Genomic DNA, 110,864 nt, shown 5'->3' with positions numbered 1-110,864 from the left:
CGTCACCACGCTCGACGCGTTGATCGCGCGCCATGGCACGCCCGATTTCGTGAAGATCGACGTGGAGGGGCACGAACCTGCCGTGCTGCAGGGGCTGAGCACCGCGCTGCCGTTGCTGTCCTTCGAGGTCACCATGATACAGCGGGCCGCCGCGCGGGCCTGCATCGCGCGGTTGGGCACGCTCGGGACCTACGAATACAATCTCAGCCTCGGCGAGGAGCACCGGCTGCTTCATGACGGGTGGCAGACGCCGCAGGAGATCTCTGCGACGCTGGACGCTCTGCCGGCGGCCGCGAACTCCGGCGACGTCTACGCGCGCCTCGTCCGTCCCGCCTGCGGGTGACGTCGCTCGAAGGGCAAGCCCGTCCGCCACGGGGCGCGGCGGTCTGGCCGCCGCCGAGGGTAGGCGGGCGTCCCCCGGGCCGGACCTGCAGAGCTTGCGGGGCTCGCGGGGGCTGACCGGGGCGGCCCCACGCTTTCTACCGGCCCAGCGCGATGCCCTCGCGCCGCGGGTCGGCCCCGCCGGTCAATCCATCTGCATCTATGGCGATGGCGTGCAGGCCCGAGGTCAGGCTGCGCGCGTTCACCTCGTAGCCGAGCGCCGCAAGTTCCTCGGCCAGGTCTTCCGCCTCGGTGCCGGCCTCCAGATCGAAGGTGCCGAAGCGGTTGACGGCCCGCGGCATGGCGACGGCCTGCTGCACGTCCATGCCCCAATCCAGATGCGCGATGATCGTTTGCGCGACATACCCGATGATACGGCTCCCGCCGGGAGAGCCCACGACGAGGACCGGCGCGCCGTCCCGCAGCACGACCGTCGGCGCCATGGAGGAGCGCGGCCGTTTTCCGGGCTCCAGCCGGTTGGCGATCGGGACGCCGTCGGCATGGGTGCGGAACGAGAAATCGGTCAGCTCGTTGTTCAGAAGGAACCCGCCCGGCGCCATCAGCCGCGAACCGAAGGCGTTCTCGATCGTTGTGGTCATCGAAAGCGCGTTGCCGTCGCGGTCGACGATCGAGATGTGCGAGGTCGACGGAAGTTCCAGGGAGGTGTCGTCGGCCCAGATCCGCGCGTGGTCCCATTCGGGCCGGCCGGGCGCCACCTCGGGCAGGGCGTCGTCGCCGGCCAGCAGCGCGCCCCGCTCGGCGAGGTAGGCTGGATCGACAAGCCCCTCGGTGGGCATGGGCACGAAGTCGCTGTCGGCCATGTAACGGCCCCGGTCCGCGAAGGCGAGCCGCGAGGCATCGCCGATGAGCCGCCAGGCCTCGGCGCTCTCCGGTCCGAGCTCTGCAAGGTCGTAGCCCCCGAGCATGCCGAGGATCTGGCCGACGGTCAGCCCCCCGGACGAGGGCGGCCCCATCCCGCAGACATCATGCGCGCGGTATTCGACGCAGACCGCGGGCCGCTCGATCACCTCGTAGGCGGCCAGATCGGGCAGCGAGAGCAGGCCGGGATTGCCTTCGGCCGCACGCACCGTGGCGACGATCCCCTCGGCGATGGGACCGGAGTAGATCGCGTCGGCGCCCTCGCGCGCCATGGCCCGAAGGGTCCGGGCATAGGCCGGATTGCGCAGCGTGTCGCCCGCGGAAAGGCCCGTGCCGCCGGGGAAGAAATACGCCTCTGTCGCCGGGAAGCGGCGCAGGCGGTCCGCGTCGCCCGCCGCGAGCTCTGCCAGACGCGGCGAGACGGTGAAGCCGTTTTCGGCATGCGCGATGGCGGCGTCGAAAAGGTCGCCCCAGTTGGCGCGGCCCCAGCGGCGATGCGCGGCCTCCATCAGCGCCGGCGTGCCGGGGGTGCCCACCGAGCGCCCGCCGACGACGGCGTCGAAGAAATCCAGCGGCTCCCCGCTTTCGTCCTGAAAGAGCGTGGGCCGCGCGGCCATCGGGGCGGTTTCGCGGCCGTCCAGCGTCGTCACCGCGCCCGTGGCGGCATCGTACCAGACCAGGAAGGCGCCGCCGCCCAGGCCGGAGCTTTGCGGCTCGACCAGCCCCAGTACGGCCTGCACCGCGATCATCGCATCCGCGGCGCTGCCGCCCGCGGCCAGCACCTCGGCCCCGGCCTCTACGGCGAGCGGATTCGCCGCCACGACCATCCAGTTCTCCGCCCTGACGGGCACGCCGGCCGCACGGGCCGCGAAGGCCGCCTCGGCCGCGGGCGAAAGCCCGGGAAAGGCCGCCGCCCTGGTGCCGGCCTCGGGCGCGACGGCGTCGGCGGCCTCCTGCGCGGGGGCGGCGAAGGCCGCCCATGCCAACAGCGCGGCAAGTGAAACGGGTCTCGTCATGGATGCTCTCCGGTCATGGCGTGCCGCAACAGCATGCCCGACTCGGCGGACATTGGCACGCCGCAATGCCGGACCGCGCGGGAAGAGCCGCGTCTTGGGGCCATGGCCGGTGTGCAGGCGTCACGCATCCCAACGCGGAATGGCGGATCCGCCTGCGGCGGGCTTGCCGTGATCGTTCCGCCACAGCCGCGCGGGACGGGTCAGGTCGTTGATAACTATCAACGAAGTTGCATTCGAGACACTGCATACGAAAAGCCGCGCCGGGCGGATGCTGCCGGAATTCCGGCATCTCGTCCTGCGCGAAAGAATGGCGGCCGGAGAAACCGGGCGCAGCAGCAAGTGGAGTTGACATGCAAAAGAGTGACACGGGGCTTCTGGCCAGATTGCGCGTTGGGGTATCGCCCCTCGTTCTGGCGGCTCTCACGGCCGGACCGGTCTGGGCGGGAACGCTGGACGACGACGTGCTGGTGGGAACATCGGGGGATGGCCTGATCCTCGTCGACGAGGAAGAGGGCGTGGTCGCGCCGGGCATCAAGGCCGTGACCTTCACGCGCACGCGCATCGAGGATCCCGAGAACGAAGGAGAGTTCCTTTTCCTAGATCCTTTCCCCGTGTTCCTCACCGACTACTCGGACCTCACTTTTCGCGGCGAGATGACGAACTGCCTGATGGCCAGCAATCCCGACGTCTACTGCGACTCCGAGCGGGGATCCGGCAAGCGCATCAAGACGCTGCTGACCGGACCGACGCCCTTCGACCTTATCCTGTCGACCACGCCGGGGACCTTGCCGGGCGAGACGATCACGCTCCAGGGCGCGGAGGGGCCCGTCGAGGTCGACACGTCGAGCGTCGATTATTTCACCTTCGGCAAGATCGAAAACTTCACCGGAGCGCGGATCACCGGCTTTTCCGTCGAACTGCTCGACATGGACGGCACGCCCATGGGCGAACTCGACGCCGCCGACGCCGTCCTCTTCAATCTCGACACGACGGAGATCGGCCTCGGCGGACGGCTGGTCGACGGGCTTTTCGGCGCGGGCGGCAACGAGGGAGAGATCGGGTTCTTCACGACGAACACGGCCGATCCTGAAAGCACCGCCAATCGCGCCGGGTTCAGCAACGATTTCACGATCGACGTGCTGGATTTCGGCCCCGGGGAGACCGCGCTGCTCTCGCAGGCGGATTATACCGCGTTCTTCGGGGACGCGTTTCTTGCCGACAGCATGGTGCCCGACGGGTTGTTCTGGGACGACAACGACAATCCCGACGACGAGTCCGCGCTGGTGGCATGGTACAATGTCGGCGCAGACCAGTGGACCTACGGAAGCCTCGCCCCCGACGCGGGCATCGATGCGCGCCTTGACGAGCTTGCCGCCGCGCTCGGTGTCGACGCGGCCGATCTGGCCTACGCGCCCGGCGCTCCGGTCCCCGACGCGATCCTCGAACGCGCCGAGAGCAACGGGCTTTTCGGCGTCGACAGGATCGAGGATCTGCGCAACGCCAACCTGAACTACACGATCACGGTCGGCAACGTCGAGGACGGGCAGTTCATCCTTCGCTACGCACCGCGCTTCGCGCAGATCGTGGAAGAGACCCGGACGCCCTACCAGTTCAGCGTGGCGGGTGCGCTCGATTCGGCGAACATTCCCTATCTCGGCGCCGACGAGGGCTACCTGACGACGATCGACGATATCCTCGCGATCGAGGAACCGGCCGAGCAGAACACCGCGCTCGAGCGTCTGGGCTACAGCTTTCTCGGCGCCTATGGCGGGCTCGGCTACGAACTGGCCCGCAACCAGGTCCACGCCCTCGGCACTCCGGCGGGGGTCGGCGCGGCGGGCAGCGCCACCGTCGCGACCCAGGGCAGCCCCTGGTGGCAGATGGGTGAAAGCATGCAGGGCTTCGTCTCGCTCGGCGGCAGCACCGGCGAGGTCTCCGGCACGTCGACGGGCGGCGATTACGACTTCACCACGACCGACGTGAGCTTCGGGCTCAAGACATCGCTGGCGGACGGGCTCGATGGCGGGCTGATGCTCGGCTACGGCCGTGCCGACGCCGACATCGACGACTCCCGCGGCTCGCTCGACGCCGAGGGGTTCGCCTTCGGCGGCTTCATCGAGGGACCCATCGGCGCCGCCGGCAGTTTCCGCGCCTTCGCCGGCGTCCAGAACCTCGACTTCGACAGCGAGCGCAACATCGACATTCCGGGCTTCACCGGGACAGCCACCGGCGACACCGACGGCACGGTGACCTTCGCGGGGATCAGCGCCGACTACATGGCGGTGCGCGGGGCCGGCTACGCCTTCGGCCCGATGGGATCGATCGAGATCTACAACACCTCGGTGGACGGGTTCGACGAAACCGGGGCCGGGATCTACAACCTCTCGGTCGAGGATTTCGACGACAGCTTCACGCTGGCGCGTCTGGGCGCCCGCGGCGAAGCGATGCTGGGCCAGGCCACGCTGCGCGGACATGTCGCCTATGCCAGCCGCAACGGCAGCGATGAGAGCGTGCAAACCGCGTTCGGTAACATCCTCGTCGGCAGCACGCCGCTCGACGGCAAGGATGACGACTGGCTGGATATCGGCCTCGGGGTGTCGATGCCGCTTGGCGGCAGCGGGTCGCAAACCTCGCTCGATGCCGAGTATCGCGGCGCGTTCTCGGACGACTACACCAGCCATGGCGCGCGCCTGTCGCTGCAGATGCGCTTCTGAACGACGGGCCGGCCGGGATCTTTTTCCGGCCGGCCTTGCCCGTCATCGGCCGCTTTCTCCTCGAATGTTGGCTTCGTAAATGGCGGAAGGACCCGGCGTCCACCGGCCTGCTCACGACGGCCAGGGTCGCAGGGTTGCCGCGCGGCGATCATCGCCACCGCATCGAAATCGCAAGACGACCCCGCGCCTTACCTTCCGCGCCGTCCGCGACAAATTCCGGGAATAAAAAAGCCCCCCAAGGCGTTGACCTAAAAGGGCTTATTTTGGCTCCGGCGGTAGGGATCGAACCTACGACCAATTGATTAACAGTCAACTGCTCTACCGCTGAGCTACGCCGGAACACGGCGGGGGCTATACCAAGGTGCGGCACCGGCGTCCAGCCCGTTCGTCACGGAAATGTCGCGCGAAAGCGCGCGTGATTGGTTGTGCGCCGACGCGTGACCGGTCGTGCGGCGGCGCGCGTGCCCGGGGTCAGCGCACGGTCGCTGCGAAGACCGCGTGTTCGCACAACGCGCCTTCGGGTTGGGCAAGACCGCGGCCGCGCAGGTCGAGAAGATGGGCGAGGACGTTGCGTGTCGCCGCGGGCAAGAGCGCCTCGGGCGTGTCGGTGTAGATCCGCCGGGCGATCTCGGCCGCCGTTCCGGGTGCGGCGGCGAGGGCCGCGCGGATCTGGGCCTCGCGGGCACGACGATGGCCGATCAGCCAGTCGAGCCGCGCCCGCGGCTCGGCGACGTGGGCGCCGTGGCCGGGATGGAAGACGCGCCAGCCCCGGCGCCGCAGCCGTACGCAGGAGGCCATGAAATCGCTCACGTCGCCATCGGGCGGAGAGACGAGGGAGCTTGCCCAGCCCATCACGTGGTCGCCGGTGAAGAGCGTCTCGCCCCAGGCGAGGCTGACGTGATTGCCCATGTGGCCGGGCGTGTGGAGCGCGGTGAGCCGCCAGCCCGCGCCCTCGATCGCGGTGCCGTCGGCAAGCCGGACATCCGGTTCGAAGTCGTGGTCCACGCCCTCGCCTCCGCCGGCGAGCCCGGCGGCGGCGAGTTCTTCCATCGCCGCGCTCCGGCCCGCCGTCGCGCCCCCGAACGCCATCACCGGCGCGCCCGTCGCCGCGGCCAGCGGCCGGGCGAGCGGGCTGTGGTCGCGGTGGGCATGGGTCACGCGGATGTGGCTGACGCGTGCGCCGGGCGGCACCGCGTCGAGGATCGCCCGCAGATGGCCCGGATCGTCGGGCCCCGGGTCGATCACCGCGATGTCGCGGTCGCCGAGAAGATAGGTGTTCGTGCCCCAGAACGTCATCGCAGAGGGGTTCGGCGCGAGAATCCGCCGCAAGCCCGGCGAGAGGCCGCGGGCGAGACCGGCGGGCGGGGCGGAGTCGTCGCTCGGGTCCGGCATTGCTCTTCCTCCTGGCGCGGGGCAGGTCTAGGTTTAGGCATGATCTTCGGCTGGCTCAAACGCTACGTCCCGCGCGGCATTTACGGGCGTGCCGCGCTCATCCTCGTTCTGCCCGTGGTCACCTTGCAACTCGTGGTCTCGGTGGTGTTCATCCAGCGTCACTTCGAGGGCGTGACCGAGCAGATGACGCGCAGCGTCGCGCTCGAGATCGACCTCCTGCTCGAGCGGCTGGAGACCGGGGGGATGGCCGAGGTGCAGGACCTCGCGCAGACGCTCGAATACACGCTTCGGCCGGTCGATGCCGCGGCCGTGCCGGACACCGCCCTGCGCCGCTGGTTCGATTTCTCGGGCCTCGTGGTGATCCGCACGCTGAAGGAGCGCCTGCCGGGGTACCGCGCGCTCGTCCTGCCCGACAATCGCGAGGTCGCGTTCTACGCGGAGAGTGCCGCCGGGCCGGTGCGGCTCGATTTCCGGCGGGTGCGGCTTTCGGCCTCGAACCCGCATCAGCTTCTGGTGAACATGGTGTTCTTCGGCGTGCTGATGACGGTCATCGCCTTCATCTACCTGCGCAACCAGCTGCGCCCGATCACCCGGCTCGCCCATGCCGCGAAGGCGTTCGGCCTCGGCCGGCACGTTCCCTACCACCCCTCGGGCGCCGAGGAGGTGCGCGCGGCCGGTCGCGCCTTTCTCGACATGCGGGCGCGGATCGAGCGCCATATCGAGCAGCGCACGCTGATGCTGTCCGGCGTCAGCCACGACCTGCGAACGCCGCTCACGCGGCTGAAGCTCGGGCTCTCCATGCTGGACGATGCCGACAGGATGCCGCTCGAGCGCGACGTGGAAGAGATGCAGCGCCTGCTCGACGAATTCCTGAGCTTCGCGGGGGGCGATGCGGGCGCGGCGGAGCCGGAGCCCGTGGACCCGGGCGCGCTCTTGCGGTGCGTGGCCGAGGACGCGCAGCGCGCGGGCAAGGACGTGACCGTGGCCGTCGTGGACGCGCCCGAGACCGTGCATCTGCGCCCGGTGGCGGTGCGGCGGGCGCTCGAGAACCTGATCGGCAACGCCGTGCGGTACGGCACGCGGGCCGAGGTGTCGGTGCGGTCGTCGCCCGGTGCGCTCGTCTTCTCCGTGGAGGACGACGGGCCGGGCATCCCGGGCGAGCTCCGCGCGGAGGCGCTGAAACCCTTCGCCAGGCTCGACCCGGCGCGGAACCAGGATCGCGGCACCGGTGTGGGGCTTGGCCTTGCCATCGCGGCGGACGTGGCCCGCGCCCATGGCGGCAGCCTGCACCTGGGCGAAAGCGAGCGTCTCGGGGGGCTTTGCGCCGAACTTCGGCTCGTGCGCTGAAGGCGGGTCGGCTGGCCCCGCGCCCGCCCGCCCCTCGCGGGGGCTTTCCCGGCTTTCTGGCCCCGTGGTCTCCCCATGCGCGTCGCCGGCGCCCGATCCCGCGCAACCTTGTCTTAAGCCTTTGGCTGTAGCGCTTGTTCCCGGGTCGGCGTGACGCCGTGCCCCGGGGCCGACACCCCGGCCATGGAAAGGAGGATCGCGTGGAAGACACCGCCATCGCCCCCCCGCCGCCGCGCCGGCTCGCACTGCCTGCGCGGATGGATCCGACCGCCGCCGAAGAGCTGTCGGAGGCGTTGGAACACCTGCGCGGCATTCCCGTGCAACTCGATGGCGCCGCGGTGCAACAGGCGGGCGGCCTGTGCCTCCAGCTTCTCGTGATCGCTGCGCGCCAGTGGCGCGAGGACGGGCTCGCGTTCGGCCTCACGGACAGGTCCGAGGCGCTCGAAGAGGCGCTGGCGCTTCTCGACCTCGCGCGCGTTCTGGGCTCCGACAGAGGTGAGGATCAGCCTGCATGTCACTGAAAGTTCTTGCCGTTGACGATTCCCGCACCATGCGCAGCATGCTGGAGGACGCCCTCGCCGAGGCCGGTTTCGAAGCCCACCTCGCCGAAGACGGAGAGGATGGGCTGCGCAAGCTCGAAGAGGTCCAGCCCGATCTCGTGATCACCGACATCAACATGCCCAGGCTGGATGGCTTCGGCTTCATCGATGCGGTGCGCGCCGACCGGCGGCACCGGGGACTGCCGATTCTCGTGCTGACCACGGAAAGCGCGCAGGAACTGAAGGAGCGCGCCCGGCGCGCCGGTGCCACCGGCTGGATCGTCAAGCCCTTCGACGAGGCGAAGCTCGTCTCGGCCATCCGCCGCGTCGCGGCGAGGCAGGTGTAGAATGGCGGCGCGCGACTCCCTTCGCGATACCTTCTTCCAGGAGTGCGAGGATCTTCTCGAGGTCATGTCCGACGGCTTCCAGCGCATGGAGGCTGAGGAGGCCGACGCCGAGACGGTGAACGCGGTCTTCCGCGCCGTGCACTCGATCACGGGCGGTGCCGGGGCCTTCGGCTTCGACACGCTGGTGGGCTTCGCCCACGCGCTCGAGAATGTTCTGGACGACATGAGGAACGGTCGCGTGGCCGACAGTGCCGCGGTCGCGCCGCTGCTTTTCCGCGCGGGCGATCGTCTTTTCGACCTTGTGGAGGCCGAGCGCTCGGGAACCCCGGCCGACGCGTCATCCGCGGAGCACCAGGCACTTCTCGCCGAGTTGACCGCCGCGGGATCGGGGACGGGTGCGGCCGTGCCGCCGGCACCCGTGGCCGGGACGACAGGGGCGGAAACGGAGGCAGACGATGCGGGCTTCACGCCCACCGCGCTGACGCTCGACCTTCTCGACGACGCGCCGGACGCGGGTCCGCAGGATCCCGACGCGGTGACCGAGCTGCGTTTCGCGCCGACTCGGGCGCTTTACGCCTCCGGCAATGACCCGGTGCCGCTTCTGCGCGCGCTTGCCGATCTCGCGCCCTTGTCGTGCGAGGCCGAACTCGACCGGCTACCGGCCTGGGACGAAGCGGAATGGGACGCGGGCTACCTCTCCTGGCGTGTGCGTTTCGAGGTTCCGGTGGCGCGCGCCGATGTGGAGGAGATCTTCGAATTCGTGGCCGAGGACGCGGGCCTCACGTTCGGGGCCGAGCCCGCAGAGCCCGTCGCGCCGGACGCTCCGGCACCTTCTCCGGTCGCGACGAATGGCGAGGCCGGGCCCGCCGTGCGGTCGGATGGCGCGCCACGCGCCGCCGCACCCGACCAGCGCCGCTCGATCCGCGTGGATCTCGAGCGGGTGGACCGGCTCATCAACCTGGTCGGGGAACTCGTCATTGCCGAGGCCATGCTCAGCCAGTCCCTCGTCGGGGCGGACGCGCGCCAGGATCCGGCGGTGGTGGCGTCGCTCGGCCAGCTCAAGCAGTTGTCCACCGAATTGCAGGAGCGGATCATGGCGATCCGCGCCCAGTCGGTGAAACCGCTGTTCCAGCGCATGGGCCGGATCGTCCGGGAGGCGGCCGCCGCGGTCGATCGCGACGTCCGGCTCGTCACCGAGGGAGAGGCGACGGAGGTCGACAAGACCGTGATCGAGCGCCTTGCCGATCCACTGACTCACATGCTGCGGAACGCCGTGGACCATGGGATCGAACCGCCCGAGACGCGCGAGGCGGCGGGCAAACCCCGCCAGGGTACCGTTCAGCTTTCCGCGGCACATCGCTCCGGCCTCGTCGTGATCGAGATTTCCGACGACGGCGCCGGCATAGACCCGGCCCGTGTGCATGCCAAGGCGGTGGAACGCGGGCTCGTCGCGCCCGACGCGGACCTCAGCGAGCAGGAAACGCTGAACCTCGTCTTCGAACCAGGATTTTCCACCGCCGGCGCCGTTTCCAGCCTTTCCGGTCGTGGCGTCGGCATGGACGTGGTGCGCACCGAGATCCATGCGCTCGGCGGACGGGTGAGCCTGCGATCGGCTCCGGGCCGGGGCACCACGGTCACGGTCAGCCTGCCGCTGACGCTCGCCGTGGTCGAGGGCATGCTCGTGGAGGTGGCCGGCGAAACCCTTGTCGTCCCGTCGACGGCGCTGCGCGAGACGCTTCGCGCGAACGACGCGGCGGTTCATCGTCTCGGCGCGGGGGGGCCGGTCCTCTCCATGCGTGGCGCGCTGATCCCGCTCTTCGACCTCGGCGCCGCGCTCGGCTATCGCCTGCCGCCGGAGGAACCCGCCGGAACCGCCATCCTTCTTGTCGAAAGTTTCTCGGGTCAGCGCGTGGCGATCGCCGTGGATCGCATCCTCGGACAGCGCGAGGTCGTCATCAAGGGGCTGACGGAGAACTACGGACAGGTTCCGGGCATCGCCGCGGCCACGATCCTTGGCGACGGACGCATCGCCCTGATCATCGACGTGGACGAGGTCGCCAAGCCAGAACGCGGCCAGCGCGACGCCGAGTCCCTTCCCAGAGCCTTCGGAGCCTGCTGACATGGAACACGTTGCCCCAGAACCCGCCGTAGAGAGCATCCAGCTTCACCGCGAGATCGTGTCTTTCCGCGCGGCCGGTCAGGATTTCTGCATCGATATCGGCCTCGTGCGTGAAATTCGCGGATGGACGCCGACGACGCTCTTGCCGCGCGCACCGGACTTCGTCACCGGCGTGATGAACCTGCGCGGCAACGTGATCCCGGTCATCGACCTCGCCCTCCGGCTTGGCCTTGGCCGCACCGAGCCGACCGAACGCCACGTGATCGTGATCGCCAACCTGGGCGGCGGGACGGTCGGCCTGCTCGTCGAGGCGGTCTCCGACATCATCACGGTCGAGGCGGAGGGTTTGCGCCCGACGCCGGAGGTGGCCGGCGGGGGTGGAAACGGTTTCGTCGAGGGTGTCTTTACCGTCGAGGACGCGCTCATCCGCGCGCTCGGCCTCTCCCGCGTGCTGCCGGCAGCCGAGAAACCGCTCGAGGACGTGATGCTATGACGCGCGCGGTCGTCACCCCGATTGCCGGTCAGGCAGAGCTTTCGGACGCGGATTTCGTCGCCCTCGCCGCGCTCATTCACCGGGAAACCGGCATCTGCCTGCCGCCGGCGAAGCGTGCCCTGCTGCAGTCGCGCCTCTACAAGCGGCTCAAGGCGCTCGGGCTGGCGGGGTTCTCCGAATACCGTCGGCTGCTGGAGTCGCGCGCCGACCCGGCGGAGCCGGCCGAACTGATCTCGGCGATCACCACGAACGTCACGCGCTTCCATCGCGAGGCGCATCATTTCGATCATCTTGCCCGATCGGTCTTGCCGGAACTTGTCGCGCGGGCCCGCCGTGGCGCGCGGGTCAGGCTCTGGTCGGCGGGCTGCGCCACGGGGGAGGAACCCTACACCCTCGCCTTCGCGGTGCTCGCGGCCAGTCCCGACGCGTATGCGCTCGATATCCGAATTCTCGCCACGGACCTCGATCGCACCGCGATTGCGCGCGCCGAGGCCGGCATCTACCCGGAGGCAGCCCTTGCGCCCCTCGACCCGGCGATGCGCGGCGCCCATTTCGAGCGCGACGCGCAAACCGGAGACATGCGTGTCACCGACGCTCCGCGACGGCTCGTGCGTTTCGGTGTGCTGAACCTCCTCGATGCATGGCCGTTTCACGGGGGCTTCGACGTGATCCTGTGCCGAAACGTCGTCATCTACTTCGACGCGGAGACGCAGGACCGTCTCTGGCGACGCTTCGCCGCGATACAGAAACGCGCGGGCGATCGGCTTTACATCGGTCATTCCGAGCGTCTTTCGGAGCGGGCGCGCGCCTTCTACCGGCTCGACGGGCCCGGCTATGTCCGAACCGACCTTGCGGCCGACACCCCGCAGCCCGACCAGACCCGCAACTGAAGGAGCCCGCCGCGATGGGCGTCAAGAACAACCTGCACGTCATGATCGTGGACGACATGTCCACGAGCCGCGGGCTCATCACGCAGGCCATGGATGAACTCGGCATCACGAACTACCAAACTGAGAAGGACGGCGAGAGCGCGCTGAAACGACTCGTTGCGCGGCCGGTTCATCTGGTTATCTCCGATTACAACATGCCGGGGATGGACGGGCTCGCGCTTCTGGAGGCGCTGCGCAAGAACAAGGTGACGCAGCGCATCGGGTTCATCCTGATCACCGGTCGTGCCGACCGGGAGCTTCTCGTGAAGGGTCAGCAGCTCGGCATGAACAACTACTTGCCGAAACCCTTCACGACCCCGCAGATGCGCGCCTGCATCGAGCGCGTGACGGGGCCGCTGTGAACGCCCGACCCGAAGGCGGGTTGCTGGTCTGTATCGGCGCGTCTACCGGAGGCATCGCGGCGCTCGAGGCCATCCTGCCTTTGCTGCCGAGGGATGCGCCGCCAACGCTGGTGGTCCAGCACATTCCCGGCCGGTTCGCGGGCGGCCTCGCCACGCGCCTCGCCCGCCACTGCGCGGGGTCCGTGCGCGAGGCCAAAGACGGGATGGAGCTCAAGCCGGGGAGCATCCTCTTCGCGCCGGGCGGTGATCGTCATCTTGCCATCGACCCCAGCGGCCGCCGGTGCCGGCTGGTCGAAGGGCCGCCATGCGCGGGCCACCGCCCTTCGGTGGACGTTCTGTTCCAGTCGGCCGCCCGTCACGGGCGACGGGCGGTGGGCGTCCTTCTTACCGGAATGGGACGAGACGGCGCGGCCGGGCTCGCCGCGATCCGCGCGGCAGGCGGGCGCACCATCGCGCAATCCGAGGAAAGCTGCACCGTCTACGGGATGCCACGCGCCGCGATGGACCTTGGCGCCGTGGAACTTTCGCTTCCGCCCGTGCGGATTCCCGCCGCGCTTCGCGCTCTCGCGGCCGGGCCGCCGCGCGAAGGCCAGCTTCGGCGTGGGGAGGCCGAATGAACACGCAGCACGTGATCCAGGGCGAATTTCGCGTGGCGGATGGGCCGGACGACGTTTTCGTCACCGTGCTCGGCTCCTGCATCGCGACCTGCCTGACCGACCGCGTGGCCGGCGTGGGCGGCATGAACCATTTCCTCTTGCCGCACGACACGGTGCCCGGCGGCAAGGAGACGCGCTACGGCATCAACGCGATGGAACTGCTGATCAACGCGATCCTCAAGTCCGGCGGCGCACTGCACCGGCTGGAGGCCAAGGTGTTCGGCGGCGCCAACACCACCGGGTCCCGCCTGGGTATCGGCGATGCGAATGCCGAATTCGCGTTCTGGTTCCTGCGTAACGAAGGCATTCGCTGCGTCGGATACGACGTGGGCGGCACACGCGCCCGAAAGCTTCGCTACTGGCCGCGAAGCGGTATCGCGCAGCAGATGGTGCTGCCGGCGGCGTTCGCGCCCGACCCGGAACCGCGTCCGGCATGCCGTGCGCCGCTGGCGGGACCCGGTCCCGGCGATCTGGACCTTCTCTAGGCGCGACGGTTTCTGGAAGCTGGATCATCGGTGGGCGCCGGAGCGCTAGAAAAGGTCCACCTCGCCCGGCGTCTGCGTAGTCCTGCGCGCGCCTGTCGCGCGGCCCGTCAGCCGATCGGCCACGTCGCGCAACTGCAATCCATCCGCGAGCGTTTCGGCAGCAAGCGGCGCCCCTTTCGGCAACGCTGCTGCCAGGCGTGTCTGGAACACGGCGATATCCGCGCAGTGCTGACGAAGCCGGTCGAGGTCCTGCAGCGATTCGCTGCGCAAAGCCGACCTTGCCGTGCGGGGGGCGAAGGCCCCGTCGATAGACGCGGCCAGCGTGGCCAGCCGCTCGAGCTCTGCCGCGAGCCGCAGGTGCAACTGTGCAAGGACCTCTGTGTCTGCCTTCGCGGCGGCGGGATCGGTCATGGGGTACCTTCGGAACCGTGTTTCGGCCGTCCTGACACGCTCTGATGAATGCCCGGTTAAGACCTGCAAACGCGATGTCTCTCCGGTGTTTACCTGCTCTTCAGACGCGATCGGCAATGGTCCTGCAAAGCGCGCCGTTGCGCTTGCCAACATTGTCTGAGGAGATACCGATGCGCAAATTCGGGCTGGGCGAGCAGATCTTCGGCCTCGCGGCCATTCTGACATTCGTCACGCTGGCCGTGGCGGGCATGTCCTTTCTCAAGCTTCACCAGACATCGGCCGACCTCCGCCTCGCCACGTCGCTGGCGGCGCAGTCTGAATTCGTCTCCAACATGAAGGAAGACATCGTGCAGGCGCATCTGGGCGCGCTCGCCTTCCACAACGGCGAGACGGACATGGTGGCTCAGGTGCGGTCGAATCGCGCCGAGGTCGTCGAGGCGCGGGGGCGCGTGCGTGAGATGTTCGGCGCGGCCGTTCCCCCCGATGCCCGCGACGCCGCGCTCGCGACCGAGGTCGACCGTCTCGCGGCGGCCTTCGAGTCCTATGGCGACGCGTTCGAGCGGGCGGAGATCGCCAACAGCATGACGCGCATCAAGATCTTCGAGGACACGCTCAAGCCCGAGGCGCGCCGCATCGAGGCGGAGCTCGACGGGGTGCAGGAAGCGCTTCAGGCGCGGGTTCAGGACGTGCAGCGCGCGGCCGAGGCGCAGGCCGAGCGCACGCGCGTGGTGATGGCGCTCACCGTTCTCTGCGCGATGGCGTTGGGATCTTTGGCAGCTTACCTGATCAGCCGCATGATCACCCGCTCGGTGGAGCGTGTGGCGGCCGGCATCGAACGGATCGCGTCCGGGGACCATGATGCGGAAATCGCGGGCGCGGACCGTCGAGACGCAATCGGAACCATCGCGCGCAACCTCGAGGAACTCGGCCGGACGCTGGGCGATGCGGAACGCGAACGCGCCGCGCGCCGGGCGCTCGAAGAGCGGCGCACGGCTGTTCTGGCCGATCTTGCCGAAAAGCTCGTCGCGCTTGCAGACGGGGCGCTCGACGTTCGGGTGGCCGGCGCGGACGATCCCGAGCTCGACGAGGAAACGCGCAAGTTCTGTCGTGACTTCAATGCCCTCGCGGAAACGCTGGCGACGCTCATCGCACAGGTCCGGCTCAGTGCGACGACCGTCAAGGCCAGTGCCGAAGAAGTGGCGCAAGGGGCGAGCGAGTCGTCGCGGCGAGCCGAATCGCAGGCCGCGACGCTGGAGGAATCGGCCGCGGCGCTCGACGAACTCACCGCCAGTGTGAAATCCGCCGCCGAGAAGGCGGGCGAGGCGGATCACGCCGTCGGCGAAGCGCGCGCCGAGGCCGAATCGAGCGGCGAGGTGGTGCTGAACGCTGTCGAAGCGATGCACGAGATCGAGGAGTCCTCGCGTCAGGTGACCCGGATCATCGGCGTGATCGACGATATCGCGTTCCAGACAAATCTCCTTGCCCTCAACGCCGGCGTCGAGGCCGCCCGCGCCGGCGAGGCGGGGCGGGGCTTCGCCGTCGTGGCGTCCGAAGTGCGCGCGCTGGCGCAGCGGGCCTCCGGCTCGGCACAGGAAATCCAGGCGCTCATCTCGAAAAGCGCCGCGCAGGTCGAGCAGGGGGGTAAGCTCGTCGGCCGCACCGGCGAGGCGCTGAAGCGGATCGTGACGCGTGTCGGGAACGTGGCCGATCTCGTGTCCGACATTGCGACCTCCGCGCGCGAGCAGGCGGTCGGGCTTCAGGAGATCAATACGGGCATCAACCAGCTCGACCAGGTGACCCAGCAGAATGTCGCGGCGATCGAGGAGGCGACCGCGTCCAGCCACCAGCTCAAGAGCGAGGCCGAGCGCCTCGCGGCGGCGCTCGGGCGCTTCTCGCTCGCCGACATGCCCGCCGCGCCTGCCGAACCTGCGCGCCGGGCCGCGCCTGCGCCTGCGGCGGCACCGCCGAGGTCGGTGAGGCGCGCCGCCGCCGGGGGCGGCGGGGATGCATCGGCGTCCGACGCGTGGGCGGAGTTTTGAACCTGCGCCGGGCTGGCGCTATCTCCACGGCGGGCCGGCGCCAACTGTCCGCGACGGGCCGCGCGCGTGCCGCCGCGGCGGTCCGGCACGCGGCCGGGGATCTGCCGGGAAGATGGAGATGCCCGACCGAGTCCCGATCCGGCGGAGGGCGCCCGCGCGGTTCTTGCCGCCTTATTCGTCCGCTGTTCTTGCCCGCCGCCATAGCCAGCGGCCGATCAGGAACCCTAGAACAAGGCCGCCGGATACAAACCAGACATTGGCCTCTGGCGTTCCCATGACCATTTCGCCCCGGACCACACCAAGCAGCGACCCCGCGAGGGCGACAAGGCCGCCAATCCCCACGGCGGCAAGACGGATCAACACGGTTCGCGCTCTTGGAGGCACGCTGAGCCCCCCAGAGGCAGAAAGATGGTGCCATGTTGTCCAAGCTGCGAAGGCCGCCCCTGCGCCCAGACCAAGGCGAAGCGGGCTTAGACAGGGACCCACGCGGCAGATATTATTGTCATAGTTTCCGAGCTGCACTCCCCACACCAGCAGCCCTGTCGCAACCATGACAAGTGTCAGCGTTCCGAAAATCCGCATCAGCACGCGCTCCGGTAACGATCAAAGCCCGCCTCAATCCCCGGCGGTCGGCCTGAAATCCTGATGATCTGCCTGCGCGCACGCAAGCAAGAATTTCCAGGGGCATGACAGCGGTCAGCTTCGGCCTTGGGTCCAAAGTATCCAGAAAAATCAAAGGGATATGGCGGAGAGACAGGGATTCGAACCCTGGGACCCCTTGCGAGGTCAACGGTTTTCGAAACCGTCCCGTTCGACCACTCCGGCACCTCTCCGCGGGGGTCTGGGGCGGGGATGTAGCGGGTCGAACGACCCCGTGCAACCCGGAATCCCCGTGCCGCGCTGGCCGGCGCGCGGCAATGGTGGCGCTTGGAAAGCGCGAGGCGCGCGCGTAGGCTGCGGATCCGGATGTCCTGCCTTCATCCCACGGAGTACCGCCATGTTCCTACGGCCGCTGGCCATCGCCGCCCTTCTGATCGCGCTCCTTCCGGCGGCGGTGCGCGCCGACGATGCCCGACGGCTCGGCGATCTGCTCGGATTTGCCGACATCGTCGAGATCATGCGCGAGGAAGGTGTCGCGCATGGCGAGCAGCTCGCCCGGGAGTCGCTTCCGGGGCGCATCCCGGGCTCCTGGCGCGCGACGCTCGACCGGATCTACGACACCGAACGGATGGAGGGGACGCTCCGGCGTGTCTTCGCGGACGCGCTCCGGGGCACGGACACGGCGCCCCTGGTCGCCTATTTCGAGACGCCCGAAGCGCAGCGCATCATCGGCCTGGAAGTCAGCGCACGGCGCGCGATGGTGGATCCCGCCGTCGAGGCCGAGGCCCGCGCCGCCGCCGCGGCGCGCCCGCCGGAGGACCCGCGGCGCCGGCTCGTCGCGGATTTCGTGGAGACGGGCGATCTGGTGGAGGCAAACGTGGCCGGGGCGCTCAACGGGCAGTTCCTGTTCTATCGCGGCATGGCCGACGGCGGCGGGCTGGAGATTTCCGAGGCCGAGATGATCGACATGATCTGGGCGCAGGAGGAAGAGACGCGTCAGGACACGCGCGAGTGGCTGATGGGCTTTCTGCTGCTGGCCCACGGGCCAGTCGAGCTCGCCGCGCTCGAGCGGTATGTCGATGCCGCCGGTACGCCGGCGGGACAGGCGCTCAACGCGGCGCTTTTCGCGGGGTTCGACGCCATGTTCGCCGAGATCTCCTATGCCATGGGCCGCGCGCTTGCCGCGGAGATGGAGATGCAGGACCTCTGAAGCCGCTTCCCGGGCGCGGGCGGGCTTGACATCGCGCGGGCTTGCCCCGATAAGCGCGGCTCACGGGCGCGGTCGGAAGGCCGTGCCCTCTCATTTTCACATGACGCCCCGCGGGGCGCGCTGCCCGAGGCGGGTGGATCTCGATCCCACCCGGAACGCCCGGACCGATCCCCGGGGGCCGCAGGGCGCGGAACGGAAAGGTCAAAGCCATGTTTGCGGTCCTGAAGCCCGGCGGTAAGCAGTACAAGGTCGCCCCCGGCGACACGCTGCGCGTGGAAAAGCTCGCCGCCGAGGCGGGCGAAACGGTCCAGTTCAACGAGGTCCTGATGCTGGGCGGGGACGAGGTTCGCCTTGGCGCCCCGTTCGTCGACGGCGCGGCGGTGCAGGCGGAGGTGCTCGACCAGTTCAAGGCCGAGAAGGTGATCCATTACGTGCGGCGGCGGCGGAAGCACTCGTCCAAGCGCACCAAGGGCCACCGGCAGCACCTCACGCTCCTGCGGGTGACCGACATCCTCGCATCGGGCGCCGAAAGCACGGGCGTCAAGGCGGCGACCGGCGCCGGGTCCGTCCCGCGCGCGGCCGAGGCGGTCGCGCCCAAGGGCAAGCCGGCCGCCACGGCCAAACCGCAAGCCGCCGCACCCGCGGCTGGGGCCGCCGAAGGCGCGGACGATCTTCGCAAGCTCTCGGGCGTCGGCCCGAAACTTGCCGAAAAACTCAACGCGGCCGGGATCACCAGCTTCGCGCAGATCGCTGCGTGGACGGAAGAGGACGTGGCCCGCATCGACGAGCAGCTGTCCTTCAAGGGCCGGATCGAGCGCGAGGGCTGGATCGAACAGGCCAAGGCGCTGGTCGCAGAAAAGGAGTAACGGGATATGGCACACAAGAAGGCAGGCGGTTCGTCCCGCAACGGCCGCGACTCTGCCGGGCGTCGGCTTGGCGTGAAACTCTTCGGCGGCCAGCACGCGACGCCGGGCTCGATCATCGTGCGCCAGCGCGGCAACAAGTGGTGGCCGGGCGAAGGCGTGGGCCAGGGCAAGGATCACACGCTGTTTGCGGTGTTCGAAGGACAGGTGACCTTCCACAAGGGCTTCAAGGGCCGCACCTTCGTGTCGGTCCTGCCCGTGCAGGACGCCGCCGAGTAGACCGGCCTCGGAACCGATGCAGAAGGGGGACCGGCGCCGCCGGTCCCCCTTCGCGTTTTCAGGGGGCGTCGCGGGAGGAGAGATGTGACATGACGATCGAGAGTGTTCGAACCCAGCCCGCCATCGAGACGGCGCGCTTCGATCTCAGGCCGCTTCGAAAGTCGGACCAGGGACTGATAGAGCTGTACGTAGGCGATCTGCGCGTCGCGCGCATGACGCGCTCGATCCCGCACCCGCTGCCGCCCGGGGCGATCGATGCCTTCATCGCGCGCGCCCTCGGACCCGACCGGGAGGAGGATGTCTGGGCGATGGACGCCACCAAATCCGACGGCCCCGAAGTCATGGGCGTGATCGGACTGAAGCGGATGGACCGCAACCAGTCCGAGGTGGGATACTGGGTGGCGCCGGCCTACTGGAACACCGGGCTTGCCAGCGAGGCTGTGCGCGCGCTTGTCGAGGCCAACCCGATGGGACAGGCGGCGATGTTCGCGTCGGTCTTTCAGGATAACGCCGCCTCGGCGCGCGTGCTGACGAATTGCGGTTTCGCGTATCTGGGCGATGCCGAGGCCTATTCGGTCGCGCGCGGCGCCAAGGTGCCCACATGGACCTACAGCCGCAAACTGGATTGAGCCGTCCGCGCGCCCGCGCTAGAGGGCGATGCGGCGCAGGAGAACAGAGCCGATGAAGTTCCTCGATCTGGCGAAGGTGGACATCCGCTCGGGAAGCGGTGGCGCCGGTGCCGTCAGTTTCCGGCGCGAGAAGTTCGTCGAATACGGCGGCCCCGATGGCGGTGATGGCGGGCGCGGCGGCGATGTCTGGGCCGAGGCCGTCGACGGGCTGAACACGCTCATCGACTTCCGCTACCGGCAGCATTTCTTCGCCGACAACGGCCGCCACGGCATGGGCAAATCGCGCACCGGCGCGGATGGTGCGAGCGTGACGCTGCGGGTGCCCGTGGGCACCGAGATCCTCGAGGACGATCAGGAAACGGTCGTCGCCGACCTGACCAGGGTGGGCGAGCGCGTGCTCCTCGCCAAGGGCGGCAATGGCGGCTGGGGCAACCTGCGCTTCAAGACCTCCACCAACCAGGCGCCGCGGCGCGCCAACGCGGGGCAGGAGGGGGTGGAGCGCACACTCTGGCTGCGTCTCAAGCTCATCGCCGACGCGGGGCTTCTGGGGCTGCCCAACGCGGGCAAGTCCACCTTCCTCGCGACCACCTCCAACGCGCGGCCGAAGATCGCGGACTACCCGTTCACCACGCTGCACCCCAATCTCGGCGTGGTCGGCGTGGATGGCGTCGAATTCGTCGTCGCGGACATACCCGGCCTGATCGAGGGGGCGCATGAGGGGCGCGGCATCGGCGACCGTTTCCTCGGCCATGTCGAGCGTTGCGCGGTGCTGCTGCATCTGGTGGACGGCACGTCCGGGACGGTGGCCGAGGACTGGCGCACCATCATCGACGAGCTCGAGGCCTATGGCGGGCACCTGGCGGACAAGCCGCGGGTCATCGCGCTCGGCAAGGTGGACGCGCTGGAGCCGGAAAGCCTGGCCGAGGCGATGGCCGAGCTCGAGGCGGCCTGCGGCGGTCCCGTGCACGCGCTGTCCTCGGTGAGCGGCGAGGGCGTGACCGAGGTGTTGCGCGGGCTCCGCGCAGAGATCGACGCGGGCCGCGCGGCCGAACGCGCCGCCGAGCGCGAGGCGGAAGGAGACGGAGAGGAGCCCCCGTCATGGCGGCCCTGAAGGACGCCAGCCGGCTCGTGGTGAAGATCGGCTCGGCGCTCTTGGTGGACAGCGCGGGCGGCGGGCTTCGCCATGACTGGCTGGAAAGCCTGGCCGAGGACGTCGCGCAGCTGCGTGCGCGCGGCACGGAGGTCGTGCTGGTCTCGTCGGGGTCCATCGCGCTCGGGCGCGGCGTGCTGGGCCTTTCCGGCGCGTCGCTGCCGCTGGAGCAGAGCCAGGCGGCCGCGGCGGTGGGCCAGATCCGGCTTGCGCGCGCCTACGAGGAGGTGCTGGCGCCGCATGGCCTCGTCGCCGCGCAGGTGCTGGTGACGCTGGAGGACAGCGCGGACCGGCGGCGCTATCTCAATTCGCGCGCCACGCTCGGCACGCTTCTCGCGCTCGGCGTCGTGCCCATCGTGAACGAGAACGACACGGTGGCCACGGACGAGATCCGTTATGGCGACAACGACCGGCTCGCCGCGCAGGTCGCGGTGACGGTGGGGGCGGACCAGCTCGTGCTCCTGTCGGACGTCGACGGGTTCTACACCGCCAACCCGGCCGTGGACGCGTCGGCGCGGCGGCTCGACGTGATCGACGCGATCACGCCCGAGATCGAGGCGATGGCCGGCGATGCGGGAAGCGGCCTGTCGAAGGGGGGCATGAAGACGAAGCTGATGGCCGCGCGCACCGCGACGGCGGCGGGCTGCGCCCTGGCGATCACGCGAGGGATGCGACAGAACCCGTTGCTTGCGCTTGAAAAGGGCGCGTCGGCGACCTGGTTCACGCCGCAGACCGACCCGGCCTCGGCCCGCAAGCGCTGGATCGCGGCGATGAAGCCCCGGGGCGAGATTCGCGTCGATGCCGGCGCGGCGGCCGCCTTGAGCCGCGGCAAGAGCCTGCTGCCGGCAGGCGTGGCCGCGGTCAGCGGCGCCTTCGGGCGCGGCGATCCGGTGGCGATTTCCGATGCCGCCGGCGCCAAGCTGGGCCAGGGCCTGTCGCGCTACACCGCCGAGGAAGCGCGCGCGATCGCCGGGCGGCACTCATCCGACATCGAGGCCGCGCTCGGGTATCCGGGCCGTGCCGCGATCGTTCACCGCGACGACATGGCGCTCTGAGACGCTTGCCGTTATGATCACCGCACGAGACCGCTCCCAGGCGAGGGGACGCCCATGAAGGATCTGCCCGACATTCCCGCGATGATGGACGGCCTGGGCCGCCGTGCGCGCGCCGCCGCGGCCGAGTTGGCCTATGCCGACCCGGCCGCCAAGACGCGCGCGCTCGAGGCCGCCGCCGATGCGCTGGAGGCCGCGCGCGCCGAGCTTCTGGCCGCCAACGCAAAGGACCTCGATTTCGGCCGCGAAAAGGGTCTTTCGCCCGCGATGATGGACCGCCTCGCGCTGGACCCGGGGCGGATCGACGGCATCGCGGCGGGGCTGCGCGCCGTGGCCGCCCAGCCCGACCCGGTGGGCCAGGTGATGGCGGAATGGGACCGGCCCTCGGGCCTGCACATCCGCCGCGTGCGCACGCCGATCGGCGTGATCGGGGTGATCTACGAAAGCCGGCCCAACGTGACCGCCGATGCCGGCGCGCTCTGCCTCAAGGCCGGGAACGCGGTGATCCTGCGCGGGGGGTCGGAAAGCCTGCATTCCTCGGGCGCGATCCACGCCTGCCTTCAGGAGGGCCTCGTGGCCGCGGGCCTGCCGCGCGACGCGATCCAGCTCGTGCCTGTCCGCGACCGCGCCGCCGTGTCCGCGATGCTGGGCATGACCGGGCATATCGACGTGATCGTGCCGCGCGGCGGCAAGGGCCTCGTCGGGCTCGTCCAGCGCGAGGCGCGCGTTCCGGTCTTCGCCCATCTGGAAGGGATCGTGCACATCTACATCGACGCGGCCGCCGATCCGGTGAAGGCGCTCAAGGTCGTGCGGAACGCCAAGACCCGGCGCCCCGGCATCTGCGGCGCGGCGGAGTGCCTGCTGATCCACGAGGCGGTGGCCGACAGCGTGGGCCATGGCGTGATCCGCAACCTCGTCGAGGCGGGTGTGACGGTGCATGCCGACGAACGTCTCGCCCGCATCGAGGGCACGCTGCCGGCCACGGAAGAGGATTGGGGCCGCGAATACCTCGATATGGACATCGCCGCGAAGGTCGTGCCCGACATCGACGCCGCGATCGCGCATATCCGCGCCTTCGGGTCGCAGCACACCGACTGCATCCTGACCGAGGACGACGCCGCGGCGGCGCGCTTCTTCGAACGGCTCGACAGCGCGATCCTGATGCGCAACGCCTCGACCCAGTTCGCCGACGGGGGCGAGTTCGGGATGGGCGCGGAGATCGGCATCGCGACCGGCAAGTTGCACGCCCGCGGCCCGGTGGGGGCGGAGCAGCTCACGAGTTTCAAGTACCTCGTGGACGGCGACGGAACGGTGCGATCCTGACGGCGCGCGCGTCAGACCCGCATGCACAGGCGTTCGGCCGTGATCTCCACGTCGATCGCCCGTTGCGCCCCGTTGGCGTGCAGCGCGAGCAGGGCGAACTGCACCGAGGCCGGCGTCACGCAGCCCGGTCCCTGCGGCGTTGCGAGCCCGTCCCAGAGGGCGGGGTCGGCGCGGAGGCGCGGCGCCGTGCCGTCGAGACGCCAGCGGTCCTCCGCGCGGCCCATTCGGACGGTGCCGCCCAGCGGCATCGCGCTTTCGAGGCACAGGAGCGCGAGGTATCCCAGTTGCAGTTCCTGCCGCGAAAGATCGCTGCCGGTCGCCCAGTCGAGCGCAAGCCGCCCGCCATGAAGATACCCCTCGGCGAGGGCGCGCGCCTCGGGGACGCCGATGCGCTGTTCGCCCGGCCCCGTGCCGAAGGCGAGGCGGTAGAAACGGATGCGCGCCTGCGCGCTGGCGCAGCTTTCCGAGATGAGCGCCATTTCGGGGCCGTCGGGCCTGGCGGCAAGCGACAGAAGCTCGAGCCCGTTGCCGATGGCGCCGATCGGGCTGACGAGATCGTGGCAGATCCGGCTTCCTATGAGACCGGCGAGATCGTGACTAGGCTCGGACATGGCAGGTCTGGACAGAAGGGACGGACGACATGACGGACATGAACGCACTCCTGGAACCCGGGATGCTGGTACGCCACCCGGATCGCCCGGACTGGGGCATCGGGCAGGTGCAATCCAACATCGGCGGGCGCATCACCGTGAACTTCCGCGAGGAAGGCAAGGTGGTGCTGGAAGGATCCCGCGTCGCGCTCATGCCGGTCATTGAGGAATGATTCTGTTACCGAAAGGTAAAAACAACCCTGGATTGGTAAATAGAGGCGCAAAACCCTCCTGAATAGTTGCGCCCTGGACGCGGTTGCCAATCGTTCCGCGCTTGCCTAGACACCCCCGGCACCATCCTTGCGAAGGTCGATGTCCGCACACGAGCCCCTCTTCCGCGTGGCGCTGGCGCGTGCCGAGCGCGACATTATCGCCGCCCAGCGGCTGCGCTACGACGTCTTCGTGGACGAGCTCGGCGGCGGTGGCGCGATGGTCGACCACGCGCGGCGGCTCGAGCGGGACCGCTTCGACCCGTTCTTCGACCATCTTGTCCTGATCGACGAGCGCCGCGACGCCGCGGCGCTCGATCATGTCGTGGGGGTCTACCGCGTGATGCGCGACGACCAGGCCCGTGCGGCGGGCCAGTTCTATTCCGAGGACGAGTACGATCTCGCGCCCCTGCGCGCGGACGGCCGGAGGCTGCTGGAGCTCGGGCGCTCCTGCCTGCATCCCGACTACCGGGGCGGCACGGCCATGTACCATCTCTGGAGCGGGCTTGCCGATTACGTGGACCGGCACGGGATCGAGCTGATGTTCGGCGTGGCGAGCTTCCACGGCACCGATACCGCCGCGCTGGCCGAGCCCCTGTCGCTTCTGCATCCCCGACATCTCGCCCCGCCGGACCTGCGCGTGCGCTCGCGCGTCTTCCAGAGCATGGAGCTGATGCCGGAGGACCGGATCGACCGGCGCCGCGCCATGCTGAAGGTGCCCGCGCTCATCAAGGCTTATCTGCGGCTCGGCGGCGTTGTGGGCGAGGGCGCCTATATCGACCGCGCGTTCAACACGACCGATGTCTGCCTCGTGATGGACACGGCGCGAATGAACCCGCGCCAGTCCGCGCTCTACAGCCGCGGCGGGGCACGATGAGCCGCACCTGGCGCGGCGCGGGGCCGCCCGCGGATCGCGGCGCCCCCGGCGCGCTTGGCTGGGCGCTTGTCGCATTGCGGGGCGTTCCGCTCGCGCTGGTGGTGTTCGGCGGGCTCGCGCTTCTGCTTTCGCTGCGGCTCGCCGAGCGCCCGATCTTCGGGCCCGCGCGGCCGGTGACGCCCTGGATCACGCAGGGTGTCTGCAGGGTGGCGCTTGTTCTTCTGGGGGTTCGCTACCGCCAGCGGGGCCGGCCGATGACGGGCGAGGGCGCGATGGTGGCCAATCACGCCTCCTGGGCGGACATCTTCGCGCTGAACGGGGGAACGCGGCTCTACTTCGTGGCCAAGGCGGAGGTGGCGGGCTGGCCCGGCATCGGCTGGCTGGCGCGGGCCACCGGCACGCTTTTCGTCGCGCGCGATCCCCGCCAGGCGGCGGCGCAGCGCGTGGCCTTCGAGACGCGGCTGCTGGCCGGGCATCGGCTGCTCTTCTTTCCCGAGGGCACCTCGACCGACGGTCGGCGGGTTCTTCCTTTCAAGTCCACGCTTTTCGAGGCGCTCTTCAACCCGGCACTGGCCCCGCGGATGCGGGTGCAGCCGGTCTCGGTGATCTGGCGCGCGCCTGCGGGCGAGGATCCGCGATTTTACGGCTGGTGGGGCGACATGGATTTCGGCCCCCATCTTCTGAAGCTTCTGGCCACGCCCGGGCGCGGCGCAGTGGAGGTCGTCTGGCATCCGCCCCTGGACGTCTCGGCGTTCGAGGGCCGCAAGGTGCTTGCCGCCACGCTCGAGGAGCGCGTGCGCGGGGGGATTGAGGCCGGTCTTGCCTAGCCCGCCATCGCCGCGATGAGCCGCCCGAGCGCCGCGGCCGGGTCGTCCTCGCGCCAGATCTCCTCGCCCACGGCGAAGAAATCGGTGACGGGCGCCAGGCGCGCCACGAGCGCCGCGTCGAGTGCGCCTTCGGCCACCACGGGCAGTTCGATCATCTCCGACCACCAGGCGAAAAGCTCTGCCTCCGCGACGGTTCCGTCCCCGAGCCCGGTCGCCCCCACCGGTCCGAAGCTCACGTAATCGGCGCCCGCCTCGCCGGCGGTCATGCCCTCGTGCCGCGACGTGGCGCAGAACGCGCCCAGGATGGGCTCCGCGCCGAGCGCCGCGCGGGCCTTGCGCACGCCGCGCGCCCCGTGAAGCAGGTGCACGCCGTCGAGGCCATGCGGCTCCACCAGCGCGAGGTGCTCGGCCACGACGATCGGCACGTCGCGGGCATGGGCCACCTCGCGCAGCGTGTCGGCGGCCCGCCCGACCTCGCCCGCGTCCTGCGTGGCCAGCGCCAGCCGCAGGCACGCCACGGGATGGGCATCGAGCACGCCCGCGAGGCGGTCGGCGAAGGCGTCGCGCTCGAAGGCGGGGGGCGTGACGAGGTAGATCTGCGGCTGCTCGGGCTCGGCCATTTCGCGGCTCCTGTCGGTCTGTCGCCGGCCCCTATAGCGCGGGGCGACGGGCTTGGCCACAACGCGGCGGCGGCGCTTGCGGCGACCCCCGGCGGCAGCTATCAGGCGCGCGCCCCGCCCCTCGCGCCCCGGAGCCCCATGACCGACACGCCGCGCCAGCCCGCCTTCGTTCTCGTGCGCCCGCAGATGGGCGAGAACATCGGCGCGGCGGCGCGCGGCATGTGGAACTTCGGGCTCGACCGGATGCGGGTGGTGGACCCGCGCGACGGCTGGCCCAACCCGAAGGCCGCGGCCATGGCGAGCGGGGCGGGGCGGCTTCTGGACGCGGCGCAGGTCTTCGCGGACACGCCCGCCGCCATCGCCGACGCCACCCATGTCTACGCCACGACCGCGCGCCCGCGCGACATGACCATCCCGGTGCTCAGCCCCGAACGCGCTATGGCGGACGCGCGCGACCGCCTCGCCGCGGGCGAACGTGTCGCGATCCTCTTCGGGCCCGAGCGCACCGGGCTCGAGAATGACGACATCGCCCGGGCCAACACGGTCATCACGGTGCCCGTGAACCCCGAGTTCCCGAGCCTGAACCTTGCGCAATGCGTGCTGCTGGCCGCCTATGAATGGCGCCGCCAGACCGCCGAGGTGGTGCACGAGGCGATCGACACCGGCCGTGGCGGCTGGGCCAGCGCGGGCGAGATGGAGATCCTCGCCCGGCACTGGGAGGACCGGCTCGACGAGGCGGGCTTCTTCTTCCCCGAGCACAAGGCGGAGGGAATGCGCCGGAATCTGCGCAACCTCTGGTCGCGGATGCCGCTGACGCAGGTGGATGTGCGAATCCTGCACGGGGCGCTGCGGCAGTTGGTCCGGGGGCGGAAGGGGCCGGAGTAGCTTGCCCGGAGGGGGTGGGCGACATAGGGTCTCGCGCGGTGCCGAGGAGGCGGGAATGAAAGAGAAACGCAAGCTCTTCGAGGACGTGGGAGAGGGCGGCCGGCCGGCGGACGCGCCGCGCGGCGGGATGATCGACGCCGGGCGGCGCGAAGCCCGCGGCGCGGTGCGCGTCTGGCTGATGATCCTCTTCGCGCTGGTGGTGGTGATGATCGCGGTGGGCGGGCTCACCCGGCTGACCGATTCCGGGCTTTCCATCACGGAGTGGCGGCCCGTGACAGGTGCGCTGCCGCCGATGTCGGCGGAGGACTGGGAGCGGGAATTCGACCTTTACCGGCAGATCCCCGAATATCAGTTGCAGAACAAGGGGATGAGCCTTGCAGAGTTCAAGTTCATCTACTGGTGGGAATGGGGCCACCGCCAGCTCGGCCGCTTCATCGGCCTCGTCTGGGCCACGGGCTTCCTGGGCCTCCTCGTGACGCGGAGGATGCCGCCGGGCTGGACCGGGCGGCTCTTTCTCCTGGGCGCGCTCGGCGGGCTTCAGGGCGCGATCGGCTGGTGGATGGTGGCCTCGGGGCTCGAAGGCAGCATGCTCGACGTGGCGAGCTACCGCCTCGCCACCCATCTGGGCCTCGCCTTCGTGATCCTGGGGCTCATCGCCTGGTATGTCTTCCGCCTCGGGCGGGAAGAGCGTGACCTGATGCAGGCGCGACGGGCCCGCGAGGGGGCGCTCGCGGGCTGGGGCGCGGCGCTCGGCGCTGTGGCGTTCCTCCAGATCCTCCTCGGCGCGCTGGTGGCCGGGATCGACGCGGGGCGGAACTACACCGACTGGCCGCTGATGGCGGGCGGTTTCTTCCCGCCCTATCCCTTCCAGCTGGAACCGGTCTGGCGGAACTTCTTCGAGGATGACGGGCTCGTGCAGTTCATGCACCGCATGGCGGGTTACGCGCTGTTCCTTCTGGGCCTCGTCGCGTGGTGGCGGTACCGCCGGTCGGCCAATGCGGCGACGCGGTTTTCCATGAACGCGGTGCTGGCCATCCTGTCCCTGCAGGTCGTCCTCGGAATCGTGACGGTGATCTACGGGGCGCCCTGGCATCTCGCCATCGTTCACCAGTTCGGCGCGGTGGTGCTCTGGGTGCTGATCCTGCGGGCGCGCTTCATGGCGCTCTACCCGGTGGCGCAGTCGGTGCGCGCGGCATGACCGCCTTCGAGAGTCTGATGGCCCACGCCCGGCGCACCGCGGCGCTGGAGCAGGTGGCCGGCCGCCTCGGCTGGGACCAGGAGACGGTGATGCCGCGCGGCGCGGTCGAGCAGCGCGCCGAGGAGATGGGCGCGATGGAGGCGGTGCTGCACGCCCGGCGGGCCGATCCGCGGGTGGGCGCGTGGCTCGCCGAGGCCGAGCCGCCCGACGCCGCCGGCGCGGCGCAGCTTCGCCTGATCCGCCGCGCCCACGAGCGCGCGGTCAAGGTGCCCGAAGATCTCGCCTCCGAGATCGCACGGGTGACGAGCCGCGCCCAGGGCATCTGGGCCGCCGCGCGCGCCGCCGACGATCCGGCCGGGTTCCTGCCCGTGCTCGCGGAGGTGGTGCGGCTGCGGCGGGAGGAGGGCGCGGCGCTCGCGGGCGCGGGCGACCCCTACGAGGCGCTGTTGCAGGACTACGAATCCGGCGCGCGCGTGGCGGAACTTCGGGCGATGTTCGAGGCCATGCGCCCGCGCCTCGCCACCCTTCGCGCGGCGGTGCTGGAGCGCCCCGCGCCGCCCGCGCTTTCGGGCCGCTTCGACGCGGCGCACCAGCGCGCGCTGGCCGAGGAACTCGCGCGGGCCTTCGGCTACGACCTGGCGCGGGGGCGGATCGACACCGCGGTGCATCCCTTCAGCTCCGGCTCGGGCGCGGACGTGCGCATCACCACGCGCACCGATCCCGCCGACCCTTTCAACTGCCTCTATTCCACCATCCACGAGGTGGGTCACGCCACCTACGAGCAGCGGATCGACCCGGCGCTCGCGCTCACGCCGGCGGGGCAGGGCGTCTCCATGGGCGTGCACGAAAGCCAGAGCCGCATCTACGAGAACCAGCTCGGCCGCTCGCGCGCCTTCACCGGCTGGCTTTTCGCGCGGATGCGCGAGGCCTTCGGGGAGGTCGGCGTGCCGGACGCGGAGGCGTTCCACGCCACCGTCAACCGCGTCCATCCGGGTTTCATCCGGACCGAGGCGGACGAACTGCACTACAACCTGCACATCCTGATGCGCTTCGATCTGGAGCGCGCGCTGATCGCGGGCGATCTTTCCGTGGCCGACCTTGAAGGCGCTTGGAACGATCGGTTCGCCGCCGATTTCGGCCAGCAGGTGACGCGCCCCTCCCAGGGTTTCCTGCAGGACGTGCATTGGTCGGTGGGCCTCTTCGGCTACTTCCCGACCTACACGCTGGGCAATGTCTATGCCGGGTGCCTGCACGCGGCGATACGGCGGGATCTGCCGGCGCTCGACGAGGATCTCGCCCGGGGCGACCCGTCGGCCGCGACCGCTTGGCTCGCCGAGCGGGTGCAGCGCCACGGCGGCGTGCTGGAACCGCGCGACCTCATCATGCGCGCGACCGGCGAGCCGCCCTCCGAGGCGCCCCTCATGGACTATCTCGAAACGAAATTCGGCGCGCTTTACGGGCTTTGAGGCGCGCCGGATCGGGCGCCGCGACGACGCGGGCGAGGGATCCTCAGCCCGCGTCCTCCTCCGTCTCCTCGCCCTGGTCCGCGATCCCCGCCACCGAGACGACCTCTTCGCCCTCGCGCGTGTCGAACACCTTCACCCCGCCCGCGCTGCGCGAGCGGAAGGAAATGCCCTCAACGGGCACGCGGATCGACTGGCCGCGCGAGGTGGCGAGCATCACCTGGTCGTCCATCTCTACGGGGAAGCAGGCCACCACGGGACCGCCGCGCAGGCCCTTGTCGATCGCCTGCACCCCGAGGCCGCCGCGTCCGCGCACCGGGTAGTCGTGGCTCGAGGTGATCTTGCCGAGCCCTTTGGCGGTAATCGTGAGGATCAGGTTCTCGGCGGCCGACATCCCGGCGTAGCGCGACGGCGCGATGGTCGCGTTGGCGTCCGTCGACTCCTCGTCGTCGTGGATTGCGTCTTCTTCGGCCGCACCGGCCACGGCGCGGCGCATCTTCAGATAGGCGGCGCGTTCGTCGGGCGTGGCCTCGAAGTGGCGAATGACCGACATCGACACCACGCGGTCGCCGCGCTGCAGTCGGATGCCCCGCACGCCGGTGGAATCGCGCCCCTTGAAGACTCGCACCTCCGTCGAGGGGAAGCGGATCGCGCGGCCGGAATCGGTGACGAGCATCACGTCCTCATCCTCGGAGGCGATGCGCGCGTTCACCAGTTCCACGCCTTCGGGCAGCCGCATCGCGATCTTGCCGTTCCGCATCACGTTGGTGAAGTCCGAGAGCGCATTGCGCCGCACGTCGCCGGCGGAGGTGGCGAACATGATCTGCAGCGCGTCCCACTCCTCTTCGGGGCGGTCCACCGGCATGATCGCGGCGATGGAGACGCCTTGCGGGATCGGCAGGATGTTGACGATCGCCTTTCCCCGCGCCGTGCGCGCCCCGAGCGGCAGGCGCCACGTCTTGAGCTTGTAGACCATCCCGTCGGTGGTGAAGAACAGAAGCGGCGTGTGGGTGTTGGCGACGAAGAGCGTGGTGACCACGTCGTCCTCTTTCGTGGCCATGCCGGAAAGCCCCTTGCCGCCGCGCTTCTGCGCGCGGAAGTCGCCGAGCGGCGTGCGCTTGATGTAGCCGGACTGGGTCACCGTCACGACCATGTCCTCGCGCTCGATCAGGTCCTCGTCTTCCAGATCGCCAGCCCAGTCCACGATCTCGGTGCGGCGCGGTACCGCGAAGAGGTCCTTCACCTCGCGCAGTTCGTCGCGGATGATGCCCATGATCCGCTCGCGCGAACCGAGGATCTCCAGGTACTCCTTGATCTTCGCGGCCAACTCCTCGAGCTCGTCGGTCACTTCCTTGACGCCGAGCTGCGTGAGGCGTTGCAGCCGCAGCTCGAGGATCGCGCGGGCTTGCGCCTCGGAGAGGTTGTAGGTGCCGTCCTCGTTGATCGTGTGGGTCGGATCGTCGATCAGGCGGATGTATTCCGCGATGTCGGCGGCGGGCCAGCGCCGGGTCATCAGCTTCTCGCGCGCCTCCGCGGCGTCCGCCGAGGCGCGGATCGTCGCCACGACCTCGTCCACGTTGGAGACCGCCACGGCGAGGCCGCAGAGGATATGGCTGCGCTCCCGCGCCTTGCGCAGAAGATAGGCGGTGCGCCGCGCCACGACCTCTTCCCGGAAGGAGATGAAGGCCGCCAGGAAGCCGCGCAGCGTGAGCTGCTCGGGCCGCCCGCCGTTCAGCGCCAGCATGTTGCAGCCGAAACTCGTCTGCATGGGCGTGAAGCGCCAAAGCTGGTTCAGCACCACGTCGGGCGTGGCGTCGCGTTTGAGTTCGATGACGACGCGCACGCCAGAACGGTCGGATTCGTCCTGGACATGGGCGATGCCCTCGATCCGCTTTTCGCGGACGGCCTCGGCGATCTTCTCGATCATCGACGCCTTGTTAACCTGGTAGGGGATCTCGTCGATGACGATGGCGTAGCGGTCGCGGCGCAGCTCCTCCACTCGGGTCCTGGCGCGGATGATGACGCTGCCGCGCCCTTCGAGATAGGCCTTGCGCGCGCCCGACCGGCCCAGCATGATCCCGCCCGTGGGGAAATCCGGGCCCGGAACATGCGCGATGAGCTGCTCGGACGACAGGTCCGGGTCGTCGATCAGCGCAAGCGTGGCGTCCACGATCTCGCCAAGGTTGTGGGGCGGGATGTTGGTGGCCATGCCCACGGCGATGCCGCCCGCGCCGTTGACCAGCATGTTGGGAAAGCGCGCGGGCAGGACGGTGGGTTCGCGGTCCTTGCCGTCGTAGTTGTCCTGAAAATCCACCGTGTCCTTGTCGATATCGGCCAGGACGTAGTCGGCGGGCTTGGCCATGCGCACCTCGGTGGAGCGCATGGCGGCGGGGTTGTCGCCGTCCATGGAGCCGAAATCGCCCTGCCCGTCGAGGAGCGGCAGCGACATCGAGAAGTCCTGCGCCATGCGCACCAGCGCGTCGTAGATCGCGCTGTCGCCATGCGGGTGGTAGCGCCCCATCACGTCGCCGACGGGCCGCGCGGATTTCCTGTAGGGCTTGTCGTGGCTGTTGCCGGTTTCGTGCATCGCGTAAAGAATGCGCCGGTGCACAGGCTTCAGGCCATCGCGAAGATCCGGGATCGCGCGGCTGACGATCACGCTCATCGCGTAGTCGAGATAGGAAGACCGCATTTCGTCGGCGATGTCGATCACCGGCCCGGAATAGGCGGGCGTCGCGTTTCCGCTTTCGTCGTCAGGGGGTTGGGGCGTGTCGTTCACGTGTTCTGCCTGCTCTTGTCGAAGCCCGGTGCGCTGTCGCCGAACTTATAGCACCGCGCGCGGGCGGGGCGCAATCAACGCCCTCTGCGCGGTGTTGGCAGCACGGTGCGGAGGCTGCCAACATGCTGTTTTCGTTGAAAAGTAAGTACGATTCGGCATCCTGTTCGGACCAGCAGGCCAGGAGGATGCGAATGGAGCGCGAAACCGAACTCATGCTGAAGGGCTACGGGCTGACGACAGCGCAACTCTTCTACCGGATGCCGGACTACAGGAGCGTCCTCAACAGTTTCATCTGGCAGGATTACGACCTCGCGCCGGATCATCCGCGCCTCTTCGATTTCATTGAATTCTGGCAGACAGAGATCGAGGGCCCGCTCCACTCGGTGCGCTTCACCCACCGCAAGATGATCGCGCCGGGCGAGTGGCGCAGCGTGGTGGGCGAATTCACGCTGCACTAGCCGGGTGCTGCGGCGCGCCCGTGCGGCGGGCGCGCCGGTCGCTCACGGGATGATGCGCGTGTACTTGGTGCCCTCGATCGTGGCGCCGACGCGCACCCCGGCCTGGCCGAAGACCACCGCGATCACCGGCGAGATCGAGGTCGTCGTCTCGGCCTTGAGCGCCTCTCCGATATTGTTGAAGACGTATTCGACGTCGGCGCCCGCCGCCCAGCCCGGGCTCGTGCGGAATTCCCGGAGCGCGTCTTCGGTCATGAAGAACAGCACATGGGAATATTGCTGGCCGCCGATCTGCGGGCCGATGCTGGCGCGGGTGGCCGAGTAGTAGTCCACCGTCACGCCGCCCACGCGAAGCGCGCCGCGCCCGTAGGCCCCGCCGAAGCCGAGACCGGCCTCGGTCACGACCGGCATGACCAGCATGCCCACCGACTTGTCGGCCAGCTGACGGGTTCCGGGGAAATCGGCGTACATGCGGGACAGCGTGGCGTCCACGCGGGCGTCGAGGCGCTGAGCGCCGTCACCGCCGATACCGTTCGAGCAGCCCGCGGCGAGCGCGAGAGCCGAGACGGCGAAGGCGCGTCGGGTCATGAGTGTCATCTGTCTGCCTGTTCCTTGCCTGAGCCTGGCCGGTTCTTGTGGTCGAACCGGTTACAGCCACTTTATACGGTGTCCCGGGGCGCGTGTCACCCTGCAACCGTCCGCTCGGCGGGGCTTCGCCCGTGACCGGCCGCGCGGCGTCACCCGTCGCGCAGCGCGCGCGCTGCCCGCGGGGCGAAATAGGTGAGAATGCCGTCGCAGCCCGCGCGCTTGAACGCCAGCAGGCTTTCCAGCATCACGCGCTCGCCGTCGACCCAGCCGTTGCGGGCGGCCGCCTCGATCATCGCGTATTCGCCCGACACCTGGTAGGCGAAGGTCGGCGCGCCGAAGCCGTCCTTCACGCGGCGGCAGATGTCGAGATACGGCATGCCGGGCTTCACCATCACCGCGTCCGCCCCTTCCGACAGGTCGCGCGCCACGAGCCGCAGCGCCTCGTCCGAATTGCCGGGATCCATCTGGTAGGTCTTCTTGTCGCCCTTGAGCGCGCCCGAGGCGCCGACCGCGTCGCGGAAGGGACCATAGAAGGCCGAGGCGTATTTCGCCGCGTAGCTCATCAGCATCACGTCGTGGTGGCCCTCCGCCTCGAGGGCGTCGCGCAGCGCGCCGATGCGCCCGTCCATCATGTCGGAGGGGCCGATGATGTCGGCGCCGGCCTCGGCCTGCGAAAGCGCCTGGCGCACCAGCGCCTCGACCGTCTCGTCGTTGACGACCCGGCCCGCGCGCACGAAGCCGTCATGGCCGTCGATGTTGTATGGGTCGAGCGCCACGTCGGTCATCACCGCGATGCCGCGAACCTCGGCCTTGATCGCGCGCGTCGCCCGGTTCGACAGGTTTTCCGGATTCCAGGCCTCGGCGCAGTCCTTCGTCTTCCTGTCCGGGTCGGTGTAGGGAAAAAGGCAGATCGCGGGGATGCCCCGCGCGTGTGCCTCCGCCGCCGCCTCCACCACCCGGTCCACGCTGCGCCGGAAGACGCCGGGCATAGATGGCACCTCTTCCTCCACGCCCTCGCCATCGCGCAGGAANTAGGGAAAAAGGCAGATCGCGGGGATGCCCAGCGCGTGTGCCTCCGCCGCCGCCTCCACCACCCGGTCCACGCTGCGCCGGAAGACGCCGGGCATAGATGGCACCTCTTCCTCCACGCCCTCGCCATCGCGCAGGAAGACTGGCCAGATGAGATCGTCGGCCGTGAGCGTCGTCTCCCGCGTCAGCGCGCGGGTCGCGGCGCGGGCCCGGCTGCGACGGAAACGCGTGGCGGGGAAGGGGGCCTGGATGGGCTGCATGGGCGGGCCTTTCGGAACGGGAACCNCCCCCCCCCCCCCCCCCCCCCCCCCCCCCCCCCCCCCCCCCCCCCCCCCCCCCCCCCCCCCCCCCCCCCCCCCCCCCCCCCCCCCCCCCCCTCGCGCGTCCTGCGCCCGGGCTATGGGCAAGCGCCGCGTGGCAGGTTAATGGGGCTTCACGACGAACGACGCGGGGCCCGACGCTGTGGATTGGCATCTTGTGGTTTTCGAAGTGATCGACATGCGATCGTTCTCGAACCTGTGGTACTGGATCGCGCTTGCCGTGGTCTGGTCCTCGGCCAGTCACTGGGTGCTGGGCGTGCCCTTCGACATGGTCGCCCGTGCCCGTCGCCATGGCGGCCGGGCCGAGGCAGACCTGCACGACCTGGTGCGCATCAACTGCGACCGGATGCTCCACATCGTGCATGTGGCGGGTCTGTGGCTCACGATGCTCGTCTTCTTCCTGCTCACCGGGCTGATCGTGATGGGCTTCGGTTACGGGATCGAGTTCGCCCAGGCCACGTTCCTTCTGGTGACGCCGCTGGGTTTCGTCTGGCTTCTGGGCCTGCGGGCCGCAGGCCAGATCCGGCGCGACGGCCTGAAGGGAGAGGCGCTGCGCCGCAAGCTGCGCGTCCTGCGTTTCTGGACGCAGGTGATCGGCCTGCTGTCGATCTTCGTCACCTCGCTCTGGGGCATGTATCAGAATATCGCGATCGGTGCCTTGCCCTACTGACGGTGGCCCCGGCGCTTGCGTCTTGACGAGGCGATGCGCGCGCGACAGATGAGGCGTCTCATGACAGACCCCCGCACGATCACGATGGGCGGCGCGCCCGAAGGCTACGACGCCAGGCTGCTTCTGCGCGAGGTCGCGCGCGCCGAAGGGCCCGTGATCCATGTCGCGCGCGACGACAAGCGCATGGCCGCCACCGAGGCCGCGCTCGCCTTCTTCGATCCGGGCATGCCGGTGCTGCGCTTTCCGGCCTGGGATTGCCTGCCCTATGACCGGGTGTCGCCCAACCCCGACATCTCGGCCGCGCGGATGGCGACACTCGCCGCGCTCGTGCACGGGGCGCCCTCGCGCTTCGTGCTCTTGACCACGATGAGTTCGGCCACCCAGTTTCTGCCGCCCCGCGAGGTGCTGCGCGAGGCCGCCTTCACCGCGCGGGTCGGCCACCGCCTCGACGAGGCGGCGCTGCGGGGCTTTCTCGCGCGGATGGGCTTCGCGCAGGCGCCGACCGTGACCGAACCGGGCGACTACGCGATCCGCGGCGGCATCATCGACATCTATCCGCCCGGCGAGGGCGGGCCGGTGCGCCTCGCCCTCTTCGGCGACGTTCTCGACGGGGCGCGCCGGTTCGACCCGGCAAGCCAGCGGACCACCGAAGCGCTGGAGCGGGTGGAGCTTGCCCCGGTCTCCGAGGTGATCCTGGACGAGGCGTCGATCCTGCGGTTCCGCCAGAATTACCGGATCGAGTTCGGCGCGGCGGGCAGCGACGATCCGCTCTACGAGGCGGTGAGCGCGGGGCGCAAGCACCAGGGCGCCGAACACTGGCTGCCGCTGTTCCACGAGAGGCTGGAGACGCTTTTCGACTATCTGCCGGGCGCGCCGGTGACGCTCGACGACCAGACCCGTCCGGCGCACCTCGCGCGGTGGGAGGGCATCGTCGACCAGTACGAGGCGCGCCGCGAGGCGATGAGCCAGAAGGGCCGCATCGACACCGTCTACAAGCCCGTCCCGCCGGGAGAGCTCTACCTCGACGAGGCGGCGCTCGACACGGCGCTCGGCGACCGGCGGGTGGTGCAGTTCTCCCCGCTTCCGCGGGCGTCCGGCCCGGGCATCGTGGACGCAGGCGGCCGGATCGGGCGCAGCTTCACGCCCGAACGACAAAACGAGAAGGTGAACCTTTTCAGTGTTCTGGCCGATCATATTCGCGCGAAGATGCAGGATGGCCCGGTGCTCGTCGCGTCCTATTCCGAAGGCGCGCGCGAACGGCTTTCCGGGCTTCTGGAGGACGAGGGCCTCGTGGGGGCCGTGCCCGTCGCCGACGCCTCGCGCCTCGGCAAGACGGGCCTGCACCTGGCCGTCTGGCCGCTCGAGCAGGGGTTCGAGACGACCGACATGACCGTGATCGCCGAGCAGGACGTGCTGGGCGACAGGCTGATCCGCGCCCCGAAGAAGCGCCGCCGCGCGGAGAATTTCCTGACCGAGGCGCAATCGCTTTCGCCGGGCGATCTGGTGGTCCATGTGGAGCATGGGATCGGGCGCTACATGGGCCTCGAGGTGATCACCGCGGCGGGCGCCGCGCATGAGTGCCTGCGCCTGGAATACGCCGAGGGCGCCAAGCTCTACCTGCCGGTCGAGAACATCGAGCTTCTGAGCCGCTACGGCCACGAGGAAGGGCTTCTCGACAAGCTGGGCGGCGGCGCGTGGCAGGCCAAGAAGGCGCGGCTCAAGGAACGCATCCGCGAGATGGCCGACCGGCTCATCCGCGTGGCGGCCGAGCGTGCGCTGCGCAAGGCGCCGGTGCTCGACCCGCCGCCCCACGCCTGGGAAGAGTTCTCGGCGCGCTTTCCCTACCAGGAAACCGACGACCAGCTTTCCGCCATCGAGGCGGTGCTCGACGACATGACCTCCGGCCATCCGATGGACCGGCTGATCTGCGGCGACGTGGGCTTCGGCAAGACCGAGGTGGCGATGCGCGCGGCCTTCGTGGCGGCCATGTCGGGCGTGCAGGTCGCGGTGATCGCGCCCACCACGCTGCTGGCCCGCCAGCATGCGCAAAGCTTCCGCGAGCGGTTCCGCGGCTTTCCGCTGGAGGTGCGCGCGCTCTCGCGCTTCGTGTCGCAGAAGGACGCGGCCGCCACGCGCGAGGGGCTTGCCAAGGGCACGGTGGACATCGTGGTGGGCACCCACGCGCTGCTGGCCAAGAGCGTGCGGTTCCGGAACCTCGGCCTCCTCGTCATCGACGAGGAGCAGCATTTCGGCGTCTCCCACAAGGAGCGGCTGAAGCAATTGCGCTCGGACGTGCATGTGCTCACGCTCACCGCGACGCCGATCCCGCGCACGCTGCAACTGTCGCTTTCGGGTGTGCGGGATCTCAGCATCATCGGGACCCCGCCCGTCGACCGGCTGGCGATTCGCACCTATGTGAGCGAGTTCGATGCGGTGACGGTGCGCGAGGCGCTTTTGCGCGAGCATTACCGCGGCGGGCAAAGCTTCTTCGTGGTGCCGCGCATCAAGGACCTGCCCGAGATGGAGGCGTTCCTTCAGGAGCAGGTGCCGGAGGTCAGCTACGTCATAGCCCACGGCCAGATGGCGGCCGGCGAGCTCGACGACCGGATGAACGCCTTCTACGACGGCAAGTACGACGTGCTGCTGGCCACCACGATCGTGGAATCCGGCCTCGACATCCCCACGGCCAACACGATGGTCGTGTGGCGCGCGGATCTCTTCGGGCTCGCGCAGCTCTACCAGATCCGGGGGCGGGTGGGGCGTGCCAAGACGCGCGCCTATGCCTACCTCACCACCAAGCCGCGCGCGCCGCTCACGCCCGCCGCGGAGAAGCGACTGAGGGTGCTGGGCAGCCTCGACACGCTCGGCGCGGGCTTCACGCTGGCAAGCCAGGATCTCGACATCCGCGGCGCGGGCAATCTTCTGGGCGAAGAGCAGTCCGGGCAGATGCGCGATGTGGGCTACGAACTCTACCAGACCATGCTGGAGGAGGCGATCGCCAAGATCCGCGCGGGCGAGATGGAAGGCCTTTCGGAGGCCGACGAGCAATGGGCGCCGCAGATCAACCTCGGCGTTCCGGTCCTCATTCCGGAGGATTACGTGCCGGACCTCGACGTGCGGCTGGGGCTTTATCGGCGTCTGTCGTCGCTCACGACCAAGGTGGAGCTCGAAGGCTTCGCCGCCGAGTTGATCGACCGCTTCGGCAAATTGCCGAAGGAGGTGAACACGCTTCTGCTGGTGGTGCGGATCAAGGCGATGTGCAAGCGCGCGGGCATCGCGAAGCTGGACGGCGGGCCCAAGGGCGCGACGATCCAGTTCCACAACGACAAGTTCGCCAACCCCGAAGGGCTGGTGGAATTCATCAAGGCGCAGGACGGCCTGGCGAAGGTCCGCGACAACAAGATCGTGGTCCGGCGCGACTGGGCAAGAGAGGCCGACAAGATTCGCGGCGCCTTCGCGATCGCGCGCGATCTGGCGGAAAAGGTCGCGGAAAAGAAGAAAGCCGCCAAGGCGCAAGCTTCTGCGGCGCGGTCCGAAAGCGCCTGAGGCGTGGCCCCGGGCAGGCGTGATCCACAGGATCTTCCTCTCCTTTGCAGCGCGTGGGTGCGGCGCCGCGCCACGCGGCCGGCCGACTGTTCCGGTCTAGCGATCGCCGTCGGTTTTCGGCCGCGGCGTTGCGGGCGGGCGCGGGATGCGCGGCCCCGACCGCCGCGTGTCCGCGCGCTTGGGCGCCGGGGCCGGGGCGGGGCCTGGCGCCGAGCTGCCCTTGGTCGCGGGCGTGGCGCCACTTTCCGCGCTGCCGTCCTTCGGGGCGGGCGCGGGCGTCGCGCCCTCGGCGCGCCGGCGCGCCACGGCCTTTTCGAGCACGCGCCGCGCGCGGCGTTCCGCGATGCGCACGCGCACCGATGTCATGAAGGCCTCCTCCGTCGTGGTGGAGGATTGGCCAAGCGCCTTGGCGACCTCGTCGATGACCGTGTCGTCGCCCAGCTCTTCGGCCGCCGCGATCACGTCGCGCGCCAGCGCGTCGGCGAGATCTTCGGCGACGCCCATCAGCGCGTCGTTTCCGTCAGCCGGCGTTTCACGTAGCCGGTCACGGTGTCGATCATGCTGTCCATGTGCGGGCCCTCGAAGAAGTGGCCCGCGCCTTCGATCTCTTCGTGGGTGATGGTGATGCCCTTCTGGTCCTTGAGCTTCGCGACCAGCGCGGCGGTGTCGGCAGGCGGGGCCACGCGGTCGGCCGAGCCGTTGATGATGAGGCCCGAGGACGGGCAGGGCGCGAGGAACGAGAAATCGTACATGTTGGCCGGCGGCGAGACCGAGACGAAGCCCGTGATCTCGGGGCGGCGCATCAGAAGCTGCATCCCGATCCAGGCGCCGAAGGAGAAGCCCGCGACCCAGCAATGCTTGGAGTTCGCGTTCAGCGACTGGAGGTAGTCGAGCGCGGAGGCCGCGTCGGACAGCTCTCCCACGCCCTGGTCGTACTCGCCCTGGCTGCGGCCCACGCCGCGAAAGTTGAAGCGCAGGACGGTGAAACCCATGCGATGGAACGCGTAATGCAGGTTGTAGACGACCTTGTTGTTCATCGTGCCCCCGAACTGCGGGTGCGGGTGCAGCATGATCGCGATGGGCGCGTCGCGTTCCTTCTGCGGATGGTAGCGGCCTTCCAGGCGCCCCTCCGGTCCTGCGAAAATCACCTCGGGCATGTCGGGAAGACTCCTTGCGACGCGGGAATTGTTGACGAATTCCCTCGCATACTTTAGAACTGTTCTAAGCCTGTGATGCTGGGCATGGCTTCGGGCTGGCGGTCAGTTAAGCGCTGGCGCGCATCAGGTCAACATTGTCGCAGGGGCGCAATCCAGTGAAACTCTCCACGAAGGGGCGCTACGCCATGGTCGCGCTGACCGACATCGCGCTGCAGCCGCAAGGCGAGCTCGTGTCCCTCGGCGACATATCACGGCGGCAGTCGATCTCGCTTCCTTACCTCGAGCAGCTTTTCGTGAAGCTTCGGCGCGCCGGTCTCGTCGAGTCGGTGCGCGGCCCGGGGGGCGGCTACAGGCTGGCCCGCCCGGCGACGGAGATCACCGTGGTGGACGTGCTGCAGGCCGTGGACGAGACGGTGGACGCCATGCACAAGGGCGCCGGCGCCAAGGGCGGGCTGTCCGGCAGCCGGGCGCAGTCGCTGACGAACCGGCTCTGGGAAAGCCTGTCGGCGCAGGTCTACGTCTTCCTGCACCAGACGCGGCTTTCCGACGTCGTGGAGAACGCGCTGGCCCCGTGCCCCGCGGTGCCGGACATCTTCGCGCTGGTGGACGAATGATCCGGGCCTTCCTCGACTGGAACGCCACCGCGCCGCTGCGCCCCGAGGCCCGCGCCGCGATAATCGCGGCGATGGAGGTGACGGGCAACCCGTCCTCGGTGCACGCCGAAGGCCGCGCGGCGAAGGCGCTGCTGGAGCGGGCCCGCGCGCAGGTGGCCGCGGCCTTCGGGGCCGAGGGCGCGGACATCGTGTTCACCTCGGGCGCGACGGAGGCCGCGGCGCTGGCCTGTGCCGGGCGCGGCCTCGTGGCGGGCGACGTGGAGCATGACGCCGTCGCGGCCTGGGTCGATCCCGTCCTGCCGGTGGATGGCGCGGGGCAGGTCGCGGTCGAGAATCCCGGGCGCACCGCCCTGCAACTCGCCAATTCCGAGACCGGCGTGGTGCAGGGCCTGCCCCGGGGGATCGCCGTGAGCGACATGACCCAGGCCTTCGGCAAGCTTCCCGTGGCGTTCAACTGGACGGGCGCGGAGATGGCGCTCGCCTCGGCGCACAAGCTGGGCGGGCCCAAGGGCGTGGGCGCGCTCGTTCTGCGGCAGGGCCTCGACGTGGGCGCGCAGATGCGCGGCGGCGGGCAGGAGATGGGGCGCCGGTCCGGCACGGAGAACCTGATCGGGATCGCGGGGTTCGGCGCCGCCGCCGAGGCGGCCGCGCGCGATCTGGCCGACGGTGTCTGGGACCGGGCCGCAGAACTTAGAAATATTCTAGAAAACGCTCTTGCTGCCCATTCAAGCGAGATTATTTTTGTCGGGAACTCGGGGCCGCGGCTGCCCAACACCAGCTGTTTCGCCGTGCCCGGATGGAAGGGCGAGACGCAGGTGATGCAGATGGATCTGGCGGGCTTCGCGGTATCGGCCGGGTCCGCGTGTTCCAGCGGCAAGGTCCGCGCGAGCCGCGTGCTCCGGACGATGGGATACGACGACGCCGTGGCCGGCGGCGCGCTGCGCGTCAGTCTCGGCCCGGACACGACAGAAGAGGATATCCTGCGCTTCGCCGAGGCGTGGGGACGACAGCACCGGAAGTTTCGCGCCCGCGCGGCGTGAGCCATCAAGGACAGGAGACCGTCATGGCCGCACTGGACAATGCCGAAGTGAAGGAAGGCGTGGACCGCGAGACCGTCGAGGCCGTTCGCGAGGTCGGCGGCAAGTACAAGTATGGCTGGGAAACCGAGATCGAGATGGATTTCGCGCCGAAGGGGCTGACGGCCGACATCGTGCGCCTGATCTCGGAGAAGAACGAAGAGCCCGGCTGGATGACCGAATGGCGGCTTCAGGCCTACGAGCGCTGGCTGGAGATGAAGGAGCCCTCCTGGGCGTTCATCGACTACCCCGAGATCGACTTTCAGAACCAGTATTACTATGCCCGGCCGAAGAGCATGGCGGAGAAGCCCAAGTCGCTGGACGACGTGGACCCCAAGCTGCTGGCCACCTACGAGAAGCTCGGCATCCCGCTCAAGGAGCAGATGATCCTCGCGGGGGTCGAGGGCGCCGAAGAGGCACCTGCCGAGGGCCGCAAGGTCGCCGTGGACGCCGTTTTCGACAGCGTGAGCGTGGGCACCACCTTTCAGGCGGAGCTGAAGAAGGCGGGCGTGATCTTCTGCTCGATCTCCGAGGCCATCAAGGAGCATCCGGATCTCGTGAAGAAATATCTGGGGTCGGTCGTGCCGGTCTCGGACAATTTCTACGCCACGCTGAACTCGGCCGTCTTCTCCGACGGCTCCTTCGTCTACATTCCGCCGGGCGTGCGCTGCCCGATGGAGCTCAGCACCTATTTCCGCATCAACGCGGAGAACACGGGCCAGTTCGAGCGGACGCTCATCATCGCCGACAAGGGCTCCTATGTCAGCTACCTCGAGGGCTGTACCGCGCCCCAGCGTGACGAGTCTCAGCTTCACGCCGCGGTGGTCGAGATCATCGCCGAGGAGGACGCGGAGGTGAAATACTCCACGGTCCAGAACTGGTACCCGGGCGACGAGGACGGCAAGGGCGGCATCTACAACTTTGTGACGAAGCGCGCCGACTGCCGCGGCGACCGCTCCAAGGTGATGTGGACGCAGGTCGAGACCGGCTCCTCGGTGACGTGGAAGTATCCCTCCTGCATCCTGCGGGGCGACGACAGCCAGGGCGAGTTCTACTCGATCGCGATCACGAACAACCACCAGCAGGCCGACACCGGCACGAAGATGGTGCACCTGGGCAAGAACACCCGTTCGCGGATCGTGTCCAAGGGCATCTCGGCGGGGCATGCGCAGAACACCTATCGCGGCCTCGTCTCGATGCACCCCAAGGCCAAGAACAGCCGGAACTATACCCAGTGCGACAGCCTGCTCATCGGCAACAAGTGCGGTGCGCACACGGTTCCCTACATCGAGGTGAAGAACAACTCGTCCCGGGTGGAGCACGAGGCCACCACCTCCAAGGTGGACGACGACCAGATGTTCTACTGCCGCCAGCGCGGCATGGACGAGGAGGAGGCCGTGGCGCTCATCGTCAACGGCTTCGCCAAGGAGGTGCTGCAGGCCCTTCCGATGGAGTTCGCGATGGAGGCGCAGCAACTCGTGGCCATCTCGCTCGAAGGGTCGGTGGGGTGAGCCGAAAGGGATGGACGGGGCCCGGGCGGGGCGCGCCGGCGCGCCCTGCGGTCTCCGGCAGGAGCGGCGCGGCATGATCGTGACCACCACGAACAGCGTCGAGGGTTACCAGATCGCCCGATACCACGGCATCGTCACCGGCGAGGCGATCCTCGGCGCGAATGTCTTCCGGGACGTTTTCGCCGGGATCACCGATATCATCGGCGGCCGCTCGGGCGCCTATGAGGCGAGCCTTGCCGAGGCGCGCGAGACCGCGCTCCGGGAGATGGAGGATCGCGCCGCGGCCAAGGGCGCCGATGCCGTGGTCGGCGTCGATATCGATTACGAGGTCATCAATTCCATGCTGATGGTGTCGGCCTCGGGCACGGCGGTAAAGCTGGGCTGAGCACGAAACGGCCCGACCGGGCTTGTCGCGCGTCGGGCGCGCGACGCGAGCGGGGGTCGGGCGAGGAAAGAGGATCGGCGCGCAAGCCGACGGAAAGGAAGAGAAAATGCTTGAAATCCGAAATCTTCACGCACGCCTCGAGGACGAAGAGGCGAAGGAGATCCTGAAGGGCGTGGACCTGACCGTCGAGGCGGGCAAGGTGCACGCGATCATGGGGCCCAACGGCTCGGGCAAGTCGACGCTGTCCTACGTGCTGGCCGGCCGCGACGGCTACGAGGTGACCGAGGGAAGCGCGACGCTGCTGGGCGAGGACATTCTCGGGATGGAGCCCGAGGAGCGCGCCGCCGTCGGCCTTTTCCTCGCCTTCCAGTATCCCGTGGAGATCCCGGGCGTCGGCAACATGACCTTCCTGCGTACCGCGGTGAACGCCCAGCGCAAGGCCCGCGGCGAGGAGGAGATGAGCTCCACCGATTTCCTCAAGCTCATCCGCGAGAAGGCCAAGGAGCTCGACATCGACGCCGAGATGCTGAAGCGCCCCGTCAACATGGGCTTCTCGGGCGGCGAGAAGAAGCGCAACGAGATCCTGCAGATGGCGATGCTCGAGCCCAAGATGTGCATCCTCGACGAGACCGATTCGGGCCTCGATGTCGATGCCATGAAGCTCGTCGCCCAAGGCGTGAACGCGCTGCGCGACGCGGGGCGCGGCTTCCTCGTCATCACGCACTACCAGCGTCTTCTCGACCATATCGTGCCCGACGTGGTGCACATCATGTCGAACGGCCGCATCGTGAAGACCGGCGGGCCCGATCTCGCGCTCGAGGTCGAGAAGAACGGCTACACCGATCTGCTGAGCGAGGTGGCGTGATGGCGCTTGCGCAACCCAAGACCGATCCGACCGAGGCGCGGCTGGCCGCGCTTGACGTGCCCGCGGGCGGCTGGAGCGGGGCCGCGCGCTCCGACGCGCTCGCACGGGTGCGCGAGATGGGCCTGCCGGGGCGGCGCGACGAATACTGGAAGTTCAGCCGCCCCGACACGCTGGTGGCCCCCGAGGCCCCCGAGGCCGCGCTTTTCGACGCCGGCGAACCGCCGATGTTCGACGCCTTCGACCGGCTGAAGATCGTTTTCGTCGATGGCGCGTTCGACGCCGAGGCCTCTGACGATCTCGCGCTCGAGGGCATCGAGATCGAGCGGCTGGCCGCGGCCGGTGTGGCGGACATTCACTGGGCGCAGGGCCTTTACGGCGCGCTCGAGGCGCGGGGCCATGCGCCGGTGCCGCGGCCGCTCGCCGCGCTGAACACCGCCGTCGCGCGCGACGGGCTCCTGATCCGGGCGACGGGCAAGCCCTCCAAGCCCGTCAGCCTGATCGACCACCACCGCGACACGGCATCGGACGCCTATCTGCATCATGTCGTCCGTGTGGAAGAGGGGGCCGAACTCACGCTGCTGGAAAACGGGCCGGCGGCGGCGCGGTTCAACAAGGTGCTCGAGGTGGATGTGGCCGATACCGGCGCGTTCCACCATGTTCGCGCACAGGGCCGCGACCACGAGCGTCGCGCCGCCACCCACACCTTCGCGCGGCTGGGCCGGGAAAGCGTCTTCAAGACCTTCACGCTCACGGTGAACGGGGTGATGACCCGCAACGAGACGGTGGTCGAGCTGACCGGCGACGACGCCGTGGCCCATGTGGCGGGCGCCGCGGTGGGCGATGGAGATTTCCACGGCGACAACACGGTCTTCGTCACCCATGACGCGCGGAATTGCGAAAGCCGCCAGGTCTTCAAGTACGTTCTGCGGAACGGCGCCACCGGCGTCTTCCAGGGCAAGATCCTCGTGAAGGCCGATGCGCAGAAGACCGACGGCTACCAGATCAGCCAGTCGCTGCTTCTGGACGACGACAGCCAGTTTCTCGCCAAGCCAGAGCTCGAGATCTATGCCGACGACGTGGCCTGTTCGCACGGGTCAACCTCGGGGGCGATCGACGAGGACGCGCTTTTCTACCTGCGCGCCCGTGGCGTGCCGGAGGGCGAGGCCACCGACATGCTGACCCTCGCCTTCCTCGCCGAGGCGGTGGATGAGATCGAGGACCGTGCCCTCGCCGACGACATCGTGGCGCGTCTTGAAGGCTGGTTCGCCCGGCGCAGGGACTGATGGCGGTCACGAGCGACATCGCGGCCACCTACCGACGGGGGCCGGCCGCGGTGGTGCGCCGGCTTCTGGACATGGGGCCGAACGAGGGCAGGGCGCTCGCGATCCTGATCGCCGCGTGCCTTGTCGTCTTCGTCTCCCAGTGGCCTCCGCTCGCGCGGCAGGCGCATTTCGAGGGAAGGGACGTGCAGCCGCTTCTCGGCGGGGCTCTGATGGCGTGGCTGTTCGTCGCGCCGCTCTTGCTCTACGGGCTGGCCGCGCTCTCTCACATTGTGGCGCGGGCGCTTGGCGGACGCGGCGGATGGTTCGGGGCGCGGCTTGCGCTTTTCTGGGCCTTGATGGCGTCCTCGCCGCTCATCCTGCTGCACGGGCTCGTGAAGGGGTTCGTCGGCGAAGGACCGGGCTTGCAGATCGTGGGGCTGTTATGGTTTCTCGCTTTCACATGGTTCTGGATCGCCGGCCTCAGAGAGGCGGAGAAAGGCCCCGCATGACCACGGCAGCGCTCTGGCAGCTGGCCCTCGACACGATCCGGGACCCGCGCGAGGCGGGACGTCGAATCCTTGCGATGGAGGTGCCGTCCGACGCGTTGTGGATGGCGCTCGCCCTCGCGGTCGTGCTCAATGCCGGGCTCTTCGGGCTTTCGAACGAGCTTGCCCCGCCGCCGCCCGACGTGCCGGTGGGAACGGTGTCGCCGGTGGCGTTCGCGCTTTTCCTCTTCACGGGGGTGCTGGCCACGGTTTTCGCGGTCTATCGTGTGGGCCGCGCGCTTGGTGGAGAGGCAAGCTTTCACGGCACGATGGCGCTTCTCGTGTGGTTGCAGTTCCTGCGCGTGCTGGTGCAGGCCGCGCTTCTGGTGCTGGTGCCGCTCTTGCCCGTGCTCGCCGCGATCGTGGTGATCGCGGCGGCGGTGATCGGGTTCTGGATCCTGCTGAATTTCATCGACGTGGCCCATGGCTACGACAACATCTTCAAGTCGCTCGGAGTGCTCGTGCTCAGCGTGCTGGCCATGGCTTTCGGCCTGTCGCTTCTGCTCGCGCTCTTCGGAGGCTCCTTCCTCGGAGTGTCAGGCAATGTATGACGTGTCCGCCATCCGCACCGAGTTCCCGATCCTCTCGCGGGAGGTGAACGGCAAGCCGCTCGTCTACCTCGACAACGGGGCCTCGGCGCAGAAGCCGCGCTGCGTGATCGACGCGGTGACGGAGGCCTACAGCCACGAATACGCCAACGTGCACCGGGGCCTGCACTATCTCTCGAACCTCGCCACCGAGAAATACGAGGGTGTGCGCGGCACGGTGGCGCGCTTCCTCGGCGCGCCCTCGGAGGACGAGATCGTGCTGAACTCCGGCACCACCGAGGGCATCAACCTCGTGGCCTATGGCTGGGCCATGCCGCGCATGGAGGCGGGCGACGAGATCGTTCTTTCGGTGATGGAGCATCACGCCAACATCGTGCCGTGGCACTTCCTGCGCGAACGGCAAGGCGTCGTGCTGAAATGGGTGGACGTGGACTCCACCGGCGCGCTCGACCCGCAGGCGGTGATCGACGCGATCGGGCCCCGCACCAAGCTCGTGGCGGTGACGCACCTGTCGAACGTGCTCGGCACCCGCGTGGACGTCAAAAGCATCTGCGAAGGCGCCCGCGAAAAGGGCGTGCCCGTGCTCGTCGACGGCAGCCAGGGCGCGGTCCACATGCGGGTGAATGTTTCCGACATTGGCTGCGACTTCTACGCGATCACCGGCCACAAGCTCTACGGGCCCTCGGGCTCGGGCGCGATCTACATCCGCCGCGAGCGGATGGAAGAGATGCGCCCCTTCATCGGCGGCGGCGACATGATCCGCGAGGTCCACAAGGACGAGGTCATCTACAACGATCCCCCGATGAAGTTCGAGGCGGGCACGCCCGGGATCGTCCAGCAGATCGGCCTCGGCGTTGCGCTCGAATGGCTGATGGAACTGGGCATGGACAATATCGCCGCGCATGAGGACCGGCTGCGCGACTACACCCGCGCGCGGCTTGACGGGCTCAACTGGCTTCACCAGCAGGGCACGACGCGCGACAAGGCAGCGATCTTTTCCTTCACGCTGGAAGGCGCAGCCCACGCGCACGACATCTCGACCATTCTCGACAAGAAGGGCGTGGCCGTTCGCGCGGGTCAGCACTGCACCGGGCCGCTGATGGATTTCCTTGGAATTCCGGCGACCTGCCGGGCGAGCTTCGGGCTTTACAACACCGAGGAGGAGGCCGACGCGCTGGTCGATGCGCTGGAGCTGGCCCACGACCTCTTCGCCTGAGCGTGATCCCTAGCCCTCCGGGCTCGCGTCGTGTCCGACAAGCCGGTCGATGGGGGCGTAGTCGTCGGTCAGCACCCCTGCGCCCGTCTCGCGCAGCAGATCATCGAGGAACGCGTCGGAGAGGACGGCGAAGCGGGTCGGCGCGGGCGCGGGCACCGTGAAGGCCGAGAAGGCGGAGGGCGCCGCGCTTGCCGCCAGCACGAAAACCCGTCGCTCGCCCGGTGCGGGCGGGGTGGCCTCGGTCCAGATCTCGACCGACGGGAAGACGGCGCGCAGCGTGGCCGCGATCGCGGCCAGCGCGTCGAGACGGTGCTCGAAATCCACGACATTCATCAGGTAGACCCCGCCGGGCGTCATGCGCTCGCGGACCAGCTCGAAGAATTCCCGCGTGACGAGATGCGCGGGCACCGCGATGTCGGTGAAGGCGTCGCCCACGATCACGTCGTAGCGCGCGGGATCCTCGCGCAGCGCGCGGCGCGCGTCGGCATGAAGGATGCGCGCGCTCTCGGGGTCGAACCAGAAATCGCGGGCCGCGGTGCGGGTCACCGCGGGGTCGATCTCGGCCACGGTGATGGGCCCCGCGGCGCGCGCGGCCCAGGCGCGCGGCACCGAGTAGGAGCCGCCGCCGATGAAGAAGCTCGAGAATTCCCGGCCCTCCATGCGCCCCCGCGCGATGCGGTCGAGCATTGCGGTGTACTCGGTGAACATCACCAGCGGCGCGTCGCGCGCGCTGATGCCGTGGGCCAGGTGGTCGAGCACCATCAGGTTCACGGGGCGGGCGGCGTCGGCGGCGATATCCACGGTGCGGATGCAGTAATACTGGCTTTCCGTGTCGCAGACGGCGGCGCGCGCGAGGCCGGTCGCGGCCAGCGCCACGGCCGCGGCGCCGGCGAGGGTGGAGCCCGCGCCGGGACGCACGCGCCCCATCCAGAAGCAGAGCGCGGCGGATCCCACGTAGAAGACCGTGACCACGGCGAGGGTGAGCGTCGAACCGAGCCATGCGATGAAGACGAACCCCGCAAGCAGCGTGCCCGCGATCGCGCCGATGGCGCCCGCGGCGAACATCGCGCCGAGCGCGGGGCCGGACCGGTCGCTTTCGCTCACGGCGATCTGCGCGAGCACCGGCGCGGGGATGCCCGCGAAGAGAGACGGCAGGAAGAAGACGGCCGCCGCGAGCGCGGTGATCCCGGCAACCGGGTGGCCGGAGAGCGCCAGCACGGGATCGGCCACGAGCCGCAGCAGCGCGACCGCCGCGCCCGTGGTGAGCGCCGCTGCGATAAGCGCCCAGCCCGTGCGCCGCAACGCCCCGGGCGCCGGGTGCTCGGCGATCCGCCCGCCCCACCAGTGCCCGGCAGAGAACCCTGCGAGCACGACCGCGATGATCGCCGTCCAGGTGTAAAGCGACATGCCGACATAGGGCGCCAGCATCCTCCCGGCGACGATCTCGACCACGAGGCTCGCGGCCGACACCCCGGCCTGCAGGATCACAAGAAGGGACAGCGGCGCGCGGATCATCGGCACGAACCTCGTCTTCGGGGGAGTGGCCGACAGTTACGCGGTCGCCGCGCCTCGCGGCAAGGGCAAACCGGTGGGCGGCCCCGGGGGTCAAGTTTGGGTTTGCAGGGCCGCGCGGTTTTGCCTATACGGCTCGTCGCAGGCACCCGTAGCTCAGCTGGATAGAGCGCTGCCCTCCGAAGGCAGAGGCCATAGGTTCGAATCCTATCGGGTGCGCCACCTTTCCCGCCTTTCAGTTTGGCCGGCCCCGGCTCGCGCCTGGCACGACGCGCTGCTTGCGGGCGCTGTCGGCACGTGCCGCGCGCGTCAGGCGCCGTATCGCGCGACGAAGTTCCGCAGTATGCGCTCGGGCCAGGTGACGGCGGCGGCGCGGCAGGCGATGGTCAGGGCATCGGCCTCCTCGGGATGGAAATAGCCGCGCTCGCGGTAGATCCTGATCCTCAGCGCGAACACCTCGCCGTCGGCTTCGGGGTGGAATTGCGTGGCGTAGACGTTGCGGCGGTGCCGGACCATCTGGAACGGGCAGGGGCCCGACGTCACCAGCGCCACCGCGTCGTTCGGAAGCGCCTCCATCGCTTCCTTGTGGCCCACGAGCGCGGCGAAGCTGTCGGGCAGGCCGTCGAGCAACGGATCGCCACGTCCGTCGGGCGTCACCTCGCAGGCCACGGCGCCGACCGGCTCTGCGTAAAGACCCTTGCCCACCGGCGCGCCGAGATGCCGGCCGAGAATCCCGATCCCGTAGCAGCAGCCAAGAAAGGGCAGGTCGCGCGCGCAGATCTCCGGCATGAGGCCAAGGACCGCGGCCTCGATCCGCGCCTCGACCGGCGCCTTCTCCTCGGGCGGGTCGCTCACGCAGCCGGGCCCCCCGCCCACGATCACGCCGGCATAATCGTCGAGGTCGAGGTCGGCCGGAAGCGCCTCCTGGTCGAGCCGGACGCGCCGCGCGCGGTCGGGCGCGATCCCGCCCTTGTCGAGGAAGGCGCGGTATTCTTCGTCGGCGACCTCGGTCTCGGGGCGAAGCTGGAGGATCAGGAAGGGTTTCATCGGGCTCTCCTGGCGCGGGGAACGAGAGTGCCGCGTGCCGGTCCGGCAGGCAACCGCGCGTCGTTCAGGCGGCGGGCACGGGGCCGCCCACCACGCCCTTGTCGAACAGCCGTCCGATCTCGCCCGAAGAAAGACCGGCCACATCGGCGAGCACCTCTTCGGTGTGCTGGCCCAGCTGCGGGGCCGGCGCGGGATCCGCGCGCCTCGCGGCCGAGAACGCGAAAGGGCTTTGCGGCGTCAGAAGCTCGCCGATGCCCGGCTGATCGATCCGGGTGAAGAGCGGGTTCTCGGTGGAAAGGTCGGGGTCTTCCTCCATCGCGGTACGGAAATCGCGGAAGACCGACCAGGCGACGCCCGCCTTGTCGAAGGCATCGGCGAAATCGGCCACCTTCCGCGCCGCGAACCAGGGTTCGAGGATCGCGATGATCTCGTGGCGCGCATGCCAGCGCTCGCCTTCCTGCGACAGGTCGCGGCCGAGTCTCCGGCCGAGCGCGTCCATCTCCTCCGCGGTGCCGGTGACGTCGAGCAGGCCGCGCCACTGGCGCTGCGTCAGCCCGACCACCATCACCCGCCGCCCGCAGGCACAGACGAAGTCCTGCCCGTAGGCCCCGTAAAGCGCGTTGCCCGCCTTTGGCCGGCTCTGGCCGGTCAACTCCGTCTCGCCGAGAATGCCGAGATTGCCGAGCATCGCCGCGGCCACGTCCTTGAGCGCGATCTCCACCTGCTGGCCGCGCCCCGTGCGCAGCCGCGCCCGTTCCGCCGCGAGAAGCCCCGCCACCGCCATGTTGCCCGCGATGCAGTCCCAGGCCGGGAGGACATGTGCGATCGGATCGGTCGAGCCCTCGGGCCCGGTGGCGTCGGGAAAGCCGAGCGACGGGTTCACGGTGTAATCCACCGCCGCGCGACCGTGGCGGTCGCCGGTGAGCGTCAGCATCACGAGGTCGGCCCGGTGCCGGGACAACGTCTCGTAGTCCATCCAGCCGCGCACCCGGAGATTGGTCAGGAAAAGCCCCGCATCCTCGCCGGGCGCGGTGACGATGCGGGTGATGAGCTCCCGCCCCTCGGGGCTTTTCATGTCGACCGCGACCGAGCGTTTGCCCTTGTTGAGCCCCGCCCAGAAGAGCGAGCGCCCGTTCGGCGCCACCGGCCAGCGCCGCGCGTCGAGCCCGCCCTCCAGCCGGTCGAAGCGGATCACGTCCGCGCCCATCTGCGCCAGTGTCATGCCCGCGAGCGGGATGGCGACGAAGGCGGAGCCCTCGACCACCCGCATGCCATTCAGGATCGCCATGTCATTCCTCCCATTCGGCGGTGGCCTGCATCCCCTGGTGGCCGGCGGCCGCCACGGTGCAGAGGCTCAGCCCCGGCGCGTCCTCCCCGCGCCAGGCGCAAAGCCCGATATCCTCCCCGGCGAACATCGGATGCACGCCGCGAAAGCTGAAACGGTCGGGCGCGCGGCCCGCGACCTCTGTGGCAAGCGCCATGAGGCACATGGCCTGCATGGGCCCGTGCACCACGAGGCCGGGATATTTCTCCACCCCGGTGGCGTAGGGCAGGTCGAAGTGGATGCGGTGCGCGTTGAAGGTCGCGGCGGAGTAGCGGAAAAGCCGCGCCTCGGTCATCGGCACTGTCAGCTTCGCCTCGCATCGCGTTGGGGCCGGGATCTTTTTCGGGGGAGAGAACGCTGTCGGCATCGGCATGTAGACGATGTCCTGCCGCTCTTCCACGGCCAGGCCCGACGGTCCGGAGAGGCGGTGCTCCACCGTGACGAAGATCATCTCGCCGCGCTCGTTCTCGACCTGCCGGATGCGCGCGATGCGCGACTGGCGCCGCACCTCGTCGCCGACGGCAAGCCCGGCGCGGAAGCGCAGCGCCCCGCCTGCCCACATGCGCCGTTCCAGCGTGATGGGCGGCAGGAAGGCCCCGCGCTCGGGGTGGCCGTCGGGGCCGAGGCGGTCCATCGGTGCCGCGGGATGGAAGAGACCCCAGTGCCAGAGCGGGGGCAGCGGCGTGCCGGGGGCGGGATCGGGCGGCGGCGTGCCGGGCAGGTCGGAGAGCGTGCAGGCCATCATCGACACGGCGGCCGGGCTTGCGGTGTCACGGTCTTCGCGCGTGCGCCCGACCCAGGCGTCGTAATCCGGTTCGCTCATCCTGCCGACGCTCCTCCCTTCGTCGTGGCGCCCGGCATAGCGAAGATGATTGGCCTTTCCTACGAATACTTATGTGCACAATTCCGCGGCCGGGCTGCCCCGAAACGAGAAGGGGCGCCCGCTGGCGCCCCTTGCGATACCGGCTTTCGCGTGCGTCGCCTCAGCTGCCCCAGCTGCGCACCGGGCCGCAGTCCATGTGCACGAAGTTGGAGCCCGTGTAGCGCCCCACGCCGCCGCCCTTGCAGGCAAGCGCCGCGCGCGACAGCTGGCTGACCGAACGGGAGTTCAGGCGCACGTCCGCCGCCTCTCCGCGCAGGTGGCGCGAATTCTTGGCGACGCCCGATCCGCGCGAGCGCAGCATGGCGTTGGTCTGCGGGCTGCGGTAGCCCGAGATCAGCATGTAGGGTTCGGAGGTGTCCATCATGTTGTGCGCGGCGGCAAGGATGTCGAGCGTGCGAAGGTCGATGGCCTTCACGTCGTTGCTCCGCCAGTCGCGCATGAACAGGTTGATCTCTTCCACGGCGTCGCGGATGTAGTTCCCGTCGATCCAGTAGATCATGTCGATCCGTTCGCCGGTGCGTCCGGAATACATCCGCAGCCGGCGGACGTCGCCGCCGCCGCGCAGGAAGCCCGCCGCGCTGGAATAGGTGGGCGCCGCCGCGACCGCCGTCGCCGCGAAAGCCGCCAGAACGCCGCGCCGCGAGAAAGTGCCGTTCGGTTTTTCCGTCATGTTAAGCCGCCTGTCCGTCGCCTCGTGCCGGGCGCGTCGTTGCGCGCCCGATCTTGCCCAGTTCTTTCCCCAGTGAAGTTCGTATCGCATGGCGGGGATGCGCCACCAAGGGGTGATTCTGGCTAAGCTCTTGTAAACAGGGATTTCGGCAAGTTTTCGCTCAGCCCTTGCGTCAAGCTGCGTCGGCCCGCCCGTGCAAGGCCACGACATCGCAAGGGATTTTTCGTCCGGCCACGCGAATGTGTCTGGACAGGGCGCAACCATCCCGCATCCTGCGAGCCGGGATCTGCGGCGCGCGCCCGCGGGTCCCGATATGATTGACGATGCCTGCGATTTCACGACGCGAGGAGCCTCGACGATGACCCTGACCTGCCTTCGCAAACGCCTTGCAGAGGCTGCCCTCGCCGTTCTTCTGGCCGCCGCGCTCCCGGCAGCGGCGGAACCGCTTACCGCCTACAAGCAGGCGCTCGCCGAGACGGCGTCGCGCGACGGCGACCTCGCGGCGGTCTACCGCGCGCGGGATTACGCGCCGATCTGGACGGGCCGCGAAGAGATCCATGCCGCCCGCCGCGCCGCGCTTCTCTCCGCGCTGGAGAACGCGCATCTTCACGCGCTTCCTGCCGCGGCCTACCGCGCCGACGAGGTGCGCGCCCGTCTCGCCGACACGCGGTCGGCGCGCGACCTGGGCGAGATCGAGGCGATGCTGTCGCGGCTGTTCCTCGTCTATGCGCGCGACGTGCAGACAGGCGTCGTCGAGGATCCCTCCGACATCGACCGCGCGATCGTGCGCGACATCGCCCGGCGCGACCGGCAGGAGTTGCTGAACGCGCTCGCCGAAGCGGAGAACCCGCGCGCCTTCTTCCGTGGCCTGCCGCCGCAAAGTGCGGACTACGCGCGCCTGATGAAGGCGCGGATGCAGCTTCTGGGCACCGTCGCGCGGGGCGGCTGGGGGCCGGCCGTGCCCGAGGGCGCGAAGCTCGAACCCGGCGACACCGGGCCCGCGGTGGTCGCGCTGCGCGACCGGCTCGTCGCCATGGGCTACCTCGACCGCACGCCCGCGCGGGACTATACCGCCGCACTCGCCAAGGCCGTCCGCCGCTTCCAGGAGGATCACGGGCTGGAGCCCGACGGCATCGCCGGCCCCTCGACGCTGGAAGAGATCAATGTGCCGCCTGCCCGGCGGCTGAGGTCCGTGGCGGTGGCGATGGAGCGCGAGCGCTGGCTCGACCCCGACCGCGGCGCGCGCCACATCCTGGTGAACCTCACCGATTTCTCGGCGCGCATCGTGGATGACGGCAAGGTCACCTTCGAGACCCGCGCGGTCGTGGGCGCGAGGAACGCCTCCAAGCCGACCCCCGAGTTCTCGGACGCGATGGAGTACATGGTCGTCAACCCGTCCTGGAACGTGCCGCGCTCGATCATGGCGCGCGACTACCTGCCGAGACTGCAGCGCAACCGCAACGCGGCCTCCTACATGCAGCTCGTCGACAGCCGGGGGCGGGTGGTGAGCCGCAGCAGCGTGAACTTCAACGCCTACAGCGCGCAGAGTTTCCCGTTCCGCCTGCGCCAGCCGCCCTCGCCGCGCAATGCGCTGGGGCTGGTGAAGTTCATGTTCCCCAACCCTTACGCCATCTATCTGCACGACACGCCCGACAAGCACCTGTTCGACCGCGAGGTGCGCACCTACTCGAGCGGCTGCGTACGTCTTCAGCAGCCCTTCGAATTCGCCTACGAGCTTCTGTCGCGGCAGACCGACGATCCCCGGGGCCTTTTCCACGCAAGGCTCGACACGGGCAACGAAACGCGGATCGACCTCGAGACGCCGGTGCCCGTGCACCTCGTCTACCGGACGGCCGTGACCACGGCCAAGGGGGGCCTGCAGTTCCGCCGGGACATCTACGGGCGCGACGCGCGGATCTGGGACGCTCTCGCGGCTGCGGGGGTGGCGCTCGGCGCGGCGGAGGGCTAGAGAAGCCGGGCAGGGCCCGGAGGAGTCATGAGCCACACAATTGCCGATATCGCCGCCGCGCTCGGGCTGGAGGCCTTCGGCGATACGGCCATCTCGGTGACCGGGGCGGCGGAGCCCGCGGATGCGGGCCGCTCCGACATCGCCGTCGCCATGAACCCCGCCTATGCGGAGCGCCTTGCCGAAGGCGCGGCGCGGGCCGCGATCCTCTGGTCCGGCGCGGACTGGCAGGCGCTGGGGCTGGAGGCCGCGATCGCTGCCCCGCGTCCGCGGCTCGCGATGGCGGGTCTGACCGCGATGCTCGACCGCGGGCAGGGCTATGCCCCCGGCATCCACCCGAGCGCGGTGATCGATCCCTCGGCGGAAATCGGCGCCGAGTGCAGCATCGGCCCGCTTGCCGTCATCGGCCCCGGGGCGCGCATCGGGCGCGGCACGACCGTGGGGCCGCAGGCCTTCGTCGGGGCGGAGGCGGTGCTGGGCGAGGGCTGCGTGCTGCGCGAGGGCGTGCGGATCGGGGCGCGCGTGCGCCTGGGCGCCCGCGTGATCCTGCAGCCGGGCGTGGTGATCGGCGGCGACGGGTTTTCCTTCGTGACGCCCGAGGTTTCCGGCGTGGAGCGCGTGCGGGAGTCCCTCGGCGATCAGGGCGAGATCGCGCCGCAAAGCTGGGTGCGCATTCATTCCCTGGGCGGGGTGAGCATCGGCGACGACGTGGAGATCGGCGCCAACTCCTGCATCGATCGCGGCACGATCCGCGACACCGCCGTCGGCGCGGGCACGAAACTCGACAATCTCGTGCAACTGGGCCACAACGTCGTGATCGGGCGCGACTGCCTGATCTGCGGCCTTGTCGGCGTGGCAGGGTCGTCGGTGGTCGGCGACAACGTGGTGCTGGGCGGGCAGACGGGCATCAGCGACAACCTGACCGTGGGCGACGGCGTGATCACCGGCGGGGGCACCAAGGTTCTGTCGAGCATCCCGGCCGGGCGGGTGATGCTGGGCTACCCGGCGACGAAAATGGACGCACAGATCGAGACCTACAAGGCGCTCCGCCGGCTGCCGCGTCTCGCCCGGGAGGTCGCGGCGCTGAAGAAAGCGGTTTCAAAGCTCGGAGCGAACGACTAGATCGGCGCCGAGCGCAAGGAAGGGGCGTGCCATGAGCGGTGTGCGGGACAAGGTGATCGAGATCATCGCCCAGCAGGCGGTGCTGGAGCCTTCCGACGTGTCGATGGACAGCACGCTCGAGGAGCTCGGGATCGACAGCCTGGGCCTTGTCGAGAGCATCTTCGCGATCGAGGAAGCCTTCGACATCTCCGTCCCCTTCAACGCAAACGATCCCCGGGAAAGCGATTTCGACATCTCGTCGGTGGCCTCCATCGTGGCCGGGATCGAGCGGCTCGTCGCAGAGCAGCACGCGTGAGCGGCCGGGACGGCGCGCGATGAACCGGGTGGTCATCACCGGGGCGGGCACGATCAATCCGCTCGGGCACTCGGTGCCGGAGACGCTTGAGGCCATGCGCGAGGGACGTTGCGGGATCGGCCCGCTCGAGTTCCGCGACGTCGAGCGGCTTTCGATCCGGATCGGCGGGCAGGTGAAGGGGTTCGAGGCGGAGGGGCATTTCAACCGCCAGCAGATGGCGCTTTACGACCGCTTCACGCAATTCACCCTGATCGCCGCGCGCGAGGCGATCGGGCAGGCGGGGCTGGAATTCGCCGGCGAGATCGCGGCGACTGCGGGGGTGGTGCTCGGCCCCGCCGGGGGTGGCGTGTCCACCTGGGACGAGAATTACCGCAGCGTCTACGAGGACGGAAAGAACCGCGTGCATCCCTTCGTGGTACCGAAGCTGATGAACAACGCGGCCGCCTCGCATGTGTCGATGGAATACAATCTGAAGGGGCCTTCCTTCACCGTCTCGACCGCCTGCGCCTCCTCGAACCACGCGATGGCGCTGGCCTTCCAGATGGTGCGGCTCGGCATGAGCAAGGTGATGGTGACCGGCGGCTCCGAATCGATGATGTGTTTTGGCGGCGTGAAGGCGTGGGAAGGCCTGCGCGTGATGAGCCGCGACGCCTGCCGCCCGTTCTCGGCCAACCGCAACGGCATGGTGCAGGGCGAGGGCGCGGGCGTGTTCGTGCTGGAGGAGTACGAGCACGCGCGCGCGCGCGGCGCCGAGATCCTCGCCGAGATCGTGGGCTTCGCCATGACCTCGGACGCGGCCGACATCGTCATGCCCTCCAAGCAGGGGGCGGCGCGGGCCATGTCGGGGGCGTTGCGCGACGCGCGCGTCCCGTTGGAGAGCGTGGGCTACATCAACGCCCATGGCACCGGCACCGCCGCCAACGACAAGACCGAGTGCGCCGCCGTCGCCGACGTCTTCGGCCCGCACGCCGATCACCTGATGATCTCTTCGACGAAGTCCATGCACGGCCACCTGATCGGCGGCACCGGCGCGGTGGAACTGCTGGCCTGCATCATGGCGCTTCGGGACGGGGTGATCGCGCCCACCATCGGCTACGAGGAGCCCGACCCCGAATGCGCCCTAGACGTGGTGCCCAACGTCGCGCGCGAGGCCGAGGTCGAGGTCGCGGTGTCGAACGCCTTCGCCTTCGGCGGTCTGAACGCCGTACTGGCGCTGCGCAGGGTGTGACGCCGGCGCGCGCGTGCCGCGCGCATCGTTTCGAGGCGCGTTCCGCGCCGGCGAGGGGCGCTGCCCCTCGCGCTCCCCGGAGTATTTTCACCAAGAAGAAGCAGGCGCGGTGCGTTTTCGATGGTCTGCCGGCACGGCCCGTGCGGCCGGACCCTGCCCGTCAGCGTCCCCGCCAGATCCAGCCGCCGCCCAGCACGCGGGTGCCGCCCGTTTCGTAGAAGACACAGGCCTGGCCGGGGCTCACGCCTTCCTCGGGGGCGAGAAGCTCCACCTCCGCCTCGGTCTCGGAGACCGGGCGCAGGATCGCCTCTGCCGGCGGGCGGGTGGAGCGTACGCGCACGGACACCGCGCGCTCCGCCTCCTCGGTGAAGGCGCCGTCGCCGATCCAGTTCACCTCGCGCACGGGCACCTTGCGGGTGGCGAGCATGGTTTTCGGGCCCACGATCACGCGGCGCCCGTCGACGTCGAGCTTCACGACGTAGAGCGGCTCGTCGAGGCCGCCGATGCCGAGGCCGCGGCGCTGGCCGATCGTGTAGTGGATCACCCCGCGATGTTCGCCGAGGACGCGCCCGTCGGCGTGCACGATCTCCCCGGGCTCCGCCGCGCCGGGGCGGAGCTTCTCGATCACCGCGGCGTAGTCGCCGTTCGGCACGAAGCAGATGTCCTGGCTGTCGGGCTTGTCGGCCACGGGAAGGCCGTAGCGCGCGGCGAGCGCGCGGGTTTCGTCCTTGGAGGCGAGATGCCCGAGCGGGAAGCGCAGATAGCCGAGCTGCTCCCGCGTGGTGGAGAACAGGAAGTAGCTCTGGTCGCGCGCGCCGTCGGCGGCCATGTGAAGCTCGGGCCCGCCGGGGCCGGTCTTGCGCCGGATGTAATGGCCCGTGGCCATGCAGTCGGCGTCGAGGTCCTTCGCGGTCTCCAGCAGGTCGCGGAACTTCACCCGCTCGTTGCAGCGGATGCAGGGCACGGGCGTGGCGCCGGCAAGGTAGCTGTCGGCGAACTCGTCGATCACCGCCTCGCGGAACGTGTTCTCGTAGTCGAGCACGTAGTGCGGGAAGCCCATCGCCTCGGCCACGCGGCGCGCATCGTGGATGTCGCGGCCGGCGCAGCACGCGCCCTTCTTCGCGAGCGCCGCGCCGTGATCGTAGAGCTGCAGCGTCACGCCCACGACGTCGTAGCCGTCCTCGGCGAGGCTGGCGGCCACGACGGAGCTGTCGACGCCGCCGGACATGGCGACGACCACGCGCGTCTCGGCCGGCGCCTTGGGCAGACCGAGGGAGTTCAGCTCTGGGTGACGGTCGAGGGGCATGCTGCGCTCCTTTGAAGCCTGCGAAATATAGGGAAATGCGCCGTACTCGCAACCCTCGCGTTTCACCGGCTGTTAAACGCGCCCGCGCGAGGTTGGCCGCGTCAAGGAGAGTGAGGCGGATGTATCTGAAAAAGGTGGATGGCCCGCGAGCCGTGACGCTTCCCGACGGGCGCGTGATGACCCGCGCCGACCTGCCACCCGCCAACACGAGCCGGTGGGTCGCGTCGCGCAAGGCCGCCGTCGTCCGGGGCGTGACCTGTGGGCTGATTTCGCGCGCCGACGCGCTGCGGCGCTATGGCCTCAGCGACGAGGAGTTCGACGGCTGGGTGGCCGCGGTGAAGGAACATGGCGAAAGCGCCCTCAAGGCGACGGCGCTCAGAAAATACAGACAACTTTAGATTGCGGGCGCGCGCGTCATGCTTATGATAACGGTACATTAACCTTTCTTGTTCACGGTGCGTTTCATCCGGAGCGAAGGAATGGAGCCTGGCCGATGCGCGTGTTGCTGGTGGAAGACGATCCGACGACGTCGAAGAGCATCGAGATGATGCTGACCCACGCGAACCTGAACGTCTACTCCACCGACCTGGGCGAGGAGGGCATCGATCTCGCGCGGCTTTACGATTACGATCTCATCTTGCTGGATCTCAACCTGCCGGACATGACCGGCCACGAGGTCCTGCGCCAGCTTCGCACGGCGCGCATCGCCACGCCGATCCTGATCCTGTCGGGCTCCGACGATACCGAGAGCAAGATCAAGGGCTTCGGCTTCGGGGCGGACGACTACATGACGAAACCGTTCCACCGCGACGAGCTCGTGGCGCGCATCCACGCCATCATCCGCCGCTCCAAGGGCCATTCCCAGTCGGTGATCCGGACGGGGAAGGTGGCGGTCAACCTCGACGCCAAGACGGCGGAGGTGGACGGCAAGCCCGTCCACCTGACCGGCAAGGAATACCAGATGCTCGAGCTCCTCTCGCTCCGGAAGGGCACGACGCTTACCAAGGAGATGTTCCTCAATCATCTTTACGGCGGCATGGACGAGCCCGAACTCAAGATCATCGACGTGTTCATCTGCAAGCTGCGCAAGAAGATCGCCGAGGCGACGGGCGGGGCCACCTACATCGAGACGGTGTGGGGGCGGGGCTATGTCCTTCGCGACCCCCAACCCGAGACCAGTGACAGGGTGGCCCGGTCGTTCGCCGCGAACGCCTGATCGCGCGACGCCCCCACTGGACCGCGCGGGCCTGCGCGCCTATCACTTCTCCCGGATTGCAGTCGGGAGGCGCGGGTGGCCCCGAAAGACCCTGAAGCGACGCCGGTCGAGGCGCTGAGCCGGGACGAGGCCGCGACCGAACTCCAGCGCCTTGCGCAGGCGATCGCGTGGGCGGATGCGGCCTATCACCGCGACGACGCTCCCGAGATCAGTGACGCCGACTACGACGCGCTCAAGCGGCGCAACGCCCGGATCGAGGCGCGTTTTCCCGACCTCAAGCGCCCCGACAGCCCCAGCGAGCGGGTGGGCGCCCCCCCCACAGAAGGCTTCGCCAAGGTCGTTCATTCAGTGCGGATGCTTTCGCTCGCGAATGCCTTCGACGACGAGGAAATCACCGAGTTCGACGCCCGCATCCGGCGCTATCTGGGGTTTGCCGCCGACGCGCCGCTGGCCTACACCGCCGAGCCCAAGATCGATGGGCTGAGCCTTTCGCTGCGCTACGAGGCCGGGGGGCTCGTGCAGGCGGCGACGCGCGGTGACGGCACCGAGGGGGAGGACGTGACCCGCAACGTCCGCACCATCGGCGAGATCCCCGAAAGGCTGGAGGGCGGCCCCGATCTCGTCGAGGTGCGCGGCGAGGTCTACATGGCGCATGCCGATTTCGAGGCGTTGAACGCGCGCCAGGAAGCGGCGGGCCGGAAACGCTTCGCCAATCCGCGGAACGCCGCGGCGGGCAGCCTGCGCCAGCTTGACCCTTCCGTCACCGCCGGCCGCCCGCTCCGCTTCTTCGCCTATGGCTGGGGCGCGCTCTCGGCGCCGCTCGCCGAGACGCAGATGGGCGCGATCGAGCGTCTCTCGGCGCTTGGCTTCCCGACGAACCCGCTCACCGCGCTCTGCGACGGACCCGGCGAGATGCTTGCCCGCTACCGCGAGGTCGAACGGCGCCGCGCCGCGCTTGGCTATGACATCGACGGCGTCGTCTACAAGGTGAACGACCTTGCGCTGCAAGAGCGGCTCGGCTTCCGGTCCACCACGCCCCGCTGGGCCATCGCCCACAAGTTTCCCGCCGAACTCGCCTGGACGCAGCTCGAGGCGATCGACATCCAGGTGGGCCGCACCGGCGCGCTTTCGCCCGTGGCGCGGCTGGTCCCGGTCACGGTGGGCGGGGTCGTCGTGTCAAACGCGACGCTGCACAACGAGGATTACAGCGCGGGGCGCGATTCGCAGGGCAACCCGATCCGCGACGGAAAGGACATGCGCGTGGGCGACTGGGTGCAGGTCTACCGCGCCGGCGACGTGATCCCGAAACTGGCGGATGTGGACCTGTCGCGCCGGCCGGAGGGCGCCACCGGCTATGTCTTCCCGACGAGCTGCCCCGAATGCGGCTCGGACGCGATCCGGGAGGAGGGGGATTCGGTGCGCCGCTGCACTGGCGGGCTGATCTGCCCCGCGCAGGCCATCGAGAAGCTGAAGCATTTCGTCTCGCGCGCGGCCTTCGATATCGAGGGGCTGGGCGCGAAGCAGGTGGAGCAGTTCTACCTCCTGGGCTGGATCCGCGAGCCCGCGGACATCTTCACCCTCGCCGCGCGCGACGCGGCGGGCGAGAAGGCGCTGGCGCCGCCGCAAGAGGTTCTCGCGGGCCTTCACGACGAAGAGCGCGGCGAAGCGCGGGAGCGCCTCGCCGATGCGCTGGGGCTCGAGGGATTCGACCGCGAGGAGGTCGCACGGACCTTCGAGCGCCGCAGCCGCACGCCCCTCTCCGAGCAACTCGGCTGGGGGGGGAAGAGCGTGAGAAATCTCTTCGACGCCATTGAAGAGCGTCGTGAAATTCCCATCGAACGAATGATTTTCGCGTTGGGCATCCGGCATGTCGGCGAGACGGCGGCACAGCTTCTGGCGCGCCACTATGGCCGCTGGGAGGCGTTCCTCGCGGCCATGGACGCGGCGACGGACCAGGCCGGCCCGGCCTGGGACGATCTGCTGTCCATCGACGGGGTGGGCGCGGTGCTCGCCCGCTCGCTCGTCACCTCGGTGACCCAGGATGCCGAGCGCGCCTCGATCGACCGGCTGGCCGGGGAACTGACCGTGCTGGAGGCGGAGCAGCCCGACACCGAGGGCAGCCCGGTCGCGGGCAAGACCGTCGTCTTCACCGGCACGCTGGAGAAGATGACCCGCGCCGAGGCCAAGGCGCGGGCGGAAAGCCTGGGCGCCAGGGTGTCGGGCTCGGTCTCGGCAAAGACCGATCTTCTGGTCGCAGGCCCGGGCGCGGGCTCCAAGGCGAAGAAGGCTACCGAGCTCGGCGTCGAGATCATCGACGAGGACGATTGGCTGAAGCTGATCGGCGCCGCATGAGCACGCGGCCGGAGCCGCTCTTCCCGCTTTTCGCAGAGCTCGAGTCGCTGGACGGGGTCGGCCCCAAGACCGCCCGGGCCCTGGCGCAGATGGGGGTGGAGCGGCCCCGCGACCTGCTCTTCGCGCTGCCGCATTCGGTGATCGACCGGCGCCGCCGCGACACGGTGCAGGGCGCGGAACTGCCCGCGGTTCTGACGGTCGAGGTGACGGTGGGCACGCATCGCGCGCCGCGCCAGCGCTCGGGCGCCTACCGCGTGCAGGTCGAGGACGCGGCGACGGGCTTTCAGCTCGTCTTCTTCCACGCCCGGCCGGATTACCTGCAACGCGTCCTTCCGCCCGGAAGCCGCCGGATCGTCTCCGGCAAGGTGGAATTGTTCGACGGCATCGCGCAGATGGTCCATCCCGACCACATCCTGCCGCCCGAGGAGGCGGGCGAGATGCCGGAGTTCGAGCCGGTCTATCCGCTCACCGCCGGGGTGACGCAGAAGACGATGGCGCGCGCCGTGCGGGCCGCGCTCGCCCGCGCGCCGGACCTGCCCGAATGGATCGACCCGGTGCAGAAGGCGCGCGCGGCCTGGCCCGGCTGGCGCGACGCGCTCGCCGCCGCCCACGCGCCCGAGGGGCAGGTGGATCTCGCGGCCACTGCGCCCGCGCGCGAGCGGCTCGCCTATGACGAGTTCATGGCCCATCAGCTGACCCTCGCGCTGGCCCGGGCGCGGCTGCGGCGCGGCAAGGGGCGGGAGACCCACGGCACCGGAGCCTTGCAGGCGAAGGGTCTGGAAAACCTGGAGTTTCGCCCGACCGCGGCCCAGACCCGCGCGGTCGAGGAGATCGCCGCCGACATGCGCGCGCCGCGGCGGATGAACCGGCTTCTCCAGGGCGACGTGGGCGCGGGCAAGACGCTGGTGGCCTTCCTCGCCCTGCTGATCGCGGTGGAGGCGGGCGGGCAGGGCGTGATGATGGCGCCGACCGAGATCCTCGCCCGCCAGCACCTCGAGGGGCTGCGCCCGCTCGCGGAGGTGGCGGGTGTGCGGCTGGAGGTCTTCACCGGGCGGGACAAGGGCGCGACACGCCAGGCGAAGCTCGTCGCGCTCGCCGAGGGCGGGATCGACGTGCTGGTGGGCACCCACGCCGTTTTCCAGAAGGATGTGGCGTTCCACGACCTGCGGCTCGCGATCGTGGACGAGCAGCACCGCTTCGGCGTGCGCCAGCGGCTGGAGCTTGGCCGCAAGGGCGCGCGGGCCGATGTTCTGGTGATGACCGCGACGCCGATCCCGCGCAGCCTGTCGCTGGCGCAGTACGGCGACATGGACATCTCGCTGCTTGACGAGAAGCCGCCGGGCCGCCAGCCGATCCGCACCGCCATGGTTTCCACCGCGCGGGGCGAGGAGGTGGTGGACCATCTGCGCCGCGCCGTGGCCGAGGGGCGGCAGGCCTACTGGGTCTGCCCGTTGGTTGAAGAGAGCGAGGCGGTGGACCTCATCGCCGCCGAGGACCGGTTCCGCCGGCTCCGCGCCGCGCTCGGCGAGGGGGTGGTGGGCCTCGTCCACGGGCAGATGCCGCCCGAGGACAAGGACGCGGCGATGGCGCGGTTCCAGTCGGGCGAGACGAAGGTGCTGGTCGCCACCACCGTGATCGAGGTGGGCGTGAACGTGCCCAACGCCACGATCATGGTGATCGAGCGCGCGGAGATCTTCGGCCTTGCCCAGCTTCACCAGCTGCGCGGCCGGGTGGGGCGGGGCAGCGGGGCCTCGACCTGCCTTCTGCTCTACCAGGCGCCGCTTTCGGACTCCGCGGCGCGGCGGCTCACCACGCTGCGCGACACCGAGGACGGCTTCCGGATCGCCGAGGTGGACCTCGAAATGCGCGGGGCGGGCGACCTTATTGGGACGGCGCAATCCGGCCTGCCGCGGTTTCGCGTGGCGGAGGTGGAGCGGCAGGCCGCGCTGATGGCGATCGCCCAGTCCGACGCAAGGCGCCTGCTGGCCGACGACCCGACGCTGGAGACGGCGCGGGGCCAGGCGGCGCGGACGCTTCTGTGGCTGATGGGGCAGGACGAAGCGATCCGCCTGATTTCCGTCGGCTGATGGCCGCGACCGGAATGTTCGCGAATGTTCCTTAAAAGTTCTTTACAATGCGGGTGGGGTGTGAGAACAAAGAAGCAACGAAGCCATGCAGGAGGCACCGCCATGATGACCCAGATCGCCGACATTCTTCGCCGCCAGCCGGCGGCCGTCGTCGAGGACATGGCCGGTGTCGTCGCGCTCGCCGTCATTCTTGTCGGCGCGCTGCACCTGCCGGGGCTCGTCTGATCTGCCTCGCGGTCCGCGAATGAAAGGCTCCCTGCGCATCCTGTCCCCAAAACGCGCGCCTGCCGACTAAATCCAGTCGCGGAAGAGACGCACTCTTCCGGCCAGAGCCTGACCTGTCCCCAAGCACGCGGACTGCACTTCACCGCCGCCTTCCTCACGGAAGCGCGGCGGTTTTTTTATAGGGGGTCGCCTGCGCGCTCAGGCGCAGTGGGCCGCTTCGGCCTGCGCCGCCGCCTCGGCCGCGGCCTCGATCGCGAGAAGGATCGAGGCGTGCCGGTTCTTGTAGTCGCGGGCGGGGCGCAGCACCTCGAACCCGTCGAAGGGTGCGTCCGGCACGGGACCGTCGGATTTCAGCATGGTCCGGAGCGCGTCGCGCGCGGCCTCAAGCTCCGGCCGGCTGCGTCCGATCACCGCCGCGCCCAGCACGGCCGCCGCCGCCTGGCCGAGCGCGCAGGCCTTCACGTCCTGACCGAAATCGGAGACGCGCCCGTCGGTCATGGTTAGGTCCACCGTCACCGTGGAGCCACAGAGCGGCGACCGTTTCCTGACGCTCGCGTCCGGGTGATCGAGCCGCCCCCGGTGCGGAATATCCGCTGCGAGCGCGAGAATGCGCCCAGAATAAAGCTTCATCAGGTCGTCGTCGCCAGCCATGGCCTTCCTCTTCGGCGCTTTCGGAAATAATTAGGTCCCCGCGCCAAAGATGCAAAGGATTTGCGCCATGCCCTTCGATCCCGCGACGCTTCGCTACAACGAGGCCGGCCTCGTTCCCGCCATCGCGCAGGAGGCGCGGACCGGCGAGGTGCTGATGCTGGCCTGGATGACCGCGGAGGCGGTCGCCCGCACGCTCGAGACGGGGCGCGTGACCTACTGGTCGCGCTCGCGCGGGGAATTCTGGGAGAAGGGCGCGACCTCGGGCCATGTGCAGGAATTGGTGGAGATGCGGGTGGATTGCGACCGTGACTGCCTGCTGCTTCTGGTGAACCAGACGGGGCCGGCCTGCCACACGGGGCGGCGAAGCTGCTTCTACACGGCAGTGCGCGACGGGGACGAGGTCGAGATCCTGACGCCGCAAGGCTGAGGGCGCTCAGCTCACGGGCGTCTTTCCACCAACAAGATCAGACGGTTGCAGGCCGACCATCATGCGAATGTCCGCGGGGCTGCGGCCGTCGGCGCGGTAGGTCGCGATGGCGCGCGCGTCGTCGCGCTTGGCGAGGCGGTGGCCCGCCTCGTCGCGGATCAGGCGGTGGTGATGGTAGACCGGCGTGGGCAGCCCGAGAAGCCGCTGGAGGAGCACGTGGATCGCCGTCGCGGGGGCGAGGTCCGCGCCGCGGATAACATGGGTGATCGCCTGGTCCGCGTCGTCGAGCACGACCGAGAGGTGATAGGACGCGCCCATGTCCCGGCGCGCGAGCGCCACGTCGCCGATGCCCGCGATCAGATTCTCGGGGTCGAGGGAAGGCGGCTCCGCAAGGCCCGTTTCCTCGAAGCCGAGCGGGCGCGCCGCGACACCGGCGAGGTCGAGCGCGCGCGCCATGTCGAGGCGCAGCGCCGGGCCTTCGGGCAGCGGCCCCGCGCGCGGCGCGTCGGCTCGGCAGGTGCCCGGATAGACCCGCCCGTCCGGCCCGAGGAGCGGCGCGCCCTCCTGCGGTGCGGCGGCCGCGGCCTCGATGTCGCGCCGGGTGCAGGTGCAGGGGTAGAGAAGCCCGCGCGCCCAGAGATCGCCAAGCGCCGCGCGGTAGCGCGGGATGCGGTCGGACTGGCGCAGCACGGGCGCGTCCCACGTGATGCCGAGCCAGCCGAGGTCGTCCTCGATCTGGCGGGCCCAGTGCGCGCGGGCGCGGGCCTGGTCGATGTCGTCGAGGCGCAGCAGGAAGGCGCCGCCCGCCGCGCGCGCACGATCATGGGCCAGCAGCGCGGAATAGGCGTGGCCGAGATGCAGCGGGCCTGTCGGCGATGGGGCGAAACGGGTCCGAAAGCTCACTTTCGTTCAAGCACATAGACGCGGGAGTTGAGATCGCGCGCCGGCAGGTGCGGGCCGTAGTCGCTGACCAGAAGCCGCGCTGCGCCCGTGTCCGTCCACTCGGAGACATGGGCTTCGTAGGATCGATTCTCGAGCGTGTGATCGTTGAAGGAAAAGGCGAAGAGCCCCCCGGGCTCGAGAAGCGCCATCAGCCGATCGAAGACCGCCAGCGGCGCCGCGCCCGCCCCGATCACCCCGATGGCCGCCACGGCAGCGTAGCGGCCGCGGCGGTCCGACAGGTCGTCGTCGAATCCGATGCGGTCGAGGCACCTGTAGGCGCCTTTCCCTTGCGCCTCGGCCAGCATCTCGTCGGAGACGTCCACGCCGTCGATCGTCGTGAGGCCCGCCGCCCGGAGCGCCGCGCCCGACAGCCCGGTGCCGCAGCCGAAATCGAGCACCGACGCGGAGCGGTCGCCCATATGCGCGGCGAGCGCCTTTGCGGTGCGGGCGGGCGTGGCGTAGCCGGCCGAGCCCAGCTCGGTATCGTAACTCGCGGCCCAGTCGTCGTAGAGGGCGCGGGTCTCTTCCATGCCGGAAACGTCGTAGACCTTGTCGAGAAACTTCTCGGGCATGGCCCAAGGGTAACCTGCGCGATCAGGCCGCGTCCAGCGCCGTCTGGGTCAGCCAGGCGGTCCAGGCCGCCTTGGCGCGGTCCGTGTAGGCCTTGTAGCGGTCGCGGCGCCCGCGACGTCCGCCCTTCACGCCGTCGAGAGGCCGGAAGAGCCCGAAATTCACGTTCATCGGCTGGAAGCTTTTCGCTTCCGCACCCCCGGTGATGTGGTGCACGAGTGCGCCCACGGCGCTGTCGGGCGGCGCGGGGGGCAGCCGGCGGCCCAGGATTTCCGCAGCGGCGAGCTTCCCCGCGAGAAGCCCCATGGCCGCGGATTCGACGTAGCCCTCCACCCCGGTGATCTGGCCCGCGAAGCGGATGTGGGGCCGCGCACGCAGGCGCAGTTCCGCGTCAAGCAGCGTGGGCGCGTTCAGGAAGGTGTTGCGGTGGATGCCGCCGAGACGCGCGAAGCGGGCGTTTTCCAGCCCTGGAATCATGCGGAATACATCGGTTTGCGCGCCGTACTTCATCTTCGTCTGGAAGCCCACCATGTTGTAGAGCGTGCCCAGCGCATTGTCGCGGCGCAGCTGGACCACCGCCCAGGGCTTCTTTTCGGGCTTGTGCGGGTTGGTCAGGCCGACGGGTTTCATCGGCCCGTGGCGCAGCGTCTCGCGCCCGCGCTCGGCCATCACCTCGATGGGCAGGCAGCCGTCGAAATAGCCCGCCGTCTCGCCTTCGTGGAACTCGGTCTTGTCCGCGGAGACGAGCGCGTCGATGAACGCCTCGTAGCGCTCGCGGTCCATCGGGCAGTTGAGATAGGCCTGCCGCTCCTCCTCCGTCTCGCCCTTGTCGTAGCGGGATTGCCGCCAGGCCACCGACATGTCCACCGAATCGGCATGCACGATGGGCGCGATCGCGTCGAAGAAGGCCAGCGCGTCCGCCCCCGTGATCCGCGCGATCGACTGGCCGAGCGCGGAGGACGTCAGCGGCCCGGTCGCCACGATCCAGCGGCCCTCGGACGGCAGTTCGGTGATCTCGCCCGTGGCGAGCGTGACATTGGGGTGCGCGGCGAGGGTCGCCGTCACGTCCCTTGCAAAGGCATCGCGATCCACGGCGAGCGCGCCGCCCGCGGGCAGGCGGTGGCGGTCGGCCATCGCCATGACGAGACCGCCCGCCTCGCGCATCTCCCAGTGGAGGAGCCCCACGGCGTTCTGCTCGTCATCGTCGGAGCGGAAGGAATTCGAGCACACCATCTCTGCCAGGTGGGCCGTGCGGTGCGCGAATGTGCCGGTCTCGGGGCGCATCTCGTGGATCACCACGGGAACGCCCATTCGGGCGGCCTGCCAGGCGGCCTCTGATCCGGCCATGCCGCCGCCGATGATGTGAATCGTCTCGGTCATGGGCATCGATCTAGGCGCTCGGGCGCGCGATGTCACGGGGCGCGGATCGTTTACTGCGCCCAGTCCGGCGCGCGCTTTTGCAGGAAGGCGTTGATCCCCTCGTCGGTATCGCGGTCGAGCATGTTCTCCACCATCGCCGCGCCGGTGAAGGCGTAGGCCTCGTCGAGCGGCATCTCGGACTGCGCGTAGAAGCCGCGCTTGCCGATCTTGACCGCGGTGCCGAGCTTGGCCGCCACGGTCCCGGCGAGCGCGGCCGTCTCCTCGGCGAGCGAGTCCTGCGGCACGACGCGGTTGACGAGGCCGAGCTCCCGGGCGCGGGTGGCGTCCACGAACTCGCCGGTCACCAGCATCTCGAAGGCGTGTTTCAGCGGCACGTTCCGCGTGAGAGCCACCATCGGCGTCGAGCAGAAGAGCCCGATATTCACCCCGTTCACGCCGAAGCGCGTGCCTTCGGCCGCCACGGCCATGTCGCAGGACGCGACGAGCTGGCAGCCCGCGGCGGTGGCGATGCCGTGGACCTGCGCGATCACCGGCTGGGGCACGTCGCGAATCGTCTGCATCATGCGGCCGCACCGCTCGAAGAGATCGCCGAAATAGCCCGCGCCGCCATCCTCGGACTGGCGGCCGGCCTGCATCTCCTTCAGGTCGTGACCCGCGCAGAAGGCCTTGCCCGCGCCCGAAAGCACCACCGCGCGCACGCCACGATCCTCCTTCAGCGCGTCGAACTCCGCCTGAAGGGCGGCCAGCATCGCGTCGGACAGCGCGTTCAGCCGTTCGGGCGCGTTCATCGTCAGATGCGCGACGGCGTCACGGTCGGTACGATCCAGAAGTGCCATCTTGTCCTCCTCGCCTCTTCGCGGGAACTCTATGCGCCAAAGGGGCAGGAGGAAAGCATGGCGGTCAAGATGGACGCGGGCGCGCTCACGCAGTTTTTGCGCCGCGAGTTCCCGCAGGTGGCGGAGGAGTTCGTGATCGAGCGGGTGGGCGAACGCGAGATCGACGTCCGCCTCGCCGTGGCCGAGCGGCATCTGCGCCCCGGCGGCACCGTCTCGGGGCCCTCGATGTTCGCGCTGGCCGACGTGTCGGTCTACCTCGCGCTTCTGGCGATGATCGGGCCGGAGGCGCTGGCGGTCACCACCGGCTGTTCGATGGATTTCATGCGCAAGCCCGCGGCCGGGCGCGACATGATCGCGCGCTGCCGCCTGCTGAAGCTGGGGCGCACGCTGGCGGTGGGCGACGTGCTGCTTTTCTCGGAAGGCGCGGAAGAGCCCGTGGCGCGCGCGAGCATGACCTACTCGATCCCGCCGCGACAGGGGCGCGCCGCGGGGTAGGGGGGCCGTCGGCCCCCCTCGCCCCTCGCGGGGCTCACCCCCCGAGAGTATTTGGGCCAAGAAGAAGCGGGGGCGGGGGCGCGCGCCCGGCGTCGGGCTCAGGCCAGCAGGCGCCGGACGTAGCCCGGCAGGGCGAAGGCCGCCTTGTGCACCTCGGGCGTGTAGTAGTCCGTCGCGATCCCGCTCTCGGCGAAGCGCCCCTCGAGCACGTCGAGCGGCGTGGCGCGCGCGTCCCCGTCGCTGCCCCAGCCGAAGGCCATGGGGCCGCCGGCATAGGTCGGGATCGTGGCGAGGTAGCAGGCCGGGTCGGCGAAGAGCGCCCGGAAGGCGCCCATCGTGCCGATCAGCTCGTCCGGTTGCAGGAAGGGCACGCCGTTCTGGGTGACGAGGATGCCGCCCTCCGCCAGGCGCCGCTTGGCGTGGCCGTAGAAGCTGTCGGTGAAAAGCACCTCGCCGGGTCCCACGGGATCCGTCGAATCGATGATGATGACGTCGTAATCCGGGCCGTCCGCGCGCATGAACTCCGCGCCGTCGGCGATCACCAGCTCGAGCCGCGGGTCGTCGAAGGCCCCGGCGGAGAGCATCGGCAGGTATTCCTTCGAGAAGGCCACGACGCCCGCGTCGATCTCGACCATGGTCAGCCGGGCGATGCCCGGGTGCTTGAGCACCTCGCGCGCCATTCCGCCGTCGCCGCCCCCCACGATGAGCACGCGCCGCGCCGCGCCATGGGCGAGGATCGGCACATGCGTCAGCATCTCGTGGTAGATGAAATTGTCGGCCTCGGTGGTCTGCACCACCCCGTCGAGCGTCAGCACGCGGCCGAAGGTTGCGTTCTCGAAGACCTGCAGGCGCTGGTGGTCGGTTTCGCTGTCATAGAGCAGCCGCTCCACGCGCAGGGCCTGCGCGTGGTCGCGGTGCAGCGTCTCGCGCATCCAGCCGGTCATGCCGCGATGCCCGCCTCGGCCACCACGCCCTCGCCGCGGCGCAGTTCCCTCACGCGGACGTCCGACGTGGCGAAGGCCGCCTTCAGGACATCGACCGCGCGCCATGGCCGGGCGTCGCCGCACATGAAGACGTCGAAGGCGCCGTAGCCGATCTCGGGCCAGGTGTGCACGCTGATGTGGCTTTCGGCCAGCACCGCCACGCCGCTCACGCCCTGGGGGTTGAACCTGTGCGTGTGGATGTGCAGCAGCGTCGCGCCGCAGCGGTCCACGCAGTCGTGGAACGCCTGCGCGATCCGCGCCTCGTCGTCGAGGCCATGGCCGTTCACCACCTCGATGATGGGATGCGTGCCCGCGAAGACGGCGCCGTCGTGGCGGATGAAATGGTCCTCGCGTGTCTCGTCGAAGAGATCCCGGGCGGGTGTTTGGATAAAAGGCACATTGGTGCCTGTGTCGGTGTCTTCCGCTTGGGCGCCTGTCTCCAGACCGATCCCCAGTTGGAAGAGGTTGGCGTCCTTCATGGCGCTCCCCTTCTAGCCAGCAGATTGAATCCAGCGGTCCCTTAGCGCCCCCCCGGTGGCCCGGAGTTGGGATCGGTCCCGATATCTGTAGCGCGCGCCTAGGGATGATTGGCGAGTCGCGCAACAGGCAATCGCCGCATCGCCGCATGAACGTGGCAAGCGCGGTTGATCTGCGTCATGGAAGCGACACCGCGCCGCGCGCAGGCAGGGGCGGCAGCATGCGAAACGGTCACGGGGAGCGCGGATGATGACGACAGGCAAGGCAGGGCAGGCCGGGGAGCAGGCGGGCAACCGTCTCGAACATTTCCCGATCACGTTTTTCGCGATCGTCATGGGGATCATGGGCCTCAGTCTCGCCTGCCATGCCGGCACGGTGCTCTGGCCGGGCCTTGCCCGCGCGTCGGAGGCCGCGATGTGGCTGGGCATCGCGATCTTCCTGGCGATCGCCGCTATCTACGCGCTCAAGATCCTGCGCCATCCAGGCGCGGTCGCGGCGGAGTGGCAGCACCCGGTCAAGCTGGCCTTCTTTCCCACCGTCTCGATTTCGCTGCTGCTGATGGCGACGGCGCTTCTGCCGCACCACCCCGGCGCCGCGCGGACGATCTGGTGGCTGGGCGGGGCGGGGCAGGCGGTCCTGACGCTGGCCGTGGTCTCCGGCTGGATCGGCCACCGCCCCTTCCAGGTGGGTCACCTCACGCCCGCGTGGTTCATTCCCGCGGTGGGCAACGTGATCGTGCCGGTGGCCGGCGTGCCGCTCGGCTACGCGGAATTGTCGTGGCTGTTCTTTTCGGCGGGGCTCGTGTTCTGGGGCGTGCTGCTGACGCTCGTCATGAACCGCCTCGTCTTCCACGACCCGGTTCCGGCGCGACTTTTCCCGACGCTCGTGATCCTGATCGCGCCGCCCGCGGTGGCGTTTCTGGCCTATGTTCAGCTTGCCGGCGGGCTCGACGCGTTCGCGCGGATCCTCTTCTACGCCGCCTGCGTCTTCGCCGCCCTGGTCGCGGTGCAGGTGCCGCAGCTTGCCAGGCTGTCCTTCGCGCTTTCCTTCTGGGCGCTGTCCTTCCCGGTCGCGGCGTTCTCGATCGCGGCGTTCCGCTATGGCGCGCTGGCGGACTCCGACGCCCATGGCTGGATCGGCGCGGCGGCGCTCGCGCTGCTCGGCGGGCTCGTGGCGGGGCTGCTTGCCCGAACGGGGCGCGCGATCGGACGCGGCGAGATCTGCCGGCCCGAGTGAGGCGATGGCGGGCAGAAATATGGGGTATCTTTATACCTATTTTCCAAGTTACTGAAACGCATTAATTTAATGGGGTGCGCGCGCCTTGACTGCACGCGCGCTCCGCGTATAACCCGGCCATTCAGACGCGGCGGGCGCTGTCCCGCCGTCGAACAGTTCCAGACCCTGAGGGCGACCCGAATGAAAACCTACTCTGCCACCCCGGCGGAGATCGACAAGAAGTGGATCGTGATCGACGCCGAGGGCGTCGTTCTCGGCCGCCTCGCCTCGATCGTCGCCACCCGGCTGCGCGGCAAGCACAAGCCGTCCTTCACCCCGCACATGGATTGCGGCGACAACGTCATCGTCATCAACGCCGACAAGGTGCAGCTGACCGGCAAGAAGCGCACCGAAGAGCACTTCTGGCACACCGGCTATCCCGGCGGGATCAAGTCGCGCACCAAGGCGCAGATCCTCGATGGCGCCCATCCCGAGCGCGTGGTGACGCTGGCGGTCAAGCGGATGCTTCCCGGCAACCGGCTTGCGCGGAAGCAGATGACCAACCTGCGTGTCTACGCCGGAACCCAGCATCCCCACGAGGCGCAGCAGCCCGAGGTGCTGGACGTGAAGTCGATGAATTCCAAGAACACGCGGGTGGCGAAGTGATGGCGGACGAAATCAAATCGCTCGAGGACCTCGAGACCGTGACCGGCGGCGAAAGCGCCGTGGCAGCGCCCGCGCCGACGCGCGAGGCGATCCGCGACGACCTGGGCCGGTCCTACGCGACGGGCAAGCGCAAGGATGCCGTGGCGCGCGTGTGGATCAAGCCGGGCTCCGGCAAGGTCAGCGTGAACGGCAAGGACATGAGCAAGTACTTCGCGCGGCCGGTGCTGCAGATGATCCTGCGGCAGCCGTTCCAGGTGGCGGGCGTCGAGGACCAGTTCGACGTGATGTGCACCGTGAAGGGCGGCGGGCTTTCCGGCCAGGCTGGCGCGGTGAAGCACGGCATCTCGCAGGCGCTGCAGTTCTACGACCCGGCCCGGCGCGGGCCGCTCAAGGCGGCGGGCTTTCTCACCCGCGACAGCCGCGTGGTGGAGCGCAAGAAATATGGCCGCGCCAAGGCGCGCCGGAGCTTCCAGTTCTCCAAGCGCTGAGGCGTATCGCACCGGATGGAAAGGGCCCCGCGAGGGGCCCTTTCTCGTTTCGGCGGTCGCGTGACGGTTGGAACGGCCCGACGCGCCGCATTAACCGGCTGGCGCCATCGAGGCGGGTCGATCCCCGCCGGCGGGACGGTCGTCGCGCGGGCGCTCACCCGTCGGGCGGGATGAGGCCCAGGCCGCGAAGGTAGATGCCGATCCCGCTTTCCAGCAATTCCTCGGGCGGAAAGGGCGACGCGCGGCCCGGGGCCTGCCGTGCGAAGAGTTCGACGACGCCGTGGCTCATCGCCCAGACATGGGCGGAGAACATCGCCGCGGGGGGGCGCTTCTCGGGCGGGATATGCCGCGAAAGATCCTCTGCCGCGCGTTCCAGAACGCCACGGGCCCGCGCGGCCGCGGCGGCCAGTTCGGGGGTGCGGTTCACGCCGACCCCGCTTTCGAACATCGCGATGTAGTGACCGGGATGCTTCCGCGCAAAGGCAAGATACGCGCGTCCCGTCGCCTCGAAGGCGGCGAGCGCCGAGGGCTGGCCGCTGTCATAGGCATGCTGCATCACGTCGGCGAAGATCTCGTAGCCCTGCCGCGCCGCCTCTGCGATGAGATCCGCGCGGCCCTCGAAATGCCGGTAGACCGCGGCGGGCGTCACGCCGGCCTGTTTCGCCGCTTCGCTGAGGGTGAACCCCTCGGGTCCTTTCGCCTCGATCAGCTCCAGCGCGGCATCCACCAGCGCCTGGCGAAGGTTGCCGTGGTGGTAACCCCGTTTAGCCACGCCAGAGCTCCGGTCCGCCGCGTATCTTCGGATCGCCCGTCCCGATCGCCGCATCGTCGCGTCCGGGATAGTCGAGCCGCTCCAGCACGGCGCGGATCGCCTCCAGCCGGGCGCGACGCTTGTCGTCGGAGCGGATCACCACCCAAGGGGCGATCGAGGCATGGGAGCGCGCGAAGGTCTCGGCGATGGCGTCGGTATACGCGTCCCAGAGGGAGAGCCCTTCCACGTCGATGCGCGAGAGCTTCCACCGCTTCAGCGGATCGGCCTCGCGGGCGAGGAAGCGGCGCAGCTGTTCCGCGCGGCCGACGTTGAGCCAGATCTTCACGAGCACGATACCCTCGTCCACGAGAAGCGTCTCGAACTCGGGCACCTGGCGGAAGAACGTCTCGCGCTCGGCCTCGGTGCAAAAGCCCATGACCTTTTCCACCACGCCGCGATTGTACCAGGACCTGTCGAAGAGCACGATCTCGCCCGCGGCGGGAAGCTGTTCGACGTAACGCTGGAAGTACCATTGCGTGGCCTCGCGGTCCGACGGCTTTGGCAGTGCCACGAGGCGCGCGACGCGCGGATTGAGGTTTTCGCGGAACCGCTTGATGGAGCCGCCCTTGCCGGCCGCGTCGCGGCCCTCGAAAACGACGGCGACGCGCGCGCCCGACGCCTTGGCCCAGGCCTGCAGCTTGGCCAGTTCGATCTGAAGCGTGCCGAGCTGGCGCTTGTAGCTCTTTTTCTCCATGCGGCTGTCGTGCGGGTAGTCGGGGTCGAGGATATCGCCCTTGCGGCCCCTTGCGATCGCCGCGCGGATCTCTGAAGGCGCGGAGGTTTCGTAGTAGCGGGTGATGGCCTCGTCGAAAGGCAGGCTCAGCGGCATGGTCGTCCCTCCTTTCGGGGGATCATGACGGGCAGGGTGGATCAGCGCAATCCGGCGCTGGCGGCGGCGCGGTCCACGGCCTCGATCACGGCTTCGGGCTCGGCGTGGTGCGGCATGTGGCCCACCCCGGCAAGGCGCGTCAGCCGGGCATGGGCGATCTGGCGGGCGAGCGGTTCGGAATGGATCCGCAGACCCACGGTCCGGTCCGCGGTGCCGTGCAGGATCTCCGTGGGAACGGTGATCGCGTCGTAGCGCGGGACCATGCCGATGATCTCGTCCTTGATCGCGGCGCGCTGAAGCGCGTTCTCGCGCAGCGTCGCGCGGCGCAGCGCAAGGCCCGGGCCGAAATGCGCGGCGTATCCCCGCGGCGGGGGCTGCGGCTCGAACACCTCGGCCACCGCGTCGGTCACCACCCTGTCGGGCACCCAGGCGGCGATAAGCGCCACAGTCACGGGGCCGAGCCAGGGATGCGAGGCGAGGCGGTAATAAAGGCTGAGACCCGCCTCCCACGGGTTCGAGGCCGCACCGAGAAGCACCAGGGCGGAGAGGCGGTCGGGCACATGCACCGCCCAGGCCAGCGCCACGGCGCCGCCGTAGGAATGGCCCAGCACCAGCGGCCGCTCGGCGCCTAGTGCCGCCGCCGCACCGGAGAGGAGGCGTGCCTGTGCCTCGAGGCTCGCCGGCTCCGCTCCGGGCAGGCGCGGGGTGTAGCCGAGGCCGGGACGGTCCAGCGCGATCACCCGGTAGTGCCGAGACAGCCGCCCGGCGAGGTCGAAGGTATAGTCGCGCAGGTTCCCGCTTGCCCCGTGGATCAGCACGACATCCGGCCCCGCGCCCGAGACGTAGGCGTGTACCGGGTGGCCGTCCACCGTCACGATCCGGCCCTGGGGCGGGTAGGTCGCCTCTGTCCGGGCCTCGTGCCGGGCCGCCTTCACGAGGGTCGCGAGCGTGCCGCCGCCGAGGACGAGCGCGAGGACGACCAGGCCGGTGGCGAGGGGGCTCACACGCGCTCCCGCCGAAGATCGGTGACGCTTTGCCCGATCTCGGAAAGGTCGAAGGGGGTGGTCAGGTAGATCTCGGCGATCCAGTTCCCGTATAGCAGGTGCGCGTGGCTGCGCCAGCGGTTGGCGGGCGGGCGCGTCGGGTCGTCGCCGGGATAATAGTTCACCGGCACCGCGATATCGGTCCCCGCCGCCGCGTCGCGGTCGTATTCCTGCTTCAGCGTATCGCTGTCGTATTCGAGATGGTTGAAGATGTAGAGCGCCCGGTGCGCGGTATCCTCGACAAGGCAGGGGCCCACCTCGTCGCTCGCGATCAGCGTACGCAGCCCCGGCGCGGCGTCGATCTCGGCCTGGCGCATCTCTGGCCAGCGGCTCACCGGGATCAGGCGGTCGTCGGAGGGACCGCGCAGGTAGGGAGAGGCGGGGGCCAGGTTGCGGTGGCGGAAGCATCCGAACGCCTTCTCGGGCAGCATGTGCTTCTCGACCCCGTGGAAATAGTGGATCATCGCCATGCCGCCCCAGCACACGCCGAAGGTGGCGTGGACGTGGCTCTGCGTCCACTCGAAGACGCGGCGGAGCTCTTCGATGTAGGTCACCTCGTCGAAGGGCAGATGCTCGATCGGCGCGCCGGTGATGACGAGGCCGTCGAACTTCTCGCCCGACGCCTCGACCTCGGCGAAGGGGCGGTAGAAGCTTTCCATGTGCTCGGGCGCGGTCGTCTTGGTCTGGTGCTCGGTCATGCGGATCAGGCTGAGCTCGATCTGCAGCGGCGTGGCCCCGATGAGCCGCGCGAACTGGGTCTCGGTCTGGATCTTCTGCGGCATGAGGTTGAGCAGCCCGATGCGCAGGGGCCGGATGTCCTGCCGCGCCGCAAGCTCTTCCGACATGACCATGACGCCCTCGCGCGAGAGGATGCCGTAGGCGGGCAGGTCGGACGGGATCTTGATCGGCATGGTCGCTCGGCCTTCTGGGGAAAAGGGCGGGGATACGCCTATTCGGCGCGGCGCTCAAGCGCGCGGGCCAGCAGCGCCTCGAAGCCCGCGGCGTCGCTGACGGCGGCGACCTCGTCGGCGCTTACCGTGACGCCCCAGCGCGCCATCGCGGCGTAGCGCGGCTGCCGGTGCGCGAGCGCGCGCGCATAGGTCCGCCGCACGAAGGCGTCCGGGTCCACTTCGGTTTCGCGAAGGCCCGTTTCCTCGAGGTGCTCCCTCCAGGCCGCGCGCAGGAAATCGGGCTGGTAATACATCGGCTTCGGGGCCCGGTCGAACCGGCGGACGAGCTCCGCGGTGTGGGCCTCGGATCCCTCGATCCACACCGGCAGGGCCGTTGCGGAGAGCGCCGCGAGGATCGCGTCGGCCGGGTTCTCGGGATCGACGATCTCGCAGATCGAGCCCGAGGTGTCGCAGACGAAGTTCCGGTAGCCGTAGATCTCGCGGGCGCGCGTCACGAAATGGCCGGTGTCGAGCATCGCCGAACGCTCGGCGGCCCGGTGCTGCGCCTGCCGGCGCATGTATTCTTCGAACTCCAGCCCGCCCTTCGCCGGATCCCCCGGTTTTCCAAGGTATTTCGACAGCGGCGCGAGGTTGTCGAAGCGGATCTTCGAGTCGATCGTGATCGAGTCGGACATCAGCAATTCGCGCAGGAACGGGAGCTTCATCGCCTCCCGCTTGAAAAGGTCGGCGATGTGCTCGCCCATGTAGCGCGTGCCGATGCGGTAATCGACGGAGTAATGGAACCAGCCTCCCTGCTCGCGCAGCAGGGCCGAAAGCCGTGTCTTGCCAAGCCCGGACATGCCGAAAAGCACCACGCGCTTTTCGGGCGCATCAAGCCAGTCCGTCGCGGTCTCGTAGATCATGCCGGGGGCCGTCCCATCGTTCCAGAAGCGCCTTAGCCAGAGCGCGAGCCCCGGTCAAACCCCCTCGCGCAGCAAAAGGCCCCGCCCGGGATGGGGCGGGGCCTTGAGCGGGGATGAAGGAATGTCAGAAATTGAACGAGACGCGCAGCCCCACGCCGACGACGTCATTGTCGGAAAAATCTGCGCGCGCGACGTCGGGCGTTCCCGTCTCGGGCTTGGCGTCGCCGAGGACGGTGTAACTCACGCCGCCCGCGATCTGCATCATCTCGGTCGCCTGGTAGGCCGCGCCGAGCGCGACCTGCGTATATCCCGTGGACGGGGCGAGCGGCGAGACGAGATCGTCGCCCGGCGCCTCGTACGCGAGGGTGACGGAGCCCGTCCACTTGTCGCTGAAGCGCCGCCCGAGGCCGAGCCGGTAGGTCGTCGTGTCCTCGAGGTCGATGAGGCCGTCGCCCGTGGCGCCGACGAACCCCTGCGGATCCACCCGGAAGGCCGAGTGCTCCACCCAGCGGACCGAGCCGAACAGCAGCGTGTCCTGCGCGATGCCGGTCTGGAAGTCGAGGTTGACGCTTTGCGGGGTCTTGACCTCTGTCACCGAAGGGGGCGCGATGGGGGTGCCGCCAATCGTCTCGCGCGTTCCCATCTCGTGGGTGATCTCGGAGTTGTAGGTCAGCGCCACGCGAAGCGCGATCTCCGGCACCTCGTAGGCGACGCCGAGGACATAGCCGGCCGCGGCGTCGCGGTCGAGCGAGACCTCGTAGCCGGAGACCGGCCCATACGCGGCGCCTTGCAGGCCGATGTCACCCTCGGCGGTCTGATATCGCAGGCCGCCGAAGGCCGAGACGCGTTCGTTGATCTGGTATTTCAGAAGTGCGGTGAGCGCGTTGGTCGAGGCCTCCGCCGAGGTGCCGCCGAGGACGGGATTGAGCGGGTCGTACTTCACGTCCGCGCCGAAGGGACGATCGTAGATAAGCGCGGCGGAGAGATTGTCGCCGAGATCCATCTTCAGGCCGAAGCCCGGCAGGAAGTAATCGTCCGCCACGTTGTCGATTTTCTGGGCAGGGAAAGGCCCGAGCGCGCGGCTCGTCCCGCTCACGCTGGGCGAGGCGCTGCCAAGGCTCAGCTCCCCGTAATTTCCGTCCTCGTAGAGGATCATCGCCGATTGCGTCGTGCGTTCGATGCCCCCCGCAAGCGCCCCGCCGGCGGCAAGCGCGAGCGCGGATGCCGCTCCGATCAGTGTCTTCATTGCATTCCTCCCCTGACGCGCCGACCGCAACAGCCCTCGGTAGCAGCGCAACCTCCTGAGTAGGAACGGGCTTCGACGGCTGTCAATATTGGCGGAACGTTAACATGGGGTAAGCAACGCAACGTCAACCTAGGGCTGAACCCCCGCCGGGACGGGCCGCCGGCCTCACTCCGGACGCAGGGCCTGCGTCGTTTCCCGCGTTTGCGCCCGGATGTTGATCCAGTTGGCCGCGAAGATCACCAGCGCGCCGACGAGAACCGCCCATTCCAGCGGCTCGGCGTAAAGTGCCATTCCGACGAAGGCGATCACCGGCAGCCGCGCGAAATCCATCGGCATGACCACCCCCGCCGGTGCCAGCCGCAGCGCGTTGGTCAGGCAGAAATGGGCCGAAAGCCCCGCGACACCCACCAGCGCGACAAAGGGCAGCGCGCCCGGACCGGGCAGGGCGATGTCGCCGTCCACCCCGGCCGCGGCCAGCCCGAGAACGGCCTGCATCAAAGTGAGCCAGAACATGATGCAGGTGATGCTCTCGGTGCGGGTCAGCGCGCGGGTGGCGAGCGCAGTCAGCGCGAAGCCCAGCGCCGCCCCCGCGGCGGTGACCTGCCCGGCCTCGAGCGGTGTCACGCCGGGGCGCGCGACGATCAGGATGCCGACGAAGCCCAGAAGCGCGGCAAGCGCGCGGACGGGCGTCAGACGCTCACCGAGGACGAGCGGCGCCAGCAGCACGACCCAGAGCGGCGAGGTGAACTCCAGCGCCACCACCTGCGCGAGCGGGATGGTCGCGATCGCGTAGAACCAGAGGTTCTGCGCGGTGAAATGGGTGACGTTGCGGATGACATGCAGGCGGAACCGCAGCACGCTCACCTGCGATAGCGTGCCCGCCGCGGCGCCGACCGCCAGCACGATCCCCACGCCCACGAGGCTGCGGTAGAGCATGATCTCGAAGGTATCGAGACCCGCCGACAGCTCCCGCCCCGCCACCGCCATCGATGTGAAAGAGAGGACCGTCCCGACCATCCAGAAACCGGCGAGGAGGGTCGGCGATCGGACCGGGGCAGGGGCGTCGCGCGTGGCCATGCCTTCGCTTAGCAGCCCGTCCGGCGGCGCGCCAGAGCGCCCCGGCGCGCCCGGGTCATTCCCACTCTATCGTGCCCGGGGGCTTCGACGTGATGTCGTAGGTCACCCGGTTGATGCCGCGCACCTCGTTGATGATGCGCGTCGCCGTCTCGGAGAGGAACTCGTGGCTGAACGGGTAGACGTCGGCCGTCATGCCGTCCACCGAGGTCACGGCGCGGAGCGCGCAGGCGTAGTCGTAGGTCCGCCCGTCGCCCATCACGCCCACCGTGCGCACGGGCAGGATCGCGGCGAAGGCCTGCCAGATCTCGTCGTAAAGCCCGTGCTTGCGGATCTGGTCGATGTAGACCGCGTCGGCCTTGCGCAGGATCTCCAGCTTGTCGCGGGTGATCTCGCCCGGGCAGCGGATGGCGAGGCCGGGGCCCGGGAAGGGGTGGCGGCCGATGAAGTTCCCGGGCAGGCCAAGCTCGCCGCCGAGGACGCGCACCTCGTCCTTGAAAAGCTCGCGCAAGGGCTCCACGAGCTTCAGGCCCATCTTCTCGGGCAGGCCGCCCACGTTGTGGTGGCTCTTGATCGTCACCGACGGACCGCCCGAGAAGGAGACCGATTCGATCACGTCGGGGTAAAGCGTGCCCTGGGCCAGGAATTCCGCCCCCTCGATGCCGTCGGCGTGCTCCTGGAAGACGTCGATGAACAGTCCTCCGATGATCTTGCGTTTCGTTTCCGGATCGGACACGCCTTCCAGCGCCGACAGGAAGCGTTCCGTCTCGTCCACGTGGACGAGCGGGATGTTGTAGTGATCGCGGAACATCGAGACGACTTCCTCGGCCTCGTTGAGGCGCAGAAGCCCGTGATCCACGAAGACGCAGGTCAGCTGGTCGCCGATCGCCTCGTGGATGAGGACGGCGGCCACCGAGGAATCGACACCCCCGGAAAGACCGCAGATCACCTTGGCGTCGCCCACCTGCGCGCGGATTTTCTCGATCGCCTCGTCGCGGTAGGCGCCCATGGTCCAGTCGCCGGTGAAACCCGCGATCTTCAGGAAGTTGGCGTAAAGCCTGCCGCCGTTCGGCGTGTGGTGCACCTCCGGGTGGAACTGCACGGCGTAGAAGTGGCGTTCGGGGTCGGCGGTCACGGCGAAGGGGGCGCCGGGCGAGGTGCCGAAGACCTCGAAACCCGGAGCGAGCGCGGCCACATGATCGCCGTGGCTCATCCAGACCTGCTCGCGCCCCGTGTCGAACCAGCCCTCCAGCAGATCGAGACGCGTCGCGGTGGGCACGACATAGGCGCGGCCGAACTCCGCAGTGCCGTCGCCGCGCTCCACCCGGCCGCCCAGCATCTGCATCATCACCTGCTGTCCGTAGCAGATGCCCAGCACCGGCACGCCGAGCGCGAAGACGGCCTCGGGCGGGCGCGGGCTCTCCGGATCGGTGACCGAGGCCGGTCCGCCCGACAGGATCACCGCCTTGGGGCGGAACGCTTCGAGAAACGCCTCGGTGACGTTCTGGAAGGGGTGGATCTCGCAATAGGTGTCGAGTTCGCGCAGGCGCCGCGCGATGAGCTGCGTCACCTGGGACCCGAAATCGACGATGAGCATGCGGTCATGGGCAGGCTGTGTCATGGCTGCCCTCTAAGCCGCGCGATGCGGACGCGCAAGCGCGCGCAAGGGCGCATGATGCCGCGCCATGTCGTTTTCGTCCGAAACTGGCCGCAAACGATCACCGCAGGAGGACGGGCGCGGCGTTACACCCTGTCCACCCGAAACCCTTGGCGCGCGAGGTGAGACATGACCGAGGCAGCAACCCGCAGACGGGCCCCAGGCAGTGGCGGCGGCGCGGCGCGGCGTGCGGAGCGGACCTCCGTGCGCATCGAGACCGCGCGCTTCATCGAGCGCAACATCCCGCTTTTCGAGATCCTGAACGCCGAGGCGCTGGAGATCATCGAGGCGAACGCCGAGATCCTCCTCGAGGAGATCGGGGTCAACTTCGTGCAGAACCCCGAGGCGCTGGCGCGCTGGCGCGAGGCGGGGGCGGACGTGCAGGGCGAGCGGGTGCACATTCCGCGCGGGCTGGCCCGCGAACTCTGCGCGAAGGCGCCCGCGCGCTACACACAGATGGCGCGCAACCCGGAAAAATCGGTGGAGATCGGTGGCAACACGCTGGTCTGCGCGCCGGTCTACGGCCCTCCCTTCGTGCGCGATCTCGCCGGCGGCCGGCGCTACGCCACGATGGAGGATTTCCGCAAGTTCGTGAAGCTGGGCTACATGTCGAAATGGCTGCACCATTCGGGCGGCACGGTCTGCGAGCCGACCGACGTGCCGGTGAACAAGCGCCATCTCGACATGCTGCTTGCGCACATGACGCTGTCGGACAAGCCCTTCATGGGCTCGGTGACCGAACCCTCGCGCGCGCAGGACAGCGTGGAGATGTGCGAGATCCTCTTCGGGCAGGAGTTCGTGCAGCAGAACACGGTGATGACCTCGCTCATCAACGTGAACTCGCCCATGACCTTCGACGACGTGATGATGGGCGCGCTCGAGGTCTATGTGCGCAACAACCAGGCCTGCATCGTCTCGCCCTTCATCGTGGGCGGCGCCATGGCGCCGGTCTCGGTGGCGGGCACGCTCACGCAGGTGCTGGCCGAGGTCATGGCCGGGATCGGCTACGCGCAGCTCGTGCGGCCGGGCGCGCCGGTGATCTTCGGCGCCTTCGTCACCTCGATCGACATGAACTCGGGCGCGCCCACCTTCGGCACCCCGGAGGCGAGCCAGATCCTCTACGGCGCGGGCCAGCTCGCGCGGCGGATGAACCTGCCCTTCCGCTCGGGCGGCGGGCTCTGCGGCTCCAAGCTGCCAGACGCGCAGGCGGCCTATGAGACGACGCAGACGCTGAACGCCGCGCTGCTCGGCGGCGTGAACTTCATGCTGCACTCCTGCGGCTGGCTCGAGGGCGGGCTCGTCGCCTCCTTCGAGAAGTTCGTGATGGACGCCGACCAGCTCGGCGTGCTGCACAAATTCGCCCAGGGCATCGCGATGGACGAGAACGCGCAGGCCCTCGACGCGATCCGCGAGGTCGGGCCGGGCGGCCATTACCTCGGCTGCGCGCACACCCAGGGCAACTTCAAGTCGGCGTTCTGGCGTACCGAGCTCTTCGACTACAAGCCCTTCGAGACCTGGGACGAGGAAGGCGCGCGCGACACGGTCTCGCTCGCCTCCGAGCGGGTCGACAAGCTGATGGGCCAATACCAGCAGCCCGCGCTCGATCCGGCGGTGACCGAGGCGCTTTCGGCCTATGTCGCCGAGAAGAAGGCCTCGATGCCCGACGCCTTCAGCTGACCCCGGGCGCGGCGCGCAACATCCGCGCCTCGCCCATGAGCGCGATCAGCACCTCGACATGGCGCGCGGGGCTGTAGTCGGCGCGCGCGTCGCGGCGCGCCGCCTCCAGTTCGCCCTCGAGCGTGAAGAGCCTCAGGGCCGCGTCGGCGCTGCGCGGCAGCGCCCCGTAGCCCAGCACGCGGGGCAGATGCGCCTCGCGGCGGTATTCCGCGGCGCCGATGCGCGCGGTCCGCACGAGCAGTGCCGGGCGGCGCAGATCGGCGAGCATTCTGGTGATATCCTGCATGGTATGTTCCCCTCTGCCTTGGCGAGACGGGACTGTGACACAACCTGAACGCGTGTTGCGCCGCGGCATGGAAGATCGCGCGGCCGCGTTGCAATTGTTTATCAATTGGAAACAATACTGCTTTGACGATCTGGAAATTTACGAATGGGTAACCAATTCTCGCAATGGTTGTGGACAACTCTGTGGAACGACGGGGGCGCGCGGAAACCGTGGGGGGATCGACGCCGATAGCGCGGAGCGAAGGCCGCTCCTTTCCGGTCGCCTGTCCGGACTGGGTTCCGGCGGCGGCCGTGCATTATCTCGCCCATACCGAGGCAGGACTCACGATCCGCCATCTCGCCCGAAGCGCGGGGTGCCACGCATCGACGGTGCTGCGGCAGGTGCGCCGCATCGAGGCGCGGCGCGACGACCCGCTGACCGATGCGGCGTTGCGCGGGCTGGGCACCGCGCTTTTCCCGGACCGCGGCGCAGCCCGCGCGGCCCAGCTCCGGGGCGCGCCGCTCATGGACGGAGACACCCTGACGCGCGAGGCGCGGCGCGTGCTGTCCCGCATGGCCGAAACCGGCGCGCGTCTCGCCGTGGCCGAGGGGATGGAGAAGGCCGTGGTGGTGCGCGACACGCCGGACGGCACGTCGATCCGCACCGCGGTGCTGGATGCCGAGGTGGCGCAGGCGCTCGCCCTCAAGGAATGGATCGAGTGTCTGAAGCCCGGGCGCATCGCGCAATACGCGCTGACCGCGGCAGGCCGGAGCGCGCTTCAGGAGTTCGCGGGCGAGCGCGACGACGACGCGACCGGGTTCGGCGAGGCTCAGGCCCGCTACCGCGCGAGCGCGGCGCGGCGCGGGCGCTATTGCGCGCAGGATACCCCGCTTGTCGCGCTTGCGCGGCGGCGCGACCGCGACGGCGCGCCGTTCCTGCCGGAGGCACTGCTGCGCGCGGGCGAGCGCCTGCGCGAAGATTTCGAGCTTGCGCAGGTGGGCAGCGCCGTCACCCAGAACTGGCAGCGCTTCCTGACGGCCGGTTGCACCGGGGCGCCGCCTGCGGGCGGCCGCGGCGCGTCGGAAGCCGCGCGCGAACGTGTCGCCGCGGCGCTGCGCGATCTCGGACCGGGGCTCGGCGACGTCGCGTTGCGGTGCTGTTGCTACCTCGAAGGGCTCGAAAGCGCCGAGCGCCGGCTGGGCTGGTCCGCGCGCTCGGGCAAGATCGTGCTGCGCATCGCGCTGCAACGGCTCAAGCGGCACTACGACGAAACGCAGGGGCCGGGCGGGCCGATGATCGGCTGAGACGGGGCGCGGCGTTGCCGCACTGGTCACCGCCCGTCGCGAGGACTATGCTTCCCTGTGAAGCAAACGCCCGGAGGCATGATGCGCGACCTCGCCGACCCCGCCCAGCGCCACCCCGAAAAGGCGCACCGCCCCGATACCGAGCGGCCGCGCAAGCCCGACTGGATCCGCGTCAAGGCGCCGGTGAGCGAGGGCTACAAGGAAACCCGCGACATCATCCGCGAGAACCGCCTCGTCACCGTCTGCGAGGAGGCGGGCTGCCCCAATGTCGGCGAATGCTGGAGCCAGGGTCACGCCACCATGATGATCATGGGCGAGATCTGCACCCGCGGCTGCACGTTCTGCAACGTGGCGACCGGGCGGCCCGAGGCGCTCGACGTGTTCGAGCCGGGGCGCGTGGCCCACGCGGTGGAGAAGCTCGGCCTCAACCATGTCGTCATCACCAGCGTGGACCGCGACGACCTCGAGGATGGCGGGGCGGAGCATTTCGCGCAGACCATCCGCGCGATCCGCCACCGCAGCCCCGAGACCACGATCGAGGTGCTGACGCCAGATTTCCTGCGCTGCGCCGACTCCGCCCTCGAAACCGTGGTCGAGGCGCGGCCGGACGTCTTCAATCACAACCTCGAGACGGTGCCGGGGCTCTATCCCGAGGTGCGGCCCGGCGCGCGCTACTTCCATTCCCTGCGCCTCCTGCAGCGGGTGAAGGAGATCGATCCGACGATCTTCACCAAGTCGGGCGTCATGGTCGGCCTCGGCGAGGCGCGCGCGCAGGTGCTGCAGGTGATGGACGACATGCGCTCGGCCGACGTGGATTTCCTGACGATCGGTCAGTACCTCCAGCCCACCTCGAAGCATCACCGGGTCGATCGCTTCATCACGCCGGACGAGTTCCGCTCCTACGAGAAGGCGGCCTGGGGCAAGGGGTTCCTGATGGTGTCCGCGACCCCGCTCACGCGCTCTTCCTACCACGCGGGCGAGGATTTCGCCCGGCTTCGGGAGAATCGGCTGGCCCGCCTGGGGCAGGACGCGTCCTGAACGGCCCGGCCCCGGCGGCCTTTCACCCGTCGCGGGGCAGGGCCAGCAGATAGGCCGCGATCGCCGCGCGATCCTCGTCGGGCAACTTTGAAAGGCCGGTGACCACCTTGGCCATGCTGCCGCCCGCGCTGTCGTAGTCCGGCGTGAAACCCGACTCGAGATACCAGGCGATTTCGGACGCGTCCCAGCCAAGCTCGTCGGGCGTGATCGCGGGAATGCGCCCGCGCCCCGAAGGATTGGGAGCTCCCGTCATCCAGCGCCCGATGTCGAGCGCGCCGGCGAAGTTTCGCGGGGTGTGGCATTCGGCGCAATGGCCCAGCGCCTCGACAAGGTAGCGGCCGCGCTCCAGTTCCGCGCCGGGCGCATCCGTCACGACCCACCCCTCGTCGAGAAAGGCGCGTTTCCAAAGCCCGATCCCGCGCGTCAGGGTGAAGGGAAACCCGACCTCGTGCGGCGCGCTTCCGGCGTCCGAGGGGGGCAGCCTGTCCATGTAGGCCTTCAGATCGGCCACGTCCTGCGGCGCCATCTTGGCGTAGGCCGTGTAGGGAAAGGCGGGGTAGTAATGGCGCCCGTCCGGCGCGACGCCCTTCGTCAGCGCGGTGGCGAACGCTTCGAGGCTCCATCCGCCGATGCCCGCGTCCGGATCCGGAGAGATGTTGGGCGCGACGAAGGTTCCGAAATCGCTTTCGAACCGCGCGCCGCCGGCCAGAACCAGCCGGGCCTCGCCCTCCGCGTCCGGGGCGGCATGGCAGGACGCGCAGCCCGCGGCGTGAAAGATCCTCTCGCCCGCGGCCGGGTCGCCCTCCAGCCCGGCATAGAGCGCGGCGTCGGCGCTCTGCGGAGCGCTCAGAAACCAGCCCGCCGCCCCGATCAGGGCGGCGAGCACGATGAAACCTGTCAGCAGGCGGCGCATGGCGCGGGATCAGTCTTCGGGCGCGCGATACTCGTCGTGGCACGCCTTGCAGGTGCCGCCGAGCTGCTGAAGCGCGGGGCCCACGGCGTCCAGCCCGTCGCCGGCGACCGCCTGCATCGCGGCGGCCTGTTCGCCGAAATCCCCCCATTTCGAGGCGAAATCGTCGAAGTTTTCCCAGATCGCCGCCTTGGCGCGCGTGCCGTCCAGCATCACCTCGTCGGTACCTTCGGGCCAGAGCTTGCCCTGGTGCACCCCGCTGATCGCCACCAGGGAATCGGCCGCGATCTGCGCCGCCTCGGCGTCATAGTCGATCTTGCCCTGGGCCATGCCGCCCAGAACGCCGATGTTCAGCGCCATGATGCGGAACTGGCCTTGCCGCGCCTTGAGCTGCGCCGAAAAGTCGTCTTGCGCAAAAGCGGCGGGCGCGACAAGCGCGGCCGCGGCGGCCAGAGCGATCACCTTGGTCTTCATGACGTGTCTCCCTATTTGGACATGCGCGGTCAGTATGCCTGAGATGCGTAACAAATCATCAACCATTTCTGCGCGCAACGTCTGCGCGCTCCCGCACGGCCCGGCGGTTCAGCGGGGCATCGGGGTGAGGCGCGGCGGGCGGTCCATCTGCATCCAGTCGGGCAGGCCCAGCCATGTCTCGAGCGCCCAGATGACCGCGGCGAGTGCCAGCACACCCCCGACGGTCCAGCGCAACGCGCGAGAGGGCGGACGACGGGACCACCTGTAAAGCCGAAGCAGCCAGCCCAGATACATCAGGTGAAGCGCACCGCGCCGATATAGGGCGATATGTTGTGGCTATAAAGCACTGTCATAACGTTACTTTCTGTTTATTAAGGTTGAGCAATGCAGCACGGTGCTTCGATCTTTCGGAGCGAGTTCTTTCGGGTGAGACGTCACGTCGGTGCGGTGAACATGCCTGTGACATATTTACGATACTGCATTTAGACCCCTTCACAGGGACGCACGCGACATGTATGTAGCGCATTCGAGGTGAAAGCCTCGTGAATAGGGCATAGTGAGCGCGCCGCCGCAAGGTGACGCCGCCAACCGAGCGCTTCACAGGCGTCACGGTGGTTTCCTCGAAAAGAGGCATGCGCCCCAGAGAGAGGGGAAAGGACAAGCGATGACCCATAACGATTTATTTGCGCGCTTCGTGCGCGCACTCCCGGCCTACTTCATAGAGGCCTCGGTGGAGGAGCTGGTCGACGCCCAGAGCAAGGCTGATCCGGCCTACTGGAGCCAGCCGCTCGACGCGGCGGCTGCCGCTGAGTTCCTGGGTACTACGACCGGCGCCTTGGCGACGAAGCGCAGTCGTGGCGAAGGGGCCCCTTGGTCGATGGTCGACGGCAGGATTATCTACCCGAGCCGGCTTGAGCTCCTGAAATGGGTCCGGGCGCGGATGGCGGCCGAGACCAAGCTCAAGCGCGCTGACCACGGGAAGGAGGTGGGTGATGTCTGATCGACCCACCGCCTACCAACTCGCCGCGGATCTCTGGGATCGGTTTGGCATTCCCTCCTTCCCTGTTCTGCTGGCGCAGGACGAGACCGGAAAATGGCAGAAGAAGCCACTGGTAAAGTGGGGCGCAGTCACGCCCGACACCCAGCCCGGCGAGTTCAACTGGGGCGGCACAAACGCGGTCGGCGTCCCTATGGGTCGGCGGTCGAACCTGTTCGCCTTCGATGTCGACAGCTACAAACCCGGCTGCGCTTACGATGAATGGGCGAGTGGCCACGAGCTACCGCCGACGCGAACGCACGGGACCACCTCGGGCGGCCGTCATCTGATCTATCAGATGCCGCCATGCCTGAGCCTTGGCAACAGTGCACCCAAGGTTCAAGGCCTCGATGTGCGGGGCGACGGAGGGTTCATTGTTTGGACCGACACGTTGGGCCGATACTCGGTCATAGACGATCGGGCACCGGCGGCCCTGCCACGACCGGTGATAAACCTGCTCATCGAATTGAACGCGGGCAAGGGGCGTATCCTACGCGATACCGAAGTCCCCGATCCCAAGTACGTCGGTGACACGGATCTTCTGCCAAAGTTGCGGAGTCTTCTGGGCGACCCGCTGCGTAACTGTGATCTGGTAAACCGCTTCCGCGGCGGTACCTCCGGTTTGAAGGACAAGTCGCGCTCGTCCATGGACATGTCAGTCGCTGGGCTGCTGAGCCGGGCCGGGTTCAGCTACGACGAGATTGTGACGACCCTTCTGCGGCACTTTCAACATGGAAAGGCGGGCCGCGACGGCTGGACCGATGCGGTCGAACGGGAGGTCTGCCGTTGCGCCCATAAGGCAGTGACGCAGCGCGATGAAAAACTCGTCCTAATCCGGCAGCAGCTCGAAACCAGCGTCTCCGATTTGAGGGAACGATTGTCCCTGCCGCAAAACGCGGAGGACCGGGCATGAAAGACCTCGTGAAACTCGAACGGCCGACCGCCGACGAAGAGGCGGCCTGCCTCGACGATATCCGCCAGCAGCTGGTTAAGAAGCGCGGTGCTAACGGGAAGTTAACGGTTCTCGCCAATATCGCGAACCTCGAGACTGTCCTGAGGCGGCACCCAGAGACACGGGACTGTTTTGCGCGGAACGACTTCAGCGGCGACGACTACCTCATGGTGCCCATACCAGGCACGGAAGACGCCGAGAAACCGAAAGCATTCGAACCGCGACCACTCGAGGACCATGACTACCTGGCTGTGATCCTGTGGCTGCAGCGCAGCTTCCCGTGGTTCGCGAATGTCGCCAAGGCGCTCGTTTGCGATGCAGTCGACGCGGTTTGCGCGGCGAACCGTTTCGACCCGCTGCAGGACTGGGTCGAACGATGCGCTGCGACCTGGGACGGCGAGTATCGAACGCAGGACCTGTTTGTCAGGTATTTCATCGCGGCAGAGCAGAACGCTTACACCGATGCGTTGGGCGAGATCGCGATGATGGCGCTCGTCTTGCGTGCGCTGGACCCCGGCGCCCATCAACGTATCGTGCCTGTCCTGCAAGGTTCTCAGGGGATTGGGAAGTCCTCGGGGTTGGCAGCGCTGTGCCCGAGGCCCGAGTGGTTCAGCGACAGTCTGCCGGCGCTGAGAACAAAGGACGCGCAGGATCATGTGCGGCGCCACTGGGTTATCGAGATGGGCGAGATGGATGTGGCGAGAAAGTCCGAGGCGGAGGAGTTGAAGGCCTTCCTGACACGGTCGCACGACACGTTCCGGGCCGCCTATGGGCGCAAGGAGCGGACGCACCCGCGTCGCTGCATGTTCTGGGGCACCACGAACGATCAACAGTACCTGCGCGACAACACCGGAAACGACCGTTTCTTCCCGGTTGTCATTGAGCGGGTCGACGTCGAAGCGATGAAGCGCGATCGCGACCAGCTTGTCGGTGAGGCGGTCCACCTGCTGCGCGAATTCGAGCGCGAGGGCCGGAACTGGTGGGAGTTTTCCGGCGAGGCACGGTCCAAGCTCGCAGAGCACCGCCAGCAAGCCGAGGTCGCCGACCCGTGGATGGGGATCATCGCGGCCGCCATTGATGGTCTCGACGAGGTCTGCCCAGGGCAACTCATGGACGAGCACGTCCGGATCATGCAGCGGGACGGCACGGAGAAGTTCACGACCAAGCCAGGCATCGGCAAGCCGATTCAGAGCCGGACGCCGCACGATGGTCGACGGATCGCCTCGATCTTGCAGAAGCTCGGCTGGGTGCCGGATGGCCGCATGCCGCACGGCAGCCCCTGGCCGAGGACAATGCGGTACGTGCCCGGAGATCGCAGGCATGACTAATGACCACAGTAAGAACAGGGCGAGAGTGATGCGCAGTACCCGGCTCGTCTCGGGGGGCATCCGGAGGGAGCTGTGTACTGCATGGTACCCAGCCGCTGAGGGGGGCAAACCGGACGTCTTGCTTTCCATGCTCCCAGAAAAAGCCGGGGTTTTTCATGCACATGGAAAGATGGAAAGATGGAAGAACAGGACATTTAGAGAGAGGAGCGGATGGTACCCCACGTGCTGGGCACTACACGCTCCGCTTGTCCGCAGAAACGTGCTTTCCGGCTCTCCACTAAGGCAAAAAATTGATTTTAAATGTTTTTGTTCGGAAGATCGTTGCCATCGATCATTCCAAGATCGCTGGACAGCGCACCGCCGCAAGAAACCTGACGACCCGGTACCGGGCGAGTTCCCAATTGATTTCGGCAAAATCTGAGGTGGGCCATGGGCGGCGTTGGTAGCGGGCGACACGTGCAGCTCAAGGCAAATACGACGGACGACTACCTCGCGCTCGACGTTCGATGGCTGAAACGCGAAGGCGTCTTGGATAGCGGGATCAGCCGCCGCATCACGTGGAAGCGCGGGGACATGGTAGCGGCATCGCTCGACATCCGTTCGGAGCCTGGGCGGGTGATCCTCGCGCATCGCCACCGGCATCACGACGGGGGCGAAAGTCAGACGCAGTGCTATCCCGTCCAGCTCGACACCACAGCCTGCCATATGGGCGGAGAGCGTCCCTGGTTCCTTTGTCCGGTTCAAGGCTGTGGCCGGCGGGTTGGAATCCTCTACGGCGGGTCCGTCTTCGCCTGCCGCCATTGCCACCGGCTGACTTATCCCTCGCAGCGTGAGAGGCCTTGGGAGCGAGCCGCGCGCCGCGCGAACCGTATCCGGAGGAAACTGGGCTGGCCGGGTGGCATTCTGGTCGAGGACCCCTGGGAAAAGCCCCAGGGAATGCACTGGGGCACATACGTGCGGCTCTGCGAGCAATACGACGAGCTGCGAGGTCGCGCTTTCGCCGGCATCCGGGAGCATCTGGACCGCACGTCCGATGGGTTCTGATCCCCTATTCCGCTTCGCGTCCTTGCGAAACCGCCCTGCCTCGCGAAATCGCGGGTCGGGTAGGCCCGACGTCTGATCCGCTCCCGTTTCAGCATCTGAACGTAGCTTTCAGCGAACGCGTTGTCGTGACAGTTGCCTCGTCTGCTCATGCTGGGTTCATGGTTATGCTGGCGCAGGAACGTCTGCCACTCCCGGCCGGTGAATTGGGAGCCCTGGTCTGAGTGGACCATGACCTTATCTGCGGGTTTGCGCCGCCACACGGCCATCAGCAGGGCTTGCAGGGCGAGGTCCGTCGTCATGCGGGACTTGGGCGGACCAGCCGACAAGCCGACGCAAGTACAGATAGATGACGACGCACAGGTATGGCCAGCCTTCATGGGTCTTGATGTAGGTGATGTGGGTCACCCAGACCTGATCGGGCTGAGACGCATCGAAGCGTTGCTCCAGCCTGTCCTCGCCGACCACACCGCAGGCTTGCCGCCGTAACGGCCGGGACGGCGTTTGTAACCAACCTGTGCAGCGATCCTGGCCAGAGACGCTAAACGCGCCACCCGGTTCTCAGAGATGCGTTCGCCCTGGTCGCGCAGATCGTTGGCCAGCTTGCGATAGACGCAGATCTTGCCGCGGCCGGCCCAGGCCTGCCGGATCAATTCGGTCTGGCGCGCGTCTTCCTGCGCACGGCGGCTTAACGGCTCCTTGAGTCATGCATGGAAGCCGGAGAAATGGACCCGCAGCACCCGGCACATGGCCCAAATGCCGAACTCCCCGCGATGCGGCCAGATGAAGGCATACTTCATTGGGACTCACGCGCGAAGTACGCCGATGCCATTTTTTAGGATATCGCGCGCCTCGGTCACCCGAACCAGCTCGCGCTTCAGGCGCCGCTTCTCAGCCTCATGGTCCACGCCCGGCTTCTGCGACGGCTCCCCGAACTGCTTCAGCCACTTGTAGAGAGAACACTTGCTAACCCCCCAAGCGGACTGTACACCTCTCGCAACGGATACCCGCGCACCCTGATCTGGTGCACCGCGTCCCGCTTGAACTCATCGCTGTAATTGCTTGTTCCCATGTCCGCCTCCTCGGCTTAAAGTAAGAGGGCAAAGCGGCTACAAATCTAGGGGCACCTCAGGCAGAGTTCGGCATACGACCGATCAACGGCATTTTCCCCGGGTCGGCTTTGGCGTGGGAATTTGGTGCCGTGCCTTGAATGCCTTCATCGCCTCGCCGGCAGCGGCCGCCACGTGAAGGGGAAACTGGAGGTCATCGGCCTCGGACAGCGCTAGCCGGATGTCCTTTTCCGCCCAAGGGATCGGTTTTTCCTCGGCGCGCGTGGTCAGTGCCCAGTTCCGGGCGCTGCTGATTGACAAGGCGTCGCGCACGGCCTCCTTGTCTGCGCCCAGTGCCTCGGCCAGTCGCAAAGCCTCGTCATTCGCCGCCATGCTGGCCCACAGGATCATGTTGTTCGCCAGCTTGGCGATCTGGCCCGCGCCGAAATCGCCAAGGTGCAGGATGTCGGCGCAGAAGGTTTCAAAGGCCGGGCGCCATCTATCGAACGTGTCCTTGTCGCCGGCCCCCAGAAGCAGGATCGTGCCCTCTTCGACAGCCTTCTCTCCGCGTGCCGATGGCACGTCGAGCGGTATCATTCCTCCGTCCGCCAGCCGCGATGCGAGGCTCCGGGCATAGCTCGGCGATATGGTCGACCCGATGGCGACCGTCGTTCCCGGATGCGCGCCTTCGATGACGCCGCAGGGTCCGAAGACCGAGGCTTCGACTTCGTCATCGAACCCGACCAGCACGAGCACGAGGTCCGACACCGCGGCGAGGGCGGCAGTGCATTCGAGCGTGTCGATCCCGGCCTCCCGGGCCAACGCTGCCGCCTCGGGTGAGGGATCAAAGCCCGTCACGCTGTAGCCTGCCGCTCTTAGGTGGCGGCCAACGGGACGCCCCATCTTGCCGAGGCCGACGATCCCAATGCGGTCAGGCGGGTTTGCGGTATCTGGCGTTTCCGTCATTGCGCTCACCGGTGTTGCGTGACGATGTCGACCAACGCGGGCTTGCCGTACTTTACCACCTCGAGAGCGCGGCGCAGGGCCGGGGCGACCTCCTCGGGATCGGTGATGGGCCCTTCGCCATGCAGGCCCATGCTGCGCGCCAGCATTCCGAAATCGGGATCTGGGCCGAAAAGGTCCATGCCAATATGGGCCTTGCCCACATCCGTGCCCCGTGCCTCGGCCATGTGGATCTGGTGGGCCCAGTCGTTGTAATAGGCGCGGTTGTTGTACATCACGATCAGAATCGGCACCTCGTATTTCGCAGCGAACCAGAGGGCCCCGGCGTCGAACATCAGGTCGCCGTCGGGCTGGATATCGACCACGATACGCCCGCTGTTCTTGTGGGCGAGCCCCACGCCGAGCGCGATCCCGATCTGGGTTGCAGTGCCCAGGTCGATGCCCGGGTGCCTGTGTGCGGCATCAAAATTCCAAGTCTTGCGGGCCCAGTCCTTGAGGGTTCCGCCTGTAAGCACCCAGTCCTCATCCTTGATCACGTCCCAGATTTCGAGGGACAGGCGCGGCACCGAGACTGGCGAGGCATCGCGGTTCTTCTGGGCGGCGAGCTGCCAGCCTTCCCAGCGTTCCGCGTGCCGGTCTGTCAGGCGCGCCTTGCGCGCCGCTATGCGGGAAGGGGCGGCGGGATCGGCCGCGATCCTCTCGGCGCAAAGGCGGGTCAGTTCGGGAATGCCAAGGCTCGTATCGCCAAGCGCTCGTATAGAGCAGGGCTGCATCCGTCCATAGTCCATGGCCCATTTGCTGATCCCGACCTCTGCCATACCGATCTCGACCCAGGTGCAGCTTTCGGGAGCAATCGGGCGCACCTCGCGCTCGGTCAGGACGTATTCCTGCGTTTCCTTCTCCCAATCGCGCATGTCCAGTCCGACAATCAGGTCGGCGTCGCGGAAGATCTCGCGATCGAAGCTGACATTCTGGGGATGGCGATTGGGGAAATTCAGGGCGGCATTCGCATCCCAGACCGCGGCACCGGTTGTCTCGGCAAGGGCGATCATGTTGTCGAACCCGACGGGGTGGCGGCCGACATACTGCGCGACCAGAACGGGATTCTCGGCGGCCGCGAGCAAATCCGCCATCCGGGCGAGATCGGCCGGGTTGGGCATGATCGGGCTGGGCGTTATGACGGCGCTCGCCGGTGGCAGGGGAATGTCCCGGGTCAGAGGCTCTTCCTGCATCGCGGCATCGTAGCACATGTAGATCGGGCCTTGCGGCGCGGTTGTCATGATCGAATAGGCGCGGGCGAAGCTTTCCGGAACGCCCTCGATGGCCGTCGGCTGATAGTCCCACTTGGTATATTGCCTGACGGCTTCGCCCTGCACGAGTGCGGTATGCGTCCAGTCAATCGCGGGCCGGCGCTTGCCCTCGTGCATCGGACCGGTCGCCCCGATGATGAAGATCGGTACCCTGTCGATGAAGGCATAGTAGATCGCCATGTTGGCGTGGAGCAGCCCCACCAGGTTGTGGAGTATGACCGCCATCGGGCGGTTGGTGACCTTCGCGTATCCATGGGCGATCTGGACGGCGATTTCCTCGTGCTGGCAGAGCAGCATCGGAGGATCGTTTTCACCGTAGTTGATGAGGCTGTCGTGAAGTCCTCGGAAGCTGGCGCCCGGGTTCATCGTGATGAAGGGGAAGTCGTATTGCTTGATCAGATCGACGATCACGTCAGAATTGTAGCGGCCGGTGCCCGGCTTTCCATCTTCCATCGAATCCTCCCCAGGACATTGTTTTTGAGCTCTTTTCCCTATGAGCCCAATAAGGCAGCGGGACGTCGTTATGCGTCTCTGGACGGGCAGCCACCTCTTCGTCGGGATAGGTGCCCACAGCGTTTTGTTAATCGCTTAACCTCTTGACGTTCGAACTGTCAATGTCCTTTGCCGCGTGCCTCGGCACCGCTGCCACCCCGGCAGGGTGCGCTTTTCGTCAGCTTTCCCGAGCTAGGATGAGCCACTGAAAGATCAGGGGAGAGATGATTACCGCGACCATGATCCGGACCAGGTGGTGCACCGCGACGAAGACCGGATCAGAGCCCAGAGAGATTGCGATCAGGCCCATCTCGACGAGGCCGCCCGGCGCAAAGGAGACGAAGACGACCGTTCTGGACACCTCCTGCAGCGCGGCAATCGTGAGCGCGATGAGCGTGGCCAGCACCAGTGCATTGAACAGCGCGACGAACGACAATCCGAATCCACCCAGCAACGTCTTTGGCGCCTGACCGTAGAATTTCGTTCCAAGGTTCGTGCCGATCACCACAAGCGCCAGGTTGACCAGCAGGTCGGGAACCTGCGCGGTGGTCACGCCGGTCGCGTGCAGCGCCGCGCTGACCACGAACGGGCCCAGCAGCAGCGCCGCCGGCAGTTTCAGGCGTCTTGCGACGAGGACGCCGAGGTATCCGCCGATCCCAAGCATGAGCACCTCGTGCAGCCCCGGGATCCGGTAGGTAGGCTCGGACGTGGTGCCTGCGGCCGACCCCACGGAGGTTCCGAGGGCGATGGACAGGATTACCGGGACCAGAATGACGCACAGCGTCACGCGGGCAAAGTGCTGGATCGTCATGAGAGCAGGATTCCCACCATTTGCCTCGCCGACCAGCAATGACTCTGCGACGCCGCCTGGGTTGGCCGCGAAGAACGCCGTCGCCTGGTCATAGCCGCCGAGGCGCCGCAGGACGTTGTAGTTCATAAGCTGGACAATGATTACGAACGGTATCACGCTGAGAAGGCTCGGCCACCATTGCGCCATCTGGTCCAGAATGTCCGGAGTTACCTTGGCGCCGATCATGATCCCGATGATGGGAATCATCGCGTTTCTGGCTCGAGAGGGGATCTTGGGCGGCTGCCCCCCGATCTTAACGCCGGCTAGGGACACGATCGCCGTTAGACCGAGTGAACCCAGCATGAAGGGAAGCGGCAGTCCCAGAAAGCTCGCAACTAAGCCGCCGGCGAGACCAAGGGCTACAGTAAACAAGACCGAGGGCAGGTGTTGGAGTGGCATCGGACCCTCCGGTCGATCCGCGCGCCAGCGCAAATGGCACTGAGCCAAAGTTTAGTTAACTGATTAACTACTGGTAATCCCATTTTTCGGTAGGAACAAGCTGCGGAACTTCCCGGACTGTACTGACCTAGAGCAGCCGTGCCTGAGAGCCCAACCGCCGTGAATAGAGCGCCACGAGCGGGCCAAGCAGAAGTTCGCGGATCTTGGCGGGTACGTCCGCGCCGCTTTTTTCCGACCAGATGAGATACAGCGTGCGGACCACGTCCGTTTCCGAAATTGGTCGCGCGACGAATGCCTTCCGGGAAAGCTCTTGAGCAATGATCCCGTAGGGCATGACGCTTGTTGCGACGCCGCGTTCCACGAGGGCCTTGATAGCGCCCGTCGACTGGACCTCGAAAGCGACGTCGACATCGAGTGAGCGGCGGGCGGCGGCCTTGTGGATAATGTTCCAGATGATGTCGCGGCTCGACAGAAGCGCCAGGTCAGTGCGCAATATCTCCTCAAGCCCGATCGGGCTCCGGTCACGCTCTCCGTCATCGGCGGTGACGAAATACAGGCGCTCCTCCAGCAGGGCCTCGCGGCAGACGCCGGACGTCGGGTCGATGTTGAAGGCGAAGGCGTAGTCGATCTCGTCGCGGGTCAGCGCGGCGAGAAGCTGAAAAGACAGCTCTTCCACAAAACGAAACGTGGCGCTGTCTGCCGTTTGCGAGACCGTGAGCAGCTCTGCCCCGACAAGGCGCATGATGCTGGGGGTCACTCCGATAATGAAGGACTTCTTTTCCAGCCCCGTGGCCCCGCGAACTTCTTCGAGGGCGGTATCGATGCGTTGCAGGATTTCGTATGCATGCGTTTCGAGGATCTTGCCCGCGCGGGTCGGCCGGACCCCTCGCGAATGCCGTTCGAGCAGGGCGACCCCGACCTCCTCCTCGAGGTTCCTGATCTGGATGCCAAGCGCGGTCTGGGCGAGGTTCAACTGCTCGGCGGCGCGGGTAATGTTCCCATGCTCGATGATCTTCGTGAAATAGATCAGTTGCTTGAGGTTCACCGCGCCGCCCCCGATTGCTTGGCTCATAAGGCCAAAGATTTTTCGCGGGCTCAACAGCAACTTTTGTATTGGACGGGTGCGCGTGACTGCGTGAAGATCAGCCGGACGAGAAGCGAAGTTGAAATCGCCAGCGTCAGGGAGGATCACGGACATGGGTCGCAGGACCATCAACTTCGGCTGCTGGGACTATGATCGCATGGTCCCGCTGATAGACGGACGCGTGCGTGCCGACGGTATCGACCTGAATTTCCTGAACCTGCCGGTCGAGGAAACCTTCTTCAGGATGCTGAGGCACCAGGAGTTCGACGCCGCAGAGATGTCGCTGTCGTCCTATGTCGTATCGCGCTTTCGGGCCGATGAGCCATTCGTTGCGATCCCGGCCTTTCCATCTCGCTTCTTCCGGCACTGCTCGATCTATGTGAATGCCAACGCAGGCATCGAAGAGCCCAAGGACCTGATTGGCAAGCGCATCGGGTGCCCGGAATACCAGATGACGGCGCCGGTCTGGATCCGCGGGATCCTGAGCGACGAATATGGCGTGCCGGTCGACTCGGTGACCTACGTGACCGGCGGCGAGGAGTCACCGAACCGCAAGGAGAAGCTGAATCTGGACCTGCCGAGCTCGATCAGGGTGGAACCGATCGGCCCGGACAAGACGCTCGCGACCATGCTGCGCGACGGCGAGATTGACGCGCTTTATACGGCCCGCAAGCCCAGCACCTATACCGGCAGGGATGGATCGGTCCGCCGCCTCTTCGAGGATTACGAGGCTGTCGAGCGCGATTACTTCGCGCGCACCGGCATCTTCCCGATAATGCATACGGTGGTGGTCCGGCGCAGCGTCGTCGAGGAGGCACCCTGGGTCTGCCAGTCGCTTCTCAAGGCGCTGACGCAGTCAAAGGACATCGTGCTCGATGGCCTGCGCGAAACCGCGGCCCTCAAAGCAAGCCTGCCGTGGCTCGTCGCGCATGTCGAGGATGCCGAACGGTTCATGGGCAAGGATTTCTGGACCTACGGGTTCGAGGGCAACCGAACCACCATAGATACCTTCCTGCGCTACCACCACGAGCAGGGACTGTCGAAAACGCGGTTGAAGCCGGAGGAGATCTTCGCGGCGTCGACCATGGAGTCATTCGTAATCTGAAAAGGAGGGCTGGACTTGATCGACAACTGCCTTGGCGCCCCGGTCGAGGACCAAAACAGAACCTGTGCGGGACACTGATACCCATCCACGCTTTCGAAGGGGAGACGAAGGCAAGACGGGCGACCTGCGCGACAACACTTTGGCGAGGAGGAACAAATGAAAAATTCGTTCATGAAGATAAGTGGCGCTGTTGCAGGCGCCCTGATGTTCGCGGCACCGCTCCAGGCGCAGAGCGTTGAGGAATTCTATTCAGGCAAGACCGTTGAACTCTACATAGGCTACAGCGTCGGGGGCGGCTACGACACCTACGCTCGCACGATCGCATCCCATATCGGCAAGCACATTCCCGGCAATCCGACTGTCGTGGCGCAGAACATGCCCGGCGCGGGCAGCCTGCGGTTGACCAACTGGCTGTACCAGGCCGCTCCGCAGGACGGCACCGTTTTTGGCACCATCTCCCGAAGCGCTCCGTTCGAGCCACTGATCGGCAACCAGGCGGCCGACTTCCAAGCTGATCAGCTGAACTATATCGGCAATGCAAACAAGGAAACGTCGCTTTGCGCATCGACCAGCGCTTCCGGCATCGAGTCGATTGAAGAAGTCATGGAGTCGACACTTCTGGTCGGCGGGACAGGGGCCGGCTCAGATCCAGGCTTCCACGCCGAGGTCCTGAACGCGACCATCGGGACCCAGTTCGAGGTAATCGACGGCTATCCCGGCGGCAATGACGTGGTGCTCGCGATGGAACGCGGCGAAGTTGGTGGACGCTGTGGCTGGTCTTGGTCGTCGGTGAAGTCGCGCAACATGGAAATGGTCGAGGACGGTTCGGTCACGCTGCTGGTCCAGATCGCGAACAATGCGCATCCTGACCTTCCCGACGTTCCGCTGGCCATCGACCTTGCGCCCGACCAACGCAGCCGCCAGTTGATCAACTTCATTGTCGCGCCGCAGGAAATGGGCCGGCCCTATGTCGCGCCGCCGAATGTTCCGGCGGACCGCCTTGCCGCGCTGCGCGCGGCCTTCGTGGCCACGATGAATGATCCCGATTTCCTCGCGGAAGCGGCGGCGACCAATCTGGAGATCACGCCGACCACCGGCGAGGAGATGCAGGCTGTCGTGGAGAGTGTCTACGCGACCGATCCGGCCGTGATCGAAGAGATCGTCGCCATTCAGCAGTGACGTGAAGACGGGCGCGCCGGCCTTAAACCGAAGGGCCGGCGCGTGCTTCCGCGCCTTGGCGCCTTGGCAGAACGCCGAACGTGCCGACCGGAGGAAAATGAGGCATGCCGATCCGCAATCTGCTCGTTGCCTTTGATGGCATGAAGGGGGGCATGTCTTCGCTGCGGTTGGGCCTGACCCTTGCCGCCAAACATGGGGCCCATGTTACTGGCGCATTCGCCTACGAGGGCCCGCGAGTGCTGTCCGCACCGTCCCGGCTTGCGACGCGGGGGCTTTCGAGAGAATTCCGCAATATTGCCGACAGGATCGAGGCGCCGGAACGCGAGGCGATCACCCGCCTGTTCCACGAGGCCACCGAGGACCGGCTGCCGGAGGATCACCTTACATGGCTTGACCTGAAGGGCAGGGCAGATACCGCGATCACCGAGATCGGACGCTATTTCGACCTGACACTGATCGGAGCATCCGCCGCGACGACCGATAGCAGCCCGCATGCGGCCCGGCCCGACGTGGTCGCCCTGCGCAGCGGAAAGCCAGTCCTGATCGTGCCGGGAAACTGGCCGGAAGATCGCCAGGTCGGCCATCGTGTCGTGGTGGCCTGGGACGGGCAGCGTGCAGCGGCACGGGCTCTGGGCGACGCGATCGATCTGCTCAGCCCGTTCGACGAGATCAGCATCGTCAGTGTCGGGCTTCTTGAATCGGAGGATGATTTCCTGGCGCGGCAACTGCGTTTCGCAATAGAACGCCACGGAATGACGCCGCACTTCATCATAGAGAAGGCTACCCGGTCGGTCGCGAAGGTGATCACAAAAGTCTGCGAGGCTGGCGGCGCCGATCTGCTGGTGATGGGGGCCTACGAGCACTCGAAGTTCAGCGAGGATCTGATCGGGGGAACCACCAATGATATCCTGCGCGACCTTCGGATACCGGTCCTGATGGCGCACTAGAAAAAAACCATGCCCGCACCTGCACGGACTGGATTGGCCCGTCATCAGGGCTTCTTGGCATTACGGGGAAAATCATGATCGAAGCTGCGGGCGATGCCCTGTTGATGATGATGCAGTTCGAGCGGCTGGCCTATCTCGGGGCCGGCGTCGTGCTCGGCCTGATGTTCGGCATCATGCCCGGGGTTGGCGGGCTGGCCGGCATGGCCCTGCTATTGCCGTTCACCTTCCAGCTTGAGCCGGTCTCGGCATTCGCGTTCCTGCTCGGACTCGCGGCTGTCACGTCGACCAGTGACACGATCCCGGCCGTCCTGTTCGGTGTTCCCGGTACGGCGGCCTCGCAGGCGACGGTCATTGATGGGCACGCGATGGCGAAGAGGGGCGAGGCGGGCCGTGCGTTGAGCGCGGCTTACGTGTCCTCGGTGATCGGCGGGCTCTTTGGGGCGCTGCTGCTGGCGGTAACGATCCCGGTTCTGCGGCCTGTGATGCTCTACATGGGCTCGCCAGAACTGCTTGCCTGCGCCATCTTCGGCATCTCGATGGTCGCCGTGCTCTCGGGAAGCTCGCCTCTCAGGGGGATCGGGGTCGCCGGCCTTGGCATCATGTTGGCGATGATCGGAAGCGATCCGCAGGCCGGCGAACTGCGATGGACCATGGACACGCTCTATCTCTACGACGGTCTGCCGCTCCTGCCCATTGCGCTCGGCCTGTTCGCTTTGCCCGAGCTCTGTGATCTGGCCGTGCGGAGGGTCGCGATCGCTAGTGGAAGCAAGCATAATGTCAGGAGGGGCATGATCCTTGGCGCACGCGACGCGTTCCAGAACTTCTGGCTCGTGATCCGCTGTTCGAGCCTTGGCACAGCGATCGGCGCGATCCCGGGACTCGGGGGCGCCGTGGTCGACTGGTTCGCTTACGGCTATGCGGCCAAGAGCCTTCCCGGCGCTCGGGAAACCTTCGGCACCGGTGACGTGCGCGGTGTCATCGCCCCGGAAAGTGCCAATAACGCCAAGGAAGGCGGGGCCCTCGTTCCGACCATCGCGTTCGGCGTTCCGGGAAGCGCGAGCATGGCAATCCTGCTCGGTGCGTTTCTCGTGCACGGGCTCGTGCCCGGTCCTGCGATGCTGACGTCCAATCTGGACACTACCTATTCGATGGTCTGGAGCATCGCGATCGCCAACATCCTTGGCGCGGGGATCTGCTTTGCCTTGAGCGGTCAACTCGCGAAGATCGCGACCCTGCGCTACACCCTGATCCTTCCGACCATACTGTGCATCGTTTATATCGGCGCCTTCCAAGGCAATCGTGATTGGGGAGATCTCTTCGCGCTGCTGGCCTTCGGTGTGCTTGGCTGGACCATGAAGAGCCTGCGCTGGCCACGCCCGCCGCTGATCCTTGGCTTCGTCCTCGGGGCGATCATCGAGCGGTACATGTTCATCTCCACGGCCCGGTACTCCTACGAGTGGCTGTTCCGTCCGCTCGTCGCGATCCTGCTTCTCGCTGCCCTGCTGGGTATTGTGCGCCCGTTCATCTCGGAATACCTCGAAAGGCGGCGCTCGTGCACGGCTGCGCCGCCGTTCCACGCGCCGGTGTTCCGCCTTCCGGACATCTTCACCATCGCGCTGATCGTGCTTGTGGGGGTCATGGTCCTGGAGGCGACGACCTTTGACCCCGCGGCCCGCCTGGCGCCGTTGGTCGTCGGCAGCGTGGCGCTGGCCTGCCTCGTGCTTAGTTTGCTGGGGCAGGTTCTGTGGCGGCCGCGCACGGCCTCGGTCTCGCTTGCGGGAGAGGACAGCAGCCGCGAAGTGCACATGGACCTGGAGTCCGATCACCAGGGCATGTCGGTGGGGACCATCGTGAAACGGGCCGGGACGTTCTTTGGCTGGATGCTAGGCTTCATGGCTTCGATGAGCGCGATCGGCCTGATCCCGACATCGTTCCTGTTCGTCATCGGCTTCATGCGCATGGAGAACCGCGAACCCTGGAAGCTTGTCCTTCCTATCGCGGCATCAACTTCGATCTTCATCTACGTGGTGTTCGACATGTTCATGAGCATTCCGTGGCCCGCCACGATCCTGGGACGGTTCGTTCCCGCGATGACATTGATCCCGTCCGTCTGAGCTGAAGGCGAGCAGGGGAGGCTAGGCCTCGAAGCTGATCGTGATCTCGGGCGTTTTCGCGCGCGAGCAGCAGATTATGATGTTGTCATCATACTCGTCATCGAAAAGCACGAGGTCCCGGTGATCGGCCTCGCCATCCACCAGTTTCGTCCGGCAGGTCCCGCAGGTCCCTGCTTCGCAGGAGCTGGGCGCGTCGAGCCCTTGCTCGGTCAGCACCTCGAGGATCGTCTTGCCGGGCGGAACGACATAGCGCGCACCGGTTTCCTTGATCACCACGACGAATGCCTCGTCGCCACTGCGCTCGGCGGGCGTGTCCGTTCCGAAATCCTCGAAATGCACGCAGCCCCTGGGCCAGCCGCTTGTCTTGTCCCGTACTGCCGCCAGAAGGCCGGTCGGACCGCAGCAGTAGACTTCCACATCGTCCAGCGGCTGAAGGAACGTGTCGAGGTCGAACGCGTCCTCGGGGTTCCCGCGATCATGATGGATCGTGGAGACCTCGGCCAACGGTCCGTCAAGGATCTCCTGCCGATAGGCAGTCAATTCGGGGCTGCGGGTCAGGTAGGCGAGGCGGAAGCGGCGCTTGCCGGTACGTGACAGCACGCGCGCCATCGACAGGATCGGTGTGATCCCGATGCCGCCGGCGACCAGCAGCACATCGCCCGTCTTGTCCGAAAGCTCGAAATCGTTCTGAGGTTCGGACACCTCGATCGTGTCACCGGTGTCGACACTGTCGATCAGGCTGACAGACCCTCCGGTCCCGCCGGCCTCGCGCTTGACCGCGATGACGTATTGCGTGTCATCGACGGGATCATTGACGAGCGAGTATTGCCGCGTCCCGCCACTGGGCACGTCGACATGTATATGCGCACCGGACGTGAAGGCCGGCAGCGCGGCCTTGTCCGGGCGTTCGAGGCGGAATTCCTTGATGTCCTCGGCGATCATCTCGGCCGAAGCGACGGTCAGTGTCAGCTTGGTCATTGCGTGTCTCCTGTTGCGTGATCGTGGCGAGGGTGGGCAGCGAGTGCCCTCGACTCAACGACCGAGACGACGCACAAGGTAGTCGAAGTTGATCGTGAACTGCTCGGGCTTGGAGATGTTTTGCCTCAGGATCGCGATGTCCTCGTCGGGGAAACAGTCGGAAAGCTCACCCGCGGCCTGAGCGATCATCTGGGTCTGGGCCGCGTTCTCCAGCATGATCGCGCCGATCACCGTTTCCTCGATACTGGCGCCTGTGCAGACGATGCCGTGATGTTTGAGCAAGACGGCACGGTTGCCGTTGAGCGCGCGTGCGATGCCTGCCCCCATCTCGGCGGACCGGATCAGGTTGATGGTGTCTTCATAATAGCCGACCGATTGGTGGAACAACGCGCCGGGCTGGCTGACCGGCAGCAATGGCGTTCGGGTCGCTGAAAGCGCAACGCAATAGGTCGGATGGGTGTGCAGGATCGAGATCACGTCCTCGCGCGCCTTGAATATCTCGGTATGGATGAAAACTTCGCTGTGCCGCCGCGCGGTTCCGGCGACGACGTTTCCGTTGAGATCCACCGTCAGGATGTTCTTAGGTGTTAGCTCGTCCAGCCCGATGCTGTGGGGCTTCATCAGGAACAGGGACGGGTCTTCGGGCAGACGCACCGAGATATGACCGCGGGTAAAATCGTCCTGACCATTGGCAAAAAGCACACGGCCCGCATCGATCATTTTCTGCCGGAGGTCGTTGTGGTCCATTCTTCGCTCCCGTCCTGTGCTGCGCCCATATTCAGGCGGTCTTGTCGTCCGCGGTTTCGGCTGCCTGCCGGGCGATCATCAGTTTCGCCAAGGAAAATTCGAACGAGGTCACGAGGTCCTCGATCTGCGCCCGCGACAGGCGCAGGGCGATCCATCCCAGCCCCGCATGGTTCAGAGCCAGCACCACCCCGCGAAGCGCTCGGTCAGGAAAAGTCTCCCACAGAAGATTGTCGGCCTGGAACGGCGCAGCGGTTTCGTCGGAGATCCGCCCCGTATGGGCCGGCGCCATCTTCGCGCGCATTTCCGCCAGCTCGCCGATCAGCTGATCCACTTCCCGGGTCGTCAGGTCGAGATCGACGGTGCTGTCGTCGCTCGCCGCCTGCAGCCTGATTTTCGTCAGGGCATCGCTGCGGGTTACTTTCACGGGCATTCTGCGTCTCCTTCAGTTCCTAAGCCTGGAACACCTGGTGCTTCAGTTCCATCCGACGTCCGGTGCGTCCGGCCTCCACGACCGCGGCGCAAAGCTCTACGATGGCGGCGCCCCAACGCCCGTCTCGCAGACATGGCCGGCTTCCCTCGATGGCTGCTGCGAAGTCCTGCAGGACAAGGTCCCGGGGCGTGAGATCCGTCGGCAATTCGATCTTCTCGGCGCCGTCCGTCGTGTAGACCAGAAGTCCGTCGCGCGTCTGGCGCATCTCGCCCTTCTCGCCCGTTACCAGCGTCAGTCCGAAATGGGGTTGGTAGGGGGCGGCGCTGGGTATCGCGCCGCGTGCACGCGCGCGCTTCAGCTCGATCTCGGCTGCCTCCGCTTCGGGGGTTTCGGGAGCCCTCGGGGGCCGCTCCGGAGGGGTCGCCTCGTGTCCCCATTCACCAATCCCGTCGGTCAACTCAGTGCTCAGAAACCGACCATAACCGTTGTAGAAGACGTTCCCGACTGCCCCGTTCCGGAAGGTGATCATCGCGCTGTGCGCACCGATCGTTGAGCGGCCCGGGTCGAGGTCAAACGTGGCAGCCGTCACGGTCTGGGCGGTGTCGTTGGCGAGAGTGTTGAGGATATCGAACTGGTGTCCACCTTGGCGATAGGTGACACCGCCTCCCAGCTCAACCTTCAACTCGTCGGGGCGCCGGGGCCTGTAAACCCAGTCAGTATAGCACATCGTATTCACGACCCGCACTCGGCCGAGGCGGCCCGACAGAACAATGTCCCGCATCATCTTGATCGGAAGGTCGTAGCCATGCGCATGGCCGACGGACAGGACCAATCCGGCGGCCTCGGCGGCTTCGGCCATGTCCAGGGCATCGGCAACGCTGGTCGCCATCGGCTTCTCGACCAGTACGTGCTTGCCGGCTGCGAGGGCCGCCATCACATGCGCGTGGTGCATGTCGGTCGGGGTGCCGATGTAGACGGCGTCGATGCCAGGTGCGGTGAACAGTTCATCCGGTGAGGTGAAGATCGCAACATCCTCATAGACAAGGCCGGACGCGGTGTCCGGCGACAGGTCGCAGACAGCGCAAAGCCGAAACGCCTGACTGCGCGCAATCGATGGCAGGAATGCCTGTCCTGCCGCGCCCAGCCCGAGCATGCCCAGTCTTGCCGTCGGCATCTGCATGACCCTTCTAGCTTCTATGAAATGCGTTCATGGCTACCAAACGCCGTCACTTGCCCGCGCGCGGCGGCTAGCCTGACCGCAGCTTTCGGTGCTCCCACGCCCCAGGCATCTTTCGACGCCCGGCGAGATCCGGGTGGGGATCAGGCGTGTTCCTTGACCGGCATCACGCTGCCGGGCTCGTAGAGCTCCACGAGGTCGTCAACGATGGGCGAGTAGCGCATGTGCGTACGCTCCAGCCAGGATTTCATGCCATCGCTGTTGTGGTGCTTCTTTTTCTCGTTTGGCAACTCGATGCACGCGTTCTGTTCGGGATCGCGAATGGTCATCATCGGATCTTCGCCTGCCTCGACCTTCTTGATCTCGCGGCGCAGCATCCGTCGGTAGGCGGCGACGCCCTGGTCGGTGGACCCGAGGCTCTCGCGGCTCCGATCTGTGATCGGACCTTGAGATATCCACGCCATCATGTCCTGGTTGTCCACGTTATCGACGATGTAGTCGCCGTTCTCGTCGAAAATCGGAACTTCGTAGACGGGCACTTCTTCCAGCAGATGCGATGCCACTTTCGCCGAGCGGGGTGGAACGAAGGCCGTGAACCAGATGTGCAGCGTGTGTGTGTCGTCCACCGGCACGCGGATCTGAAACGCGTAATAGCGGTCGTCGTCCTCGCCGTTGCCTACCGAAAGGATGTTCGGAAAAACGATCGGGTGACCGATCTTCCAGTCGTCGGACTCCTCGGACTGACCGACAAGCAGGCGGTGCTTCGTCATGCCATACTCGAATTCCTTGAAGGCGATCTTCTTGTGCTTGGCGCTGATCGCGACCTTCACGTTCTGGTCTTCCTTCAGGAACTCGGTCAGGTGACCGTGCAGCCACTCGGTGTGTACGGGATCGAGCGAGTTCTCCATGCATTGCAACCAGTTGCAGGGGATCACGGTGCGGCCGATCATGCGCACCGTGCCCTCGGCAACAAAGCCATCGAGCCGAGGCAGCAGCGGGGCAGGGTCGGGTCCCATATATGCGAAGATCAGCCCACCCAGGGCCTCGACCTTGTAGGCGGTCGTCTTGATCTTCTTGCAGAAATTCGAACCTTCCGGCTCGTTGGGCTGCTCGAGACACTGGCCGTCATGACCGAAGGCCCAGCCATGATAAGGACAACGAAGCCCGTCATTGGTAGGGATACCGTTTACGAGCGACGCGCTGCGGTGGGGGCATTGCCTTTCCAGAAGGCCGAGTTTCCCGGTTCGGTCCCGGAAGAGCACGAGGTCCTCACCGAGAAGGCGGACCGGAATCGTCCACTTATCCTTCATGTCGCTCTCAACCGCGATCGGGTGCCAGTAGCGCCGCATCAACTCCCCCGTTGGGGTGCCGGGGCCTACGAGGGTCAGCATTTCATTCTGTTCCTGAGTTAGCATGGTCGCTCCTCCCGCTGTTGAGTTTGCGTCGCAAATGCCGTTTCTATCGTGATGTCTGTGAGGACATCTCGACACGCGCTGTACGCTATTGTTAACCATTTAACTAAAATGGCCGCCCGCTGTCAACGTCATCAACATGGTCGCTGCGGACGGAATCCATAGGCAGAGGAGCCGTGCAGATGAGCAATCAAAAAACCGAGGCGCTGGACTCATCTATCGCGCATGACCGCGCCACGCATCTGCTGAAGCTGGCCAGTAAGGCCGCGGCGCGCGCGCTTCAGGATAAGCTGGCGGAGCGCTCGGTGGCCTATGGTCACTGGACGTTCATGCGAATCCTTTGGAAGTGCGACGGGATCGGCATTACCGATCTCAGCCGGCGCGCTCATGTTGCCAAACCTGCTGCCGTAAGCGCGGTGCAAGCGATGGAGAAACTCGGATATGTCAGGCGCGTCAGGCGCGAAGGTAACCAGAAAAACGTCTACATCCACCTGACACCCAGCGGATGGGCGCTCGAAAAAAAGCTCGTTCCACTTGCCGAAGAGGTCAACGACCTCGCGCTTGCCGGCCTCGATGAGGCCGAGCGCGATGCCTTCCGGCATGCCTTGCTCACCGTGATCCGCAACATTGACGCCGCCCGGGGCGACACGGGCACGAGCTAGGCGAGGCGCGTGGCTTGGCTGCCGACGGTTTACCGCCTGCGATGTGGCTTACGCCGGTCAGTCCGATTGACCTGCTCCCCTGAAACTTCCCCACTCCTAGGCTAGTCTGTTCCTCGACAGAGGAGACGGACAATGAAGCGCAGCAGGTTCGGCGATGAGCAGATCATCGGCATCCTGAAGGAGCACCAGGCCGGGCTGAGCGCGGCCGAGCTCTGCCGGAAGCACGGCGTGAGCGAGCCGACGTTCTACATCTATGGATGGGCGTCCCTTGGCAAGCGTTTCGAGGCAGTCTCCGATCATGACGGGTGCTGACATCTATTTGGCGTCGCCGGTTGATGGTGGCGCGCCCAAATGGGTAATCCGAGAAGCATGGCCCTCAACACATGGTTGACCTCTCGGGCCTATACAAAAGCCAGGGTCTCCGTTCGCCGGGTCCGTCCGGTCGGTTCATTTCCTTCTTCGCCTGCACATCCAACCGTCCCGCGTCAAGCAGCGGGACGGTATTCCTCGTTCCTGGCCAGCAGGGCCTAGATGATACGCGCATTCTTGTTGGCGACGGCCGCGATGGCGCAGTTCTGCCGGATGATGGCCATGG

At 67.9% G+C, this 110,864-nt stretch carries 107 protein-coding genes, 3 tRNA genes and 2 pseudogenes (1 of these 112 running past the window's edge); 65 read left to right on the top strand and 47 right to left on the bottom strand.

Going from position 1 to position 110,864, the window contains the following annotated elements; translation table 11 throughout:
• Window positions 1-343 carry the end of an FkbM family methyltransferase gene (locus AB6A65_RS14055; protein ID WP_371039019.1) on the top strand. Its footprint begins 437 nt before the window's first position, so 343 of the gene's 780 nt are visible here — the last part of the coding sequence; its start codon lies beyond the left edge, outside the window; its stop codon occupies window positions 341-343.
• Between the two features lie 136 nt (window positions 344-479).
• Here the strand turns inward: AB6A65_RS14055 and ggt are convergent, their stop codons facing one another.
• Window positions 480-2,276, bottom strand: a complete 1,797-nt coding sequence (gene ggt / locus AB6A65_RS14050; protein WP_371039018.1) for a gamma-glutamyltransferase — start codon at window positions 2,274-2,276, stop codon at window positions 480-482.
• 350 nt (window positions 2,277-2,626) lie between these two features.
• Here ggt and AB6A65_RS14045 point away from each other — a divergent pair, with 350 nt between their 5' ends.
• Window positions 2,627-4,990 carry a choice-of-anchor F family protein gene (locus tag AB6A65_RS14045; protein ID WP_371039017.1) on the top strand — a complete coding sequence of 788 codons (2,364 nt, stop codon included), beginning with the start codon at window positions 2,627-2,629 and terminating at the stop codon, window positions 4,988-4,990.
• A gap of 264 nt (window positions 4,991-5,254) precedes the next feature.
• Here AB6A65_RS14045 and AB6A65_RS14040 read toward each other — a convergent pair.
• Together AB6A65_RS14040 and AB6A65_RS14035 are read right to left on the bottom strand one after the other, a co-directional pair.
• Window positions 5,255-5,329, bottom strand: a tRNA-Asn gene (locus tag AB6A65_RS14040).
• A gap of 132 nt (window positions 5,330-5,461) precedes the next feature.
• Window positions 5,462-6,382: an MBL fold metallo-hydrolase gene (locus AB6A65_RS14035; RefSeq protein ID WP_371039016.1), complete on the bottom strand. Its 921-nt coding sequence runs from the start codon at window positions 6,380-6,382 to the stop codon at window positions 5,462-5,464.
• 39 nt (window positions 6,383-6,421) lie between these two features.
• Here AB6A65_RS14035 and AB6A65_RS14030 point away from each other — a divergent pair, with 39 nt between their 5' ends.
• The 9 genes from AB6A65_RS14030 (at window position 6,422) to AB6A65_RS13990 (ending at window position 13,659) form a co-directional block, all read left to right on the top strand.
• On the top strand, window positions 6,422-7,729 hold the full coding sequence (locus tag AB6A65_RS14030) for an ATP-binding protein (protein ID WP_371039015.1): 1,308 nt from the start codon (window positions 6,422-6,424) through the stop codon (window positions 7,727-7,729).
• A 200-nt stretch (window positions 7,730-7,929) separates the two neighbouring features.
• Entirely contained in the window at window positions 7,930-8,250 is a 321-nt protein-coding gene (locus tag AB6A65_RS14025) for an STAS domain-containing protein (RefSeq protein ID WP_371039014.1), read from the top strand.
• Window positions 8,241-8,615: a response regulator gene (locus AB6A65_RS14020; RefSeq protein WP_371039013.1), complete on the top strand. Its 375-nt coding sequence runs from the start codon at window positions 8,241-8,243 to the stop codon at window positions 8,613-8,615. The genes AB6A65_RS14025 and AB6A65_RS14020 overlap by 10 nt, the downstream gene beginning before the upstream one ends.
• A gap of 1 nt (window position 8,616) precedes the next feature.
• Window positions 8,617-10,734 (top strand): chemotaxis protein CheA, encoded by a 2,118-nt coding sequence (locus AB6A65_RS14015; RefSeq protein WP_371039012.1) that lies wholly within the window; start codon window positions 8,617-8,619, stop codon window positions 10,732-10,734.
• Window position 10,735: 1 nt separating this feature from the next.
• A complete protein-coding gene (locus tag AB6A65_RS14010; RefSeq protein WP_371039011.1) occupies window positions 10,736-11,227 on the top strand; it encodes a chemotaxis protein CheW in 492 nt (163 codons plus the stop codon).
• Window positions 11,224-12,117, top strand: a complete 894-nt coding sequence (locus AB6A65_RS14005) for a protein-glutamate O-methyltransferase CheR (RefSeq protein WP_371039010.1) — start codon at window positions 11,224-11,226, stop codon at window positions 12,115-12,117. Before AB6A65_RS14010 ends, AB6A65_RS14005 begins: the two co-directional genes overlap by 4 nt.
• 14 nt (window positions 12,118-12,131) lie before the next feature.
• Window positions 12,132-12,518, top strand: coding sequence for a response regulator (locus AB6A65_RS14000; protein ID WP_371039009.1), 387 nt, complete (start codon window positions 12,132-12,134; stop codon window positions 12,516-12,518).
• Window positions 12,515-13,135 carry a CheB methylesterase domain-containing protein gene (locus AB6A65_RS13995; RefSeq protein ID WP_371039008.1) on the top strand — a complete coding sequence of 207 codons (621 nt, stop codon included), beginning with the start codon at window positions 12,515-12,517 and terminating at the stop codon, window positions 13,133-13,135. The genes AB6A65_RS14000 and AB6A65_RS13995 overlap by 4 nt, the downstream gene beginning before the upstream one ends.
• Window positions 13,132-13,659: a chemotaxis protein CheD gene (locus AB6A65_RS13990; protein WP_371039007.1), complete on the top strand. Its 528-nt coding sequence runs from the start codon at window positions 13,132-13,134 to the stop codon at window positions 13,657-13,659. Before AB6A65_RS13995 ends, AB6A65_RS13990 begins: the two co-directional genes overlap by 4 nt.
• A 45-nt stretch (window positions 13,660-13,704) precedes the next feature.
• Here the strand turns inward: AB6A65_RS13990 and AB6A65_RS13985 are convergent, their stop codons facing one another.
• Window positions 13,705-14,070 carry a hypothetical protein gene (locus AB6A65_RS13985; RefSeq protein WP_371039006.1) on the bottom strand — a complete coding sequence of 122 codons (366 nt, stop codon included), beginning with the start codon at window positions 14,068-14,070 and terminating at the stop codon, window positions 13,705-13,707.
• Window positions 14,071-14,240: 170 nt separating this feature from the next.
• Here AB6A65_RS13985 and AB6A65_RS13980 point away from each other — a divergent pair, with 170 nt between their 5' ends.
• On the top strand, window positions 14,241-16,109 hold the full coding sequence (locus AB6A65_RS13980; protein WP_371039005.1) for a methyl-accepting chemotaxis protein: 1,869 nt from the start codon (window positions 14,241-14,243) through the stop codon (window positions 16,107-16,109).
• A 743-nt stretch (window positions 16,110-16,852) separates the two neighbouring features.
• Here AB6A65_RS13980 and AB6A65_RS13975 read toward each other — a convergent pair.
• Window positions 16,853-16,942: transfer RNA gene (locus tag AB6A65_RS13975), tRNA-Ser, on the bottom strand.
• A 164-nt stretch (window positions 16,943-17,106) separates the two neighbouring features.
• Between AB6A65_RS13975 and AB6A65_RS13970 the strand changes: the two genes are divergently transcribed.
• From AB6A65_RS13970 to AB6A65_RS13940, 7 genes are all read left to right on the top strand, one after another.
• Window positions 17,107-17,919 (top strand): hypothetical protein, encoded by an 813-nt coding sequence (locus AB6A65_RS13970; protein WP_371039004.1) that lies wholly within the window; start codon window positions 17,107-17,109, stop codon window positions 17,917-17,919.
• Between the two features lie 209 nt (window positions 17,920-18,128).
• On the top strand, window positions 18,129-18,785 hold the full coding sequence (locus tag AB6A65_RS13965; RefSeq protein ID WP_371039003.1) for a 50S ribosomal protein L21: 657 nt from the start codon (window positions 18,129-18,131) through the stop codon (window positions 18,783-18,785).
• Window positions 18,786-18,791: 6 nt separating this feature from the next.
• Window positions 18,792-19,061, top strand: coding sequence for a 50S ribosomal protein L27 (rpmA, locus tag AB6A65_RS13960; RefSeq protein ID WP_371039002.1), 270 nt, complete (start codon window positions 18,792-18,794; stop codon window positions 19,059-19,061).
• Between the two features lie 89 nt (window positions 19,062-19,150).
• Window positions 19,151-19,690: a GNAT family N-acetyltransferase gene (locus AB6A65_RS13955; RefSeq protein ID WP_371039001.1), complete on the top strand. Its 540-nt coding sequence runs from the start codon at window positions 19,151-19,153 to the stop codon at window positions 19,688-19,690.
• Window positions 19,691-19,742: 52 nt separating this feature from the next.
• On the top strand, window positions 19,743-20,801 hold the full coding sequence (gene obgE, locus AB6A65_RS13950) for a GTPase ObgE (protein ID WP_371039000.1): 1,059 nt from the start codon (window positions 19,743-19,745) through the stop codon (window positions 20,799-20,801).
• Window positions 20,789-21,895, top strand: coding sequence for a glutamate 5-kinase (gene proB / locus AB6A65_RS13945; protein ID WP_371038999.1), 1,107 nt, complete (start codon window positions 20,789-20,791; stop codon window positions 21,893-21,895). The genes obgE and proB overlap by 13 nt, the downstream gene beginning before the upstream one ends.
• A 54-nt stretch (window positions 21,896-21,949) precedes the next feature.
• A complete protein-coding gene (locus AB6A65_RS13940) occupies window positions 21,950-23,215 on the top strand; it encodes a glutamate-5-semialdehyde dehydrogenase (RefSeq protein ID WP_371038998.1) in 1,266 nt (421 codons plus the stop codon).
• 11 nt (window positions 23,216-23,226) lie between these two features.
• Here AB6A65_RS13940 and AB6A65_RS13935 read toward each other — a convergent pair whose 3' ends face one another.
• Window positions 23,227-23,826 carry a histidine phosphotransferase family protein gene (locus AB6A65_RS13935; protein ID WP_371038997.1) on the bottom strand — a complete coding sequence of 200 codons (600 nt, stop codon included), beginning with the start codon at window positions 23,824-23,826 and terminating at the stop codon, window positions 23,227-23,229.
• 29 nt (window positions 23,827-23,855) lie between these two features.
• Between AB6A65_RS13935 and AB6A65_RS13930 the strand changes: the two genes are divergently transcribed.
• The 3 genes from AB6A65_RS13930 (at window position 23,856) to AB6A65_RS13920 (ending at window position 25,778) form a co-directional block, all read left to right on the top strand.
• On the top strand, window positions 23,856-24,038 hold the full coding sequence (locus tag AB6A65_RS13930) for a DUF3553 domain-containing protein (RefSeq protein ID WP_371038996.1): 183 nt from the start codon (window positions 23,856-23,858) through the stop codon (window positions 24,036-24,038).
• A 139-nt stretch (window positions 24,039-24,177) separates the two neighbouring features.
• On the top strand, window positions 24,178-24,951 hold the full coding sequence (locus AB6A65_RS13925) for a GNAT family N-acetyltransferase (RefSeq protein WP_371038995.1): 774 nt from the start codon (window positions 24,178-24,180) through the stop codon (window positions 24,949-24,951).
• On the top strand, window positions 24,948-25,778 hold the full coding sequence (locus tag AB6A65_RS13920; RefSeq protein ID WP_371038994.1) for a lysophospholipid acyltransferase family protein: 831 nt from the start codon (window positions 24,948-24,950) through the stop codon (window positions 25,776-25,778). The genes AB6A65_RS13925 and AB6A65_RS13920 overlap by 4 nt, the downstream gene beginning before the upstream one ends.
• Here AB6A65_RS13920 and AB6A65_RS13915 read toward each other — a convergent pair.
• Window positions 25,775-26,398 (bottom strand): thiamine phosphate synthase, encoded by a 624-nt coding sequence (locus AB6A65_RS13915; RefSeq protein ID WP_371038993.1) that lies wholly within the window; start codon window positions 26,396-26,398, stop codon window positions 25,775-25,777. The two genes, AB6A65_RS13920 and AB6A65_RS13915, sit on opposite strands and share 4 nt — an antisense overlap.
• Window positions 26,399-26,536: 138 nt before the next feature.
• Between AB6A65_RS13915 and AB6A65_RS13910 the strand changes: the two genes are divergently transcribed.
• Genes AB6A65_RS13910 through AB6A65_RS13900 form a run of 3 tightly spaced genes read left to right on the top strand, consistent with a single transcriptional unit; the run spans window position 26,537 to window position 29,947 of the window.
• Window positions 26,537-27,283 carry an RNA methyltransferase gene (locus AB6A65_RS13910; protein WP_371038992.1) on the top strand — a complete coding sequence of 249 codons (747 nt, stop codon included), beginning with the start codon at window positions 26,537-26,539 and terminating at the stop codon, window positions 27,281-27,283.
• 55 nt (window positions 27,284-27,338) lie between these two features.
• Window positions 27,339-28,481, top strand: coding sequence for a heme A synthase (ctaA, locus tag AB6A65_RS13905; protein ID WP_371038991.1), 1,143 nt, complete (start codon window positions 27,339-27,341; stop codon window positions 28,479-28,481).
• A complete protein-coding gene (locus tag AB6A65_RS13900; RefSeq protein ID WP_371038990.1) occupies window positions 28,478-29,947 on the top strand; it encodes a carboxypeptidase M32 in 1,470 nt (489 codons plus the stop codon). The genes ctaA and AB6A65_RS13900 overlap by 4 nt, the downstream gene beginning before the upstream one ends.
• Before the next feature lie 43 nt (window positions 29,948-29,990).
• Here the strand turns inward: AB6A65_RS13900 and gyrA are convergent, their stop codons facing one another.
• Window positions 29,991-32,723, bottom strand: a complete 2,733-nt coding sequence (gene gyrA, locus AB6A65_RS13895; RefSeq protein ID WP_371038989.1) for a DNA gyrase subunit A — start codon at window positions 32,721-32,723, stop codon at window positions 29,991-29,993.
• Window positions 32,724-32,914: 191 nt separating this feature from the next.
• Between gyrA and AB6A65_RS13890 the strand changes: the two genes are divergently transcribed.
• Complete coding sequence (locus AB6A65_RS13890) at window positions 32,915-33,181, top strand: usg protein (protein ID WP_371038988.1); 267 nt, start codon at window positions 32,915-32,917, stop codon at window positions 33,179-33,181.
• A 42-nt stretch (window positions 33,182-33,223) separates the two neighbouring features.
• Here the strand turns inward: AB6A65_RS13890 and AB6A65_RS13885 are convergent, their stop codons facing one another.
• Together AB6A65_RS13885 and hemB are read right to left on the bottom strand one after the other, a co-directional pair.
• Window positions 33,224-33,775 (bottom strand): YSC84-related protein, encoded by a 552-nt coding sequence (locus tag AB6A65_RS13885; protein ID WP_371038987.1) that lies wholly within the window; start codon window positions 33,773-33,775, stop codon window positions 33,224-33,226.
• 140 nt (window positions 33,776-33,915) lie between these two features.
• Window positions 33,916-35,055: a porphobilinogen synthase gene (gene hemB, locus AB6A65_RS13880; RefSeq protein WP_371038986.1), complete on the bottom strand. Its 1,140-nt coding sequence runs from the start codon at window positions 35,053-35,055 to the stop codon at window positions 33,916-33,918.
• A 238-nt stretch (window positions 35,056-35,293) separates the two neighbouring features.
• Here hemB and AB6A65_RS13875 point away from each other — a divergent pair, with 238 nt between their 5' ends.
• Together AB6A65_RS13875 and mfd are read left to right on the top strand one after the other, a co-directional pair.
• Window positions 35,294-35,785, top strand: a complete 492-nt coding sequence (locus AB6A65_RS13875; RefSeq protein WP_371038985.1) for a component of SufBCD complex — start codon at window positions 35,294-35,296, stop codon at window positions 35,783-35,785.
• A gap of 60 nt (window positions 35,786-35,845) precedes the next feature.
• The gene (gene mfd, locus AB6A65_RS13870; protein ID WP_371038984.1) at window positions 35,846-39,331 is read left to right on the top strand and encodes a transcription-repair coupling factor; all 3,486 of its coding nucleotides are present in this window, start codon (window positions 35,846-35,848) and stop codon (window positions 39,329-39,331) included.
• A 96-nt stretch (window positions 39,332-39,427) separates the two neighbouring features.
• Here mfd and AB6A65_RS13865 read toward each other — a convergent pair whose 3' ends face one another.
• Complete coding sequence (locus AB6A65_RS13865) at window positions 39,428-39,835, bottom strand: hypothetical protein (RefSeq protein WP_371038983.1); 408 nt, start codon at window positions 39,833-39,835, stop codon at window positions 39,428-39,430.
• Complete coding sequence (locus AB6A65_RS13860; RefSeq protein WP_371038982.1) at window positions 39,835-40,488, bottom strand: alpha/beta hydrolase; 654 nt, start codon at window positions 40,486-40,488, stop codon at window positions 39,835-39,837. Before AB6A65_RS13860 ends, AB6A65_RS13865 begins: the two co-directional genes overlap by 1 nt.
• Before the next feature lie 155 nt (window positions 40,489-40,643).
• On the opposite strand from AB6A65_RS13860, the gene AB6A65_RS13855 reads away from it, so the two are divergent.
• From AB6A65_RS13855 to AB6A65_RS13815, 9 genes are all read left to right on the top strand, one after another.
• On the top strand, window positions 40,644-41,102 hold the full coding sequence (locus AB6A65_RS13855) for an Rrf2 family transcriptional regulator (RefSeq protein ID WP_371038981.1): 459 nt from the start codon (window positions 40,644-40,646) through the stop codon (window positions 41,100-41,102).
• Window positions 41,099-42,142: a cysteine desulfurase family protein gene (locus AB6A65_RS13850; protein WP_371038980.1), complete on the top strand. Its 1,044-nt coding sequence runs from the start codon at window positions 41,099-41,101 to the stop codon at window positions 42,140-42,142. The genes AB6A65_RS13855 and AB6A65_RS13850 overlap by 4 nt, the downstream gene beginning before the upstream one ends.
• 23 nt (window positions 42,143-42,165) lie before the next feature.
• Window positions 42,166-43,689: a Fe-S cluster assembly protein SufB gene (gene sufB, locus AB6A65_RS13845; protein WP_371038979.1), complete on the top strand. Its 1,524-nt coding sequence runs from the start codon at window positions 42,166-42,168 to the stop codon at window positions 43,687-43,689.
• 73 nt (window positions 43,690-43,762) lie between these two features.
• Window positions 43,763-44,074, top strand: a complete 312-nt coding sequence (locus AB6A65_RS13840; protein WP_371038978.1) for a heavy metal-binding domain-containing protein — start codon at window positions 43,763-43,765, stop codon at window positions 44,072-44,074.
• Between the two features lie 106 nt (window positions 44,075-44,180).
• Window positions 44,181-44,939 (top strand): Fe-S cluster assembly ATPase SufC, encoded by a 759-nt coding sequence (gene sufC, locus AB6A65_RS13835; RefSeq protein ID WP_371038977.1) that lies wholly within the window; start codon window positions 44,181-44,183, stop codon window positions 44,937-44,939.
• Window positions 44,939-46,222 (top strand): SufD family Fe-S cluster assembly protein, encoded by a 1,284-nt coding sequence (locus AB6A65_RS13830; RefSeq protein WP_371038976.1) that lies wholly within the window; start codon window positions 44,939-44,941, stop codon window positions 46,220-46,222. The genes sufC and AB6A65_RS13830 overlap by 1 nt, the downstream gene beginning before the upstream one ends.
• Entirely contained in the window at window positions 46,222-46,710 is a 489-nt protein-coding gene (locus AB6A65_RS13825) for a YIP1 family protein (protein ID WP_371038975.1), read from the top strand. Before AB6A65_RS13830 ends, AB6A65_RS13825 begins: the two co-directional genes overlap by 1 nt.
• On the top strand, window positions 46,707-47,297 hold the full coding sequence (locus tag AB6A65_RS13820) for a YIP1 family protein (RefSeq protein WP_371038974.1): 591 nt from the start codon (window positions 46,707-46,709) through the stop codon (window positions 47,295-47,297). The genes AB6A65_RS13825 and AB6A65_RS13820 overlap by 4 nt, the downstream gene beginning before the upstream one ends.
• Window positions 47,290-48,510: a cysteine desulfurase gene (locus AB6A65_RS13815; protein WP_371038973.1), complete on the top strand. Its 1,221-nt coding sequence runs from the start codon at window positions 47,290-47,292 to the stop codon at window positions 48,508-48,510. Before AB6A65_RS13820 ends, AB6A65_RS13815 begins: the two co-directional genes overlap by 8 nt.
• Window positions 48,511-48,519: 9 nt before the next feature.
• Here AB6A65_RS13815 and AB6A65_RS13810 read toward each other — a convergent pair whose 3' ends face one another.
• Window positions 48,520-50,025, bottom strand: coding sequence for a fused MFS/spermidine synthase (locus tag AB6A65_RS13810; RefSeq protein WP_371039024.1), 1,506 nt, complete (start codon window positions 50,023-50,025; stop codon window positions 48,520-48,522).
• A gap of 142 nt (window positions 50,026-50,167) precedes the next feature.
• On the opposite strand from AB6A65_RS13810, the gene AB6A65_RS13805 reads away from it, so the two are divergent.
• Window positions 50,168-50,244 (top strand) — tRNA-Arg (locus tag AB6A65_RS13805).
• A gap of 87 nt (window positions 50,245-50,331) precedes the next feature.
• Here AB6A65_RS13805 and AB6A65_RS13800 read toward each other — a convergent pair.
• From AB6A65_RS13800 to AB6A65_RS13785, 4 genes are all read right to left on the bottom strand, one after another.
• The gene (locus AB6A65_RS13800) at window positions 50,332-51,069 is read right to left on the bottom strand and encodes a glutamine amidotransferase (RefSeq protein ID WP_371038972.1); all 738 of its coding nucleotides are present in this window, start codon (window positions 51,067-51,069) and stop codon (window positions 50,332-50,334) included.
• A 64-nt stretch (window positions 51,070-51,133) separates the two neighbouring features.
• The gene (locus AB6A65_RS13795) at window positions 51,134-52,357 is read right to left on the bottom strand and encodes a CoA transferase (protein WP_371038971.1); all 1,224 of its coding nucleotides are present in this window, start codon (window positions 52,355-52,357) and stop codon (window positions 51,134-51,136) included.
• 1 nt (window position 52,358) lies between these two features.
• Entirely contained in the window at window positions 52,359-53,216 is an 858-nt protein-coding gene (locus AB6A65_RS13790; RefSeq protein ID WP_371038970.1) for a MaoC family dehydratase N-terminal domain-containing protein, read from the bottom strand.
• A 160-nt stretch (window positions 53,217-53,376) separates the two neighbouring features.
• Window positions 53,377-53,946 (bottom strand): YcbK family protein, encoded by a 570-nt coding sequence (locus tag AB6A65_RS13785; protein WP_371038969.1) that lies wholly within the window; start codon window positions 53,944-53,946, stop codon window positions 53,377-53,379.
• Window positions 53,947-54,304: 358 nt separating this feature from the next.
• On the opposite strand from AB6A65_RS13785, the gene AB6A65_RS13780 reads away from it, so the two are divergent.
• The 4 genes from AB6A65_RS13780 to AB6A65_RS13765 are packed head-to-tail and all read left to right on the top strand — an operon-like array spanning window position 54,305 to window position 58,557.
• Window positions 54,305-55,915, top strand: coding sequence for a murein L,D-transpeptidase (locus AB6A65_RS13780; protein WP_371038968.1), 1,611 nt, complete (start codon window positions 54,305-54,307; stop codon window positions 55,913-55,915).
• A gap of 27 nt (window positions 55,916-55,942) precedes the next feature.
• Window positions 55,943-57,034: a UDP-3-O-(3-hydroxymyristoyl)glucosamine N-acyltransferase gene (lpxD, locus tag AB6A65_RS13775; protein WP_371038967.1), complete on the top strand. Its 1,092-nt coding sequence runs from the start codon at window positions 55,943-55,945 to the stop codon at window positions 57,032-57,034.
• Window positions 57,035-57,065: 31 nt separating this feature from the next.
• Complete coding sequence (locus AB6A65_RS13770; RefSeq protein ID WP_371038966.1) at window positions 57,066-57,329, top strand: acyl carrier protein; 264 nt, start codon at window positions 57,066-57,068, stop codon at window positions 57,327-57,329.
• 19 nt (window positions 57,330-57,348) lie between these two features.
• Window positions 57,349-58,557 carry a beta-ketoacyl synthase gene (locus tag AB6A65_RS13765; protein WP_371038965.1) on the top strand — a complete coding sequence of 403 codons (1,209 nt, stop codon included), beginning with the start codon at window positions 57,349-57,351 and terminating at the stop codon, window positions 58,555-58,557.
• 160 nt (window positions 58,558-58,717) lie between these two features.
• Here the strand turns inward: AB6A65_RS13765 and mnmA are convergent, their stop codons facing one another.
• Window positions 58,718-59,863: a tRNA 2-thiouridine(34) synthase MnmA gene (mnmA, locus tag AB6A65_RS13760; protein ID WP_371038964.1), complete on the bottom strand. Its 1,146-nt coding sequence runs from the start codon at window positions 59,861-59,863 to the stop codon at window positions 58,718-58,720.
• Between the two features lie 119 nt (window positions 59,864-59,982).
• Between mnmA and AB6A65_RS13755 the strand changes: the two genes are divergently transcribed.
• The 5 genes from AB6A65_RS13755 to AB6A65_RS13735 all read left to right on the top strand — a co-directional run bounded on the left by AB6A65_RS13755 (window position 59,983) and on the right by AB6A65_RS13735 (window position 65,743).
• Window positions 59,983-60,261, top strand: coding sequence for a DUF1153 domain-containing protein (locus AB6A65_RS13755; protein WP_371038963.1), 279 nt, complete (start codon window positions 59,983-59,985; stop codon window positions 60,259-60,261).
• A gap of 95 nt (window positions 60,262-60,356) precedes the next feature.
• Window positions 60,357-61,079, top strand: coding sequence for a response regulator transcription factor CtrA (gene ctrA / locus AB6A65_RS13750; protein WP_371038962.1), 723 nt, complete (start codon window positions 60,357-60,359; stop codon window positions 61,077-61,079).
• Window positions 61,080-61,154: 75 nt separating this feature from the next.
• The gene (gene ligA, locus AB6A65_RS13745) at window positions 61,155-63,431 is read left to right on the top strand and encodes an NAD-dependent DNA ligase LigA (RefSeq protein WP_371038961.1); all 2,277 of its coding nucleotides are present in this window, start codon (window positions 61,155-61,157) and stop codon (window positions 63,429-63,431) included.
• Entirely contained in the window at window positions 63,428-65,518 is a 2,091-nt protein-coding gene (gene recG, locus AB6A65_RS13740) for an ATP-dependent DNA helicase RecG (RefSeq protein WP_371038960.1), read from the top strand. The genes ligA and recG overlap by 4 nt, the downstream gene beginning before the upstream one ends.
• Window positions 65,519-65,620: 102 nt before the next feature.
• The gene (locus AB6A65_RS13735) at window positions 65,621-65,743 is read left to right on the top strand and encodes a hypothetical protein (protein ID WP_371038959.1); all 123 of its coding nucleotides are present in this window, start codon (window positions 65,621-65,623) and stop codon (window positions 65,741-65,743) included.
• A gap of 198 nt (window positions 65,744-65,941) precedes the next feature.
• On the opposite strand, the gene AB6A65_RS13730 is transcribed toward AB6A65_RS13735, so the two are convergent.
• Entirely contained in the window at window positions 65,942-66,394 is a 453-nt protein-coding gene (locus AB6A65_RS13730; RefSeq protein WP_371038958.1) for an iron-sulfur cluster assembly scaffold protein, read from the bottom strand.
• 67 nt (window positions 66,395-66,461) lie between these two features.
• Between AB6A65_RS13730 and hisI the strand changes: the two genes are divergently transcribed.
• The gene (gene hisI / locus AB6A65_RS13725; protein ID WP_371038957.1) at window positions 66,462-66,821 is read left to right on the top strand and encodes a phosphoribosyl-AMP cyclohydrolase; all 360 of its coding nucleotides are present in this window, start codon (window positions 66,462-66,464) and stop codon (window positions 66,819-66,821) included.
• 6 nt (window positions 66,822-66,827) lie between these two features.
• On the opposite strand, the gene gluQRS is transcribed toward hisI, so the two are convergent.
• Genes gluQRS through AB6A65_RS13705 form a run of 4 tightly spaced genes read right to left on the bottom strand, consistent with a single transcriptional unit; the run spans window position 66,828 to window position 70,549 of the window.
• Window positions 66,828-67,724 carry a tRNA glutamyl-Q(34) synthetase GluQRS gene (gene gluQRS, locus AB6A65_RS13720; RefSeq protein ID WP_371038956.1) on the bottom strand — a complete coding sequence of 299 codons (897 nt, stop codon included), beginning with the start codon at window positions 67,722-67,724 and terminating at the stop codon, window positions 66,828-66,830.
• On the bottom strand, window positions 67,721-68,335 hold the full coding sequence (locus AB6A65_RS13715; RefSeq protein ID WP_371038955.1) for a class I SAM-dependent methyltransferase: 615 nt from the start codon (window positions 68,333-68,335) through the stop codon (window positions 67,721-67,723). Before AB6A65_RS13715 ends, gluQRS begins: the two co-directional genes overlap by 4 nt.
• A gap of 22 nt (window positions 68,336-68,357) precedes the next feature.
• Window positions 68,358-69,713 (bottom strand): methylenetetrahydrofolate--tRNA-(uracil(54)-C(5))-methyltransferase (FADH(2)-oxidizing) TrmFO, encoded by a 1,356-nt coding sequence (gene trmFO, locus AB6A65_RS13710; protein WP_371038954.1) that lies wholly within the window; start codon window positions 69,711-69,713, stop codon window positions 68,358-68,360.
• A gap of 50 nt (window positions 69,714-69,763) precedes the next feature.
• Window positions 69,764-70,549, bottom strand: a complete 786-nt coding sequence (locus AB6A65_RS13705) for an enoyl-CoA hydratase (protein ID WP_371038953.1) — start codon at window positions 70,547-70,549, stop codon at window positions 69,764-69,766.
• Between the two features lie 57 nt (window positions 70,550-70,606).
• Here AB6A65_RS13705 and AB6A65_RS13700 point away from each other — a divergent pair, with 57 nt between their 5' ends.
• The gene (locus tag AB6A65_RS13700) at window positions 70,607-71,044 is read left to right on the top strand and encodes a PaaI family thioesterase (protein ID WP_371038952.1); all 438 of its coding nucleotides are present in this window, start codon (window positions 70,607-70,609) and stop codon (window positions 71,042-71,044) included.
• 98 nt (window positions 71,045-71,142) lie between these two features.
• On the opposite strand, the gene speE is transcribed toward AB6A65_RS13700, so the two are convergent.
• Both speE and speD read right to left on the bottom strand, forming a co-directional pair.
• A complete protein-coding gene (gene speE, locus AB6A65_RS13695) occupies window positions 71,143-71,988 on the bottom strand; it encodes a polyamine aminopropyltransferase (RefSeq protein ID WP_371038951.1) in 846 nt (281 codons plus the stop codon).
• Window positions 71,985-72,506 (bottom strand): adenosylmethionine decarboxylase, encoded by a 522-nt coding sequence (gene speD / locus AB6A65_RS13690; protein WP_371038950.1) that lies wholly within the window; start codon window positions 72,504-72,506, stop codon window positions 71,985-71,987. The genes speE and speD overlap by 4 nt, the downstream gene beginning before the upstream one ends.
• 247 nt (window positions 72,507-72,753) lie before the next feature.
• Between speD and AB6A65_RS13685 the strand changes: the two genes are divergently transcribed.
• From AB6A65_RS13685 to rpsI, 3 genes are all read left to right on the top strand, one after another.
• Window positions 72,754-73,740 carry an SLAC1 anion channel family protein gene (locus AB6A65_RS13685; protein ID WP_371038949.1) on the top strand — a complete coding sequence of 329 codons (987 nt, stop codon included), beginning with the start codon at window positions 72,754-72,756 and terminating at the stop codon, window positions 73,738-73,740.
• A 180-nt stretch (window positions 73,741-73,920) separates the two neighbouring features.
• Entirely contained in the window at window positions 73,921-74,385 is a 465-nt protein-coding gene (rplM, locus tag AB6A65_RS13680) for a 50S ribosomal protein L13 (RefSeq protein WP_371038948.1), read from the top strand.
• Window positions 74,385-74,873 (top strand): 30S ribosomal protein S9, encoded by a 489-nt coding sequence (rpsI, locus tag AB6A65_RS13675; protein ID WP_371038947.1) that lies wholly within the window; start codon window positions 74,385-74,387, stop codon window positions 74,871-74,873. The genes rplM and rpsI overlap by 1 nt, the downstream gene beginning before the upstream one ends.
• 154 nt (window positions 74,874-75,027) lie before the next feature.
• Here the strand turns inward: rpsI and AB6A65_RS13670 are convergent, their stop codons facing one another.
• The 8 genes from AB6A65_RS13670 to guaA form a co-directional block, all read right to left on the bottom strand.
• On the bottom strand, window positions 75,028-75,645 hold the full coding sequence (locus AB6A65_RS13670; RefSeq protein ID WP_371038946.1) for a TetR/AcrR family transcriptional regulator: 618 nt from the start codon (window positions 75,643-75,645) through the stop codon (window positions 75,028-75,030).
• The gene (ppk2, locus tag AB6A65_RS13665) at window positions 75,638-76,507 is read right to left on the bottom strand and encodes a polyphosphate kinase 2 (protein ID WP_371039023.1); all 870 of its coding nucleotides are present in this window, start codon (window positions 76,505-76,507) and stop codon (window positions 75,638-75,640) included. The genes AB6A65_RS13670 and ppk2 overlap by 8 nt, the downstream gene beginning before the upstream one ends.
• A 47-nt stretch (window positions 76,508-76,554) precedes the next feature.
• Entirely contained in the window at window positions 76,555-77,517 is a 963-nt protein-coding gene (locus AB6A65_RS13660) for an alpha/beta fold hydrolase (RefSeq protein ID WP_371038945.1), read from the bottom strand.
• Entirely contained in the window at window positions 77,514-78,467 is a 954-nt protein-coding gene (gene metA / locus AB6A65_RS13655; RefSeq protein WP_371038944.1) for a homoserine O-succinyltransferase, read from the bottom strand. The genes AB6A65_RS13660 and metA overlap by 4 nt, the downstream gene beginning before the upstream one ends.
• Before the next feature lie 38 nt (window positions 78,468-78,505).
• Window positions 78,506-79,369 (bottom strand): ATPase, encoded by an 864-nt coding sequence (locus AB6A65_RS13650; RefSeq protein ID WP_371038943.1) that lies wholly within the window; start codon window positions 79,367-79,369, stop codon window positions 78,506-78,508.
• A 124-nt stretch (window positions 79,370-79,493) separates the two neighbouring features.
• Entirely contained in the window at window positions 79,494-80,615 is a 1,122-nt protein-coding gene (locus AB6A65_RS13645) for an OmpP1/FadL family transporter (RefSeq protein ID WP_371038942.1), read from the bottom strand.
• Window positions 80,616-80,780: 165 nt separating this feature from the next.
• A complete protein-coding gene (locus AB6A65_RS13640) occupies window positions 80,781-81,632 on the bottom strand; it encodes a DMT family transporter (protein ID WP_371038941.1) in 852 nt (283 codons plus the stop codon).
• A gap of 115 nt (window positions 81,633-81,747) precedes the next feature.
• Window positions 81,748-83,310 (bottom strand): glutamine-hydrolyzing GMP synthase, encoded by a 1,563-nt coding sequence (gene guaA, locus AB6A65_RS13635; protein WP_371038940.1) that lies wholly within the window; start codon window positions 83,308-83,310, stop codon window positions 81,748-81,750.
• Between the two features lie 165 nt (window positions 83,311-83,475).
• On the opposite strand from guaA, the gene AB6A65_RS13630 reads away from it, so the two are divergent.
• On the top strand, window positions 83,476-85,023 hold the full coding sequence (locus AB6A65_RS13630) for a trimethylamine methyltransferase family protein (protein WP_371038939.1): 1,548 nt from the start codon (window positions 83,476-83,478) through the stop codon (window positions 85,021-85,023).
• Here the strand turns inward: AB6A65_RS13630 and AB6A65_RS13625 are convergent.
• Window positions 85,016-85,309 carry a DUF6477 family protein gene (locus tag AB6A65_RS13625; protein WP_371038938.1) on the bottom strand — a complete coding sequence of 98 codons (294 nt, stop codon included), beginning with the start codon at window positions 85,307-85,309 and terminating at the stop codon, window positions 85,016-85,018. The two genes, AB6A65_RS13630 and AB6A65_RS13625, sit on opposite strands and share 8 nt — an antisense overlap.
• Before the next feature lie 290 nt (window positions 85,310-85,599).
• On the opposite strand from AB6A65_RS13625, the gene AB6A65_RS13620 reads away from it, so the two are divergent.
• Together AB6A65_RS13620 and lipA are read left to right on the top strand one after the other, a co-directional pair.
• The gene (locus AB6A65_RS13620; protein ID WP_371038937.1) at window positions 85,600-86,592 is read left to right on the top strand and encodes a DUF6456 domain-containing protein; all 993 of its coding nucleotides are present in this window, start codon (window positions 85,600-85,602) and stop codon (window positions 86,590-86,592) included.
• 81 nt (window positions 86,593-86,673) lie between these two features.
• Window positions 86,674-87,630: a lipoyl synthase gene (gene lipA, locus AB6A65_RS13615; RefSeq protein WP_371038936.1), complete on the top strand. Its 957-nt coding sequence runs from the start codon at window positions 86,674-86,676 to the stop codon at window positions 87,628-87,630.
• 22 nt (window positions 87,631-87,652) lie between these two features.
• Here the strand turns inward: lipA and AB6A65_RS13610 are convergent, their stop codons facing one another.
• The 3 genes from AB6A65_RS13610 to AB6A65_RS13600 form a co-directional block, all read right to left on the bottom strand.
• Window positions 87,653-88,543 (bottom strand): c-type cytochrome, encoded by an 891-nt coding sequence (locus AB6A65_RS13610; protein ID WP_371038935.1) that lies wholly within the window; start codon window positions 88,541-88,543, stop codon window positions 87,653-87,655.
• A gap of 9 nt (window positions 88,544-88,552) precedes the next feature.
• Window positions 88,553-89,014 (bottom strand): cytochrome c, encoded by a 462-nt coding sequence (locus tag AB6A65_RS13605; RefSeq protein WP_371038934.1) that lies wholly within the window; start codon window positions 89,012-89,014, stop codon window positions 88,553-88,555.
• A 108-nt stretch (window positions 89,015-89,122) separates the two neighbouring features.
• Window positions 89,123-89,308, bottom strand: coding sequence for a hypothetical protein (locus AB6A65_RS13600; protein WP_371038933.1), 186 nt, complete (start codon window positions 89,306-89,308; stop codon window positions 89,123-89,125).
• 370 nt (window positions 89,309-89,678) lie between these two features.
• On the opposite strand from AB6A65_RS13600, the gene AB6A65_RS13595 reads away from it, so the two are divergent.
• The 4 genes from AB6A65_RS13595 to AB6A65_RS13580 all read left to right on the top strand — a co-directional run bounded on the left by AB6A65_RS13595 (window position 89,679) and on the right by AB6A65_RS13580 (window position 93,374).
• Window positions 89,679-90,014 (top strand): hypothetical protein, encoded by a 336-nt coding sequence (locus AB6A65_RS13595; RefSeq protein ID WP_371038932.1) that lies wholly within the window; start codon window positions 89,679-89,681, stop codon window positions 90,012-90,014.
• Window positions 90,007-90,963: a bifunctional DNA primase/polymerase gene (locus AB6A65_RS13590; RefSeq protein WP_371038931.1), complete on the top strand. Its 957-nt coding sequence runs from the start codon at window positions 90,007-90,009 to the stop codon at window positions 90,961-90,963. Before AB6A65_RS13595 ends, AB6A65_RS13590 begins: the two co-directional genes overlap by 8 nt.
• Window positions 90,960-92,330 (top strand): VapE domain-containing protein, encoded by a 1,371-nt coding sequence (locus AB6A65_RS13585; RefSeq protein ID WP_371038930.1) that lies wholly within the window; start codon window positions 90,960-90,962, stop codon window positions 92,328-92,330. Before AB6A65_RS13590 ends, AB6A65_RS13585 begins: the two co-directional genes overlap by 4 nt.
• Before the next feature lie 456 nt (window positions 92,331-92,786).
• The gene (locus tag AB6A65_RS13580) at window positions 92,787-93,374 is read left to right on the top strand and encodes a hypothetical protein (protein ID WP_371039025.1); all 588 of its coding nucleotides are present in this window, start codon (window positions 92,787-92,789) and stop codon (window positions 93,372-93,374) included.
• Between the two features lie 26 nt (window positions 93,375-93,400).
• Here the strand turns inward: AB6A65_RS13580 and AB6A65_RS13575 are convergent.
• From AB6A65_RS13575 to AB6A65_RS13555, 5 genes and pseudogenes are all read right to left on the bottom strand, one after another.
• A pseudogene (locus AB6A65_RS13575) lies at window positions 93,401-94,443 on the bottom strand (IS3 family transposase); the annotation flags it as partial.
• 82 nt (window positions 94,444-94,525) lie between these two features.
• Complete coding sequence (locus AB6A65_RS13570; RefSeq protein WP_371038929.1) at window positions 94,526-95,386, bottom strand: NAD(P)-dependent oxidoreductase; 861 nt, start codon at window positions 95,384-95,386, stop codon at window positions 94,526-94,528.
• A 5-nt stretch (window positions 95,387-95,391) separates the two neighbouring features.
• The gene (locus AB6A65_RS13565) at window positions 95,392-97,146 is read right to left on the bottom strand and encodes a thiamine pyrophosphate-binding protein (protein ID WP_371038928.1); all 1,755 of its coding nucleotides are present in this window, start codon (window positions 97,144-97,146) and stop codon (window positions 95,392-95,394) included.
• 217 nt (window positions 97,147-97,363) lie between these two features.
• The gene (locus AB6A65_RS13560) at window positions 97,364-98,434 is read right to left on the bottom strand and encodes an AbrB family transcriptional regulator (protein ID WP_371038927.1); all 1,071 of its coding nucleotides are present in this window, start codon (window positions 98,432-98,434) and stop codon (window positions 97,364-97,366) included.
• A gap of 127 nt (window positions 98,435-98,561) precedes the next feature.
• A complete protein-coding gene (locus AB6A65_RS13555) occupies window positions 98,562-99,632 on the bottom strand; it encodes a LysR family transcriptional regulator (protein ID WP_371038926.1) in 1,071 nt (356 codons plus the stop codon).
• On the opposite strand from AB6A65_RS13555, the gene AB6A65_RS13550 reads away from it, so the two are divergent.
• From AB6A65_RS13550 to AB6A65_RS13535, 4 genes are all read left to right on the top strand, one after another.
• The gene (locus tag AB6A65_RS13550) at window positions 99,631-100,623 is read left to right on the top strand and encodes an ABC transporter substrate-binding protein (protein ID WP_371038925.1); all 993 of its coding nucleotides are present in this window, start codon (window positions 99,631-99,633) and stop codon (window positions 100,621-100,623) included. The two genes, AB6A65_RS13555 and AB6A65_RS13550, sit on opposite strands and share 2 nt — an antisense overlap.
• Window positions 100,624-100,779: 156 nt before the next feature.
• A complete protein-coding gene (locus tag AB6A65_RS13545; protein ID WP_371038924.1) occupies window positions 100,780-101,802 on the top strand; it encodes a Bug family tripartite tricarboxylate transporter substrate binding protein in 1,023 nt (340 codons plus the stop codon).
• Between the two features lie 104 nt (window positions 101,803-101,906).
• Window positions 101,907-102,749 (top strand): universal stress protein, encoded by an 843-nt coding sequence (locus tag AB6A65_RS13540; protein WP_371038923.1) that lies wholly within the window; start codon window positions 101,907-101,909, stop codon window positions 102,747-102,749.
• A gap of 74 nt (window positions 102,750-102,823) precedes the next feature.
• Window positions 102,824-104,863: a tripartite tricarboxylate transporter permease gene (locus AB6A65_RS13535; protein ID WP_371038922.1), complete on the top strand. Its 2,040-nt coding sequence runs from the start codon at window positions 102,824-102,826 to the stop codon at window positions 104,861-104,863.
• 21 nt (window positions 104,864-104,884) lie between these two features.
• Here AB6A65_RS13535 and AB6A65_RS13530 read toward each other — a convergent pair whose 3' ends face one another.
• The 5 genes from AB6A65_RS13530 to AB6A65_RS13510 form a co-directional block, all read right to left on the bottom strand.
• A complete protein-coding gene (locus tag AB6A65_RS13530) occupies window positions 104,885-105,841 on the bottom strand; it encodes a 2Fe-2S iron-sulfur cluster-binding protein (protein ID WP_371038921.1) in 957 nt (318 codons plus the stop codon).
• Between the two features lie 54 nt (window positions 105,842-105,895).
• Entirely contained in the window at window positions 105,896-106,588 is a 693-nt protein-coding gene (locus AB6A65_RS13525; protein WP_371038920.1) for a class II aldolase/adducin family protein, read from the bottom strand.
• A gap of 31 nt (window positions 106,589-106,619) precedes the next feature.
• The gene (locus tag AB6A65_RS13520) at window positions 106,620-107,012 is read right to left on the bottom strand and encodes a hypothetical protein (protein ID WP_371038919.1); all 393 of its coding nucleotides are present in this window, start codon (window positions 107,010-107,012) and stop codon (window positions 106,620-106,622) included.
• Window positions 107,013-107,037: 25 nt separating this feature from the next.
• On the bottom strand, window positions 107,038-108,198 hold the full coding sequence (locus AB6A65_RS13515; protein ID WP_371038918.1) for a Gfo/Idh/MocA family oxidoreductase: 1,161 nt from the start codon (window positions 108,196-108,198) through the stop codon (window positions 107,038-107,040).
• 140 nt (window positions 108,199-108,338) lie between these two features.
• Entirely contained in the window at window positions 108,339-109,610 is a 1,272-nt protein-coding gene (locus AB6A65_RS13510; RefSeq protein ID WP_371038917.1) for a Rieske 2Fe-2S domain-containing protein, read from the bottom strand.
• A 179-nt stretch (window positions 109,611-109,789) separates the two neighbouring features.
• Here AB6A65_RS13510 and AB6A65_RS13505 point away from each other — a divergent pair, with 179 nt between their 5' ends.
• Window positions 109,790-110,269: a MarR family winged helix-turn-helix transcriptional regulator gene (locus AB6A65_RS13505; RefSeq protein ID WP_371038916.1), complete on the top strand. Its 480-nt coding sequence runs from the start codon at window positions 109,790-109,792 to the stop codon at window positions 110,267-110,269.
• Window positions 110,270-110,401: 132 nt separating this feature from the next.
• Window positions 110,402-110,518 (top strand): annotated as a pseudogene (locus tag AB6A65_RS13500) (transposase); the annotation flags it as partial.
• Window positions 110,519-110,864: the final 346 nt, after the last annotated feature.

This window comes from Rhodosalinus sp. FB01 (assembly GCF_041365715.1).
GTDB lineage: Bacteria > Pseudomonadota > Alphaproteobacteria > Rhodobacterales > Rhodobacteraceae > Rhodosalinus.
The sequence above is the reverse complement of the archived record's forward strand: the minus strand, read 5'-3'. Positions and strand labels throughout refer to the sequence as shown.

Bases quoted from the DNA above. Each gene is read 5' to 3' on its own strand.
- ggt (WP_371039018.1), bottom strand. From the start codon at position 2,276: ATGACGAGACCCGTTTCACTTGCCGCGCTGTTGGCATGGGCGGCCTTC.
- AB6A65_RS14045 (WP_371039017.1), top strand. From the start codon at position 2,627: ATGCAAAAGAGTGACACGGGGCTTCTGGCCAGATTGCGCGTTGGGGTA.
- AB6A65_RS14035 (WP_371039016.1), bottom strand. From the start codon at position 6,382: ATGCCGGACCCGAGCGACGACTCCGCCCCGCCCGCCGGTCTCGCCCGC.
- AB6A65_RS14030 (WP_371039015.1), top strand. From the start codon at position 6,422: ATGATCTTCGGCTGGCTCAAACGCTACGTCCCGCGCGGCATTTACGGG.
- AB6A65_RS14020 (WP_371039013.1), top strand. From the start codon at position 8,241: ATGTCACTGAAAGTTCTTGCCGTTGACGATTCCCGCACCATGCGCAGC.
- AB6A65_RS14015 (WP_371039012.1), top strand. From the start codon at position 8,617: ATGGCGGCGCGCGACTCCCTTCGCGATACCTTCTTCCAGGAGTGCGAG.
- AB6A65_RS14010 (WP_371039011.1), top strand. From the start codon at position 10,736: ATGGAACACGTTGCCCCAGAACCCGCCGTAGAGAGCATCCAGCTTCAC.
- AB6A65_RS14005 (WP_371039010.1), top strand. From the start codon at position 11,224: ATGACGCGCGCGGTCGTCACCCCGATTGCCGGTCAGGCAGAGCTTTCG.
- AB6A65_RS14000 (WP_371039009.1), top strand. From the start codon at position 12,132: ATGGGCGTCAAGAACAACCTGCACGTCATGATCGTGGACGACATGTCC.
- AB6A65_RS13990 (WP_371039007.1), top strand. From the start codon at position 13,132: ATGAACACGCAGCACGTGATCCAGGGCGAATTTCGCGTGGCGGATGGG.
- AB6A65_RS13985 (WP_371039006.1), bottom strand. From the start codon at position 14,070: ATGACCGATCCCGCCGCCGCGAAGGCAGACACAGAGGTCCTTGCACAG.
- AB6A65_RS13980 (WP_371039005.1), top strand. From the start codon at position 14,241: ATGCGCAAATTCGGGCTGGGCGAGCAGATCTTCGGCCTCGCGGCCATT.
- AB6A65_RS13970 (WP_371039004.1), top strand. From the start codon at position 17,107: ATGTTCCTACGGCCGCTGGCCATCGCCGCCCTTCTGATCGCGCTCCTT.
- AB6A65_RS13965 (WP_371039003.1), top strand. From the start codon at position 18,129: ATGTTTGCGGTCCTGAAGCCCGGCGGTAAGCAGTACAAGGTCGCCCCC.
- rpmA (WP_371039002.1), top strand. From the start codon at position 18,792: ATGGCACACAAGAAGGCAGGCGGTTCGTCCCGCAACGGCCGCGACTCT.
- AB6A65_RS13955 (WP_371039001.1), top strand. From the start codon at position 19,151: ATGACGATCGAGAGTGTTCGAACCCAGCCCGCCATCGAGACGGCGCGC.
- obgE (WP_371039000.1), top strand. From the start codon at position 19,743: ATGAAGTTCCTCGATCTGGCGAAGGTGGACATCCGCTCGGGAAGCGGT.
- proB (WP_371038999.1), top strand. From the start codon at position 20,789: ATGGCGGCCCTGAAGGACGCCAGCCGGCTCGTGGTGAAGATCGGCTCG.
- AB6A65_RS13940 (WP_371038998.1), top strand. From the start codon at position 21,950: ATGAAGGATCTGCCCGACATTCCCGCGATGATGGACGGCCTGGGCCGC.
- AB6A65_RS13935 (WP_371038997.1), bottom strand. From the start codon at position 23,826: ATGTCCGAGCCTAGTCACGATCTCGCCGGTCTCATAGGAAGCCGGATC.
- AB6A65_RS13930 (WP_371038996.1), top strand. From the start codon at position 23,856: ATGACGGACATGAACGCACTCCTGGAACCCGGGATGCTGGTACGCCAC.
- AB6A65_RS13925 (WP_371038995.1), top strand. From the start codon at position 24,178: ATGTCCGCACACGAGCCCCTCTTCCGCGTGGCGCTGGCGCGTGCCGAG.
- AB6A65_RS13920 (WP_371038994.1), top strand. From the start codon at position 24,948: ATGAGCCGCACCTGGCGCGGCGCGGGGCCGCCCGCGGATCGCGGCGCC.
- AB6A65_RS13915 (WP_371038993.1), bottom strand. From the start codon at position 26,398: ATGGCCGAGCCCGAGCAGCCGCAGATCTACCTCGTCACGCCCCCCGCC.
- AB6A65_RS13910 (WP_371038992.1), top strand. From the start codon at position 26,537: ATGACCGACACGCCGCGCCAGCCCGCCTTCGTTCTCGTGCGCCCGCAG.
- ctaA (WP_371038991.1), top strand. From the start codon at position 27,339: ATGAAAGAGAAACGCAAGCTCTTCGAGGACGTGGGAGAGGGCGGCCGG.
- AB6A65_RS13900 (WP_371038990.1), top strand. From the start codon at position 28,478: ATGACCGCCTTCGAGAGTCTGATGGCCCACGCCCGGCGCACCGCGGCG.
- AB6A65_RS13890 (WP_371038988.1), top strand. From the start codon at position 32,915: ATGGAGCGCGAAACCGAACTCATGCTGAAGGGCTACGGGCTGACGACA.
- AB6A65_RS13885 (WP_371038987.1), bottom strand. From the start codon at position 33,775: ATGACACTCATGACCCGACGCGCCTTCGCCGTCTCGGCTCTCGCGCTC.
- AB6A65_RS13875 (WP_371038985.1), top strand. From the start codon at position 35,294: ATGCGATCGTTCTCGAACCTGTGGTACTGGATCGCGCTTGCCGTGGTC.
- mfd (WP_371038984.1), top strand. From the start codon at position 35,846: ATGACAGACCCCCGCACGATCACGATGGGCGGCGCGCCCGAAGGCTAC.
- AB6A65_RS13865 (WP_371038983.1), bottom strand. From the start codon at position 39,835: ATGGGCGTCGCCGAAGATCTCGCCGACGCGCTGGCGCGCGACGTGATC.
- AB6A65_RS13860 (WP_371038982.1), bottom strand. From the start codon at position 40,488: ATGCCCGAGGTGATTTTCGCAGGACCGGAGGGGCGCCTGGAAGGCCGC.
- AB6A65_RS13850 (WP_371038980.1), top strand. From the start codon at position 41,099: ATGATCCGGGCCTTCCTCGACTGGAACGCCACCGCGCCGCTGCGCCCC.
- sufB (WP_371038979.1), top strand. From the start codon at position 42,166: ATGGCCGCACTGGACAATGCCGAAGTGAAGGAAGGCGTGGACCGCGAG.
- AB6A65_RS13840 (WP_371038978.1), top strand. From the start codon at position 43,763: ATGATCGTGACCACCACGAACAGCGTCGAGGGTTACCAGATCGCCCGA.
- sufC (WP_371038977.1), top strand. From the start codon at position 44,181: ATGCTTGAAATCCGAAATCTTCACGCACGCCTCGAGGACGAAGAGGCG.
- AB6A65_RS13830 (WP_371038976.1), top strand. From the start codon at position 44,939: ATGGCGCTTGCGCAACCCAAGACCGATCCGACCGAGGCGCGGCTGGCC.
- AB6A65_RS13825 (WP_371038975.1), top strand. From the start codon at position 46,222: ATGGCGGTCACGAGCGACATCGCGGCCACCTACCGACGGGGGCCGGCC.
- AB6A65_RS13820 (WP_371038974.1), top strand. From the start codon at position 46,707: ATGACCACGGCAGCGCTCTGGCAGCTGGCCCTCGACACGATCCGGGAC.
- AB6A65_RS13815 (WP_371038973.1), top strand. From the start codon at position 47,290: ATGTATGACGTGTCCGCCATCCGCACCGAGTTCCCGATCCTCTCGCGG.
- AB6A65_RS13810 (WP_371039024.1), bottom strand. From the start codon at position 50,025: ATGATCCGCGCGCCGCTGTCCCTTCTTGTGATCCTGCAGGCCGGGGTG.
- AB6A65_RS13800 (WP_371038972.1), bottom strand. From the start codon at position 51,069: ATGAAACCCTTCCTGATCCTCCAGCTTCGCCCCGAGACCGAGGTCGCC.
- AB6A65_RS13795 (WP_371038971.1), bottom strand. From the start codon at position 52,357: ATGGCGATCCTGAATGGCATGCGGGTGGTCGAGGGCTCCGCCTTCGTC.
- AB6A65_RS13790 (WP_371038970.1), bottom strand. From the start codon at position 53,216: ATGAGCGAACCGGATTACGACGCCTGGGTCGGGCGCACGCGCGAAGAC.
- AB6A65_RS13785 (WP_371038969.1), bottom strand. From the start codon at position 53,946: ATGACGGAAAAACCGAACGGCACTTTCTCGCGGCGCGGCGTTCTGGCG.
- AB6A65_RS13780 (WP_371038968.1), top strand. From the start codon at position 54,305: ATGACCCTGACCTGCCTTCGCAAACGCCTTGCAGAGGCTGCCCTCGCC.
- lpxD (WP_371038967.1), top strand. From the start codon at position 55,943: ATGAGCCACACAATTGCCGATATCGCCGCCGCGCTCGGGCTGGAGGCC.
- AB6A65_RS13770 (WP_371038966.1), top strand. From the start codon at position 57,066: ATGAGCGGTGTGCGGGACAAGGTGATCGAGATCATCGCCCAGCAGGCG.
- AB6A65_RS13765 (WP_371038965.1), top strand. From the start codon at position 57,349: ATGAACCGGGTGGTCATCACCGGGGCGGGCACGATCAATCCGCTCGGG.
- mnmA (WP_371038964.1), bottom strand. From the start codon at position 59,863: ATGCCCCTCGACCGTCACCCAGAGCTGAACTCCCTCGGTCTGCCCAAG.
- AB6A65_RS13755 (WP_371038963.1), top strand. From the start codon at position 59,983: ATGTATCTGAAAAAGGTGGATGGCCCGCGAGCCGTGACGCTTCCCGAC.
- ctrA (WP_371038962.1), top strand. From the start codon at position 60,357: ATGCGCGTGTTGCTGGTGGAAGACGATCCGACGACGTCGAAGAGCATC.
- recG (WP_371038960.1), top strand. From the start codon at position 63,428: ATGAGCACGCGGCCGGAGCCGCTCTTCCCGCTTTTCGCAGAGCTCGAG.
- AB6A65_RS13735 (WP_371038959.1), top strand. From the start codon at position 65,621: ATGATGACCCAGATCGCCGACATTCTTCGCCGCCAGCCGGCGGCCGTC.
- AB6A65_RS13730 (WP_371038958.1), bottom strand. From the start codon at position 66,394: ATGGCTGGCGACGACGACCTGATGAAGCTTTATTCTGGGCGCATTCTC.
- hisI (WP_371038957.1), top strand. From the start codon at position 66,462: ATGCCCTTCGATCCCGCGACGCTTCGCTACAACGAGGCCGGCCTCGTT.
- AB6A65_RS13715 (WP_371038955.1), bottom strand. From the start codon at position 68,335: ATGCCCGAGAAGTTTCTCGACAAGGTCTACGACGTTTCCGGCATGGAA.
- trmFO (WP_371038954.1), bottom strand. From the start codon at position 69,713: ATGACCGAGACGATTCACATCATCGGCGGCGGCATGGCCGGATCAGAG.
- AB6A65_RS13705 (WP_371038953.1), bottom strand. From the start codon at position 70,549: ATGGCACTTCTGGATCGTACCGACCGTGACGCCGTCGCGCATCTGACG.
- AB6A65_RS13700 (WP_371038952.1), top strand. From the start codon at position 70,607: ATGGCGGTCAAGATGGACGCGGGCGCGCTCACGCAGTTTTTGCGCCGC.
- speE (WP_371038951.1), bottom strand. From the start codon at position 71,988: ATGACCGGCTGGATGCGCGAGACGCTGCACCGCGACCACGCGCAGGCC.
- speD (WP_371038950.1), bottom strand. From the start codon at position 72,506: ATGAAGGACGCCAACCTCTTCCAACTGGGGATCGGTCTGGAGACAGGC.
- AB6A65_RS13685 (WP_371038949.1), top strand. From the start codon at position 72,754: ATGACGACAGGCAAGGCAGGGCAGGCCGGGGAGCAGGCGGGCAACCGT.
- rplM (WP_371038948.1), top strand. From the start codon at position 73,921: ATGAAAACCTACTCTGCCACCCCGGCGGAGATCGACAAGAAGTGGATC.
- rpsI (WP_371038947.1), top strand. From the start codon at position 74,385: ATGGCGGACGAAATCAAATCGCTCGAGGACCTCGAGACCGTGACCGGC.
- metA (WP_371038944.1), bottom strand. From the start codon at position 78,467: ATGCCGATCAAGATCCCGTCCGACCTGCCCGCCTACGGCATCCTCTCG.
- AB6A65_RS13650 (WP_371038943.1), bottom strand. From the start codon at position 79,369: ATGATCTACGAGACCGCGACGGACTGGCTTGATGCGCCCGAAAAGCGC.
- AB6A65_RS13645 (WP_371038942.1), bottom strand. From the start codon at position 80,615: ATGAAGACACTGATCGGAGCGGCATCCGCGCTCGCGCTTGCCGCCGGC.
- AB6A65_RS13640 (WP_371038941.1), bottom strand. From the start codon at position 81,632: ATGGTCGGGACGGTCCTCTCTTTCACATCGATGGCGGTGGCGGGGCGG.
- guaA (WP_371038940.1), bottom strand. From the start codon at position 83,310: ATGACACAGCCTGCCCATGACCGCATGCTCATCGTCGATTTCGGGTCC.
- AB6A65_RS13630 (WP_371038939.1), top strand. From the start codon at position 83,476: ATGACCGAGGCAGCAACCCGCAGACGGGCCCCAGGCAGTGGCGGCGGC.
- AB6A65_RS13625 (WP_371038938.1), bottom strand. From the start codon at position 85,309: ATGCAGGATATCACCAGAATGCTCGCCGATCTGCGCCGCCCGGCACTG.
- lipA (WP_371038936.1), top strand. From the start codon at position 86,674: ATGCGCGACCTCGCCGACCCCGCCCAGCGCCACCCCGAAAAGGCGCAC.
- AB6A65_RS13610 (WP_371038935.1), bottom strand. From the start codon at position 88,543: ATGCGCCGCCTGCTGACAGGTTTCATCGTGCTCGCCGCCCTGATCGGG.
- AB6A65_RS13605 (WP_371038934.1), bottom strand. From the start codon at position 89,014: ATGAAGACCAAGGTGATCGCTCTGGCCGCCGCGGCCGCGCTTGTCGCG.
- AB6A65_RS13600 (WP_371038933.1), bottom strand. From the start codon at position 89,308: ATGTATCTGGGCTGGCTGCTTCGGCTTTACAGGTGGTCCCGTCGTCCG.
- AB6A65_RS13595 (WP_371038932.1), top strand. From the start codon at position 89,679: ATGACCCATAACGATTTATTTGCGCGCTTCGTGCGCGCACTCCCGGCC.
- AB6A65_RS13590 (WP_371038931.1), top strand. From the start codon at position 90,007: ATGTCTGATCGACCCACCGCCTACCAACTCGCCGCGGATCTCTGGGAT.
- AB6A65_RS13585 (WP_371038930.1), top strand. From the start codon at position 90,960: ATGAAAGACCTCGTGAAACTCGAACGGCCGACCGCCGACGAAGAGGCG.
- AB6A65_RS13570 (WP_371038929.1), bottom strand. From the start codon at position 95,386: ATGACGGAAACGCCAGATACCGCAAACCCGCCTGACCGCATTGGGATC.
- AB6A65_RS13565 (WP_371038928.1), bottom strand. From the start codon at position 97,146: ATGGAAGATGGAAAGCCGGGCACCGGCCGCTACAATTCTGACGTGATC.
- AB6A65_RS13560 (WP_371038927.1), bottom strand. From the start codon at position 98,434: ATGCCACTCCAACACCTGCCCTCGGTCTTGTTTACTGTAGCCCTTGGT.
- AB6A65_RS13550 (WP_371038925.1), top strand. From the start codon at position 99,631: ATGGGTCGCAGGACCATCAACTTCGGCTGCTGGGACTATGATCGCATG.
- AB6A65_RS13555 (WP_371038926.1), bottom strand. From the start codon at position 99,632: ATGTCCGTGATCCTCCCTGACGCTGGCGATTTCAACTTCGCTTCTCGT.
- AB6A65_RS13545 (WP_371038924.1), top strand. From the start codon at position 100,780: ATGAAAAATTCGTTCATGAAGATAAGTGGCGCTGTTGCAGGCGCCCTG.
- AB6A65_RS13540 (WP_371038923.1), top strand. From the start codon at position 101,907: ATGCCGATCCGCAATCTGCTCGTTGCCTTTGATGGCATGAAGGGGGGC.
- AB6A65_RS13535 (WP_371038922.1), top strand. From the start codon at position 102,824: ATGATCGAAGCTGCGGGCGATGCCCTGTTGATGATGATGCAGTTCGAG.
- AB6A65_RS13530 (WP_371038921.1), bottom strand. From the start codon at position 105,841: ATGACCAAGCTGACACTGACCGTCGCTTCGGCCGAGATGATCGCCGAG.
- AB6A65_RS13525 (WP_371038920.1), bottom strand. From the start codon at position 106,588: ATGGACCACAACGACCTCCGGCAGAAAATGATCGATGCGGGCCGTGTG.
- AB6A65_RS13515 (WP_371038918.1), bottom strand. From the start codon at position 108,198: ATGCAGATGCCGACGGCAAGACTGGGCATGCTCGGGCTGGGCGCGGCA.
- AB6A65_RS13510 (WP_371038917.1), bottom strand. From the start codon at position 109,610: ATGCTAACTCAGGAACAGAATGAAATGCTGACCCTCGTAGGCCCCGGC.
- AB6A65_RS13505 (WP_371038916.1), top strand. From the start codon at position 109,790: ATGAGCAATCAAAAAACCGAGGCGCTGGACTCATCTATCGCGCATGAC.